The following is a 113,574-nucleotide window of genomic DNA, read 5'->3' on the forward strand; positions in this document are numbered from 1 at the left end:
GCCGATGACGGCGATGTCGTAGATCTCGGAGATAGGGGGCGTACGCAAGGTAGATGTGGACATCGGCTGGCCTCGGGCTCTTTTGATTTTCTGTCTTGGAAATCGAACATGAATGTTCATTTGCGAAAATGGTAGCCCATAAAGACGCGCGCAGCCAGTCGACTTCGATTGAAAAAACTCATCGAAGGGCCGAAAAAGGAAAATATTCGAACATGAAATGCGCGTCAGGGCGCGGATCAGGGCGTGACTGATCGTTCCCACGCAGAGCGTGGGAACGAGAGTTCGCCGGGAGGGAGTTATGCGGGAGAGGGTTAAACGACTTCCAGACGAATCTTGTGCTGGCTCAGCAGTTGCGCCAGGGCCGGCACCGGTTGCTGATCGGTGACCAGGCAATCGATCAGGCTGATCGGGCCGAGGCGGATCATCGCGTTACGCCCGAACTTGCTGGAGTCCGCCGCTAGGATCACCTGCCGGGCATTGGCGATGATCGCCTGGGACACCCGCACTTCCTGGTAATCGAAGTCGAGCAGGCTGCCGTCTTCGTCGATACCGCTGATGCCCACCAGCGCAAAGTCGACCTTGAACTGGTTGATGAAGTCCACGCTCGCCTGACCCACCACGCCGCCGTCGCGACGCACGTTGCCGCCGGTCAGCAGCACATCGAAATCATCCTTGGCGCTGAGCATCGAAGCGACGTGCAGGTTGTTGGTGATGATCTTCAGGTGGCTGTGATTGAGCAGGGCGCGGGCAATCGATTCGGTCGTCGTGCCGATATTGATGAACAGCGAGGCGTGATCGGGAATCTGTGCGGCGATGGCTTCGCCGATGCGTTGCTTTTCATCGCGCATCTGATCGGCGCGCATCGCGTAGGCGGTATTTTCGACGCTGGAATCATAGGCGGCGCCGCCGTGGTAGCGACGCAGCAGATTGGCTTCCGCCAGTTGATTGATATCGCGGCGGATGGTTTGCGGGGTAACAACGAACAGCGTGGCCATTTCCTCGATGCTCACATAGCCGCGTTCGCGGACCAGCTCGAGGATTTGCTGCTGACGGGGAGGCAGATTCATGGGGCTTCCTTTGGGCTGCCGTGCAAAATTTGCCCATGATGCCGCAGGAATCCGCTCCCTACCAGTTACAACAGGTTACGAGTACTCAGCTTGGCTTATTCAGCGTCTTCACGCTCCCAGTCACGGGTCCGGCTGACGGCTTTTTTCCAGCCTTTATAGAGCTTCTCTTTGGCCGCTTCGTCCAGGCTCGGTTCGAACTCGCGCTCGATCACTGCCTTGCCGCGCAGTTCTTCCAGGCTGCCCCAGAAACCGCACGCCAGGCCAGCCAGATAAGCTGCGCCGAGCGCCGTGGTTTCGCGCATTTTCGGACGTTCGACCTGGGTGCCGAGGATGTCGGCCTGGAACTGCATGAGGAAGTTGTTCGCCACCGCACCGCCGTCCACGCGCAGGGCCTTCAGGCGTTCGCCGGAGTCCTGTTGCATGGCGTCAAGAACGTCGCGGGTCTGGTAAGCGATCGATTCCAGCGCAGCGCGGATGATGTGATCCACGCGCACGCCACGGGTCAGGCCGAACAGGGCGCCACGAGCATACGGGTCCCAGTAGGGAGCGCCGAGGCCGGTGAAGGCGGGCACCAGATAGACGCCGTTGCTGTCCTTCACCTTATTGGCGAAGTATTCGGTGTCGTGGGCATCGTTGACGATTTTCAGTTCATCGCGCAGCCACTGTACGGTCGAACCGCCGTTGAACACCGCGCCTTCCAGGGCGTAAGCGACTTCGCCGCGCGGGCCGCAAGCGATAGTGGTGAGCATGCCGTGTTGCGATTTCACCGCTTTGTCGCCGGTGTTCATCAGCAGGAAGCAACCGGTGCCGTAAGTGTTTTTCGCTTGGCCCGGCTCGACGCACATCTGGCCGAACAGCGCAGCCTGCTGGTCGCCGGCGATACCGCCGATGGCGATGCCGCTTTTGGTACGGCCGTAGATTTCCGAAGAGGCTTTGACTTCCGGCAGCATCTCGCGCGGGATGTCGAGGATCTCCAGCATCTTCGCGTCCCACTCCAGCGTGTGGATGTTGAAGAGCATGGTGCGCGAGGCGTTGGTGTAGTCGGTGACGTGGACCTTGCCGCCGGTGAATTTCCAGATCAGCCAGCTGTCGACGGTGCCGAACAGCAGTTCGCCGTTGCGCGCGCGCTCACGGCTGCCTTCGACGTTGTCGAGGATCCACTTCAGCTTGGTGCCGGAGAAGTACGGGTCGGTGACCAGGCCGGTGGTGTCGCGGATGTAGTCTTCATGACCGTCGCGCTTGAGCTGCTGGCAGATCTCGGTGCTGCGGCGGCATTGCCAGACGATCGCGTTGTACACCGGGCGGCCGGTGGTCTTGTCCCAGACCACGGTGGTTTCACGCTGGTTGGTGATGCCGATGGCGGCGACCTGGTCATGGTGCAGGCCGGCTTGGGCCAGGGCTTCGACCATCACTGCGCTCTGGGTGGCGAAGATTTCCATCGGATCGTGTTCGACCCAACCGGCTTGCGGGTAATGCTGGGCGAATTCGCGTTGTGCGGTGCAGACCACGTTCGCGTCACGGTCGAAAATGATCGCGCGGGAGCTGGTCGTACCCTGATCGAGGGCAATGATGTAGTTCTTGTTCTGAATGTCGGTCATGTCGATTGCCTTGGACGAAATAAGGGAGAGTGGGCCGTGGCGCGGGTTCTATAAGGGCAGGAGCTCGCGCCGACTGTTTCAAGAAGTTCTTGGTTTGCCGTCAATGGCCGGTTCTGCATCCTTTGTAGCAGGTGTGGCGCCGGTTAGGTGACGGGCAATCAGCCCGCGATACCCGGCAGCGCCGAGGCAGGCACCGACAATCGGTGCAAAAATCGGAATCAGGAAGTACGGGATTTCACGTGCGCCAGTGAAGGAAATTTCACCCCAGCCGGCGAAGAAAGTCATCAGTTTCGGGCCGAAGTCCCGGGCCGGGTTCATCGCGAAACCGGTCAGCGGGCCCATCGAACTGCCGATCACGGCAATCAGCAGACCGATCAGCAGCGGCGCCAGCGGGCCTTTCGGCAGGCCGTTGTTGTCGTCGGTCAGGGACATGATCACGCCCATCAGAATCGCGGTGATGATCACCTCGACCAGGAACGCTTGGGCAGTTGACAGCGCAGGGTTCGGGAAAGTGGAGAACACCGACGCCAGTTCCAGGCTGGCTTCAGTGCCACGAACCATATGGTGAGTTTGTTCGAAATCGAAGAACAGGTTGCTGTACAGCGTATAGACCAACAGCGCGCCGCAAAAGGCGCCGGCGACCTGGGCCAGAATGTAGAACGGCAGTTTGCGCTTTTCGAAGTCGGCAAAAATGCTCAGGGCGATACTGACTGCAGGGTTCAGGTGCGCACCGGAAACGCCGGCGGTGAGGTAGATCGCCATGCTGACGCCAACGCCCCAGATGATGCTTATTTCCCAAAGACCGAAGCTGGCGCCCGCGACCTTGAGCGCGGCGACGCAACCCGTACCGAAAAAGATCAGGAGTGCAGTACCCAGAAACTCGGCCAGGCACTGGCTCGAAAGCGAAGGTTGCTGTAACGCAGTTGTCATTGAAAACCTCGGTTTTTGTTGTTGTCTGGCGCGTTGCCGACAGGGCAACGCGCGATTTTCGCCGAGGCAGGATCCCCATCCTGTTCCCGGTTTACTGCTGGGTGCTGCGATGACGATAATTCTTACATTATTCAGATTCGAAAAAATATAGACAAGAAACAAACCTGTCAAAGGTCGAAAGTGAACCGTCAGTCACAAATAAACTATCAGTCATGTGAATGATCCTGCGGGTCACCCGGCCTGCGCGGTTGTTACTGGCCTGCAAACCCCGGGAAACGTGGCGCGTGGTAGAGCCTTTTGCCCAGCGATGGCCTAAAATCCGCCGCAGGATTTTTCGCCACTGCCGAGCCCGGAGCTGCCATGACCCCTGCGTTGGACTTGTTGAAAAAAGTTCGTGCCGAACATCGCGTGCACAGTTACGAACATGACCCGAAGGCCGCGTCGTATGGCCTGGAGGCCGCGGAAAAACTGGGGCTCGATCCGGCGCAGGTGTTCAAAACGCTGCTGGCAGCCAGTGAGAAGGGTGAGTTGCTGGTGGCGGTGGTGCCGGTCGTCGGAAGTCTTGACCTCAAGGGGCTTGCCCACGCCGCCGGCGTGAAAAAAGTCGAGATGGCCGACCCGGCCGCTGCGCAACGTTCCACCGGTTACCTGCTGGGCGGCATCAGTCCGCTGGGGCAGAAAAAACGCCTGCGTACCTTCATCGATAATTCGGCCCAGCCTTTTGCGACCATATATGTCAGCGCCGGTCGGCGCGGGCTGGAAGTGGAACTGGCGCCGGCGGTATTGGCGGAACACACCCAGGCGAAATTTGCCGACATCGGTCGCCCTTGACGTCTGTATGAAGAAAATTGGCCGGCACTGTCACTGGCGCTGATCCGGCCGGCGCTGCATGCTCGTTCGACTGACACAGGGAGAAGGTTATGCAGCTCGAGTTTCATCAGGTCGACGCGTTCAGTGATCGGCCGTTCAGTGGCAATCCGGCAATGGTCTATCGGCTCGACGCGTGGCTTGCGGATGAGCTGATGCAAAAGATCGCCGCCGAGCACAATCTGGCGGAAACCGCGTTTCTGGTGCGCGAAGGTCAGGCGTGGCACATCCGTTGGTTCACGCCGACCACCGAGGTGCCGCTGTGTGGTCATGCGACCCTGGCCAGCGCCTATGTGCTGTTCGAGATCTATAAGGAGAGCGCCGAGCGTCTGGACTTCACTTGCAAGTCCGGGCCGTTGAGCGTCAGCCGCGAAGGTGGCCGGTTGTGGCTGGATTTTCCGGCCATCGAAGCGGTTGAGAAAGGCGTCACCCTGGAGATCGAGCGGGCGCTGAATGTCCAGGCAGTCGATGTTCTGAGTTCCAACGAGCTGTTTGTGGTGCTGGAGTCGGAGCAGGCGGTGCTCGATTGCCAGCCGGACATGGTCGCCCTCGCCAAGCTGCCGTGGTTGGGCGCTATCGTCACGGCCCGGGGCAATCAGCATGATTTTGTCTCGCGCTATTTCGCTCCGGCCATCGGCATCAATGAGGACCCGGTGACCGGTTCGACCCACTGCAGCCTGATTCCGTACTGGTCGAAACGTCTGGGCAAATCCAGTCTGACTGCATGCCAGCGCTCGGCGCGGGGCGGCGAGCTGTTCTGTCGGCTGGAAGGCGAGCGGGTGAAGATCGGCGGCAATGCGACGCTGGTGGCCAGCGGCACATTGATGCTGGGCTGAGAGCAAAAAATAAGGGAGCCATCAGGCTCCCTCGTTGTTTGTGTGCAGATCAGTGCGCGGTGCTGTAACGGCGAACGCCGTTTTCCACCGCCGGAATCTGCGCGGCGGTGCTGCCGGAGGCCTGGAACAGCACCAGATGTTCCGCCGCCACCCGAATCCCGACATCCGCACCCACCTGATGGTCGGCGTGGCTCGGGAAGATCGATTCCAGCTGTGCGCCGGTCGGCAGTTGCAGGCGATACAGGGTCGAAGCGCCGAGGAAGGTCTTGCCGACGATCCGCGCTTTCAGCGCACTGTCCGGCGCGTAAACGATGTCGTCCGGACGCAGCAGCACATCCACCGCGCCACCGATCGGCCAGGTGTAGGCGCGATTGCCGCGCAGTTCACCGAGTTCGGTCTGCACCGATTCCGGGCTGCCCAATTGGCCGCGAATGAAGTAACCCTGACCGATAAAACTGGCCACGTACGGTGTCGCCGGCTCGTGATAGAGGTTGTAGGGCGTGTCCCACTGCTCCAGCCGGCCTTCCTTGAACACACCGACGTGATCGCTGACGGCGAAGGCTTCTTCCTGATCGTGAGTCACCAGAATTGCACTGGTGCCACGGGCTTTGAGGATGTCGCGCACTTCATGGCTGAGCTTGCGGCGCAATTCGCCATCGAGGTTGGAGAACGGCTCGTCGAGCAACAACAGTTGCGGCTCCGGCGCCAGGGCGCGGGCGAGGGCGACACGTTGTTGCTGGCCGCCGGACAGCTCATGGGGGAAGCGTTTGCCGAGGTTCTTCAGGTTGACCAGTTCCAGCAGCTCCTCGGTCACGCGCTCCTTGTTCGGGTGCTTGCGGATGCCGAAGGCGATGTTGTCCGCGACACTCAGGTGCGGGAACAGCGCGTAGTCCTGGAACACCATGCCGATCCGGCGTTTTTCCGGGGCGAGGGTGAAGCCGGCGCTGGAGATCACTTCACCGCCGAGAGAGATTTCTCCTTCGTGCACCGGTTCGAAACCGGCAATCGCACGCAGGGTGGTGGTCTTGCCGCAGCCGGAGGAGCCAAGCAGGCAGCCGATGTCACCGGCGTTGAGGTGCAGATTGAGGTTCTGCACCACACGTTGATCTTGATAGCCGCAAGCGAGGTTGCGCAGGTTCAGCAGTAATTCATGACTCATGCGTGGTGATATGCCGGTTCGACAAGGAACTCGAGCAGGGCCTTCTGTGCGTGGAGACGGTTTTCTGCCTGATCCCAGGCGACGGAGCGCGGGTCATCGAGCAGGTCGAGGCTGATTTCCTCACCGCGGTGAGCGGGCAGGCAGTGCATGAATAGCACGTCATCGGCTGCCAGGTCGAGCAGGGCACGGTTGACCTGAAACGGCGCAAACAGCTTCAGGCGCTTGGCGGTCTCCTCTTCCTGGCCCATGGAGGTCCAGACATCGGTGCTCACCAGATGCGCGCCGCGCACGGCGTCTTGTGGGTCGCGGACGATGGTCACGCGGTCACCGGCCTTGGCCACGAACTCAGGGTTTGGTTCGTAGCCTTCGGGGCAGGCCACGCGCAACTGGAAGTCGAACTGGATCGCCGCTTCTATATAGCTGTTGCACATGTTGTTGCCGTCGCCGATCCAGGCCACGGTCTTGCCCTGGATCGAGCCGCGGTGTTCGAGGAAGGTCTGCATGTCGGCCAGCAACTGGCACGGGTGCAGGTCGTCGGACAGACCGTTGATCACCGGCACGCGGGAGTTGGCGGCGAATTCGGTCAGGGTGCTGTGGGCAAAGGTACGGATCATCACCGCATCGAGCATGCTCGACATGACGATGGCGCAGTCGCCGATCGGCTCGCCACGGCCCAGCTGGGTGTCGCGCGGCGACAGGAAAATCGCCTGGCCGCCGAGCTGGATCATGCCGGCCTCGAAGGAGATGCGGGTACGGGTCGAGGATTTCTCGAAGATCATCCCCAGGACGCGGTTTTTCAGAGGCTCGAACAGTACGCCGCGGTTACGCAGGTCCTTGAGCTCAACGCCTCGACGGATCACGCTGACCAGCTCTTCGGGCGTGCAATCCATCAGGGAGAGAAAGTGCCTTGCGCTCATCATTGACTACCTTTTTGCTACAAACCGCAGATGCTCAAAGCCTTGTTTATCGGAACAACGGGCGAGACCTGCGGCGTAAGCCGCACGGGGGCGACGAAATAGGGGAAGGCGCGATATTGACACTAAATGTCGCGTTTTTCCAATAGGCTACGGTTTTTGCAGAAATGTGCCGGGGTGATAACAGTGCGAACACTGTGATTTCCGGTCAGTTTTCGAGAGGGCAGCGAGGTCTTTGTACACTGGCCCCACCGGGCTTGGCAATCCGCCGCGGCGGGGATGGCACCGCTCTGGTCGGTTTGCGACCGATGAGCCACCGGTTCGCTTGGTCGGATGCGCAGGTTGAAACATTTGCTAAAGCAAAGTGCTGGGTTATAAATAAATCACGAGCGACGCAGGAAGCCTCCGCATGGAATCGAAAGAAAAACTGTTAATGGAACTGCTGGGCCACACGGCACGCTCATTGACCCACCTCACCGCCTCGATGACCTCGATGTCCTTCGAACTGATGCGCAGCGAAGACGACGTGGTCAAGGCCGCCAGTCGACAGATGATCGACCGTATGGCGACCATCAGCGCCGGGCTCGACGAGCATTGGCGACTGATCGGCGAACTCACCGGCGTCCACGTCGCCCACGAGCAGATCGAGACCATCCAGGAAATCCAGCTGGCCGCGCCGCCACAGCTTCCGGCGAACTGACGCGTCTATCGGCGGGCCTGATGGCCGCCGATTCACAAGACGAACGTCGCTGGCGCTGCATCGGGCTGCGGGCCATAGTTTTGTTCCCGCAGGCGTGATTGCCTGCCCAGAACAAGACAGAGACTGGCCATGACCAAGACTCTCCATCACCGTGCCTGCCACCTGTGTGAAGCCATCTGCGGCTTGACCATCGAAACCACCGAAACCGACGGTCAGGTGCAAATCACCTCGATCAAGGGCGATGCTCAGGACACGTTCAGTCGTGGGCACATCTGCCCCAAGGCTGTGGCGCTGCAAGACATCCAGAACGATCCGGATCGCCTGCGCCAGCCGATGCGCCGGGTCGGCAACGAATGGCTGCCCATCGAGTGGGACGAAGCGTTCGAGCTGGTCGCCGAAAAACTCTCGGCGATTCAGGAGCGTCATGGGCAGAACGCGGTCGCCGTGTATCAGGGCAATCCCAGCGTGCATAACTATGGGCTGATGACCCACAGCAATTACTTCCTCGGCCTGTTGAAAACCCGCAACCGCTATTCGGCGACGTCGGTCGATCAACTGCCCCATCACCTGACCAGCTACTTGATGTACGGCCACGGCTTGCTGCTGCCGATCCCGGATATCGATCACACCGATTTCATGCTGATTCTGGGCGGCAATCCGCTGGCGTCCAATGGCAGCATCATGACCGTGCCGGATGTGGAGAAGCGTCTGAAGGCGATCCAGGCCCGGGGCGGCAAAGTGGTGGTGGTCGATCCGCGGCGCAGCGAGACGGCGGCGATGGCCGATCAGCATCTGTTCGTGCGTCCGGGTGGCGATGCGGCGTTGCTGTTTGGTGTGCTCAATACTCTTTTCGCCGAGGGCCTGACTTCGGACAGTCTTCTGCCGGTGGATGGTCTGGATGAGGTTCGCGCGGCGGTAGCGGGTTTCACCGCCGAAGCCATGAGCCCGTTGTGCGCCGTTCCCGCCGAACAGATCCGCCAACTGGCCCGGGACTTCGCCGCCGCGCCAAGCGCTGTTTGTTATGGCCGGATGGGGGTTTCCACTCAGGCCTTCGGCACGCTGTGCCATTGGGTTGTGCAGTTGATCAATCTGGTCACCGGCAACCTGGACCGCGTCGGCGGTGCCTTGTGCACCGAGCCTGCGGTGGATCTGGTGGCGTCGACTTCGGGCGGGCATTTCAACAAATGGCAGAGCCGCGTATCCGGGCGTCCTGAATACGGCGGCGAGTTGCCGGTCTCGGCGCTGGCCGAAGAGATGCTCACCGAAGGCGAGGGGCAGATTCGCGCGCTGATTACCGTCGCTGGCAATCCGGTGTTGTCCACGCCCAACGGCCGGCAACTGGAGCAGGCGCTGGACGGGCTGGAGTTCATGGTCAGCGTCGACCTGTATATCAACGAAACCACCCGTTACGCCGACCTGATCCTGCCGTCGACTTCGGCGCTGGAGAACGATCACTACGACACCACCTTCAACCTGTTCGCCGTGCGCAACGTCAGCCGTTTCAATCGGGCGATCCTCGCTAAACCGGAGGGGGCACTGCACGACTGGGAGATCTTCGTCGGCCTGGCCAAGGCCTTTGCCGCGAAGACCGGCAAGGAGCTGAAACCGACGATGCCGCCGGCGAAGATGATCGATATGGGGTTGCGCATGGGCGCCTATGGCGATGCGTCCGAACACAAATTGTCGCTGGCGACGCTGTTCGATCATCCACATGGCGTTGATCTGGGAGCACTGAAGCCCAACCTGACACCGCGATTGAAGACCGCCAATCAACGAGTTCAGGCGGCGCCGCCGGAAATCCTCGCCGACCTGGCGCGCTTCGCCGCGTTGCAGGCGCCGGCCGCCGATGAGCTGCTGATGATCGGCCGCCGTCATGTGCGCAGCAACAATTCGTGGATGCACAATTACCATCGACTGGTGAAGGGCAAACCGCGTCATCAGCTGCTGATGAACCCGGACGATCTCGCCAGTCGCGGGCTCAGTGATGGTCAGCTTGTGCGGGTCAGTTCGCGGGTCGGGCAGATCGAGGTCGAGGTGCTGGGCAGCGCGGACATGATGAAGGGCGTGGTCAGTCTGCCGCACGGATGGGGCCATGCCCGGCCGGGTGTGCAGATGTCGATCGCCAGCGGTCAGCCGGGCTCTAGCGCCAATGACCTGACCGATGAATGCCAGCTCGACGAGCTGTCAGGCAATGCGGCGCTCAATGGCGTGCCGGTGACGGTGGCGGCGGCTTGAGCATGTCTGTCGGGGAGACCGAGCAGGGCGCTCGGGATTCCGTTACAATGCGCCACCGTGCCGACCCATGAGTCGGAAAGTTCAGCCGAGGTGCTCCATGGATATCATCGAAACGATTAAAGAGCAGATTGCCAACAACACCATTCTGCTTTACATGAAAGGCTCGCCGAATGCCCCGCAGTGTGGCTTCTCCGCGAAAGCTGCGCAGGCTGTGATGGGCTGTGGCGAGAAGTTCGCCTACGTCGACATCCTGCAGAACCCGGAAATCCGTGCCAACCTGCCGAAGTACGCCAACTGGCCGACTTTCCCGCAGCTGTGGGTAGCCGGTGAGCTGGTCGGCGGCAGCGACATCATGGCTGAAATGTTCGCCAACGGTGAGCTGCAGACTCTGGTCAAGGAAGCATCCGCCAAGGCTGCTGCGGCCAAGTCCGAAGCCTGATTGGTTTCTGTCCGGACTTCGGCAACCCTGAAGTCCAGGCAATAAAAAGCCCCGCCTCTCGAAAGAGGGCGGGGCTTTTTAGTGTCTCGAGTTTAGCGCTGGCTGATTACTCGTCTTCGCCCATCTGCGATTGCAGATAGTTCTCAAGACCGACTTTATCGATCAGGCCCAGTTGGGTTTCCAGCCAGTCGATGTGTTCTTCTTCAGATTCCAGGATGTCTTCGAGCAATTCACGGCTGCCGAAGTCACCGACGGATTCGCAGTGGGCGATGGCGGCCTTCAGATCGGCGTGACCGGTCTTCTCGATACGCAGGTCGCACTCCAGCATTTCCTGGGTGTGCTCGCCGATGTGCAGCTTGCCCAGGTCCTGCACGTTCGGCAGGCCTTCGAGGAACAGGATGCGCTTGATCAGCTTGTCCGCGTGCTTCATCTCGTCGATGGATTCGTGGTACTCGTGCTTGCCGAGCTTGTTCAGGCCCCAATCTTCATACATGCGCGCATGCAGGAAGTACTGATTGATCGCGACCAGCTCATTGGCAAGGATCTTGTTGAGATGCTGGATGACTGTTACGTCGCCTTTCATGATGGGAGTCCTGCCCTAAGTAGCGGTATATAAGGCAGAGTTTGAGCTTGGTATTTATAAGTGTCAAACCTAAGTTATTGAATAATAAATGAAAATTAATCGGAATAAGAATGTTTGTGTTCCGCGTCTAGACGCTAAGCAGTTGATTTTCAGGCATAAAAAAACCGGACTTAAGTCCGGTTCTTCGAAATCGGGATAATTACGCGGCTGTAAATTCTGCCGGGTAGGGGATCGCGGCCTGGGCGGTTTGCAGCTTGGTCAGGGTTTCGCGAACCACTTCCTTCGCCAGGCACGCGCATTTGCCGCATTGGCTGGCGACGCCGGTGGCCTGACGGACTTCTTTATAGCTGCAGCAACCTTCATAGATCGCTTCGCGAATTTGTCCGTCGGTGACGCCAGTGCAGAGGCAAACATACATAAGTGAGAACCGTCGCTGGTTGTGACTCAATTGCGATGGATCTTAATGTTAACGAGAATGATTGTCAAAGTGCTTTCCGAAGGGTTTTCATCGCCAATGGCTGTGACTGACGAACGGTGGTGCATGGCTGAATGCCAGCCGGGATTTCGCGAAAAACCGTTAAGGCCAGTCCAAAAACGCAGTGTATGATGGTCGGCCCTTGCGAAGGGGGTTCGTGTCACAGGGCTGTCGCCTGAGGGTGGCAGGCTGGCCCGGACCCTGAACTTCAAGTTTCTACACCAGGAGATATCAATGAGCGTACTCGTAGGCAAACAAGCCCCAGACTTCACCGTCCCGGCCGTACTCGGCAATGGCGAGATCGTTGACAGCTTCACCCTGTCCTCGGCCATCAAAGGCAAATACGGCCTGGTGTTCTTCTACCCGCTGGACTTCACCTTCGTCTGCCCGTCCGAGCTGATCGCCCTGGACAACCGCATGGCCGACTTCAAGGCTCGCAACGTTGAAGTGATCGCCGTATCGATCGACTCGCACTTCACCCACAACGCCTGGCGCAACACCCCGGTCAACAATGGCGGCATCGGCCAGGTGAAATACACCATGGCTGCCGACATGAAGCACGACATCGCCAAGGCCTACGACGTTGAGTCCGAAGGCGGCGTGGCTTTCCGTGGCGCGTTCCTGATCGACGACAAAGGCGTTGTCCGCTCGCAAATCATCAACGACCTGCCGCTGGGCCGTAACATGGAAGAGCTGATCCGTCTGGTCGACGCGCTGCAATTCCACGAAGAGCACGGCGAAGTCTGCCCTGCCAACTGGAAAAAAGGCGACAAAGGCATGAACGCTTCGCCAGAAGGCGTTGCGGCTTACCTGACCGAGAACGCTGCTGCCCTGTAAGGCGCATCGTCGAGGTACAAAAAAACCGGCTCTTGAGCCGGTTTTTTCATGCGCGGGATTTAACCCGGCGACCCTCAGTCGTCGAAGTCTTCCCAGCCGCCCATCTGTTTCCAGCGGTTGACGATGCCGCAGAACAGCTCGGCCGTCTTCTCGGTGTCGTAACGCGCCGAATGCGCTTCACGGCCATCGAAGTCGATGTCGGCTGCCTGACAGGCCTTGGCCAATACGGTTTGACCGTAAGCCAGACCGGCGAGGGTCGCGGTGTCGAAGCTGGAGAATGGGTGGAACGGATTGCGCTTCATGTCCAGTCGCGCGACGGCGGCGTTGAGGAAACCGAGGTCGAAGCTGCTGTTGTGGCCGACCAGGATCGCCCGCTTGCAGCCGTTGGCCTTCAAGGCCTTGCGCACGCCACGGAAGATGTCGGTCAGCGCCGTTTCTTCGCTGACGGCCATGCGCAACGGGTGATCGAGCTTGATCCCGGTGAACTCCAGTGCCGCCGCCTCAACGTTGGCACCTTCGAACGGCTCGACGCGGAAGAAGTAGGTGTGATCCGGGTAGACGAAACCCTTTTCATCCATGGCGATGGTGGTCGCGGCAATCTCCAGCAGAGCGTCGGTGGCCGAGTTGAAGCCACCGGTTTCTACGTCGACGACAACCGGCAGGTAGCCGCGAAAGCGTGCTGCCATTGGATGGCGCGAACCGCCGCCACCTTGACCGTCCAGTTCGTCGTCGAAATGGTCTTCACTCACGCGTGTTCCTCCAGCAGGCGCCAGCGCAGTTTTTCACCGGCGCGCAGCGGGATAACGGTCAGCTCGCCGAAAGGCAGGCTGGTCGGGGCGGTCCATTCGTCACGAACCAGGGTGATGCGATCGGTGTTTGCCGGCAGGCCGTAGAAACGTGGGCCGTTGAGGCTGGCGAATGCTTCGAGCTTGTCCAGCGCATTGCGCTGTTCGAAGGCTTCTGCATACAGCTCGATGGCGGCGTACGCGGTGTAGCAGCCGGCGCAGCCGCAGGCGGCTTCCTTGGCGTGCTGGGCGTGCGGCGCCGAGTCGGTGCCGAGGAAGAACTTCGCGCTGCCGCTGGTGGCGGCGTCAAGCAGGGCTTCCTGGTGCGTGTTGCGCTTGAGGATCGGCAGGCAATAGAAGTGCGGCCGGATCCCGCCCACCAGCATGTGGTTGCGGTTGTAGAGCAGGTGATGCGCGGTGATCGTTGCGCCGACGTTGGCGGACGCCTCGTTGACGAACTGCACGGCATCGCCGGTGGTGATGTGTTCGAACACCACTTTCAGTGTCGGGAAACGCTCGACCACGCGGCGCATGTGCTCGTCGATGAAGATTTTTTCGCGGTCGAACACGTCGACGTCGCCACGGGTGACTTCACCGTGGATCAACAGCGGCATGCCGACTTCGGCCATGGCTTCCAGCGCCGGGAAAATCTTGTCGATGCTGGTGACCCCGGAATCGGAGTTGGTGGTGGCGCCGGCCGGGTACAGCTTGGCGGCGTGCACGAAACCGCTGGCCTTGGCCTCACGGATTTCTTCGGGCTGGGTGCGGTCGGTGAGGTACAGCACCATCAGCGGCTCGAAACGACTGCCGGCCGGGCGGGCAGCGAGAATCCGCTGGCGATAGCCGTCGGCTTCAGCGGCGTTGCGCACCGGAGGTACCAGGTTGGGCATGATGATGGCGCGACCAAAGGTGCGCGCGACATCCGCAACGGTGTTGGTCAACACGGCACCATCGCGAAGATGAATGTGCCAGTCGTCGGGACGCAGCAGGGTCAGGCGGTCGGACATGAGGGGATTCCAGGCGGGTCAAACTGAGGCGAATGCTACCGGAAAAGACTCTTGCAGGCACTCGCTATCAAGTTTTGCGACGAGCGTCCGATATCCCGTAGGTATGCCGTAAAGATGTATGTCTCGGTCTTTTTTGTTGTAGAAGCCAATGGAGCCTCCCGTGCGCCAGCGATATTTAGCCTTGCTCAGTGTGTTTGCCAGCCTTCCCGCGATGGCACTGACCTACCAGACTCGTCTGGAGAACATTGAGTGGACGGTCGAGGGCGACAAGTTCGAGTGCCGTCTGACGCAGCCGATCACCGACTTCGGCTCGGGGCAATTCGTGCGCAAGGCCGGCGAGCAGGCGACCTTTCGCCTGAACGCCTACAACGCCATGCTTGGCGGCGGTTCGGCGACTTTGCTGGCGGCGGCTGCGCCGTGGCAGCCGGGGCGTGGCGACATCAATCTGGGCACGGTTCGACTGGGCAGCGGCAACGTGCTGTTCAACAGTTCGCAGTCCCAGGCCGGGCAACTGATCAGCGGGCTGATGGACGGTCGCAGCCCGGTGGTACGTCGGGCATCAGGCGATGGTCGGGTGTCGGAAGTGCGCCTGCTGCCGGTCAAGTTCAGCAAGGCGTTCAATGACTATCAGACCTGCGTGGCGAAACTGCTCCCGCAGAATTTCGATCAGGTCAAACAATCGCAGATCGGCTTCCCCGGCGAAGGCATCGAGCTGGATGCCGCCGCCAAGGCCAAGTTGCAGGTGATGCTCGAATACATGAAGGCCGATCCGACGGTCAATCACATCGAGCTCGACGGCCATTCCGACAACAGCGGCAATCGCCTGACCAATCGCGAGCTGTCGCGCCGTCGTGCGCTGGCCGTGGTTGATTTCTTCAAGGCCAACGGCATTCAGGAATCGCAGATCACCGTGCGTTTCCATGGTGAGCGCTACCCGTTGGTCCCGAACACCAATGCCGCCAACCGGGCCAAGAACCGCCGGGTCAACGTGCACCTTGCGCGAGTGGCACCGACTACCGCGCCGGCGCCTCAGGCCAGCACGCCGGCCAACACGGCGGCGACTTCCTGACCTGCCGGTCATCGTCGCCCTCTCGACAGATTCTGTCGCTTTGTCGTCTTAAGCTGTCGCGCCTCTGTAAATTATCGCGTTTGGGCGGTAGACTCCTCGGCTTTCCGTAGAACCCCGTGGAGTGATGGCATGGCGGACGTAAACAAGGTCGTTCTGGCGTATTCCGGCGGCCTGGACACTTCGGTGATCCTCAAGTGGCTGCAGGATACTTATAACTGTGAAGTCGTGACCTTCACCGCTGACCTGGGTCAGGGCGAAGAAGTCGAGCCGGCTCGCGCCAAGGCGCAGGCCATGGGCGTCAAAGAAATCTACATCGACGACCTGCGCGAAGAATTCGTGCGTGACTTCGTGTTCCCGATGTTCCGCGCCAACACCGTTTACGAAGGCGAGTACCTGCTGGGTACTTCCATCGCGCGTCCGCTGATCGCCAAGCGTCTGATCGAAATCGCCAACGAAACCGGCGCCGACGCCATTTCCCACGGCGCCACCGGCAAAGGCAACGACCAGGTGCGTTTCGAACTGGGTGCCTACGCGCTCAAGCCAGGCGTGAAAGTGATTGCTCCATGGCGCGAGTGGGACCTGCTGTCCCGCGAGAAGCTGATGGATTACGCCGAGAAGCACGCGATCCCGATCGAGCGTCACGGCAAGAAGAAATCCCCGTACTCGATGGACGCCAACCTGCTTCACATCTCCTATGAAGGCGGCGTGCTGGAAGACACCTGGACCGAGCACGAAGAAGACATGTGGCGCTGGACCGTCTCCCCGGAGAAGGCTCCCGACACCCCGCAATACCTGGAACTGACCTACCGCAACGGCGACATCGTCGCGCTGGACGGCGTCGAAATGACCCCGGCCACCGTACTGGCGACTCTGAACAAGATCGGTGGCGAGCACGGCATCGGCCGTCTCGACATCGTCGAGAACCGTTACGTTGGCATGAAGTCCCGTGGCTGCTACGAAACTCCGGGCGGCACCATCATGCTGCGCGCTCACCGCGCCATCGAATCGATCACTCTGGACCGCGAAGTCGCTCACCTCAAAGACGAGCTGATGCCGAAGTACGCCAGCCTGATCTACACCGGTTACTGGTGGAGCCCTGAGCGTCTGATGCTGCAACAAATGATCGACGCTTCGCAGGTCAACGTGAACGGCGTTGTGCGTCTGAAGCTGTACAAGGGCAACGTCATCGTAACCGGCCGCAAGTCCGACGATTCGCTGTTCGACGCCAACATCGCGACCTTCGAAGAAGACGGCGGCGCCTACAACCAGGCCGATGCGGCGGGCTTCATCAAGCTCAACGCACTGCGCATGCGCATTGCTGCCAACAAGGGCCGCAAGCTATTCTGAGTCGTTGGTTCGGATGTGAAACAAAGGCCTTGTCGTAAGACAAGGCCTTTGTGTTTCCGGGCGCGCGGTACTTCAAACTGATCCGGATCCGTATTGGCGCTGATCTTGCTGCTCCCGCTTTCTGCGGGGCGTTCAAACCTTTTCCACCTGGATCATGCTCATTGAATCCACGTCGTAAGCAATGCAGTAGGCCGTTCCGGCAGCCTTCTTTGCCTGTTTAAACGATTTGAAGATGTTTTCTGTTAATGAAGCGTCCGATGTCGAGCGGGTCAGGAACAGGAATATTCTGAGTGAGTGCTTGGAAGAGTGTGGGATTTTTTTCAATAGCGCATCTGTGTCAAATTCGGCAGTCCGTCCCCTGATATCAACGATATATAGCGTAGTTAAAAACTTTTGCAGTTTTACTGTGTGTAATTCTATATCGGTCTGTGTCGCTGTTTCATGCATGTGGGATCCAGTTTCCTCAAATGCCTTTAAAAAACTACTGTCGTTTTCAAAGTCTGAAGGTGCATAAAGGGAGCGATAGTTGAAATTAAGAGTTATGAAGAACAGGAACGACAGGAAAAAAGGAAAGCTGATTAAAAGCCAAATGTAGATCTTCCGTTCTTCGTTATCCAGAAAGGGCAGGGAAACCGCTGCCGAGGTCTCCGTTATCAATGCAAATACGGCGATAATGCTGATGGGGTTGGTGATCTTTCTGTTGGGTTTTAACATGTGCTCTGCTCATGAAATTGCTGATCTCGTCATGGGGTTCTAGTGATTTGTATAGCTGGGTGTCGGGTTGGTGCTCCGACGCTAGTTAGCTGGTGTTTATCGGAAATACCGTTGAATTAATATAAGTATGTTGTTTCAGCTTTTTATTTCTTTCGGTGGGTTTGTTTTTTGTTGGATAGTTTTCGAGTGGCGATCGGCAGGGTGGCGGGCTTTATGTTCTTTTCAGGCTGGTATTTTTCTGGTGGTCCTTTTCTGTAGGAATAATCTTTATTGGCTGTAGGAGTTGTCTCTTGATGCCGGTGTGAATGAACTTCTCCATGCCATGAGTGAAATGACTGCGTTATTGTGCCGGTTCTAAAAATTCGAACAGCGAAACTGGACTTGCCCATGAATAAAGTGCTGATCGTGGATGATCACCCCGTCATTCGTCTTGCGGTGCGTATGCTGATGGAACGTCATGGCTACGAAGTCATTGCAGAAACCGACAATGGAGTGGATGCATTACAACTTGCCCGTGATCAGATGCCGGATATCGTAATACTGGATATCGGCATACCGAAACTGGATGGACTGGAAGTCATTGCGCGTCTTACGACAAGTGCGATGCCGTTGAAGGTGCTCGTGCTGACGTCCCAGTCACCGGGACACTTTTCCATGCGTTGCATGCAATCGGGGGCGGCGGGTTATGTTTGCAAGCAACAGGATCTGACGGAGTTGCTGAGTGCAATCAAGGCGGTACTGTCCGGATACAGCTATTTTCCGAATCAGGCGTTGCATACGGTGAGGACCAGCCTGGGAAATGCCAGCGAGGCCGATATGGTGGATCGCCTGTCCGGGCGTGAAATGATGGTGTTGCAGCAACTGGCGCGCGGCAAGACCAACAAGGAAATCGCCGACGGGATGTTCCTCAGTAACAAGACCGTGAGTACCTACAAGACCCGATTGCTTTTAAAGCTCAATGCGCGGTCGCTGGTGGATCTGATTGAGTTGGCGCAGCGGAACGGCCTGGTCTGAGAGTTTCTGTGGCTGACGGATCATGGGCGGATCGGAATCAGCGAGTAGCAAAAAAGAGAAAAGCCTCCGTTTCGGGAGGCTTTCAAATATCAGAGATCAAAGTCGTAATCGGCCAACTGCTTCTGCAGTCGGCGCTCCTCAAGCAGGTTGTCGATGGTTCGGCGCTTGCTGAGATTGGTCTTGGCAACTTCAACCACCGGTTCGGCGTCTTCGGCTTCGGCAGCGATGAAATCGTCGTCTACATCCAGTTGTTCTTTGCTGTCAGTCATAAGGTCAACTCCAGGCTAAGACTGCCTTTGGCGCCCCTTATATCGATATTCCAGCGGATGGTAAAAAAGATTTTTTCAATCGATAAATCAATAACTCCAATAGCCGCTCAATCGTCGGAAGTCTTGTGCTTGTACTCGCACAAATCTTCGATCCGACAGCTGCCACAGCGGGGCTTGCGTGCCAGACACACATAGCGTCCGTGAAGAATGAGCCAGTGGTGCGAGTCGAGCAGGTATTCCTTTGGCACGAACTTCATCAGCTTCTTTTCCACCTCGACCACATTTTTTCCCGGTGCAATGCCGGTGCGGTTGCTGACCCGGAAAATGTGGGTGTCAACGGCCATGGTCAACTGTCGGAACGCAGTGTTGAGCACGACATTGGCAGTTTTGCGGCCAACGCCCGGCAAGGCCTCCAGTTCTTCGCGAGTCTGCGGGACTTCGCCATTGTGCAGCTCGACCAGGAGACGACAGGTCTCGATCACGTTTTTGGCCTTGCTGTTATAGAGGCCGATGGTCTTGATGTATTCGGACAGACCTTCAACGCCTAGCGCGTGAATGGCCGCCGGCGTGTTCGCCACCGGGAACAGCTTGGCCGTTGCCTTGTTCACCCCGACATCCGTCGATTGTGCAGACAGAATCACTGCGATCAACAGTTCGAAAGGCGAAGAATAGGCCAGTTCAGTCTTGGGTTCGGGATTGTCCTCGTGCAACCGGCGGAAGATCTCCAGACGTTTTGCGGCATTCATGGGTGATGCGTTTCCTCGGGTAGGTCGGCAGGCCGAATCCAGGCCTGACGGGCGGCCAGTAACAGCCCAAGCAATAGGAAGGCGCCGGGAGCCAGCGTCGCGAAATGAAGACCGTCGCCGAACAGAATCAAACCTTGCCAGTGATCCGACAGGTGATGGCCGATGCTGCCCTGACCGATCAGCTCACGCAACATCGCAAGCGCAATCATCAGCGCGACAAACAGCCCGCACTGTTTCAGACGTTCACGTACAGGCTGGCGAAAAAATCCATCGTGCTCCAGCACGACGCACTGCAAGCCAATCAACCCGGCATAAAGACTGATCAGTTGATGCCACTGCAGCGCACCGCGTTGCAGAACAATATCGGCGCAGCCCGCCAGGGTTGCGGCCAGCACCAGGCTGACCGGCAACAGGCTCTCGCTGCTCAGGCGCGAGCGCAGCGGTGCCATGCACAAACCGTAAACGCCCACGACAACCGTAAACATCAACAACGTCGCCAGCGCACCCGCCACGGAGTCGGTGGCACCGATCAATAGCACCAGCATCATTGAATTCGACAGTGTCGCTGACGTGTTCATGGCGCGCTCCCGAGCAGGGTCGTCCGGTGTTCATCGAAGTAACGCAGGGCATCGTGGATGGTATTGATCGCCGCACGAGACGTAATGGTGGCGCCCGCGATCTGGTCGAACTGTCCCTGATCCTTTTTCAGAGCCCATCCGCTGTCCGTCGGCTGGCTGCTCGATTTTCCGCTAAAGGTCTGAAGCCAGCTATTTGGCCAGTCGCCGATATGTCCACCCAGCGAAGGCGTTTCGTTTTGCTCGAGGGTTTTGACACCGAGCAATCGACCGTTGGCGTCGATGGCAATCAGCAACTCGATATTGCCGGCATAACCTTGGGCCTGGCTGCGCAGCAGCACCGCCACGGGTTGGCCGCTTTTGCTCGCCCGATAAGTGCCCAGCAACTGACTGTGGCTCAGGTGGATGTCGGTCAGCGCCAGAGGTTGTTCAAGCGGCTGATTGTCGTAACTGTCGGCCGGCAGCACGTCCAGCAGCTTGCGACTTTCAAGCAGACGCTGTTCGGCGGCGATCTGCGGCGCATTGCTGCGTTGCACCAACCATGTCACGCCGATGCCCAGCGCGCTGATCAACACCAGTGTGATCAGGCTGCTCGTGCGGTTCATGGTGCCACCTGCGCCTGACGGGCCATGGCGAAACGCTCAAGCGCCGGCACGCACAGGTTCATCAGCAGCACTGCAAACGCCACGCCGTCGGGGTAACCACCCCAGGTGCGAATCACATAAGTCAGCAACCCCACGCCCGCGCCGAACAACAGACGGGCGAGCGGGCTTTTTGCCCCCGACACCGGTTCAGTGACGATGAAAAACGCCCCGAGCATGGTCGCGCCGCTCAGCAGGTGAAACAGCGGCGAGCCGTGGGAGTCGGATCCCGAGCCGTTCCAGCACAACAGGCTGGTCACGAACAGGCTGGCGAGCATGCCGACCGGCGCGTGCCAGCCAAACACTCGACGCTGCAACAGCAACAACCCACCGCCGAGGAACGCCAGGTTCACCCATTCGACGCCGTGCCCGCCAACGCGACCGAACGCCGGATCGCCGGCAAACAGTTCATCCATGGTCAGGCTTTTATTGATGCGCAGACTGTCCAGCGCGGTGGCCTGAACCCAGGCGTCCGGTTGCGCGCCCAGATTGAACACCTGGCCAAAAGCCGCCGTCAGCTCCATGCCGTGGGCCGGCCAGTGGGTCATCGGTTGAGGGAACATCACCATGGCCAAGGCGAAGCCGAGCATGGCCGGGTTGAAAGGGTTTCGGCCCACGCCACCGTACAGATGTTTGCCCAGCAGCAGGCCCGAGGCGATCGCAGTGACCGTCAGCCACCACGGGCAATAGGGCGGCAGCGCGATCGCCAGAAGCGTGGCGCTGACCACCGCGCTGCCATCGCTCAAGGTGGACTGCAGCGGTTGCCGGCGCAGATAAGTCACGGCAGCTTCAACCCCCAAGGCCGTGACGACGGACAGGATCAGGTTGATCAGCACGCCCCATCCGTAAAACCAGAACAACGCCAGTAATCCCGGCAATGTCGCCAGCAAAACCAGCTTCATTGCCTGTTGCAGGTGCTCGTCTCTGGTTTCAATGGATGACATGGGCTTGTACCTGCCGCTCTGCTTCTTGCAGGCGGGCGCGGGCCTTTTCGAGGATGTCGGCGGGCGTGCCGTCGCGCCGTTGCAGTTTGTTCAGATCGGCGCGAGCGTAGGCCAGTTCGGTTTTCAGCTGACGCAGCTGATCGTCGATCGGGCGTTTCTCGACACGCACAAGCTCCGGCGCCGGTTGATCGCTGGCGGCTTCGGCGTTGTGCAGCGCCTGTTCGGCGTCACGCAGCGCTTGCTCCAGCGCGGCGATCTCGGCTGGCGGGGCCTCTGCGGTTTGCGCTTTTTTCAGTTCGGCACGGCGCATCGCCAACTGGATTTTCGCCCGTTTCAGATCGGCGTCCTTTGCCGGGGCGGCCACGACCGGCGCAGGTGCCGCGCTGCTTTCCAGCTTCGCAAGTGCCTGTTCGGCCGCTTCGAACTGTTGTTGCAGGACGATCAGTTGCGATTGCTGATCGAAGGTCGGCGGATGACCGAAGGCCTTGAGCGACTTGTTCAATTGCGCCCGGCTCATGGCCACATCGATCTTGGCTTTTTTCAGCGCAGCATCGGCGGTCGCGGCTTTTTGCGCACGCACCCGTTCCAGCGCCGCCTGCACCGGATCGAGCGTAGTGGCGGCGACTTCGACCTGAACCGCGCGCTGCGCGCGGGCTTCGCGTTCGGCCTGCTTCTGCTGTTCTTCGCGTTGCAGACGAGCGTTGCGCCGTTCGAAGCGCTGGCGGGCGTGATCGCGTTTGGCCGTGCGGGCCTGCTGTTCTGCAAGGCTGGCGGCCAGGCCGCCGACCACCGGCAGCGTGCCCGGCGGCAACGGGTGCATTTCGATGCAGTCGACCGGGCAGGGCGCCACGCACAGATCGCAACCGGTGCATTCGTCGATGATGACGGTGTGCATCAGCTTCGCTGCGCCGACGATGGCGTCGATCGGGCAGGCCTGGATGCATTTGGTGCAGCCGATGCATTCGGCCTCGCGGATGTAGGCCACTTGCGGCGGCGCCGAACCGCGACTGGTGTCCAGCTCCAGCACCGGGATTTTCAATAGTTCGGCCAGCGCCGCGATGGTTTCGTCGCCACCCGGCGGGCACTTGTTGATCGGCTCGCCGTCGGCAATGCCTTCAGCGTAGGGTTTGCATCCGGGATGGCCGCACTTGCCGCATTGGGTCTGCGGCAGCAGGGCATCGATGCGTTGAATCAGACTCATGTTTTGATCAGTCCACTGAATCCGAGAAAAGCCACGGCCATCAGTCCGGCGCCGATCAACAGGATCGGCAGGCCACGAAAGGGCAGGGGAATATCGTTGTCGGCTGTGCGTTCGCGCAAATCGTTGAACAGGCTCAATACCAGCCAGAAACCCAGACCGGCGCCAAGGCTCAGCGCAATCGCATGAAACAGGCCTTTGTCCGCTTGCGCGTTGATCAGCGTCAGTCCCAGCACACCGGCATTGCCCAGCAACAGCGGCCACAAACCATCGAATGGCAGAGCGGGGAGCCAATACGCCAACAGCTTCAGCAACGGCGTGATCAGCAAGATGCTCAACGGCATAAACACAAACAGGCGCAGGAATTCCAGTTGCAACGGCACCAGTAGCCAATGCCAGAGCACGTAACCCGCCACACCGACAAGCAGCATCAGACACAACGTTGCCAGCCCCAGCGCATGCACCTGATGGCGTTCGCCCGCCATCAGCGGATCGACGCCCAGCGGCCAGTGCAACACGAAGTTGTTGATCAGCGCAGCACTGAAGAGCGTAAGCACGAGTTCGGTCATGGTTCTGCCGGCAGGAACGGGCCTGTGTCACTTAAGGTTAGGCATTATCCGGCAGCCGTGGAGGGCGGGCCAGATATGAAAAATCCCACAGGCGCACGGAGCACGCCTGTGGGATCTGTCAGGGCAGAATCTTACTTGATGCGCTGACCCGGCTTGGCGCCGCTGTCCGGGCTCAGCAGGTAGATTTCTTCACCACCAGGGCCGGCTGCCATCACCATGCCTTCGGAGATGCCGAACTTCATTTTCCGTGGCTTGAGGTTGGCGATCATCATGGTCAGGCGGCCGTCGAGCTTCGACGGATCCGGGTAAGCGCTCTTGATCCCGGAGAACACGTTGCGTTGCTCGTCACCGATGTCGAGGGTCAGACGCAGCAGCTTGTCCGCACCTTCAACGTGTTCAGCCTTGACGATCAGCGCCACGCGCAGGTCGACGGCGGCGAAGGTGTCGAAGTCGATTTCCGGCGACAGCGGATCCTTGGCCAGTTCGCCATTGCCGGCAGGCGCGGCGGCACCGGTGTCGGTCTGGCTGGCGGTCAGGTCTTCTTTCGAGGCGTCGGTCATGGCTTGCACTTTTACCGGGTCGATGCGGGTCATCAACGGTTTGAATTCGTTCAACTGGTGGTTGGCCAGCAGGGTGGTGTGGTCGTTCCAGGTCAGCGGGGCGACGTTGAGGAACGCCTCGGCATCGGCGGCCAGCACTGGCAGCACCGGTTTGAGGAAGATCACCAGCTGGCGGAACAGGTTGATCGCCGTGGCACAGACCGCCTGGACTTCATCCTGCTTGCCTTCCTGCTTGTTCAGCGACCATGGCGCCTTGTCGGCGATCCAGGCGTTGGCGCGGTCGGCCAACGCCATGGTTTCGCGCATGGCACGGGCGAAGTCGCGGGCCTCATAGGCGTCGGCGATGCTCGGCGCGGCAGCCAGGAAGGCTTCGGTCAGTTCCGGTGCGGCGTTGGTGTCCACCAGCAGACCGGCGTTGCCCTTCTGGATGAAACCGGCGCAACGGCTGGCGATGTTGACGACTTTGCCGACCAGATCGGAGTTGACCTTCTGCACGAAGTCTTCGAGGTTCAGGTCGAGGTCGTCCACGCCACGGCCGAGTTTGGCCGCGTAGTAGTAGCGCAGGTATTCCGGCGACAGGTGATCCAGGTAGGTACGGGCCTTGATGAAGGTGCCGCGGGACTTGGACATCTTCTGACCGTTGACGGTCAGGTAGCCGTGCACGTTGATCCCGGTTGGCTTGCGCAAACCCGCGCCTTCGAGCATCGCCGGCCAGAACAGGGCGTGGAAGTTGACGATGTCCTTGCCGATGAAGTGGTACAGCTCGGCGGTGGAGTCCTTGCCCCAGAACGCGTCGAAGTCCAGCTCCGGCGTGCGGTTGCAGAGGTTCTTGAAGCTGGCCATGTAGCCGATCGGCGCGTCCAGCCACACGTAGAAGTACTTGCCCGGCTCGCCCGGGATCTCGAAACCGAAGTACGGCGCATCGCGGGAGATGTCCCACTGTTGCAGGCCGGCGTCCAGCCATTCGGCGATCTTGTTGGCCACGGCGTCCTGCAGGGTGCCGCTGCGGGTCCAGGCCTGGAGCATTTCCTGGAAATCCGGCAGTTTGAAGAAGAAGTGCTGGGAATCCTTGAGCACCGGAGTGGCGCCGGAGATGGCCGACTTCGGATCCTTCAGATCGGTCGGCGCGTAGGTCGCGCCGCACTTTTCGCAGTTGTCGCCGTACTGGTCTTCGGTGCCGCATTTCGGGCAGGTGCCCTTGATGAAGCGGTCGGCCAGGAACATTTTCTTTTCCGGGTCGAAATACTGGGTGATCGAACGTTGGGCGATGTGCCCGGCGTCACGCAGCTTCAGGTAGATCTGGCTCGACAGCTCACGGTTTTCTTCGGCATGAGTGGAGTGGAAGTTGTCGAAGTCCACCAGGAACTCGGCAAAGTCGGCGCTGTGTTCGGCCTGGACATTGGCGATCAGTTGTTCCGGGGTGATGCCTTCCTTTTCCGCGCGCAGCATGATCGCCGAACCGTGGGCGTCGTCGGCGCAGACATAAATGCACTGATTGCCGCGATGCTTCTGGAAGCGCACCCACATATCGGTCTGGATGTATTCCAGCATATGGCCAAGGTGGATCGAACCGTTGGCGTAGGGCAGGGCGCTGGTGACGAGAATCTTGCGTGGTTCGGACATGTGGGGCTTCGCTACTTGATGAAACGGAGGTCGGCCACTATAAAGCGCCGGGAAAGATATTTCACCTCTGCAAATCGTTGCCGGGCATGCCGTCCGGAGGACAGAAGGGGTAGGATACCCGCCATCTTTTCCCAGTCTTGTTATCGGAGTTGCCCATGAGTGCCGTCACTCGCGCAGCGGTGGAAGCCGTCCTCAGCCAATACACCGACCCTTACCTGAACCAGGATCCGGTCAGCGCCGGTTGCGTGCGCAACATCGAAATCACCGGCGATCGCGTCAGCGTGCAGCTGGAAATCGGCTATGCCGCCGGTCTGTTCAAGAGCGGCTGGGCGCAATTGCTGCAACTGGCCATCGAAAACCTCGACGGCGTGGTGACTGCGAAGGTCGAGGTCAACAGCGTGATCGCCGCGCACAAGGCCCAGGCGCAGATTCCCGGGCTGGCCAATGTCAAGAACGTGGTCGCCGTTGCGTCGGGCAAGGGCGGGGTGGGCAAATCCACCACCGCCGCCAACCTGGCACTGGCGCTGGCCCGTGAGGGCGCGAAGGTCGGGATTCTCGACGCCGATATCTACGGCCCGAGCCAGGGCATCATGTTCGGCATTCCCGAGGGCACCCGCCCGCAGGTCAAGGATCAGAAATGGTTCGTGCCGCTGCAGGCCCATGGCGTGGAAGTGATGTCGATGGCGTTTCTGACCGACGACAACACGCCCATGGTCTGGCGCGGGCCGATGGTCTCCGGCGCGCTGCTGCAACTGGTGACGCAAACCGCCTGGGGCGACCTGGATTATCTGGTGATCGACATGCCGCCAGGCACCGGCGACATTCAGCTGACCCTGGCGCAGAAAGTCCCGGTGGCCGGCGCCGTGATCGTCACCACACCGCAGGATCTGGCGCTGCTCGATGCGCGTAAAGGCGTGGAAATGTTCCGCAAGGTCAACATTCCGGTGCTGGGCGTGGTGGAAAACATGGCCGTGCACATCTGCTCGAACTGCGGACACGCCGAGCATCTGTTCGGTGAGGGCGGTGGCGAGAAGCTGGCGACCCAGTTCGGCGTCGAGCTGCTGGCCTCGTTGCCGCTGTCGATGCTGATCCGCGAGCAGGCCGACGGCGGCAAGCCGACGGTGATCTCCGAGCCGGACAGCCAGATCGCCATGGTCTATCAGGAACTGGCCCGCCACGTCGGCGCGCGGATCGTGCTGCAGGAAGCGGCGTCGCCGGCAATGCCGAACATCACCATCAGCGACGATTGATGGCTGTGGTTTAAACAAAAACGCCCCGGTGCCTGTGCACCGGGGCGTTTTTCATTGCGCGACAGAGGTCAGATGCGCAGCCCGCCGTCCATCTCCAGAATCCGGCCGGTGTAGTAGTCGTTCTCGAAGATGTACGCCGCCGAATGGGCGATCTCTTCCGGCTTGCCCATGCGCTTGAGCGGAATGCCCGATGTCATTTTCTCCAGCGCTTCCGGCTTCATGCCCAGGGTCATCTCGGTTTCGATGAAGCCCGGCGCGATACCGGCCACGCGAATGCCATAGCGCGCCAGTTCCTTGGCCCAGGTCACGGTCGCTGCAGCGACGCCGGCCTTGGCGGCGGAGTAGTTGGTCTGGCCGACGTTGCCCGCGCGGGAGATCGACGAGATGTTGATGATCGCGCCGCTGTTCTTCAGCTCGACCATTTTCGCCGCCACTTCACGGGTGCAGAGGAACACGCCGGTCAGGTTGACGTCGATCACCGCCTGCCATTGGGCCAGGCTCATCTTGGTCATCTCGCCGTCCTTGACCTTGAGCAGCAGGCCGTCGCGCAGGATCCCGGCGTTGTTGATCAGGCCGTGGATCGCGCCGAAGTCTTCGGCGACCTGGGCAACCATGTGCGTCACCTGCTCTTCGTTGGCGACGTTGCACAGATAGCTGCGCGCCTCGACACCCTTGGCCTTGCAGGCCGCGACCGCGTCGTCGAGTTTTTCCTGGTTCAGGTCGACCAGCGCCAGCTTCGCGCCCTTGCCCGCGAAATACTCGGCCATCGAGCGGCCCAAGCCTTGGCAACCGCCAGTGATAATGATTACTTTGTCGTTGAGTTGCATTCGCATGCCCCCGAGAGCAGGTCAGAGTGGTCCTTACAGGTAGCCTCTCGATCTGCACCGGCCAGCAGCCTGTTGCACATGAGAACTGCCCGATGGCGAGTGGGACAAATCCCATGCGCCTGTCCGTTTTTTCGACGGATTCTATTTAAGGAGTCATAAATTGAGCGTTGAAGTGGCCAAGAATGCCCGAGAATTGCTTCTCAAGGAATACCGTGGCGTGCTGTCGACCCACTCCAGATCGATGCCCGGTTTTCCGTTCGGCTCCGTGGTTCCCTACTGCCTGGACGACCAGGGCCGGCCGCTGATCCTGATCAGCCGCATCGCCCAGCACACTCACAATCTGCAGAAAGATCCGAAATGTTCGCTGCTGGTGGGCGAGCGCGAGGCTGACGATGTGCAAGCCGTTGGTCGCCTGACCTATCTGGCCGAGGCGGAAAAACTCGAAGACGCTGCCGCCATCGAAGCCGCCGCCGAGCGTTACTACCGCTACTTTCCCGATTCGCAGAATTACCACAAGGCCCACGACTTCGATTTCTGGGTGCTCAAGCCGGTACGCCACCGCTATATAGGCGGCTTTGGTGCGATCCATTGGGTCGACCAACTGACACTGGCCAACCCGTTCGCCGGCAAGGCCGAAATCAGCATGGTCGAGCACATGAACAGCGACCACGCCAAGGCCATCGCCCATTACGTGGACCTCGCCGGGCTGCCGAAAACCGTTCCCGCACAAATGGCCGGGATCGACTCCGAAGGCATGCACCTGCGCATCGGTCAGGCGCTGTACTGGCTGCCGTTTCAAGCGCCCTGTCATACGCCGATACAAGTGCGCGAGGCCTTGGTTTCTCTGGCTCACGCCGAGGTCTGGCCAAAAAATGCGCTGGCCGACGCTTGAATTCACGAAAGGGCGACGTCATCTAAGGCTTACTGCAAGGCATTTCTTGCGTTGAGGAAACTTTGATGCGCCCTTTTTTGTTGCTCTTTCTGCTGTTCCCGGTGTTGGAGCTGTTCGTATTCGTCAAAGTGGCAGGGGCCATCGGGTTTTTCCCGGCCCTGCTGCTGATCATTCTCGGCTCGATGTTCGGCGTGTTCGTGCTGCGCGTCGCCGGGCTGGCTACTGCACTGCGTGCCCGTGAAAGCCTGAACCGCGGCGAACTGCCTGCGCAAACCATGCTCGAAGGCCTGATGCTGGCCCTGGCCGGTGGCCTGTTGATCCTGCCAGGCTTCATCAGCGACGTGGTCGGTCTGGTGCTGCTGTTGCCGTTCAGTCGTCGGCTGGTCGCTAACAAAATGCGCCAGCGCGCTGAAGAGCAGGCCATGCGCCAGCGAGCGTTCGCCGATGACCTGCAACCTCGCGGCGGTCCTGCACCACGCCAGCCTCTTGGCCGCGAAGGCGATGTGATCGAAGGCGAGTTCGAACACCGCGACAGCAAGTAAATTCTGCATCGACACGGCACCTTCGGGTGCCGTGTTCGTTTATGGCACGAATTCATGCAGCCGCATGAAAATTTTTTGTCTCCAGCCCTTGTAATAAGCTTATGCGCCCTTATGTATCGGTCACCGCAAGGTTCCGGCGTATGAGTCGGACAGACTTCCGCGGTTCGCTCGACGAGCCGCAACCGGCGCAGGCCGGATTCGTTAAACCCGCCGGGACTACACCGGCCGATGAAAACCACAATTAGGAGAGATCGACAATGAAGCTTCGTCCTCTGCATGACCGCGTCGTCATCCGTCGCAGCGAAGAAGAAAAGAAAACCGCTGGCGGTATCGTCCTGCCAGGTTCGGCTGCTGAAAAAGCCAACCACGGTGTGATTCTCGCTGTAGGCTCGGGCAAAGTTCTGGAAAACGGCGAAGTGCGCGCACTGTCCGTGAAGGAAGGCGACAAGGTTGTGTTCGGTCCTTACTCCGGCAGCAACACTGTGAAAGTCGACGGCGAAGACCTGCTGGTAATGAGCGAGAACGAAATCCTCGCTGTTATCGAAGGCTGATTCCCCGCTCATTTTCCCGCTACTACAAAGTATTTAAGGAATATCGATCATGGCTGCTAAAGAAGTTAAGTTCGGCGATGCCGCTCGCTCCAAGATGCTCAAAGGCGTTAACGTTCTGGCTGACGCGGTAAAAGCGACCCTGGGCCCGAAAGGCCGTAACGTGATCCTCGAGAAGAGCTTCGGCGCTCCGACCATCACCAAGGACGGCGTTTCCGTCGCCAAGGAAATCGAACTCGAAGATCGCTTCGAAAACATGGGCGCGCAGCTGGTCAAAGACGTTGCCTCCCGTGCCAACGATGACGCCGGTGACGGTACTACTACCGCTACCGTTCTGGCTCAGTCGATCGTCAACGAAGGCCTGAAAGCCGTCGCTGCCGGCATGAACCCGATGGACCTGAAGCGCGGTATCGACAAAGCGACCATCGCGATCGTCAAAGAACTGAAAGCCCTGTCCAAGCCATGCGCTGACACCAAGGCCATCGCTCAGGTCGGCACCATCTCCGCCAACTCCGACAACTCCATCGGCGACATCATTGCCGAAGCCATGGAAAAAGTCGGTAAAGAAGGCGTGATCACCGTTGAGGAAGGCTCGGGCCTGGAAAACGAACTGTCGGTTGTAGAAGGCATGCAGTTCGACCGTGGCTACCTGTCCCCGTACTTCGTCAACAAGCCGGACACCATGGTCGCCGAGCTCGACGGCCCGCTGATCCTGCTGGTCGACAAGAAGATCTCGAACATCCGCGAAATGCTGCCAGTACTGGAAGCCGTAGCCAAAGCCGGCCGTCCACTGCTGATCGTGGCCGAAGACGTTGAAGGCGAAGCCCTGGCGACTCTGGTTGTGAACAACATGCGTGGCATCGTTAAAGTCGCAGCCGTCAAGGCTCCAGGCTTCGGCGACCGTCGCAAGGCCATGCTGCAGGACATCGCCGTTCTGACCGGCGGTACCGTGATCTCCGAAGAGATCGGCCTGAGCCTGGAAAGCACCACCCTGGAACACCTGGGCAACGCCAAGCGCGTCACCCTGTCCAAGGAAAACACCATCATCGTCGACGGTGCTGGCGTTCAAGGCGACATCGAAGCCCGCATCGCTCAGATCCGTGCCCAGGTTGCCGAGACTTCCTCGGACTACGACCGTGAAAAACTGCAAGAGCGTCTGGCCAAGCTGTCCGGCGGCGTTGCAGTGATCAAGGTTGGCGCTGGTTCCGAAGTTGAAATGAAAGAGAAGAAAGCCCGCGTTGAAGACGCCCTGCACGCAACCCGCGCAGCCGTTGAAGAAGGCGTGGTACCTGGCGGTGGCGTTGCGCTGATCCGTGCTCTGGAAGCCCTGACCGAACTGACCGGCGACAACGCTGACCAGAACGTCGGTATCGCTGTGCTGCGTCGCGCTGTCGAAGCGCCGCTGCGTCAGATCGCTGCCAACTCCGGTGACGAGCCAAGCGTAGTCGTCAACGAAGTGAAGAACGGCAAAGGTAACTTCGGTTACAACGCTGCTTCCGGCGAATACGGCGACATGATCGAAATGGGCATCCTGGACCCAACCAAGGTGACCCGTTCGGCTCTGCAAGCTGCAGCCTCCATCGGCGGTCTGATCCTGACCACCGAAGCTGCCGTTGCTGACGCACCGAAGAAAGAAGGTGCAGCTGGCGGCGGTATGCCAGACATGGGCGGCATGGGTGGCATGGGCGGCATGATGTAAGCCAGCCTTACCCAGTAACGAAAAACCCCGTCTGCGTGAGCAGACGGGGTTTTTTATTGCCCACGTTTCAGAGTTTCATGCGTTGACCGGACGGGCCTGTGTCGCTGTTTCACCCTTTACTGCCGGACGATACAGAATCCAGTAATACGACCCCAGACAGATCAGCCAGCAGAAGATCGCCGTCCACACGTTGTGGGAAAAGAAGTGTGCGCCCTGCATCATCCGGCTGATCGAAAACACCGACCCCAGTGCAAAGGCAAAGATGAACGCCTGACGGGCCAGCCGCGGGCGACGGTCACGCAGCACGAAGAACAGCGCAAACAAGGTAAAACCTGTAGCCGCATGACCACCCGGCCAGCAACGACCGGGCTTGTCGGTAGGCGGGCGATGCTCCAGCAGTTTGCTGTAGGTTTCGTGGCCGCCGAATTGTTCAAGACTCCAGGGGCATTGCACCGCTGTCACCGCTTTCACCGGCGTGACGAAAGAGGTGGCCAGACCCAGCGACAACACCAGGCAGCCCAGCTCACGCTTGAACGGTTTGAGCCGCTCGATAAAAAACGCGCCGATGAACCCGAGGATGGCAAACACCGAAAAGGCGATCACCACTTGTTTGGCGCGGTCGTGGAGGATGTCTTCGAGAAAATAACTGTGCCGGCCGATGAAGTCGCCCGCGACCGGATCGTAAAACAGCCGGGCCAGATCCATGTCCAGATCGGTCAGCTCCAGCAACACCAGAATGACCGCCGCAACGGCGGGAATACCCAGGCAAAGCCATACATTCAAAGGCCTTGAGGCAGGGCGGGCAGAGATCGAAACCATGGCAATTCCTTCATCGGTAAGGTCTTCAAAGAAGCACAACCGCGTGAGTCTGCGCCCGGTTCTGTCGGCGATTTGTCGACCGCTCGTGAAAAACTCGTCAAGTCCGGCGATCCGTGCAATTAAGTCAAATCAACCTGCCCAGCGCCTAGCCGTGAGCCACACTTGGCCGTAAGCTGCGCGGGCCAAGACGGCCGCTACCGTGTACGGAGGAGGTGCCCATGCGAATTCTATTGGTCGAAGACAACCGCGATATCCTGGCCAATCTGGCCGATTACCTGGGGCTCAAAGGCTATACCGTCGATTGTGCCCAGGACGGTCTGTCGGGCCTGCATCTGGCCGCCACCGAGCATTACGACCTGATCGTGCTCGACATCATGCTGCCGGGCATCGACGGCTACACCCTGTGCAAGCGCCTGCGCGAAGACGCCCGTCGTGATACGCCGGTGATCATGCTCACCGCCCGCGATCAGCTCGATGACCGCTTGCAGGGCTTCAAGTCCGGTGCCGACGATTATCTGGTCAAGCCGTTCGCGCTGTCGGAACTGGCGGCCCGGGTCGAAGCCGTGATGCGCCGCACCCAGGGCGGCGGCCGTCGTGCCCTGCAGGTCGGCGATCTGAGCTACGACCTCGATACCCTCGAAGTGACCCGCGAAGGCAAATTGCTCAAGCTCAACCCGGTCGGCCTGAAACTGCTGGCGGTGCTGATGCAAAAGAGCCCGCATGTCCTGCGTCGGGAAATTCTCGAAGAAGCGCTGTGGGGCGATGACTGCCCGGACAGCGACAGCCTGCGCAGCCATGTCCACCAATTGCGTCAGGTGATCGACAAACCGTTCGCCAAACCGTTGCTGCACACCGTGCATGGCGTGGGCTATCGCTTGGCCGAGGGCCGCGATGGAGTTTAAGCAAAGCCTTGCCCAGCGGATCATCATCGCCTTTGCGCTGATGAGCGCGCTGGTAGCCGGGGCGTTTGCCATGGGCATCGTCGCGACCGTGCACCTGGTCGAGGAAAAACTGATTTCCGCCGGGCTGGGCGGCGACCTGCAACGCCTGCTGTTGATGGACAACGTCTCGGACTGGAGCCATCGACCAGAACCGGATCAGTTGTTTTATTTCAGTGGCGGGCCGGGGGATTTCGAGCTGCCCAAGGACCTGCGACACCTGGATTCAGGTTTCCATGAAGTCTTTCGCGAGCAGCTGTCGTATCACGCAATGGTCGAGATCGTTGATGGTCGGCGTTATGTGCTGCTGCAGGATCAAAGCGATTTCGAAGAGCGCGAGCGCGTATTGTTCGCCGTGGTGCTGGTGGGCTTCGTGCTCAGTCTGGCACTGGCGGTGTTCCTCGGCTGGGTGCTGGCCCGCAAGGTGATGGCCCCGGTGGTGCGGCTGGCGCGTCAGGTGCGCCATCGCGATCAGTTGCTCGGACTGGCGCCTCCGCTGGCGCCCGACTACGCGGCGGACGAGGTGGGCGAGCTTGCGGTGGCGTTCGACGCGACACTTGGGCGATTGCGTCAGGCACTGACGCGGGAGCGCTTGTTTACCAGCGACGTCAGTCACGAATTGCGTACGCCGTTGATGGTGCTGGCCAGCTCTTGTGAGCTGCTGCTGGAAAATCCGGGCATCGATCAGCGCGGCAAGGCTCAGGTTCAGCGCATTGCGCGGGCCAGTGAAGAGATGCGTGAGCTGGTACAGACCTTCCTGATGCTCGCTCGCGCCCAACGTGAAGACGCCGGCGCGGCGCCCCAGCAAAGCCTCTCGCAAGTGGCTGACAGTTTGCTGTGCCTCTGGCGAGAGCCCATCGAATCCAAGGGCTTGCAGCTGATTTTCGAACCGGGCAATCCGCCCGACACCCGTTACAACGCAACGCTGCTCAATGCCGTGATGGGCAACTTGTTGCGTAACGCCTTGCACTACACCGAACAGGGATTCATTCGCTTGACCCTCAATGCCAACGGATTCGTGGTCGAGGATTCGGGCGTCGGCATTCCCGAGGAAAAGCGCGAGGCGATGTTCCAGCCTTTTGTGCGCGGCAACGAAAAACGCGGAGAAGGGCTGGGATTGGGTCTGTCACTGGTTCAACGCATCTGCGAGAACCAGGGCTGGAGTGTCACTTTGAGCACGATGGAGCCTAATGGCTGCCGTTTCGAGGTGGATCTGGGCAAGCGCTGAAAGCGGTGCATCTGACACGAGAGTGCCTCCAACCTGTCTAAATCCTGTATAACCTTGAAATAGTTTGCCGGTTTACATGACGTTTTTTTCACAAAGGGATGACCTGACGCTGACACGCCGCTGCTTAAGGTGACGTCATCAGTAATTTCAGGAGTCCTGGTGATGGCCGGCCCGATCAAGCTCGATTTTTCCGAAAAATACGACGACAACCATGCGCAGAAGTACCTGCGTAAACATCAGGACGGTCTGGGGCGTCGTTTGTCCAATTGGCGAGATCAGCAGTTGGCCCGCAAGGCGTTGACCCTTGTTGGCGAGCCGGGCCTGGTGCTGGACCTGCCATGCGGTGCTGGACGTTTCTGGCCACTGCTGGCGGAAAAACCCAATCGGGTGATCATCGGGGCGGACAACTCCGAGTCGATGATCAAGACCGCCATGCAGGCACAACCGGCGGATGTGGTGAAACGGGTACAACCCTTGCACACATCTGCGTTCGACATTGCCTTGCCTGATAACGCCGTCGACAGCATTTTTTGCATGCGACTGCTGCATCACATCGGCGAAGCCGAGCACCGCCGGGCGATTCTGCGCGAGTTCGAGCGTGTCACCCGGGACAGCGTAATCATTTCGCTGTGGGTGGACGGCAATTTCAAGGCCTGGAAACGCAAGCGCGCCGAGCGCAAGCGTGGGCAGGAAGGTTACCAGAATCGATTTGTGTTACCGGCCGCAACGGTTGAAAAGGAATTCGAAGAAGCAGGATTCCGGATCCAGGAACAACTGGACTTTATTCCGCTCTATGCCATGTGGCGAGTCTACGTATTACGCAAGAGGTAAGAGGATGGCAGTGCAATTTGCAGCAGAAGCGGAAGTCGCTCCCGAGGATCGCTTCGACTACTACTGGAACCAGCGCGGTGAGTGGGTGGAAGAACCCAATGTGCGTCGTGGTGGCGAAAGTGGTGTGCAGCGGGTGGTGGGGCGCGATGGTCAACTGCTGTATGCCAAGCGCCAGACCGGACATATCTATCGCAGCTGGCGGCACCCGTTCGGGCGGCCTACCGTGTTGCGTGAACTGGATGCGCTGACCGGGGTTTCCCGTCTCGGGGTTCGTGTTCCTGAAATCGTGTTCTGTGGTGCGCAGCCCGATCCGAAATTCAATTGGCGCGCGCTGTTGGTGACCAAATCCCTCGACGGTTTTCAGGAGTTTGAGCAATGGAAGGCCGCCGGCGGTCGTGAGCAATATGGCGAAGCCGTCTATGAACGCGTGCTCAAGGACCTCGCCGAAAACCTGGCGCGCATGCACAAGGGCCGTTGGCAGCACAGCTGCATCTACATCAAGCACGTGTTCGTGCGGGTGACGGGCGCAGGTGAATCGGCCAAGGTCGAAGTCGCTCTGATCGATCTGGAAAAATGCCGTCAGCGTCTGACCGCTCATCGCGCGGCCGCCCATGACATGAAGCAACTGCGCCGCCACTCGTCGTTCAGCGCTACGGACTGGAAAAAACTCGTCTACTTTTATGAGACGGCGTTTGGCAGCGCTATCAAAGGTTTATAGCGATGAAACTAGAAATTGCACGAGGTTTGTTTCTGGTAGGAGCCTTGGCAGTTGCATCATTGGCGGTGGCGGCCTGGGAACAGCCACGCATGCAGGTCATTGGCGCATCGGCCAGTGATCCGCATTGCCCGATGCCACGGGTGGCGAAAGCCGCCGTGACCACACAACCCGATCATGATCTATTGCTGTTCATGTTCGGACTTTCTCAAGGGATGAGGCCGCAGAGTTGAATCGATTGAAATCTCTTTCTACAAGAGCCAAAGGCCTCGCTGATGCGAGGCCTTTTTTATTGCGTCATGGTTTGGGATCGGGTTTCGCCAGCACGGTGTAAACGCACGGCAGGACAAACAGCGTAAACAGCGTCCCGATCGACATCCCTGTGGCAATCACCGTCCCGATGTCGAAGCGGCTGACCGCACCGGCGCCGGTGGCCACGATCAGCGGCACCATGCCGAACACCATCGCCGCCGTGGTCATCAGCACCGGGCGCAGACGAATAGCCGCTGCTTCCTCCACCGCCTCGCGGGGTGTCAGGCCCTTCTCCTTGCGTAACTGGTTGGCGAACTCGACGATCAGGATCCCGTGCTTGCTGATCAGCCCGATCAGCGTCACCAGCCCGACCTGGGTGTAGATGTTCATGCTCGACCAGCCGAGGAACAGCGGAATCAGCGCCCCGCAGATCGACAGCGGCACGGTCACCAGAATCACCAATGGATCGCGGAAGCTTTCGAACTGCGCCGCCAGCACCAGGAAAATGATCGCCAGCGCCAGGGCGAACGTCACCCACAGCGCGCTGCCTTCCTGGACGAACTGCCGGGAGGCGCCGCCGTAATCGAAGGCAAAACCGGCCGGGGCTTCTTCCCGGGCGATCTGCAACACGCTGTCGATGGCTTCGCCCATGCTCACCAGCGGGAACCCGGACAGCTTGGCCGCGTTGAGTTGCTGGAACTGGTTGAGCTGTCGCGGTCGCGCGCGGTCAGTGACGGTGATCAGGGTCGACAGCGGCAGCAGTTCGCCCTGGGTGTTTTTCACGTAGTAATTGTTCAGCCAGTCCGGGTTATCGCGGTAGGCCCGTTCGACCTGGGCGATGACCTTGTAGCTGCGGCCTTCGATGGTGAACCGGTTGATTTCCGCCTCGCCCAGCAAGGTCGCGAGGGTGCCGCCCAGATCCTGCATCGACACGCCCATCTGCGCAGCCTTCGCGCGATCGATGTCGACCACCACTTCGGGTTTGTCGAAGGCGAGGTCAAGGTCGACGAAGGCGAACTTGCCAGACTCCGTGGCGCGCTTCTTGATCCGGTCGGCCACTTGCAGCAACAGCTCGTAGTCGTTGGCGGTGTTGATCACGAATTCGAACGGCAGACCTTCACCGGTACCGGGGAGGGACGGCAGGTTGAAACCGAAGATCTGCAGGCCCGGAATGCCCTCGAGTCTGCCCTGCACCTCGGGGAGGATTTCCATTTGCGTGCGGCTGCGCTCGTTCCAGGGCTTGAGCAGGAAGCCGCCGATGCCGCTCTGCACGCCGTTATAGCCGTTGATCTGGAACGATGAGTAGTACTCCGGGAACTCCTTGAAGATCTTGATGAACTCGTCGGTGTAGGTGTTCAGGTAATCGAGGTTGGTCGGCTGCGGGGCGTTGGCCATCATGAAAATGATGCCCTGGTCCTCGTCCGGCGCCAGTTCCGACTTGGTGAACTTGAGCAGCACCGGAATCAGGCACAGCACGATCACCGCAAACACCAGTACCACCGGCCGGGTATTGAGCGTGCCGTGCAGCATGCTCTGATAGCGCCGCTTGAGGCTGTCGAAAATCCGGTCCAGTCGATGAGCCAGGCCCGTGGGGTTTTCATCGTGGCGCAGCAGCATGGCGCACATCATCGGTGACAGGGTCAGCGCGACGACGCCGGAGATCACCACCGCCCCGGCCAGGGTCAACGCAAACTCCTTGAACAGCGCCCCGGTCAGCCCGGTCAGGAAGCCGATTGGTGCGTACACCGCCGCGAGGGTGATGGTCATCGACACCACCGGCATGGCGATTTCCCGGGCGCCTTCAAGCGCGGCGTCCAGCGGTGTCTTGCCTTCCTCGATGTGCCGGTGGATGTTTTCCACCACCACAATCGCGTCGTCCACCACCAGCCCGATGGCCAGCACCATTGCCAGCAGGGTCAGCAGGTTGATCGAGTAGCCCATCATCTGCATGAAGAACATCACGCCGATCATCGATAGCGGAATGGTCACCACCGGAATCACTACCGAACGCAGGGCACCGAGGAACAGGAACACCACCACGATCACGATCAGCACCGCCTCGAACAGGGTTTTCACCACTTCGTCGATGGACGCCTGGATGAACAGCGTGGCGTCGTAGGCGATTTCGCTCTTGAGATTGGGCGGCAGCTGGGCTTCCAGCTCCGGCATGATCTTGCGTACTTCCTTGATCACTTCCAGCGGGTTGGCCCCGGGCGTGGCCTTGATCCCGATGTATACCGAGGGCGTACCGCCGAATGAACTGATCGAGTTGTAGTTCTCCGCGCCCATCTCGACCCGCGCCACATCGCTGAGCAGCACCCGGCTGTCGCCGCTGACCTTGAGCGGAATCTTGCCGAAGGCTTCGGCGGACTTCAGTTCGGTGTTGGCGTTGATGCTGGTGACCACGTACTCGCCTTTCACTTCGCCGGCGGCGGAGAGGAAGTTGTACTGGCGCACCGCATTGGTCACGTCGCTGGCACTGAGGCCGAAGCCGGCGAGTTTCACCGGGTCAATCCACAGGCGCATGGCGAACACCTGGTTGCCGAGAATCTCCGCTTCGGCCATGCCCGGCAGGGTCGCCAGTTTCGGCTGGATCACCCGCGACAGGTAGTCGGTGATCTGCGGGTTGTTCAGCTCCTTGCTGAAGAAGCTGATGTACATCAGTGCCGAGGCGTCGGCGGCTTCCTTGCTCAGCACCGGATCTTCGGCGTCCTGGGGCAGTTTGTTCTTCACCTCGTTGGCCTTGGCCAGCAATTCGGTGAACAAACGGTCGCTGTTGGAGCCGATGCGTGCGTAGATCGAAATCACCGAGAAGTTCTGGCGACTGACCGAGGTCATGTAGTCGATGCCTTCGGCGCTGGCCAGGCTCTGTTGCATCGGCTGGGTGATGTAGCCTTGGATGGTTTCGGCGTTGGCTCCGGGGTACGCGGTGGTCACCGTGATCAGGGCGTTTTCCATTTGTGGGTACTGGCGCAGCGGCAGTTTGCTCCAGGCCTGGAAGCCCAGCAGCACAATCAGCAGGCTGACCACGGTGGCGAGCACCGGGCGGCGGATGAACGGATCAGTAAAAGCCATGGGGTTTCCTTGATCAGTCGGCGCGGGGCGGACTGTTCTGCTCGCCGAGGGTCTTGTCATCGCTGATGGCAATGTGGGCGCCGTTGTCCAGTTTGATCTGGCCGGCCGTCACCACCTGTTCGCCACTCTGCACGCCCTTGTTGATCATCACCTGGCCATCGCGGCGTTCGCCGGTCTCGACGAACCTGCGCTCGGCGATCAGCACGGGTTGGCCCTTGTCGTCTTTCTCGACGGTGCCGTCTTCGGCTTTCTTCTGGGTGACCACGTACGTCGAGTTGCCGTAGAGGGTGTAGGTAATCGCGCTTTCCGGGACCACGATGTGTTTCTGCGGATCCGGCAGCAGCACCTCGATGCTGGTGAACATGCCAGGTAGCAACTTGCCGTCGGGGTTGGCCAGGGTGGCGCGCACCAGAATGTTACGGGTGGTGCTTTCGACGATCGGGTTGATGGCGCTGATGGCGCCGGTGAAGTGCTGGCCGGGATACGCCGCGACCGTAATCTGCACCGGCTGACCGAGGGCCAGTTTCGGCACCGACTGTTCGGGCACGTAGAAGTCGGCGTAGAGGCTGCTCAGATCCTGCAGGGTGGCGATCTTGGTGCCGCTGGCGAGGTAGTCGCCGATGTCGACGAGGCGGATGCCGATGGTGCCGCTGAAGGGCGCGACGATGCGTTTTTTCGCCAGTGCCGCATTGAGCTGATTGACCGTGGCCTTGTTCTTTTGCAACTGCGCCGAGAGCCGGTCGAATTCGCCTTTGGAGATGGCGCTGCTGCCGACGAGCTGGCTGCCGCGACCGTAATCCAGCTGCGCGAGGCCGAGGTCGGCCTTGGCGGTTTCGAGGAAGGCGGCTTCGACGGCGCTGTCCAGTTGCAGCAACGGCTGGCCGGCCTTGACCTTCTGCCCCGATTCGAACTTCAGCTCGGTGACGGTGCCGGCGTTCTCCAGACTCAGGTCGACGCCTTGCAAGGCCTTCAGCGTGCCGACAGTGGGCAGACGCATCTGCCACGGGCGCTCGACGGCCGTGGCCACGGCGACGCTGATCGGCGGCTTCGGTTTGGAAAAGCCCTGGATCATCGTATAGATCGAGAAGGCTTTGTAACCGGCGAGAAGCAGAACGATCAGCAGTACAACACCTAACATGATCAGCATGCGGCGACGCAGCATATTTCCAGTTCCTTGGAGAAAATCAGGCGAGACAGGCGGGCACATTACCCCGAGTCCGGCAGGGATTCCAACTGCCAGTTTTACCGGGTGTAAGGGAGGACGGTGGAGAAAAGCGGGGCCGCCGACCGAACGGTCGGCGGCGAATTTCAGGCCATCAGATGAAGATGGTTGTCCCAGAGCCCTGCGGGCAAATCCAGCGGTTTGGCCAGCAGATCGTCCTGACGGCAATCGTAGTAGCGGCAACGTCCCTGACCGGAGGTCACGACAAACCCGTCCTTCACCGCACCGACACCGGCGCAGTCGGGTAATGGCGCGTCGAGGCGCACTTCGCCGCTGTCCAGGTCCCAGATGAAGAAACGGTTGCCACGCGGTGCGGTCAGTGCCACCAGCCGCAGGTCGCTGTGCACGGCGACGCTGGCGGTGTAATGCCCCATCGACTGCAACTGATGCTCCGGCACCGGGAACGCCACGAATGGCTGGCCGGGACGTTTGATCGCCAGCAGCTCCGAACGCTCGTGGGAAGGCCCCATGAATTGCTGGCCGGCAACGATGGTGCCATCGCTGGCAATCCCCAGGTGGCGCACGCTGTTCATCTGCTGGGCGAGGGTTTCCTTGCTCAGCAGGGTGCCGTCCCGTTGCATCAGCACCAGGCTCGGCTCCATGGCGTCGAGGTTCATGTCGACCCGGCTTTCGGCCTCGGTGCGGATCCCGCCATTGGCCACCACCAGGGTTTCACCGTCGGGCATCCACGACACCTGATGCGGGCCGAGACCGTGGGTGGAAAGCTCGCCGCTGTGCACCAGCCGTTCGCCTTCGAATTTGTACACCCCGAGCAGGCCACGGCCCGGATCGGTGGTGTCGTTTTCGGTGGCGTACAGGTAGTCACCGCTGTGGTGGATCACCGCGTGGCCGTAGAAATGCCGGTTCGGCTGCGAGGTCACGGTTTGCAGCAATGCACCGTTGCGCAGGTCGATCAGGTAGCTCTCGGTGCCCGGCCGGCGGGCGACGAACAGCGCGATCGACAGCGTCGGGTGATTGATGATGTCGTGGCAACGCTGGCCGACTTCGGTGGCGAACACCTGGGTGCCGTCCAGTCGATAACCGACGGCGTAATGCTTGCCGTCGGTGTCGTCCCGCGCCGACAACAGCAGCGGGCTTTGGTCCTTGCGTTTGAACAGCGTCCAGCCGCCCAGTGTCACTGCTCCCAGCAGCAAACTACCTAAAGTCAGAGCCTGGCGTCGCAGCATGGCACGTGCCCTCATCAGTCACCGTCGTTGGCGTTGAAGCCCAGTTGGATGCCCAGCGCCTTGGCCAGCTCGCCTTCGTGCAGGCGGTGGACGACGTTGAGGCTGTCGTAGATATCGTTGAGCTGCTGGCGACCGGCGTCATCGTTGAGCATTTCGGTCAGCGAGCGCTGAGTGCTGCCGAACAGTTTGAGCGACGCCGCGTAGGCTGCATCGATCTTGTCCGCCAACGGTTTCTGCTCCGCCGGCAGCAGGCCGCGCAGGCCTTTGTTGTCGACGCCTTCCCAGACGGTTTTGGCCGCTGCGAGGCTGGCTTCCAGCGCCTCCATGGACGACTGGCTGCGCCATGCATCGGCCTGGAACGGCTGAGGCACGCCCTTGCTCTGGCGGCCCATCGGCGTGCCGAGTTTTTTCTTCAGGGTGTCGAGGGCGGTGACCTGAACCCGCAGCAGATCGGCGATCGCTTCGTGGGAGTCGGCGTAGCGCTGGTTCGGGAACTTGCTCATCTGCGCGAGCATGCCGTCGGTGTTGTTCCAGCTGCTGAGGATCTCTTCGGCCAGTTGTTTCTGACGCTCGCCGATGGCCACCAGCAGTGGGCAGTATTTGGCTTTCTGCGCGACGTTGGCGACGTCAGGCTTGGCGTCGAACAGGATGTACTCGTAAGCGGACAGGCCTTGCACCACAACGCTGGACTTGGCCAGTGCGGCGGCGTCGATCTGCGGCTGCGCGGTGACCAGTTGCTCGACCTGACGGCCGACCAGGTTTTTCTTGTCCGGCCAGAATTGCACCTGCCACGAGCGGTTGCCCTCGGCCAGCGGGCCGATCAGCAGCGGTTGCAACTCGGCCCAGGCTTTCTGCGCATGCAGGAAGTCGGCACGGGCGGTGTCCAGCGACTCTTTGCCCTGGCAGTAGGCGAGGGCGCTGACGGCCAGTTGCTTGTCGGCTTCGACCCAGCGGGTGTAGGTCGGCAGGATCACCGATTTGGCGATGGCCGCCGAGGTGACGGCTTGCGGATCCTGCGGCGAGCACGCGCCGAGGGCCAGTGCGGCAAGGCTGGTGAACAACAGCTTGGGACGGAACATGTCGGGCTCCCGATTCGTTCAAGTGTTTAAAGTGAGTTCAAGAACGCCAGCAGCGCGGCACGCTGCTCGGCGTTGAAAGACAAAACCTGTTGCTGCGCCGCTTTCGCTTCGCCGCCATGCCAGAGCACGGCTTCGAGCAGATTGCGGGCGCGGCCGTCATGCAGAAACTGGGTGTGGCCGCTGACCGTTTGCGTCAGGCCGATGCCCCACAGCGGCGGGGTGCGCCAGTCGCGGCCGGAGGCCTGGAATTCAGTACGGTTGTCCGCGAGGCCTTCGCCCATGTCGTGCAGCAGCAGATCGCTGTACGGGCGAATCACTTGATGGGCCAGTTCAGGTTCGGCGGCATTGGCGGCGGTGGTGTATTTCGGTGTGTGACAGGACTGGCAGCCTGCCTGGAAGAACAGGCTCTTGCCGGCCAGCACCTGCTCATCGTTGACGCCACGGCGGGCGGGAACGGCGAGGTTGCGGCTGTAGAACAGCACCAGACGCAGGATGTTGTCGCTGACTTCCGGTTCGCCGTCCGGGCCGTTGCCGTTCGGCGCCTGTTTGCAGGCGGTTTGCGCGTCGGTGCAGTCATCAAACGGTCTCAGGCTGGTGGTCAGGCCCATATCACCCGAAAACGCGTGAACATTTTGTTGATTGAGGTTTGGTTGGCCGGCTTTCCAGCCAAATCGCCCCATGACAGTCTTTTGCTGCGCGTCATCCCAGACCCGGTTTGGCCGGCCGCTGATACCGTTGTTTTCTTTGGCCTGCGCGGCGGCGTTGGCGAGGATCGCTTCTTCCGGGATCGCTTCGAGCAGGCCCAGGCCGATCATCGGCGGCGCGACACGGGCCGAGAAACGTGTGTCCGGGTGCATCGGGCCATAGCCGAGCTGGGTGATCTGCAGGACCGGTTTGCGCAACTCGACTTCGGTGCCGTCCTTGAGGCGTACCGGCACCGGCGTGTAATCGACCCGCACCTTGCCCTCCGGCGCGACGCCCGGCACGGCCATGTCCTGGAACTGGCCGCCGTAGACTGGCTCGGGCACCACTCCGACCTGCTCGATCAATTTGGCGTACTGCGGCGCATCGGGAATCGACAGGCGTACCAGCATCGACACCGCGTTGGCCGCATCCGGCGTCGGCGGATGGCCGCGGCCGTCCTTGATGTGGCAGTTCTGGCAGGCGTTGGTGTTGAACAGCGGGCCGAGGCCATCGCGGGCGGTGGTGGTCGACGGCGCGATCACCCACGGGCTGCGAAAGAAACTGTTGCCGACGCTGAAGTCCACCCGGCGCGACGGCGGCAGATTGGCCGACGGCAGGGAAAACGCGTTCTGATCGCTCTTGCGCACGGTCGCCGCGCCGCCGGAACGGGCTTCACCCGGCTCGGCCTTGGTGAAACGCGGGGCGTCATCGCAAGCACTCAGGCCCAGGGCCAGAAACAGTGCGGACAAGCGAAGAGGCAGCGAGGGCATCAGACTTCCTGCAAGAGGGGCGAATTTAAAGGCGCAAAGTCTAACAGGGCGAGTGGGTTTGAATAAGAGGAATTATCGTTTGCTTGATTTGCGGCAATTGTGAAGGATCGCTGAAACCCTTGTGGGAGCTAGCCTGCTAGCGATTGTGGCATTCGCCTTTCTGAAAGTGCTGAAGCAGAAAATGCTTTCGCGAGCAGGCTCGCTCCCACGGGTTTTGTGTATGGCAGGAATAAAAAAGGCGACCCGAAGGTCGCCTTTTTTAACGCGGACGCTGTGATCAGAACTCGTGATCGGCGTTGTCCGGGTTCAGGTCGCTGATGCCCAGTTTGCCGGCAGCGGCTTCGATCGAACCGGTCTGTTTGACCAGCGAAGCGATGGCGTCGCGCACGATCTGGTTGCCGGCGGTGTTGCCGGCCGCGATCAACTGATCGTAGTGCTCACCCTTGTTGGCGTGATCGACCATGACCTGAATCTTGGCTTCGGTGGCAGCCAGATCGGCTTTCAGCGCGGTGTCGGCAGCCGGGTCGACCTTGGCCACCAGCGACGACAGGCTGGCGCCGGTCATTTTGGTGCCATCGACGCGGGTGTACTCGCCCAGATACACGTTACGAATGCCCTTGGCATCATAGAAGTGCGAGTTGTGGGTGTTGTCGCTGAAGCAATCCTGCTCGTCTTCCGGGGAGTTTGCTTCCAGGGACACCTTCATGCGCTCGCCGGCCAACTCGCCCAGGGACAGGCTGCCCATGCCGAACAGCATTTTGCGCAGGCCGCTTTCAGCCGGTTCGGCTTCCAGGGTGGCGCGGTAGTTGTCGGCCACGTTCGGCTTCCAGTTGCCGACCATTTCTTCCAGGTCGCTGACCAGCAGTTGGGTCACGGCTTTCAGATAGGCACGACGACGGTCGTTGTGACCGCCGGTGGCGCCTTTGCCTTCCAGGTAGTCCGACGGTGGACGGTTGCCGGCGCCAGGGCCGGTGCCGTTCAGGTCCTGGCCCCAGAGCAGGAATTCGATGGCGTGGTAGCCGGTGGCAACGTTGGCTTCGGAACCGCCCAGCTCGTTCAGGCTGGCGAGTTTTTCCGGGGTGATGTCCTTGACGTCGACCTTGTCTTCGCCGACCTGTACTTCGGTGTTGGCGATGATGTTGGCGGTGGCGCCCGGGTTGCCCAGTGCGTGTTCGTAGGATTTGTCGACGTAGTCGATCAGGCCTTCGTCCAGAGGCCAGGCGTTCACCTGACCTTCCCAGTCGTCGATGATGGTGTTGCCGAAGCGGAACACTTCGCTCTGCAGGTAAGGAACGCGGGCGGCGACCCAGGCAGCCTTGGCGGCTTTCAGGGTGTCGGCGTTCGGCTTGGCGAGGAACGCGTCGATGGCGGTTTGCAGGGTTTTCGCGGTGGATTCGGCATCGCTGTAAACGGCGAAGACCATGTCGGCATAGTGCGAGACAACGGCTTTGCCGGCGGCCTCGTCGACTTTACCGGCAGCAGCAGGCGCAGCCGGTGCAGCGGTGCTCGCAGCCGGAGTCGGCGCAGGAGCGGCGGCCTTTTCTTTGTCTTTACCTTCGCCGCAACCGGCGAGGGAAATAGCGATGGCCAGCAGACTGGCGGTAGCCAGAGGCATACGAATCATGGCGAACATCCTGCTTCGGTGATTGAGTGGACAGGCGCGGGGGTGCGCAAAACTGCGACATAATGCAAATCTTTCGCATTATGTGTAAAGGGTTGTAGCTGGAAATATTTCTTATTTGCGCGGGGTCTGCGCTGGATCAACAGCGAGGTTGATGCCCGGCAGAACCCGGGTTGCGTCGGGCCTGGCAGGCACGTTTCAGAGGATGGCCGCGTTGCTGCGCTGGGCCTGCTTGAGATAAATGCCCAACTCGCGCGCCGGCAGCGGTTTGCTGTAGTGGTAGCCCTGACCTTCGTGGCAGCCTTCGGAAATGATGTAGGTTTCCTGTTCGGCGGTTTCCACGCCCTCGGCGATCACCTGCATGCCCAGGCTCTTGCCCAGTTGGATGATGGCGCGAACGATGGTCGCATCATCGTCGTCATCCAGCAGGTCCTGGACGAAACTCTTGTCAATCTTGATCTTGTCCAGCGGCAGACTCTTGAGATAACTCAGCGAGGAATAGCCGGTGCCGAAGTCGTCGATAGCGATCAGTGCGCCGGAGCGGCGCAGGCTCAGCAAATGCTGGGCGGCGGTGCTGATGTCTTCCATCAGGCCGGTTTCGGTGACCTCCAGCTCCAGGCTGCGTGGCGGCAGGCGGTACATCTGCAACAGGTTGTTGACCACCCGTGGCAGCTCGGCGTGGTGCAGTTGCACGGTGGACAGGTTGACTGCCATGCGCAGGTCGACGAAGCCCTGATCGTGCCAGTCGCGCAGTTGCTTGCAGGCCTGATCCAGCACCCATTCGCCGATGGCGATGATGGTGCCGTTCTGTTCCGCCAGCGGGATGAACAGGTCCGGCGGCACCAGGCCGTGTTCCGGATGCTGCCAGCGGATCAATGCCTCGACCCCGACTACGCGATGATCGCGGTAGCTGATCTGCGGCTGATAGACGAGGTAGAACTGATCGCGCAGCAAGGCGTCGCGCAGGTCTTTTTCCAGTTCGCGGCGGCGGCGCATCTCGCTGTCGACGCTCGCGATGTAGAACTGATAGCGATTGCGCGAGCGGGTCTTGGCCAGGGTCATGGTCTGCTCGGCTTTCTGCAGCAGCTTCTCGGTGCTGTCGCCGTCTTCCGGGAACAAGGTGATGCCGATGGTCGCGCGCAGGCGGATTTCCTGATGATCAAGGGCGAACGGGGCTTCCAGGTCATCGAGGATGCTTTGCGCCAGCTCCGCCGCTTCGTAAGGCTGTTCGATATCGGCCTGCACCAGCGCGAACTGGTCGCCACCGAGACGGGCGAGGGCGCCGAGGCGACCGCTGTGGGCACGAAGCCGGTCAGCCAGGGCCAGCAGCAACTGGTCACCGGTCTGGTAGCTGAATTGTTCGTTGATACCTTTGAAATCGTCCAGACCTACGCAAAGGACGGCGACCCGCCGTTGCAGCTTGCCGGCATCCACCAGAATCTTGTCCAGCTGCTGCTGCAATTGCTGGCGATTCGGCAGGCCGGTGAGGAAATCGTATTGGGCCATGCGCAGCAGGCTGTTTTCCGCTTCGTGGCGCAGGTGGGTATTGCGTTCGATGGATTCGAGTAGCTGGTTGGCGGTATTGATCCAGATCCCCAGTTCGTTTTTTTCGTGACCCTTGAGCTGCGGGATCTTGTGTTCGCTGGGGCGGTCCGGGTTGATCTCGGTGAGGTGCTCGATGATCCGCGACAGCGGTTTGGTCAGCAGCCAGTGATAGACCAGATACAGCACCAGGCCCATGGCCAGGGCGCGCAACACGCCGGAAATGAAGATGATCACCGAACTGACAATGAAACCCTGACCGTAGGTGGCCGTGTCGAGGGTGATACTGAGGTCGCCGTAATATTCGCTGTAAGGCCCGCGCCCCACCAGTTGGGTGGTGAACGTGCGTTCCTGGCCGAGGATCAGGTCGGTCAGCCAGCGGCTGTTGGATTGCTGCAGCTCACGCGACTTTTGCGCGAGCATCGCTTCATTGGGATGGCCGATGGACGCCTGACGCACGGCGTCGTCCTGGAACAGGCCTTCGATCACCTGCATGCCCATCTCCCGGTCCAGGCTGTAGACCGCCTGGGTGGAGGGGTCGCGGAACATGTCGAGGATGCGTTCGGCATCGCCGGCGACGGCCTGGCGTGTTTTATAGGCATCGAACACGATCTGCGCGCAGCTCAAGACCACGCCGACGATCAATGCCGACAGGAGCACGACCCGGAGCAACTTCACCGACAAGCTGTTCTTGAGTTCCAGCTTCAAAGGGTTATTCCTTGTTCCGTGCGGGTAGCGTCAAGTTGCCATGAGTATTGGCAATCCCGTGTTGGCAGTCAAAGGGACAATCGAGCCGCGGAAAATTTGTCCGTGGCCTTGGCCGATATGCTGCTGTCTGGAGTATTTGCCCTGGTTGTACTGTGTCGGTAGTTTCGGTCTCCAACTTGAGGGACGTCGGACAATTTTTCCTCTTTTGATGTTAGTTCGCCGTGGCTTGGGAGCAAGGCGAGAAGGGCTGCTTCAGGTGTGGGAAAAAGCCTTGTTTGTGATGCAACGCACTCACGATTATTTCCGCAGGTATAAAAAAACCCGGCAAAGCCGGGTTTTTGTCTGGCGTGCAGCTTAAGCGGTGAAGGTCTTGCCTTCGAACTGCTCGGCCACGAACTTCCAGTTGACCAGGTTCCAGAACGCCTCGACGTACTTAGGACGCAGGTTACGGTAGTCGATGTAGTAAGCGTGTTCCCAGACGTCGCAGGTCAGCAGCGGGGTGTCGCCGCTGGTCAGCGGGTTGCCGGCGCCGATGGTGCTGGCCAGGGCCAGGGAACCGTCAGCCTTTTTCACCAGCCAGCCCCAGCCGGAACCGAAGGTGCCGATCGAGGTTTTGCTGAACTCTTCCTTGAACTTGTCGAACGAACCGAAAGCCGCGTTGATGGCTTCAGCCAGTGCGCCGGTTGGTTGACCGCCGGCGTTTGGCGCCAGGCAGTTCCAGTAGAAGGTGTGGTTCCAGACCTGAGCGGCGTTGTTGAAGATGCCGCCCGAGGAAGTCTTGACGATCTCTTCCAGGGTCTTGCCTTCGAACTCGGTGCCTGGCACCAGGTTGTTCAGGTTCACGACGTAGGTGTTGTGGTGCTTGTCGTGGTGGAATTCCAGGGTTTCCTTGGAAATGTGCGGCTGCAGGGCATCGTGTGCGTAAGGCAGCGGCGGCAATTCGAAAGCCATGATGATTCTCCTAATCAGGTCTGTTGCGGTGAGCGCAAGGCCGATCACGGGCGGCCAGAAATGCACCGGCGAGTTTTTACTCTTTGCGGCGCAGGGTTCGGATCATAGCACCGGGGGTGCGGCTTAACCACGCAACAACTGTGTGGGATAGAGGTTCAAGGGGATGCCCTCGTTAAATGACGGATCGCGTTGGAACTGTGATCGTGCCAAGCAAGGCGCGGGACGAAGAGGATGCTTTTTGCCTCTTCGAGTCCCGCAACGCCGCTTGGCACGATCACAGCTCCAACCCGAAGGGCCGGCCCCCCGTAAAGCGCAATCCGTCGTTGTTCGTCGCTCATTTGGACCACCAAACCGCGCTCCTCACGCCTAGTCTTGCGCTTTACGGGGGGCGGCGCGACCGTCATTTAGCGAGGGCATCCCCTTAGCCTTTTGGAATAATTCAGGAAGCCAATATCAATTGCCCTGCCACGGTGAACATCATCACCGCCACCAGCAGATCGAGAATCCGCCACGTACTCGGCCGTGCCAGCCACGGGGCGAGCCATGCCGCGCCGAACGCCAGGGTGAAGAACCACAGCAGCGAAGCGCTCGCCGCGCCCACGACATAGGCGCCGGGCACCGACTGTTGTGCGCCGAGAGAACCGATCAGCAAGACGGTGTCGAGATAGACGTGCGGGTTGAGCAGCGTCACCGCCAGTGCACTGAGCATCACCGCCCGCAGTGAGCGTACGGTCTGGTTTTCACCCTGTTGCAGGCTCTGTTTCGAAAATGCCCTGCGCAACGCCTGGCTGCCGTACCAGATCAGGAACACCGCGCCGCCCCAGCGGGCGACCGCCAGCAATGTCGGGTTCTGCGCCAGCACCGTGGCCAGGCCGAACACACCCGCCGCCACCAGCAACGCATCGCAGGCGACGCACAATGCAGCGACCGGCAGGTGATGTTCACGCCGCAGGCTCTGGGCCAGGACAAAGGCATTTTGCGTGCCGATCGCCATGATCAGCCCGAACGCCACCAGCAAACCGTTGGTATAGCTTTGCCACATGACGGTTACTCCGCGTTGGCTGCGAGATCGCGCAACACTTGCATGGCGCGTTCGGCGTCGGCCTGACCGACGAACAAATGGTCGTGGTAGTAGCCGGCAATCACGTTGCAGCTGATCCCGGCCTTGCCCAATGCGGTGGCGAACGCGGCGGTCAGGCCGACGGCTTCCAGCGCCGAATGCACGTTCAGCGTGATCCACGCCGCGACATAGTCGAAGCTGAACCCGGCGCGCTCGGCGTGGGAGCGTTCGAGAATCACCGTCAGGCCTTCCTGTTCACGGAAACTGCCTACGACTTCCAGGCCGCTCGGCAACTCGCCGTCGGACAAGGTGCAGAACACGAATTCGCCGGCATTGAGCTGCGGGCTCATGCTGCGCAGCAGGGTGGTCAACGAGGTTTCGCCAGCCATGGGGGTGATCCTTGATAAAGAGTGCTTGCTGGCTATTCTCCCGGTTGACGTTGTATAAGAAAAACCAATAGTGCTGATCGCTCATTAGGAAAACTGATGTTCGACTACAAATTACTTTCTGCTTTGGCCGCCGTGGTCGAGCAGGCCGGATTCGAACGGGCGGCGCAGGTGCTTGGCCTGTCGCAATCGGCGATTTCCCAACGGATCAAACTGCTGGAGGCGCGGGTCGGCCAGCCGGTTCTGGTGCGTGGCACGCCGCCGTCGCCTACCGAAATTGGCCGGCGCCTGCTCAACCATGTGCAGCAGGTGCGCCTGCTCGAACGGGATTTGCAGACGCTGGTGCCTGCGCTGGACGAAGAGGGCCTGCCGGAGCGCCTGCGTATCGCCCTGAATGCCGACAGTCTCGCCACCTGGTGGGCCGAGGCGGTGGGCGACTTCTGCGCCGAACAACATCTATTGCTGGATCTGATCGTCGAAGACCAGACCGTCGGCCTCAAACGCATGCGCGCCGGTGAAGTGGCCGGTTGCCTGTGCGCCAGCGAGCGGCCGGTGGCGGGGGCACGCAGCGTGTTGCTCGGGGCGATGCGCTATCGAGCGCTGGCCAGCCCCGCATTCATCGAGCGGCATTTTCCCGACGGCGTGCGGGCCGAACAATTACCGCGCACCCCGGCGCTGGTGTTCGGCCCTGACGATTTTCTCCAGCATCGATACCTCGCGTCCCTCGGCGTCGATGGCGGTTTCGAACATCACCTGTGCCCGTCGTCCGAAGGTTTCCTCCGCCTGACCGAAGCCGGGCTCGGCTGGGGCCTGGTGCCGGAATTACAGGTCCGCGAGCAGTTGGAGCGCGGCGTGCTGCGCGAACTGTTGCCAGATAAACCGATCGACGTGCCCCTGTACTGGCATCATTGGCGCAATGGCGGTCAGTTGCTCGGGCTGTTGACCGAGCAATTGGTGCGCTCGTCGGCGCAATGGCTGGTGCCGTTGGACTGACGGCCAGCGTCAAGACTCACGAATCAGGCAAAACGAAAGACAGCGGAGCTCTACATGAAAATTCTGGTCACCGGCGCAAGCGGCTTCATTGGCGGACGCTTTGCGCGTTTCGCCCTGGAGCAGGGCCTGGACGTGCGGGTCAACGGTCGCCGGGCCGAGGGTGTCGAGCATCTGGTGCGTCGCGGTGCCGAGTTCGTTCAAGGCGATTTGAGTGATCCGGATCTGGTGCGTGAACTGTGCAATGACGTCGAAGCCGTGGTGCATTGCGCCGGCGCGGTTGGCCTTTGGGGCCGCTATCAGGACTTTCATCAGGGCAACGTGCAGGTCACCGAAAACGTGGTCGAGGCCTGCCTGAAGCAACGGGTTCGGCGGCTGGTGCATCTGTCGTCGCCCTCGATCTACTTTGACGGTCGCGATCATCTCGGCCTGACCGAAGAGCAAGTGCCCACGCGCTTCAAGCATCACTATGCGGCGACCAAATACCTGGCCGAGCAAAAGGTCTTCGGCGCCCAGGAATTCGGCCTCGAAACCCTCGCCCTGCGCCCGCGTTTCGTCACCGGCGCCGGCGACATGAGCATCTTCCCGCGCTTGCTGAACATGCAGCGCAAGGGGCGTCTGGCAATCATCGGCAACGGTCTGAACAAGGTCGATTTCACCAGCGTGCACAACCTCAACGAGGCGTTGCTCAGCAGTCTGCTGGCCGACGCTTCCGCGCTGGGCAAGGCCTACAACATCAGCAACGGCGCCCCGGTGCCGCTGTGGGATGTGGTCAATTACGTGATGCGCAAGATGGAAGTCCCCCAGGTCACCAAGTACCGTTCCTACGGTCTGGCCTACAGCGTGGCGGCGCTCAACGAAGGTGTGTGCAAGCTCTGGCCCGGGCGTCCCGAGCCGACCCTGTCGCGCCTGGGCATGCAGGTGATGAACAAAAATTTCACCCTCGACATCAGTCGCGCCCGGCATTATCTGGACTACGATCCGAAAGTCAGTCTGTGGACGGCCCTCGATGAGTTCTGTGGCTGGTGGAAGGCTCAGGACATTCGTTGATACGAATCTGCCGGCCGGCACTGAACCGCGTCACGGCTTGAGGGTCAACCCCAGCGGCCGCGGGGTTTATACTTCGCGCCAATCTGTCATCACCGCGTTTCACAAAGGTTGCCTCAATGTCCATGCGTAACGATGCCCACGACGATTTCGACGATGTACCGAGCCTGCGCGCCGATACCCTCGATGACGACGATTTTCCGGTCACCGCCCGCACCACCGTGCATTCGCGCACGCCACCCGTGGTCAAGGTCAAGACTGCCAGCACCGGGCCCTTATGGGCACTGGTTGGCGCGCTGTTCTTCGCATTCATTGGTCTGGCCTGGTGGAGCTTCCAGCAGATTTCGCTGATGGAGCAGCAACTGGTGGCGACCCAGGAAAGTTTCGCGCGCATCAGTGAGGAAGCGGCGGGGCGCCTGCAGGACATTTCCGGCAAGGTCGTGGCCAGCCAGACCAACGTCACCACCGACAGCGAAGCCCTTAAGCTGCAGATCAAACAGCTGCAAAGTGCGCTTCAGGATCAGAGCAAACAGCAACAAGGCGTGGCCGGGCAGGCGACGGATCTGGACAAGCGCCTGGCGCAGATGACCGCCCAGACCACTGAACAGCAGAACGCCAACACTCAGTTGCAGGCTCAGGTCAAAGCCCTGAGCGCTGAGCTGGCAACGCTGAAAAGCACCCCGGCCGACACCAGCAAGCTCGATGCCCAGCTCAAGAGCTTCGATGCACAGGTGAAGGGCTTCGATGCGCAGTTCAAAAGTCTCGGTGCCGACATCACGGCCCTGAAAAAACAAGCTGGGTCGAACCCTGCTATCGATCGTCTGGAGCAGGAAATCGTCATCCTCAAGAGCGAGCAGGACAACCGTCCGGCTGCTGCGCAGGGTGGCACCAACACTGCCGAGTTCGACGCGTTCCGCGCGCAGATGACCCGCAACATCAACACCCTGCAGGCGCAGATCCAGAACCTGCAACAGCAACTCAACGCGCGTCCGTAAGCCCCTTGTGTGGCGAGGGTGCGCGCCCTCGCCACAGCAACATTCAGAAGCGTTCTGAATATCCATACATGCCTTCAGGCCGTCTACGCTCTTGAAACACCAACAAGAACGGGGGATGCGTCATGGGGTTTGTGCAAAAACTGGCCTGGCTCGGCGCGGTACTGCTGTTGAGTTTCGGTCAGGCCAACGCGGCCACCACTGAAAAAGACGACAGCAAGGCTGCCATCGCCTTGCTGGAAAAGGCTCTGGCCTATTACCACGACAACGGCGACAAGGCGTTTGCGGCGTTCAGCCGTCAGGGCGAATTCGTCGACAAGGATCGCTATGTGTTCGTGGTCGATACCAAGGGCGTGATGCTCGCCAGCGGTGGGCCGTCATCGGCGTTGATCGGGCGCGACGTCAGCGAAGTCCTCGGGCCGGACTTGCAGAAGTCCTTCAAGGACGCCTTGAAAGTGCCGGAAGGCAACGGCATCCAGCAGGCCGAATACCGCTGGCAGAACTGGTCCGACGGCAAGGTCGAGCGCAAGCACGTTTACTATCAACGCATCGGTCAGCGGATTCTGGCGGTGGGTTATTACCTGCCGCGCGCGTCGGCGGAGCAGGCGAAAGCGTTGCTCGACAAGGCCGCCACTGACCTGACTAAAGACGAGAAGGGCACGCTGTCCGCGATCAACTCACTCAGGGGCGGTTACCTGCAGGACGACCTGTATGTGTTCGTGGTCAATCTCGACAACCACCGCTACGTCGCCCATGGCACCAACCTGCGGCTGATCAACACCGACTTCGCCAAGGTCGACGACCCGGAGGGCAAACCGGTGGGCGAACCGATTCTGGCGCTGATCGGCAAGCAGGATGAGGGCGAGTACGAGTACCGCTGGAAAAATCCGGTGACCGGCAAGGTCGAGAACAAGCATGCCTACCTGAGGAAGGTCGGGAACATGCTGGTGGCGGTCGGTTATTACAGTGCTTGATTGCTGAAAGCTCCCACGCGGCGCGTGGGAGCGATCGGCATCAATCAGCGGGCGCCGTGCTCACGGCCCCGCAGCAACCGGTTCGGCATCGCAATCGCCGCCGCCAGCCCGAGCAGCGACACCGCCGCGCTGACCATCAGCAAATGCCGGAACGTCACCAGCAGTTCGGCACGCAAGGCGTTCTGCGCATCGCCGGGCGCCGCGTTCAGGCCGTCGAGCAGCACGTTGCCGGAATGCCCTTCGCTCATCAGCGAGCTGCCGGCCAGGTGGGCGAAACTGGAGTCCTGCAACAACGCCAGCAACAGCGCCGACATCAACGCCACGCCCACCGCGCCGCCCAGAGAGCGGAACAGGTTGGTGGTACTGGTGGCGACGCCAATGTCCTTTTGCTCGACCGAGTTCTGCGTACCGACCAGCGAAGTCGGGAACTGCATGCCGCCGGCGATCCCGCTGAGCAGCATGAACAGGCTGCTGAGCAGCGTGGCATCGGGCGGGCTGAAGGCCATGCCAAGGATCGAGATCGGCATCAGCAGCGCGCCGCTCAGAATCTGCGGTTTGTAGCGTCCGGTGATCGAAGTGCGGCGTCCGGCGAAATACGCGCCGATCGGTAATCCCATCGCCAGCGGCAGCAAGTGCAATGCAGCGCTGTCCGCCCCAGCACCGGTCACGCTCTGGAAGCGCAGCGGCATCAGCACGATCAGGGAAATCGCCTGGAAGCTGCAAAAGAAAATCGTGCACCAGCACAGCAGGGCGCTGCGGTTGGTGAACAGGTGCATCGGCAACAACGGCTCCCGGGCGCGCCGCTCGTGCCAGACGAACACCGCCAGCACCGCCACCGCGCAAGCGAAGAGACCGAGCACTTCGCTGCTGCGCCACGCATGGCCCTGGCCGACCTGAGTGATCGCCAGCAACAGAGCGGTGAGGCCGATGATCATCAACAGTGTGCCGAGATAATCGATGACCGGTTTGCGCTGCGGAATCGGCAAACCGATCAGGTTGCGGCGGGCCACCCAGTAAGCGCCAAGGCCCAGCGGCAGGTTGATCAGGAACACCCAGCGCCACGACAGGTACTCGGTCATGTAGCCGCCGAGCACCGGGCCGGCAACGCTGGCCACCGCATACATGCTGGAGAAATAGCCCTGATAACGCCCGCGTTCGCGAGGCGGCACGATGTCGCCGATGATCGCCTGACTTACCGAAATCATCCCGCCAGCGCCGATGCCCTGGAAAATCCGCGCCAGCACCAGTTGCTCCATGCTCTGGGCCATGCCGCAGAACAGCGAGGCGAGGGTAAACAGGCCCATGCCGAACAGCATCAGTTTGCGCCGCCCGTACAGATCACCGAGCTTGCCGTAGATCGGCACCGCCACGGTCATCGCCACCATGTAGCCGGAAATCACCCAGGCCAGCAGGCTGACGTCCTTGAATTGGGAGGAGATGGCCGGCATGGAAACGGCGACGATGGTCTGGTCGAGCGCGCCGAGGAAGATCGCCATCATCAGCGCGACCAGTACGCTGCGAATGGCCGGTTTGGGCGTTTCGGGATGGTTGAGATTGGTCACGGGTGAACCTGCGGGCAGTGATTGACCCGCAGTGCCAGGGCGAGCGGGTGAGTGCTCGCCAGTGTAAGTCGGTAGCAGGCTATTCGATAGCCTCATAAGGAAGCCCGACGTAATTTTCTGCAATGGTTTTTTGACCGGCCTCCGAGCTGACAAAGTAGTCCAGTTCCGAAGCACAGATCCGCTGGCTGAAATCATCGTGCTCGTCGAAGCGGTGCAGCATCGAAGTCATCCACCAGGAAAACCGCTCGGCTTTCCACACCCGGCGCAGGCAGATCTCCGAGTATTTCTCCAGCAAGTCAGTGCGACCTTCGCGGTAAACCTTCAGCAAAATCCTGAACAGCGTGCTGACATCGCTGGCCGCCAGATTCAGCCCCTTGGCGCCGGTCGGCGGAACGATGTGCGCCGCGTCCCCGACCAGAAACATCCGCCCGTATTGCATCGGCTCGACCACAAAGCTGCGCAGCGGCGCGATGCTCTTTTCAATCGATGGACCGGTCACCAGTTTCTGCGCCAGATCCTCCGGCAGACGCTTGCGCAGTTCATCCCAGAAACGCTGATCCGACCAGTCGTCGACGTTTTCCTCGGCCGGCACTTGCAGGTAATAACGGGTGCGTGTCGCCGAGCGCATGCTGCACAGGGCGAAGCCGCGCTCGTGGCGGGCGTAGACCAGTTCCTCGTGAATCGGTGGCGTGTCGGCGAGAATCCCCAGCCAGCCAAACGGGTAAACCCGTTCGAAGACTTTCAGGCAATCCTCGGGAATCGACTGCCGGGCCACGCCGTGGAAACCGTCGCAACCGGCGATGTAGTCACAATCGACGCGCCAGGTTTCGCCGTCCTTTTCGAAGGTGACATAAGCTTCGTCGCTTTTCATGTCACAGGGAACGACATGGCTGGCTTCGTAAATTGTCTGCCCACCGGTCTCCCGACGAGCGGCCATCAGGTCGCGAGTGACCTCGGTCTGGCCATAGACCATCACGGTTTTTCCACCGGTCAGGGCTTGCAGGTCGATGTGGATCCGGCGCCCGTCGAGGGCCAGTTCGAAACCACCGTGCACCAGCCCTTCGGCGTCCATCCGCTGACCCACGCCAGCCTCGCGCAACAGCTCTACCATGCCTTGTTCAAGCACGCCGGCGCGGATTCGGCCGAGCACGTAGTCAGGTGTCTGGCGCTCCAGAATCAGGGTGTCGATGCCGGCGTTGTGCAGCAGTTGGCCGAGCAGTAATCCGGACGGACCGGCGCCGATAATGGCGACTTGGGTTTTCAGCGTTTTCATTGTTTTTATGACTCGCAAGCTTCACGCGACAACGGCCGGTGAATGAGTTTGAGGATTCGAGTGCTTGCATTTTTCCCTTGCGGGTCTGTCAATTGAAGGTGAAAACTGAGCCGATACCTGTACATTCTGCCAATCGGTGCGATTATCGCCCGCAAACCTCGAGGCCTGGATTGAAGTGATGAACAAGCCTGACCTGCCTTCGATTCCGGTGTTCAAGCTCTACGGTGAAAGCCTGGACTGGCCGACCCCTGACTTGCTGCACTGTGAAACCATTTCCAAACGCAGCCGCGAACACCAATGGGAAATCAAACCCCACCGCCACGCCGATTTGTGCCAGTTGCTCTTCGTATTCAAAGGTCAGGCAGAGCTTGAAATCGAAGGCCAACGCACGCAACTGAACGAAACCGCGATCCAGATCCTGCCGCCGTTATCGGTGCATGGATTCCGTTTTTCCGAGGACGTCGAAGGGTTTGTCGTCACCCTCGCCACTCCGTTGATCAACCATTTGCAGGCGCAACTGGGCAGCGCGGTGCAGGCCCTGGCCCAGGCCGAAAGCTATCCGGCGGGCAAGGACGCGGATTACCTCAACAGTCTGTTTGCCGCGTTGCAGGCCGAGTACAACGGCCATCAACCGGCACGTGAAATGCTCATGCATTCGCTGGTCAGTGTGATCATGGTCTGGGTCAGCCGTCAGGCGATCCGCCGTCACAACGCCACGCAACGCCCGCAGCGTCAGCGCGAATACCTCAACGGGTTCATTCAGCTGGTGGAAGAAACCTACCGCCAGCACGTCAAGGTCGAAGACTTGGCCCATCGGCTGGGGATTTCCGTCTCGCACCTCAACGGCACCTGCCGTGAACTGGCGGGGCAGCCGGCGTTGCAGATCATGCACGAGCGTCAGTTGCTGGAAGCCAAGCGTCTGCTGACGTACACCAGCATGACGATTTACGAGATGTCCGAGGTGTTGGGGTTTTCCGATCCGACCAACTTCACGCGCCTGTTCCGGCGTCGGGTGGGGATCTCGCCAAAAGCGTTCCGCGACCGCTTGAAGGCCGAGCAGAACGACGACGCCTGACGTCCTGTGTTACCGCAGGGCGTTGAGGGTGGCGTTGTGAGGGATGCAGCGCTCGAAGTTGCAGCTCGCGTACTCACGGGGCAGTTGCCGCAACTGCTCCACGCGCCACGCCGCGGTGCCGTACAGCGCCAGCGTGGCCGCGCAGGTAATGAAAATCGCGAGGTATCTTCTTGTTCTGGTGTTCATGGCGTTGACCTCTGAACGAATACCCTTGGGTACTACTTTCAGCATAGGTCAGCGCCGTGGAGTTGCCAGCGGCTCTGTGAACGGCTTTACAGTCCGATATCCCACTGCGGGTTTTCGGGAAAACGCTGCACCAGAAAGTCCAGCATGCAGCGCAACGCTGCCGGCATGTGCTTGCGTGAGGCATAGACGGCGTAGATGTTCATCTGCCGGGGCTCGGCGTGGGGCAGCAGGCGCACCAGTTCGCCGCTGTGCACATGCACCCCGGCCTGATAGGTCGGCAGCATCGCCACGCCAGCGCCGGCCAGGGTCGCGCGCAGCAGGGTGCTGGCCTCGTTGGCGCTGATGTTGCCCTGCACCGGCACCGAGACCGGTTCGCCATCCTCCTCGAAATGCCACAGGCTCTTGCCGAAATAGGAATGGGTCAGGCAGTTGTGCCGGCTCAGATCTTCAACCCGCTGCGGCTGCGGATGTTCCCGCAGATAGGCGGGTGCGGCGCAGACCACCGAACGGCAGACCGTCAGGCGCCGGGCGATCAGGTTGGGGTCGAGGTCATTGCTGGTGCGGATCGCCAGGTCGATGCGTTCGTCCACCAGGTTCACGGTGCGATCGAGCATTTGCAGGTCGATGCTCACCCCCGGATACGCTTTGACGAACGCCGCCATGGCATCGGCCAGTTGCGCCTGACCGAACGAGGTGCTGACGCTGATCCGCAGCAAACCCCGTGGCGCATCGGCGGGTTCGCTGACGGCGGCCTGCATGTCACCGGACAGCTCCAGCATCTGCCGGCAGCGCGGCAGGATTTCGTTGCCGGCGGCGGTCAGGCTCAACTTGCGGGTGGTGCGGTGCATCAGACGCGCCCCGACCCAGTCTTCCAGTTCCGCCAGATACCGCGACACCACCGGCCGCGACAGGTCCAGGTGATCGGCCGCCGCCGACTGGCTGCCCAGATCCACCACCGTGACAAACACCCGCATTGCTTGGAGACGATCCATGATTTGCCCGCTTTCAGAAACAAACTATGTTCAAGCATCGCATTTTTTGTAACGAGTCTGGCAACTAAGCTCTGTCCCCATAGCCAAGCACGGCATTCGAACAGCGGAGCAACCCATGATCGGCTTCACCACCCTCAAGCGCGTTTTACTGGCCACCGCCACCCTCGGCTTTGCTGCCCACGCAGCGGCCGCGAATCTGACCCTCGATGTCTACAACCCGGGCACCCACGCGATCTTCCCGGTGACTTCGGTACTGGTCAGCGGCGAGAAGGACGCGATTCTGGTGGACGCGCAGTTCGGCAAATCCCAGGCCGAGCAAGTGGTGGAAAAGATCCGCGCCAGCGGCAAGCAATTGACCACCATCTACATCAGCCACGGTGACCCGGATTACTACTTCGGTCTCGACACCCTGACCAAAGCCTTTCCGGATGCCAAGGTGCTGGCCTCGCAACCGACCGTTGATCACATCAAAAAAACCGTCGACGGCAAACTCGCCTTCTGGGGCCCGAAAATGGGCGCCGACGTGCCGGCCAAAACCATCGTACCGGGCGTGCTCAAAGGCGACAGCCTGATGCTCGAAGGGCAGAAACTGCAGGTGATCGGCCTGGACGGCAAACAGCCGGATCGCAGCTTCGTGTGGATTCCTTCGTTGAAAGCGGTGGTCGGCGGTGTGGTCGTCGCCGAGAACATCCACGTGTGGATGGCCGACACCCAGACCGCGCAATCCCATGCCGACTGGCTGCAAACCCTGCACTCGATCGAAACCCTGAAACCGAAAACCGTGGTGCCGGGTCACTACCTGGGTGACAGCACCCGTTCGCTGGCGGCCGTGAAATTCACCGCTGACTACATCAAGGCGTTCGATGCCGAAACCGCCAAGGCCAAGGACTCTGCCGCGCTGATCGCCGCGATGAAAAAACGCTACCCGACACTGGGTGAGGAAAGCTCGCTGGAGCTGAGCGCCAAAGTCGCCAAGGGCGAGATGAAGTGGTAACCCGATTCTGAAAAACGCAGCACTCTCAAGCCAACTGGAGAATGTCATGAGCAAGATCGCAATCATTGGTGCCACCGGCCGTGCCGGCAGCCAATTGCTGGAAGAAGCCCTGCGCCGCGGCCACAGCGTCACCGCCATCGCTCGGGATACCTCGAAGATCGGCGCTCGTGCCGGTGTGGTCAGCAAGAATGTCGACGTGCTGGACGCCGCGGCGTTGCAGGACGCCGTCGCCGGTCACGATGTGGTGATCAGCGCCGCGCATTTCGCCACGGTGCCGGCCAACGCGCTGATCGGTCCGGTGAAACAGGCTGGGGTGAAACGTCTGCTGGTGGTCGGCGGTGCCGGCTCGCTGTTGCTGCCGGACGGCACCCGCGTGATCGACAGCGCCGGTTTCCCGGCCGAGTACAAGGCTGAGGCCAGCGCCGGTGCGGCGTTCCTTGATGCACTGCGTCAGGAGAAGGAACTGGACTGGACATTCCTGTCGCCGTCGGCGCTGTTTGTCGAAGGCGAGCGCACCGGTAAGTTCCGGGTCGGCAAGGATGACTTGCTGGTGAGTGATGACGGTCAGAGTTCGATCACCTTTGCCGACTACGCGATTGCGCTGATCGACGAAGTGGAAACGCCTAAGCATTCGCGGCAGCGGTTTACTGTCGGTTATTAAGTACTGAAAAGCCCCTCACCCCAGCCCTCTCCCGGGGGGAGAGGGAGCCGATCGTGGGATGCTTGAAAATTACGCCGACTTGAACGGGATGTATTGAATCCATAATCGCCCAGATTTTTCAGGTCGATGTATTACGTAAGACACTTCGGTCAGTTCCCTCTCCCCCTGGGAGAGGGTTAGGGTGAGGGCATGGCCTCACCGCGTATGAGCCTGCTCCACCAACCACCCCATCAACTCCTGCAATTTCGCCGACGGCTCCGACGCCGGCGCGACGATGTAATAGCCCAATCCCGTCTTCACCTTCAGATCGAACGGCATCACCAGTCGCCCGGCGTTCAAGTCGTCGCCGATCAGTGACCAGTCGCCGATCGCCACCCCCGTCCCATGGGACGCCATCGACATCGCCTGATCCAGCGTCTCGAAATGCTGACCGCTGGCGATATTGCTCAGGTGCAGTTCGGCGGCGTTGAGCCAGAGTGTCCAGTCGTCATCGGTGTGAGTCGGGTGCAGCAGCAGATGCTGTTGCAGATCTGCCGGTGTGTGCAGGGCCGGTCCGCCGTTGAGCAGCGTCGGTGAGCAGACTGGCGTCAGTTGTTCATCGAACAGATGCAGGGTCGCAGGAGAGTCGTGTGGCGCGGTGCCGTAGATCACCGCCGCGTCGAACTGCTCGCGATGAAAGTCCACCCCGTGTTGCAGCGATGCCGTGAGTTTCACCGGCACGTCCGGGCGCTCGCGCTGCCATTGCAGCAGACGCGGCAACAGCCAGCGCATCACGCAGCTCGGCGCCTTGAGTTGCAGGGTTTCGCGTTTGGCGCCGATCTGCTCCACCGAATCGCCGATCAGGCTGAACACCTGCTGCACCCGTGGCAGCCATTCGCGACCTTCGGCCGTCAGCTCCAGGCCCCGGGCCAGGCGAATGAACAGCTCATAACCCAGATGTTCCTCCAGCCCGGCGATCTGCCGGCTCACCGCACCCTGGGTGATGTGCAACTGCTCGGCGGCCCGGGTGAAGTTGCAGCACTGCGCGGTGATCAGAAACGTGTGCAGGGCGGGCAGGGGAGGCAGTCGTTTCATGTGGATCCAAGGTATGACGTGAGGACATGGCTAGTATGAGCTTTTATCGATTGTTGCGGCTACGGGTCGCCCGTTTCAATGAGGCCAATCACCGGTTCCTTTAAAGCCCGGTGCCTCAACGAACAAGAAGGGCAAAGACATGGCGACGTGTGGCGAAGTACTGGTCAAGTTACTCGAAGATTATGGGGTCGAGCAGGTGTTCGGCATTCCCGGTGTGCATACCGTGGAGCTGTATCGCGGGCTGGCCCGTTCGAGCATCAACCACGTCACCCCGCGCCACGAGCAGGGCGCCGGCTTCATGGCCGACGGCTACGCCCGCACCAGCGGCAAACCGGGTGTGTGCTTCATCATCACAGGTCCAGGCATGACCAACATCACCACCGCCATGGGCCAGGCTTACGCCGATTCGATCCCGATGCTGGTGATCTCCAGCGTGCAGTCGCGCAGTCAACTGGGCGGCGGACGCGGCAAGCTGCATGAACTGCCGAACCAGAGCGCACTGGTCGGCGGCGTGGCGGCGTTCTCCCACACCCTGATGTCGGCGTCCGAATTGCCGGGCGTGCTGGCCCGTGCTTTCGCGCTGTTCCAGGCCGGGCGTCCGCGTCCGGTGCACATTGAGATTCCACTGGACGTGCTGGTCGAAGAAGCCGACGAACTGCTGACCAGCGTGCCGGTCAACATCGACCGCGCCGGTGCTGCGCCGGCCGCCGTGAGCCGCATGACTGAACTGCTGGCCGGCGCCCAGCGTCCGCTGATCCTCGCCGGTGGCGGCGCCATCGATGCCGCTGCCGAGCTCACCGAACTGGCCGAACTGCTCGATGCACCGGTGGCCCTGACCATCAACGCCAAAGGCATGCTGCCGTCCAGCCATCCGCTGCTGATCGGTTCGACCCAGAGCCTGGTCGCGACCCGTGCTTTGGTGGCCGATGCCGACGTGGTCCTGGCGATTGGCACCGAACTGGCGGAAACCGACTACGACGTGACCTTCGCCGGCGGTTTCGAAATCCCCGGCAAGTTGCTGCGCGTCGATATCGATCCGGACCAGACCGTGCGCAATTACCCGCCGCACGTGGCGCTGGTGGCCGACTCGCGCAACGCTGCACAAGCGCTGCTCAGTGCGCTGTCGCACAAACCGCTGGCCGAGCGCCGCAACGATTGGGGCCAGGTACGCGCCGCCCGTCTGCGTGAAGACCTGGCCGCAACCTGGGATGCCCCGATGCTGGCCCAGACCCGTTTCCTCGAAACCGTGCTGCACGAATTGCCGAACGCGGTGTTCGTCGGCGACTCCACGCAACCGGTGTACACCGGCAACCTCACCTTCAACCCGGAGCGCCCGCGCCGCTGGTTCAACTCGTCCACCGGTTACGGCACTCTCGGTTACGCCTTGCCGGCGGCGATTGGCGCATGGCTCGGCGGTAACCTCGAACACGGCGCGCGTCCGCCGGTGGTGTGCCTGATCGGCGATGGCGGTCTGCAATTCACCCTGCCGGAACTGGCCAGCGCCGTGGAAGCGCGCACTCCGGTGATCATCCTGCTGTGGAATAACCAGGGGTACGAAGAGATCAAGAAATACATGGTCAACCGTGCCATCGAGCCGGTGGGCGTGGACATCTACACCCCGGACTTCATCGGTGTGGCCAAGGCCCTGGGTTGCGCGGCCGAGGCGATCAGCTCCGCCGAACACCTGCGCAGTGCATTGCGCGCCGCCACCGATCGTCAGGGCCCGACCCTGATCGAAATCGACCAGACCCAATGGATGAAGGCGGTGGCCCAATGATGAATTTCCCGACCACACTCGACGGCCTGTACATCAACGGCCAATGGTCCGCCGGGCGCGAACACCTGCGCGTGATCAACCCGGCCACCGAAGCACTGCTGACCACGGTCAACGGCGGTGACGAACGCGCCGTCAATCAAGCGGTAACGGCGGCGACCGAAGCCTTCAAGGGCTGGTCGAAAACCACCGGTGCCGAGCGCGGCGCGATCCTGCGCAACATCGCCAATGGCGTGCGCAACGGCCGCGAACATCTGATGAAGTTGCAGTCGAGCAACAACGGCAAACCGCAGTTCGAAGCGGGCATCGATGTCGATGACGTGATCGCCACCTTCGAGTACTACGCCGAACTCGCCGAAGGCCTCGATGCGAAACAGGACAGCAACGTGCCGCTGCCCAGCGACGACTTCAGCGCACGTCTGCGCCGCGAGCCGTGCGGTGTCGTCGGGCTGATCGTGCCGTGGAATTTCCCGATGGTCACCACCGCGTGGAAACTCGCCCCGGCCCTGGCCGCCGGTTGCTGCGTGGTGCTCAAACCGTCTGAAGTCACACCGCTGCCGGAGTTGGAACTGGCTACCATCATCGCCGAATCCGGTTTGCCAAAAGGCGTGTTCAACCTGGTGTGCGGCACCGGTCTGGCAGTCGGCGCGCCGCTGTCGGCGGACCCGCGCATCGCCAAGATTTCCTTCACCGGCAGCAACGCCGTCGGTGTGCAGGTGATGCAGCGCGCCGCTGAAACCGTGAAGGGCGTGAGCCTGGAACTGGGCGGCAAGTCCTCGCTGCTGATTCTGGAAGATGCCGACCTGGATCTGGCGGTGGAGCTTGCCTGCGGTGGCGGCTTCTTCAATGCCGGGCAGATGTGCTCGGCCACCAGCCGGGTGCTGGTCGCCGATGAACTGGCCGACGAATTCCTGATTCGTCTGAAGGCCCGCGCGGAAAAAATCCGTGTCGCCGATCCGTTCGATCCTGACGTCGAGATGGGCGCACTGGTCAATCAGGCGCAATACCAGCGAGTGCTCGGTCATATTGACCGTGGCCTCAGCGCCGGGGCCAAGCTGATCTGTGGCGGCAATCGTCCCGCCGATCTGCCGCGCGGCTATTTCTTGCAGCCGACAATCTTCACCGAAGTGCCCCTCGACAGTGCGCTGTGGTGTGAAGAGATTTTCGGCCCGGTGATCTGCGTGCGCAGTTTCGCTACGGAAGCCGAGGCGATTGCCCTGGCCAACGACAGTCAGTTCGGGCTGGTCGCCAGTGTCGTCACGCGCAATGCCGAGACCGCGGATCGGGTCGCCAATGCCTTGCAGGCGGGGCTGGTGTGGCTCAACGCGCCGCAGGTGATCTTCCCGCAGACGGCGTGGGGTGGCTACAAACAGAGCAGCATCGGCCGCGAGTTGGGGCCGTGGGGCCTGGCGGCATTTCAGGAAATCAAGCACGTGATCCGCGCGTTCTGAATGCCCGAAAAAGGTCAGCGCATGCCTCGCAACGAGGCATGCGCCGGCGTCATGGCTCCAATGAGTTTTTATCGATAGTCAGGTGTTTTGCACGACCTCAGGATGAACCCGCAGACCACGCTCAAGCCCTTTGAAACCGGGCGCTTGAGCAATATCGGTCAAGCAGATGCAAGGGTTGCGATCAATCTCATACTTACAAGAATAATGGGAGTCCCAAAAAATGGGCGAGCACGATCTGAACAGGCGTCAATTCATCAAAACCGTCGGCGTGGCTTCGGTGGCTGCGGCGGCCATGAGCATGCCCTTCATCCGGGCCAGTGCCAGCGACACCCGCTTCGCCGGCAAGACCCTGCGGCTGCTGACCTGGTCCGATGACACGGGCCTCGCCGCGCTGCGCAACATCGCTGCAACGTTCGAAGCCAAGACCGGCGCCAAAGTGATTGCCGACCGCACCGGCAGCACCTCGGAAATGGTCGCCAAACTCAAGGCCGGCGGTGACCGTCCGCAGTACGACATCATCACTCTGGCTGGCGTTGGCGCCGAAGGTCTGGCCGCTGCCGGGCTGCTGGAAAAACCCGATCTCAACCGCATTCCCAACCTGGTCGACGTCCCGGAAAAATACCGCACCGGCGCCAACGGTCACGGCATCGGTTACCTGCTGTGGTGTAACAGTCTGGTCTACAGCACTCGCACCCAGACCACCGCGCCGGACAGCTACGCGGCACTGTGGGACGCCGATCTGGCACCGAACATTTTCCTGCCGCCGCCGAACTGGACCGAAGCGATGGACCTGATCATCATCGCCGCGAAACTGGCCGGTGGCGACGAACACAACATCGAACCGGGCTTCAAGAAACTCGCCGAGCTGAAAGACCGCGTGGTGACCCTTGGCGAAAACCCCAACCAGATTGCCGAGCTGTTCCGCACCGGTTCCCTGGATATGGGCGGCCTCTACGCCCCGGCGTTTTTCCCCAAGCAGATCCGTGATCCGAACTATGGCCTCGGTGCCACGTTCGGCATGAAGGAAGGTTTCTACACCGACCTGATGCTTTCGGTAATGCCGAAGAACCGTCCGGGCGACACCGACCTGGCCTACGCCTTCATCGACCACTCCCTCGACCCGCTGGTGCAGGGCAAGATGGCCGAAGACATCTTCAACGGCCCGGTCAACGCCAAGGCGATCATCTCCGCCGAAGCGCGCAAGAGCCCCTTCATCCTCACGCCGGAGCAGATCGCGGAGAAGGCGATCATGCACGACAACGCCTTCCTGGCGACCGTGCATGACCAGTGGATTCGTCGCTACACGGAAATCTTTTCTTCCTGATCGAGTGACGTACACAGGCTCTCAAGCACTGAAAGTTCTTGTGGGAGCGAGCCTGCTCGCGATAGCAATCTGTCAGCCGACGTTGTTGGTGAATGTCAGTCCGCATCGCGAGCAGGCTCGCTCCCACAGAGGGCCAGGTGAGCTTGAAGCCGTTGTTTTTCCATTGACGAGATCATTGCTATGGAACATCAATCCCTGACCCAACCGGTCGGCACGGGTGACGTGCGCCCGGCGTGCGGTGTTTCGCCGACGGCGCGGGCGTGGTTTTTCCTCACGCCGTCGATGCTGTTTCTCGGCGTGCTGATTGCCGCCAGCCTGCTGGTGCTGCGCATGAGCGTCGGCACCAAGGGCGCGGAGTGGTCGGGCTTCAGCCTGGCCAGTTACGCGCAGTTGCTCGAACCCTACTACCTCAAATCGTTGCTGCTGACCTTGCGTCTGGCGCTGATCAGCGCGGTGATCGCGGTGGTGCTGGCGATCCCGGTGGCGTACACCATGTCGCGTCTGACCTCGCCGTTCGTGCGGCGGATCTTTCTGGCGGCGGTGCTGTTGCCGCTGCTGGTCAACCTGCTGCTGCAAAGCTATGGCTGGCTAGTGATCCTCGGTCCCGGCGGCATGCTCAACCAGACCCTGATGGGCCTGGGTCTGATCAAGCGCCCGATCATGTTGCTGTACAACCAGAACGGCGTGTTGATGGGCCTGGTGCAGACCGCGTTTCCGCTGGCCGTGCTGCCGATTGCCAGCGCCATGCGCGGCGTCGCCCGCAGCTACGAAGAGGCTGCCGCGACGCTGGGCGCCAGTCGTTTTCAGGTATTTCGTCAGGTGGTGCTGCCGATGAGTCTGCCGGGGATCATCACCGGCGCGACCCTGGTGTTCGCCTACAACGCCAGCAGCTTTGTGGTGCCGCTGTTGCTCGGCGGTCGGCGCGTGCCAATGCTCGCGGTGATGGTGCATGACCAGATCGCCCCGCTGATGAACTGGCCCGCCGCGTCCGCCGCCGGGGTGGTGCTGATCGTCACCACGCTCGCCATCATGACCTTGTCCGAATACATCACCGGCCGCCGTCGCCGTCTGCTGGAGGCTTCGCAATGAGTGCCCTGATCAAGAAGCGTCAGTCGCTGTTGCCGGGCGATACCGGCAAGTTCGCCGGCATCCTCTCCGGGATCATTCTGCTGCTGGCCGTGTTGCCGATCCTGACCATGATCGTGATGTCGTTCAGCGGTGCGTCGAACCTCGACTTCCCGCCGAGCAGCTACAGCCTGCAGTGGTACAAGGCGGCGTGGCACACCTTCGTCTCGCCCGATGCCAGCGATGTGTTGAGTCTCGGCCAGGCCATGGGCACCAGTTTGCTGGTGGCGTGCCTGACGATGATTTTCGCCACGCTGATCGCGGTGCCGGCGGCCTACGCGCTGACCCGTTGCGAGTTCCGTGGCAAGGGTGTGGCGCTGCAATTGATGTCGCTGCCGCTGGTGTTCCCGATGGTGGTGCTGGGGTTGGCCTTGCTGCTGGTATTCGACAGCCTGCCGTTCCACATGACCACCTCGCGGCTGGTGATTGCCCACGTGATTCTGGCGCTGCCGTTCGTGGTGAAGAACTGCACGGCGGCCATGCTCTCCATCGGCAGCGAAGTCGAAGAAGCCGCGCAGATGCTTGGCGCCTCACCACTGCGCGCCATCGTCGATGTGGTGGTGCCGTTGATGAAGTCGGGGATTCTGGCGGGGATGCTGCTGGCGTTCATCGTCTCGTTCAACGAATTCACCGTGACCTATTTCCTCTACACCATCGACGTCATGACCGTGCCGATCTGGATGTACAGCCGCACCGTGTCATCGCTCGACCCTACCGTGTTCTCGTTTGCCGTGCTGATCGTGCTGATCGACTTCGTCCTGATCTGGGCGCTGGAGAAGCTGGTCGGTGAGGGCGGCGTTTCCTTTTGATTTCTTGAGGTGATTTTATGTCTGGTCTGATTCTGGAAAACGTCGAGAAACACTACGGCTCAGCCTGCGCGGTAAAAGACGTCAACCTGCATTTGCCCGAGGGCAAACTGGTGTGCTTCCTCGGTCCGTCGGGTTGCGGCAAGACCACGTTGCTGCGAATGATCGCCGGGCTGGAAACCCTCACCGGCGGCGAGATCCGCCTGGACGGCGAGGACATCGGCCACACCCCGGCGCACCTGCGCAACTTCGGCATGGTGTTTCAGTCGCTGGCGCTGTTCCCGCACATGACCGTGGGCGAAAACATCGCCTATCCGCTGAAACTGCGCGGCGTCAGCAAGGCCGATCAACAGGCGCGAGTGGTGGAGTTGCTGGAGTTGATCCAGCTGCAACCGATGATCGATCGCCCGGTGGCCAAGCTCTCCGGTGGCCAGCGTCAGCGGGTGGCGATTGCCCGGGCGATTGCCTCGCACCCGAAAATCCTGTTGCTCGACGAACCGCTGTCGGCGTTGGATGCCAAGTTGCGCGAGTCGATGCAGGTGGAAATCCGTCAGCTGCAACAACGCCTGAACATCACCACGATCATGGTCACTCACGATCAGCGCGAGGCCATGACCATGGCCGATATCGTGGTGGTGCTGGGTGAGCATCGGGTGCAGCAGGTGGGTACGCCGATTGAAATCTATCGGCACCCGGCCAACGAATTCGTCGCGGACTTTATCGGCTCCGGCAATATCTTCCCGGCTACCGCACTGGGCGATGGCAAGGTCGTGCTGCCGGGTGGCGATGCCCTGCAAGTGCCAATCTGCAGCAGCATCGTGGTCGGGCAGAAAGTGAAAATGCTGATCCGCCCCGAAGACCTGCAACTGTCGGCGCCGCAGGCCACGGCGGGCAATCGCCTGCTGGGCAAGGTGACGTTCGTGCGGGATATCGGTGCGACCATCGAGACTACGGTGGAATGTTCCGGGGTGACCTTCACGGCGCTGAGTACGCCGTGTCAGGGCTTTGGATTGGGGATCGGGCATCCGGTGTCGGTGACGTTGCCGAGTGAGGCGTGTCGGGTGCTCGGCGCTTAATTATGCTTCTGCTCAAAATTGCTCCCTCACCCCAGCCCTCTCCCGGAGGGAGAGGGGGCCGACCGAGGTGTCTGGCGTTATCCGTCGACCTGAGCGACCGTGTCGACTATGGATTCAAACCAGTCGATTCACTTGATTTTGGATTCAAAGCCGATCGTTCAATTCGGTGAACCCCGTCAATATCCCCCAATCGGTTCCCTCTCCCCCCGGGAGAGGGCTAGGGTGAGGGGGGCTTTTGAATTCACACCGAAAGCCGCAACCGCGCCAGATCCCTCAACGGCGGCGCCCCAAACAGCCGGCTGTACTCGCGACTGAACTGCGAAGGGCTTTCATACCCCACCCGATACCCCGCCGCCGACGCTTCCAGCCCTTCAGCCAACATCAAACGCCGCGCCTCTTGCAGGCGCAGTTGCTTCTGATACTGCAATGGACTCATCGCCGTCATCGCCTTGAAGCGGTGATGCAGGGTCGAGACGCTGAGGTTCACTTCCTTCGCCAGGTCATCAATGCGCAGCGGCTGTTCGAAGTTGCCGTTGAGCCATTTGATCGCCTGGCTGATGCGGTGGCTCTGGCTGTTGGCGATAGCGATTTCGTACAGCCGATGCCCCTGCGGGCTGCGCAGCAGGCGATAGAGAATTTCCCGGCGGATCAGCGGCGCGAGCATGGCGATGTCTTTAGGTGCGTCGAGCAGGCGGGCCAGACGCAGCACCGCATCGAGCATGGCGCTGTCGATTTTCTCCACATACAGACCACGCCCGGTCGGCCGGGTCGGTACGCCCATCGGACCGGCGTCGGCGATCAGCGCGGTGATTTCCGCAGGATCAATGTCCAGGCGCACGGCGAGGATCGGCTCCTCCGGCGAGACATTCACCACCCGTCCACTCAACGGCATCGAGACCGACACCACCAGATAATTGAGCGGGTCGTAATTGAAGAACTCATCCGCCAGCCGTACCTCTTTGCGCCCCTGGGCCATGATGCACAGCGCCGGTTGCGCAAGCACCGGGGCGAAGTCATGGGACTGGGTGTGGCGCGACATGAACAGCGAACCGACGGCAGTGGCATAACTGCCATCTTCGGACGTGTTGCGGCGGATGATCGCCGCCAGTTCCGCGCGCTGCTTTTCCATGTCGGCATCGGGTGGCGCTTGAAAACGATCGAATGACGTCACGTGCGGCATCCTCGGCAAAGTCGGTGGAGTGGAGCAGAGCATAAGTTTGTGCAAGCCAGGGCGGTAGACACATCCTGCGAAATGCTTGCCTGATCCTGCATTGGGTTGTTGGCCCGTCCAGCCATAGCAGGACGCAGGTGGTCAGAGTTGCCCGAAACCGGTGTGACAGGACGGTGACAGGAATTTACGACTTGTTACAGGTCTGCAAGACAGTCTCGCAGGATTGTGCAACGCGACGGCAGGAATCGACTAACGGCGAACGGGGAGCGGCCCTTAACCTTGAATCCTGTCGCAGCCCGTCCCCGGCTGCCACGCGACTCCCTGGGAGGGTTGAACATGTCCAAGCAGATTCCCGTCAGTCATATGGCCTTCGTTCGAGCGCGTGCCGGACGTTCGGCGGAACTCGGCATGCGCCTGAGCGCCCTGATCGAACCGTCCCGCGCCGCCCCCGGCTGCCTGAGCTTTGCCTTGCAGCATTCGCAGTGTGATCCCGAGTTGTGGCTGGTCTCCGGTTTCTGGAGCAACCAGCAGTCGATGACCGCGTACTTCAGCAGCCCGTCGATGGAAGTCTTTGCCGAGCTGGTGCAGGACCTGGTGGTCAACAGCCTGGATTTCCACACGTTCAAGGAAGTCTCGGCCGCACAGGCCGTAGGGCAATGCACTGCGCCGGTACACAAACTTGCCGGTTGAATGTTTAATGTCCGGCTTATCCGACTGAGCCAGGACCTGCGATATGGCACGTAAAGAGTTCGAACACTTCGAAGCGGTTTCCGCTGTAGTCCCCGTCGAGTTGGGCGGCAACAAGGGTTATCACGCGGCGATCGCCGTCAAGGCCCTGGTCGACGGCGGCGCGCCGCGCTTTCACAAATTGCTGAACGATCAGGTTTTCCCCGGCGCCATCGCGGCCGATGAAGCCGCGATCAATGAGCTGGACAAGCTCAAGGGCGTTAACGACGACGCCGAGCTGATCTGGTAAACGCTTACTTCGTCGCCCCCGGGCGCCACATCTTGAACAACGCCTCCGGCCCCAGCTGGAAGTAGTCCGCCGGCCCGCCGCCCCGCAGAATCGGTTCGGCGGCGGCGGTGTCGTAGATCCCGTCCTTCAACAGCCACTTGGCAATGTGCACGGCGACCACTTCGCCGAGCACCAGCCAGCTCGGCACGGTCTCGCCGTCGGCGCGCTGCAACTGAATGATCTGGGTGACCTTGCACTCGAAGGACACCGGGCTTTCGGCCACGCGCGGCACGGCAATCACCTTCGACGCCACCGGTGTCAGCCCCGCCAGTTCGAATTCGTTGACCTCGGGCCCGACCATCGCGCAGCTCTGGTTCATTTGCTCGGCCAGCGGGCGGGTGGCGAGGTTCCAGACGAATTCGCCGGTCTGCTCGATGTTGTTCAGGCTGTCTTTGCGCCCGACGCTGGAGAACCCGATGATCGGCGGAATGTAGTTGAACGCGTTGAAAAAGCTGTAGGGCGCCAGGTTCAGCCGACCCTCGGCATCCTGCGAAGAAATCCAGCCGATGGGACGCGGGCCGACGATGGCGTTGAACGGGTCGTGGGGCAGGCCGTGGCCGTTGGCCGGTTCGTAGAAATGGATGTCATCGGGCATGGCGGGTGGTCCTGAAGAGGGCGGGATCAAGTGGCCAATAGTGCAAGCACACGACGCATATTTCCAGCCAGACACCGATATTCCACCCAGTGAGAACCTTGTGGGAGCTCAAGTAATTGTCATCCCCCAGAAATGACTAAGCCCGGCCGAGGCCGGGCTGTGAAGGCGGTGCGGATATTCAGCTGATGGCTGCGGCAGTGCCGGTTTTTTCGAAACCGTCGGCAGCGATGGCGTTGGCAGTACCGGTTTTATCGAAACCGTCTGCGGCGATAGCGTTGGCAGTGCCGGTCTTGTCGAAACCATCCGCAGCAACGGCTTTGCCGACGTTGGTCTTGTCGAAGCCGTCAGCAGCGTAGGTGCCGGTGTGGCTGGTTTCGATGGCGGCGCTGGCGCCGGAAATGAAGTCGGCGGATTTGGTTTTGTCCGAGCCATCGGCGGCGAAGGTGTTGGCGGCCAGTACGGACAGGGTCAGGGCGAGGATCAGTTTGGTTTTCATGGTCGTTGTCTCCGGGTTCGTTGGCGATGTGTTTCGCATGGGGTTCATGCTACGCCAACTAAATTGATTAAAAAGCGCAAAATAATGCTAAAAATAATCGATTAAATTGATATTAAGGGCGACGCATTCAATTCGCTTTCGTCGTCGCAGCGAGCGTCGCGCAGTTAATCGATCAGGTAGGTGCAGGATGCGGCGGGGGCATTAACCGGTGATTAATCGCCGCTTTTCGTTTGTGTGACAGATTTTTCATGGATTCCCGACCGGTTTTTCACCCGCGCAACGCCAGTCTGCCCACGGCCATAAAGCCAAAAACCGGCCGTCACCCACTGGAGCGTTGCCTGCGATGAACAAACTGCCTCAAATCACCCTGGCCTTCTGGGTCATGAAAATCTGCGCGACGACCCTGGGGGAAACCGCGGGGGATTTGCTGTCGATGACCCTCAATGTCGGTTACGCCATCAGCTCGCTGATCCTGATCAGCGTGTTTGTCCTGACGCTGATCGCGCAACTGATGTCCAAGACCTACAAACCGCTGCTGTACTGGATCGTGATCCTGTCGACCAGCACCGCCGGCACCACCATGTCGGACTTCATGGACCGTACGCTGGAACTGGGTTACGCCACGGGTTCTATGATCCTGATCGCGATCCTGCTGGCGATTTTCGCGGCGTGGCGCCTGAGTGGCGACTCGCTCAACGTCACCAAGGTGCAGAGCTTTCGCGGCGAGATGTTCTACTGGATGGCGATTCTGTTCTCCAACACCCTGGGCACCGCGCTCGGCGATTACCTGGCGGACGACTCGGGTCTGGGCTTTGCCGGTGGCGCGCTGTTGATCGGCTCGGCGATTGGCGTGGTCGTGCTGCTCAAGTACTTCACGAAGATTTCGTCGGTGGCGCTGTTCTGGGTGGCGTTCGTGCTGACCCGGCCGTTCGGCGCAACCTTGGGCGACTTGATGACCAAGTCCCATGAGAAGGGTGGGCTGGACTTTGGCACCATCGGTTCGTCGGCGGTGCTGGCGGGGATACTGCTGGTGATGATTGTCGGCGCGTCTTTTGCGCAGAAACGTTATGGAAAACCGGCGATTGCCGAGTCAGCATGAGACCGAGGTGACTCCAATCGCGAGCAGGCTCGCTCCCACATTGGATCTGTTGGAGCGAGCTTGCTCGCGATGAGGCCAGAACAGCCACCATTGCGGTGGCTGCAGAAACCCGATCAGTCAGTGACGATGCGCGAGTGTTTCTGGGTGTCTTTCATGGTGATGTACACCAGCAGGGACACCGCGATGCACGCAGTCACGTACCAGTAGTAACCGGTTTCCATGCCGATGCTCTTGAACCACAGCGCGATGTATTCGGCTGTGCCGCCGAAGATCGACACGGTGAGTGCGTACGGCAGGCCGACGCCCAGGGCGCGGATTTCGGTCGGGAACAGCTCGGCTTTCACCACGGCGTTGATCGAGGTGTAGCCGCTGACGATGATCAGCGCCGCCATGATCAGGAAGAACGCGCCCCACCAGGTCTGGATGGTGTGCAGGGTCATCAGGATCGGCACGGTGAAGATCGTCCCGAGCACGCCGAAGGCGATCAGGATCGGGCGACGACCGATTTTATCGGACAGGCCGCCGATGATCGGTTGCAGGCACATGAACAGGAACAGCGTGGCCGCCGAAATGGTGGTGGAGTCGGAGATGCTCATGCCGACGGTATTCACCAGGTATTTCTGCATGTAGGTGGTGTAGGTGTAGAACGCCAGCGTACCGCCCATGGTCAGGCCGACCACGGTGAGCAGTTCCTTCGGATGACGCAGCAAGGTGCGCATGGCGCTTTCCTTGGACTTTTCCTTCTTGGTGAACGACTCGGTTTCTTCCATGCCACGACGCAGGTACAGCGCGACGATTGCACACAGCGCGCCGATGGCGAACGGAATACGCCAGCCCCACGCGTACAGCTCTTCGGTGGTCAGGAACTGTTGCAGCACGATCAGCACGCCCAGCGCGATGAGCTGGCCGGAAATCAAAGTCACGTACTGGAAGCTGGAGAAGAAGCCGCGACGATCCCTGGTCGCCATCTCCGACAGGTAGGTCGCCGAGGTGCCGTATTCGCCACCGACCGACAGGCCTTGCAGCAGACGGGCGAACACCAGCAGGATCGGCGCGCCGACACCGATGGTTTCATAACCCGGGCTCAGGGCGATGATCAGCGAGCCGAAGCACATCAGGTAAACCGAGGCCATCAGGGCTTTTTTGCGTCCGACCTTGTCGGCGTACAGGCCCATCAGCCAACCACCGATCGGGCGCATCAGGAAGCCCACGGCGAAGATCGCGGCGGTGTTGAGCAGTTGGGCGGTGGTGTCGCCTTTGGGGAAGAAGGCTTTGGCGAAGTACAGCGAGAAGGCGGCATAGACGTACCAGTCGTACCACTCGACCATGTTGCCGACGGAACCGCTGAAGATCGACTTGATGCGACTGGCGGTGGTTCGTTCTTTGGCCGGCACGGCAGCCGACCCAAGGGGCAGGGTGTTGGAGTTATCCATTGAAGGATCCTTCATTTAATTGTTGTTGTGGAGCGCGTTGAAACGCAGCCTGCGAGGGCTATAGCAGGAGCTGTGCCAACGGGGAGAGGGCCGGTTTAGAGGGGGGAGGTGGATTTTTTGAGCGGAAATCCGCTCATTGTCGGTGGCGATTGAGCAGAAAGTTGCCGAGATTGCTTGCTTCGGCAACTCCTCGCATGATGAACATGGCTCAGTTGAAACCGCGTTGAGTCCGGGCGTGAAGATTCCTCAAGTTTGAAATGGTTGCGTTTGTCGCATCCGCCACGCTTTGGTAAGTATCCCCCGGTGCGTTCCCGAAGAATTTGCTGAGCATTCGATAGGTATGAATCGAGTCGCGGTTGGCGGTATCGAACGCCGTGTTCACTTCAGCCAATCCTCTTTCCAATACATCAATCAAAGCGGGTATGTACTGATTAAGCAGTTCGATTTTCTCTTGCAGCGCAGGAGTCATTCCGTCCTTGGCTCTTTCGATCTCGTACATGATTTCGACGGCGCCGACCAGGGTGCTCATAACGGCACCGATCTCCCCGGATAGCGGAGACTCATGGGCCTTCATTGCAATGGATATGAGCGGAGACGAGACTTCCTTGGTTGCCTTGAGCACGTTGAGTTCGGTGGGAGCCATGACGCCCTCAAACGTTTTCTTGTATTTCATGTGAGCGAAGCCTGACAGCGAGACGGTTTTGTATTCGCCTTTGCGCACAATGCTTTCCGGATTCAGTTTTCTGGATTTGAGTATGACTGACGTCGATAGGCCCTGCTGTTCCGCAACATAGTCGAATGCCAGACCGGTCGTCGTCTTGGCTAACATCCCAAGAACGATGGCGAACGCGGTACCGACGGGGCCCGCGACCGCGCCCAATGCACCTGCCACTGCGCCTACGCCGATCCCGACCACGTAACTGGTCACTTGTTTTACGACGAAGGTGCCGGTGCGCTTGACGGCGTTACCGGTCAGCGCATTTTGCGACTGGAGATTGTCGAGTTGTGATTCAACGGCGCGGATCCGCAGGTCGGTGACCTCGAGAATTTTCATATGCCGGACAACCGCGTGTGAAAGCGCCTTGTTGGCTGAGAGGGCCTGTTGAGCCGCAGCGCTTTGCGCTTTCCTTGCATCGCGTTCTTGCGGCGTTTCGTGGAACAGGGAACGTCCCTGTCCATCGTTATCGATAAAACGGATGGGATTGTTGCCTGTGAATCCGTAAAGATTCGGCCCGTCGACCACCCCCGCCGGATCGCTGCTTATCCAGCGTTGCAGCCAAGGCGCGTAGTACCGCGCGCCATAGTAATACAGGCCGCTTTCATCCATTTCCTTGCCTGAATAGCGAACGAACTTGTAGGCCAGTTCGATTACCGAGCGCGTGGCCATCCATGCCGTTTCGCCAAACGAGTAAAAGCCTTCGTTGCTGATCAATTGCGCCAGGTGATCGAGCTCCATCAGGCACGAACCCAGGTGATCATCCAGCGTGAAGCGCAATTGATCCGGATCGACACCGGCGGGTGCACGCGCGACCCAGTGCAGGCACCGTACAGTGCCGACACCGATGTTCAGGGTGATGACATTGAGTTCTTCGCCATTGTCTTTGCACCGGACTTCCAGCCCCGGCAGGTAGTAGACATCGTGGTAGTGGCTGTTCGAGGCCGAGTAGGTCGCGTGGCGTTTGTAAACTCGCGAACCCTGACTGTAGCGATAGAACTCAGTGTCGTCGGGAGCCGAATCGCGATGTACCAGAGTGACGCACTCCAGTTGGTCGAAGGAATCCCATTGAAGGGGATTACCAGGTTGCAGGGCCAAGAGATTGCCATGACGGTCGAAGAGAGTGCCGAAATCGGGGGCAGGGTCGCCGCAGGCCCGGCGTACTCCCCGGTTGCTGCCGGGATCGATGGACATTTCGCGGGTATGGTTGTGGCCATCACGCACATGCCGGATCCGGTACAGATTGTCACCGGAGTCATAGGAATAGGTTTGAATGTAGTTACGCCGGTCTTTGGGATCGGTGGGGTGCGGTCGCCCCGGGTTGTCTTGAGGCGCCGCGTCATCGTAACCGCTGGCGCTGCGCAGTCTGTTCAGAGAGTCGTACTTGAATTCGCGCTGACCATCGACTCGTTGATTGGCGAAGTAATGTGGCGTGAACACATGATCGAGAATCCGGGTGATGTTACCCACCCGGTCATATTCATATCCGAAATCCTGCAGTGGCGGCAGCGCATTCACCCGAGCCGATTGACGCAGCAGACGCAGGCTGGCCGGATCATAAAACCAGCGTCGAGTCACGCCGTTGCCCGCCAATTGTTCAATGATGTGCCCGGCCGCGTCATATTTCGCATCCTGCAGGACTGCCTGCCAGCGAGTCTGTCCTTTGATCTGCAGCTGTACGTGATTGATCTGTCCAGCGATGTCGTAATTGAACAGTTGGCAGTGTCCGCCGCCGTCGGTCTGCTCCAGCACGCTGCCGTCTGGACTGTGGAGACGGCTGCTGGTGAACACCTTGCCATCAAAGTAAGTGCGGGTTTCGCGCAGTGATGTACCCAGCGTCGAGTAACTGTCGAAAATCAAATGCCCTGACGAATCCTTCCGTTGGATCAACTGGCCACGCAGGTTGAAACCTGTGTCGGCCGATGCATCTGCGTAGACGCAGGTCTCAACATCGGGTTGGGTGTTATGCGCCACGGCCACCAGGCGAAGTTGATCGTCATAGGTACTTTGCCAGTGACTGCCGCGCTCGTCCCACTGCTGCAAGGGTTCACCCCCCGGACCTGGCAGACTCAGTCGCCAACCGGCGTCCACACTGTCGACTTTCAACGGCTCTGCGGCCAGATTGAGAGCACTTGAGATATTGGCAAGGGCAAGACGCGGGTCACGCTGCTGCACCCTCTGGCCGGCCGCGTTATGTTGCTGTCGCGTGATCAGGGGCGTTACAGATTCATCGGCAACCGTACGCAGGTACGCGACCTGACGAATCACAAGGCCACGGCTGTCATGGACAGACAGCGAGGGTGTGCACTAATGGGGGGAAGTATTCATGCCCTTGTGCCTCTCCCGCACGGCAGGACGTAGAGGCCTCAGTTTAGGCGTTACGCAGTACCGCGTAACCTGACAGATCTGACAGTGGAGTGCCCTTTAGACTTTGTGTTTCATTACGGCACAAACATCTCGCGGGTCAGCCCATGGCGCTGCATCTTTTCATTGAAGGTGCGACGCGGCAGTTGCAGTTCTTCCAGTACGGCTTTCACATCCCCCTTGTGCCGGGTCATTGCAGCCCGCAGGCACTGCGCTTCAAATGCCTCTTGCTGCGCCGCCAGCGATTGGCCGGGATCTATGCCCTGCACCGGTTCATCCAGCCCCAACACCTGCCGTTCGGCCACGTTCGCCAACTCGCGAACATTACCCGGCCAGTCATGGCTGAGCAGGTGGCTCAACTGCGCACCACTGAGCGGCGGGAACGTCCGGCCCAAACGCTGGGCGGCGCTCTGGGCGAAGGATTCGAACAACAGCGGGATGTCTTCACGACGATCACGCAATGGCGGCAGGCGCAATTCGGCGACGTTCAGGCGATACGCCAGATCCTCGCGAAAACGCCCGGCCCGCGCTTCATCCAGCAAATCGGGTTTGGTCGCCGCGACGATCCGCAAGTCCACGCGAATGCTCTGGTTTGACCCCAGCCGTTCCAGTTTCTGTTCCTGCAACACCCGCAGCAGTTTCACCTGCTGGGCCAGCGGCATGCTTTCGATTTCATCAAGAAACAGCGTGCCGCCATCGGCGTATTCCAGCTTGCCGATGCGCTTGCCGGACGCCCCGGTGAACGCGCCGCTCTCGTGCCCGAACAACTCGGCTTCGAACAGTTGCTCGGGGATCGCCGCGCAGTTCAGGGCCACAAACGGCTTGTCGGCACGCGGGCCGAAGTCGTGCAGGCAGCGGGCAACCAGTTCCTTGCCGCTGCCGGTTTCGCCACGGATCAGCACATTGACCGGCAGCGTCGCCAGATCGAGTACCTGTCGGCGCAAGGTCTGCAAACCACGGGACACGCCGAGCAGCGTCGCGTCGAGTTTGGCGCGGTTGTCGGCCTGCTCGTGCAGTGCGCGGTTTTCCAGCACCAGCCGGCGCTTGTCCAGCGCCCGGCGCAGGCTGCCGAGCAGGGTCTCGGGGCTGAAGGGTTTTTCCAGAAAATCGTAAGCGCCGTCGCGCATGGCTTCGACCGCCATCGGCACATCGCCGTGGCCAGTCAGCAGAATCACCGGCAAATCGGGATCCCGGCGCTGCACTTCGGCCAGCAGTTCAAGACCGCTGAGGCCCGGCATGCGCACATCGCTGAGGATCACCCCGGCAAAGTGCCTGGGCAGCGCCGCCAGGCATTCCTCGGCACGGCTGAACAGCTGCACCTCGAACCCGGACAGGCTCAACCATTGTTCGACGGCATTGCGAATGCTGCTTTCGTCATCGACCACCATCACCGCGTTGAGCATCAGATGTGCGCCTCCAGATCGATCGGCAAGGTCAGGCTGAACACCGCGCCGTTGTCGCCATTCTCGGCGCACAGGCGCCCGCCGGATTCATGGACGATGGCGAACGATACTGCCAGCCCCAGACCCAGCCCGTCACCCACAGGTTTAGTGGTGAAGAACGGATCGAACACCTGACCCAGATGTTCTTCGGCGATGCCGCCGCCATTGTCGATAACGCTAAGGCGCCACAGTTGCTCGTCGGTTTCCAGGCGGATTTCCAGACGCTTGCAGGGCTTGCCCTGCATGGCATCGAGGGCATTGCGCAACAGGTTGATCAGCACCTGCTCCAGACGGATCGCATCGCCGCGCACCCAGGCCGGGCGCGTCAGGTGCAGCACCAGACTGACCTGTTCATCGCGCAGACGCGCATCGAGCAATTGCAGGGCCTGATCGACCACCGTCGCCAGATCCAGCCGCTCGCGCAAGCCGCTGGGGCTCTTGCGGGCGAAGGTTTTCAGGTGGCCGGTGAGGGCGGCCATGCGCGTGAGCATTTCATCCACCGGTTTGAGCGCCTTGTAGGCGTCATCGACCCGACCGTGATCGAGCAGCAGTCTCAGCGTTGCAAGCTGCATGCGCTGGGCGGTCAGCGGCTGATTGATTTCGTGGGCCAGCGCGGCGGACATCTGTCCCAGTGCCGCGAGTTTGGCCGACTGCACCAGACCGTCCTGCGCCGTGCGCAAATCCCGGGTGCGTTCCTCGACCAGTTGCTCAAGCTCTTCGCGGCTACGCTGGCGCATCTTCGCCAGACGCCAGCGCTGATTGAGAAACAGCAACAGGAACACCAGCGCCAGCCACACTCCGGCAGCGGCGAGCCCGGCATTGCGCTGGTCTTCAAAGGACAATTGCGGGCGGCGCAGCAGATGCAGGGTCCAGCCTTCGGCGGTCAGCGGCAGCGATTCCCACAGGTAATCCGCCGTGCCTTGCGGGCCTTCGACGCGGCGCAGATCACTGTTGTCATCGAAGCTGCGCAGCGCCAGATGCGTCAGTGGCACCAGCGACTGTTTGTCGTATTGGCGGGTGGCCTTGATCTCGCGGTAATCGGCCGGGCTCAGCGGGTGCAGCAGGCGATAGCGCCAGCCGGGCTGGTTGGCGATGAAGATGATCCCGCGCGCATCGCTGACCAGCAGGGTGTCACTGCCCTGGCTCCATTCGCGTTCGAGTTCGGGGAATTCGAGCTTGACCACCATCGCCCCGAGGAACTCGTCGTTATCGCCGAGCACCGCGCTGGACAGGAAGTAACCGGGAATCCCGCTGGTCACACCGACCGCGTAGAAACGCCCGGTGCCCTGGGTGCGGGTCTGGCTGAAATAGGGGCGAAAGCCATAGTTGTGACCGACGTAACTGCTGGGCAGGCGCCAGTTGCTGGCGGCCACCGCGAGGCCGGTGCGGTCGAGCAGTTCAAGGGTCGAGGACTGTGCGGCGCCGTTGATCTTTTCCAGCTTCAGATTGAGCGCCGTTTGCTGTTCGGCGCTCACGGGACCGGCCAGCGCCGCACGCAGCTGCGGGTCCAGCGCCAGCACGGCGGGCAGGGCGCGGTAGCGGTCGATCAGGGTGTGCAGCGAGTTGGCGTACAGCGCCAGCTGTTGATTGGCCCGCGCGGCGTCTTCTTCCAGCGCCTGGCGCTCGGCGTGGCGGATCGCAAGCGTTGCAGCAAGGGCGGCACCGGCGATGATCAGCAGGGTATACAACGACAGGCGCAGGGTACGGGAAGTCGGCAGCATGCTGTGGCAAACGGATGGCAGGACGGGCGGGCACGATACCATGCAGATGTGTAGGCGGGGCTCCCGTTCATAGGCGCTATGAGCATGCGGTACTTTTTACCGATACCGATCACTGAAGGCATCGACAATTGCGCACGAAAAAAACCGCTCTGCATATAGTTGTTTGGATGTACGGATTTTATACACTCAAAAAAAACGACCGGCTCATCCATTTGGATGAGCCGGCCGTTTTTATATGGCAAATAGCTTACTGCACTTCTACCGCCAGGCTTTCGCTGATCTTCTGTTGCCAGATCGCAGGACCGGTGATGTGTACCGATTCACCTTTGCTGTCCACCGCAACGGTGACCGGCATGTCCTTGACCTCAAACTCGTAGATCGCTTCCATGCCCAGTTCGGCAAACGCCAGAACCTTGGACTTCTTGATCGCTTGCGCCACCAGGTAAGCGGCGCCGCCGACGGCCATCAGGTACACAGCCTTGTTGTCCTTGATCGCGTCGATCGCGGTAGGGCCGCGCTCGGACTTGCCGATCATGCCCAACAGGCCGGTCTGCTCGAGGATCTGACGGGTGAACTTGTCCATCCGCGTGGCGGTGGTCGGGCCAGCCGGGCCAACCACTTCGTCACCGACCGGATCAACCGGGCCGACGTAGTAGATGAAGCGACCTTTCAGATCAACCGGCAGGGTTTCGCCCTTGTTCAGCATCTCGACCATGCGCTTGTGCGCGGCGTCGCGACCGGTGAGCATCTTGCCGTTGAGCAGGACGGTTTCGCCCGGCTTCCAGCTCTGCACGTCTTCCGGGGTCAGAGTGTCGAGGTTGACGCGACGGGCCGAAGGGCCGGCTTCCCAGACGATTTCCGGGTAGGCGTCCAGCGGTGGCGCCTCCAGCGAAGCAGGGCCGGAACCGTCGAGCACGAAGTGCGCGTGACGGGTGGCGGCGCAGTTCGGGATCATGCACACCGGCAAGGAAGCGGCGTGAGTCGGGTAGTCCATGATCTTCACGTCGAGCACGGTGGTCAGGCCACCGAGGCCCTGGGCGCCGATGCCCAGCTGGTTGACCTTCTCGAACAGCTCCAGACGCATTTCTTCGATGCGGTTCTGTGGGCCACGGGCCTTGAGCTCGTGAATGTCGATGGATTCCATCAACACTTCTTTTGCCATGACAGCGGCTTTCTCGGCGGTGCCGCCGATGCCGATACCCAGCATGCCCGGCGGGCACCAGCCGGCGCCCATGGTCGGAACGGTCTTGAGCACCCAGTCGACGATCGAGTCGGACGGGTTGAGCATGGCCATTTTCGACTTGTTCTCGGAACCGCCACCCTTGGCCGCCACGTCCACTTCCACGGTGTTACCCGGAACGATGGAGTAGTGGATGACTGCCGGGGTGTTGTCCTTGGTGTTTTTACGCGCACCGGCCGGGTCGGCCAGGATCGAGGCACGCAGGACGTTTTCCGGCAGGTTGTAGGCGCGGCGCACGCCTTCGTTGATCATGTCGTCCAGGCTCATGGTCGCGCCATCCCAACGCACGTCCATGCCCACCCGCACGAACACGGTCACGATGCCGGTGTCCTGGCAGATCGGCCGGTGGCCGGTGGCGCACATGCGCGAGTTGATCAGGATCTGCGCCATCGAGTCACGGGCCGCTGGCGATTCTTCGCGCAGGTAGGCTTCGTGCATCGCCTGGATGAAGTCCACGGGGTGGTAATAGGAAATGAACTGCAGGGCGTCGGCAACGCTCTGAATCAGGTCGTCTTGCTTGATCACGGTCATGAGTCGCGCTCCTCTAAAAGACGGGAACATTCAATAAGGTGCCTGCGGCTTGGGTGCATCGGTCGGTCGCAGACACCTTTCAAGGCACGCCGGGGCTGCTGGCGCGACGCTAAAAAGGCGCGGCAGTATACCGCGCCTCGGTGGCGGGCACATCTGCCGGGAGTCATTCGTTGGTCGCATGGCTGCAGGTTTTTGACGCCAAATACCCGGCCCGAAAATCAATGGTCATTTATCGCCTGCGCCACTAAAGTGGCAGCCGGTCTGTAGGGTAGGACACTCGGTCAGCCTCTTATCGCACGGTGAGTCAACGATTGACCCATAACGCCATTCAACGTCTTTTGCTCAAACGCTTCGCCCTCGCTGCAGCCACCTACGGATTGGCTTTGCTGCTGCTGTGGCTGGCGTATTTCACCGGTCACTACAACGATTCACTGGCCGGCGTCGCCGTCGGCAGTGCCCTGGTGGTGATCAGTCAGGCGGTCCTGTTCGCCCTGTTCTTTTCCGGCTGCAACCTGCGCTTTTCCGACCCTAGCCTGACCGAAGCCCAAGTGCTGCTGGGCCTTGGCTGGCAGACGTGGCTGATTGCTCATCTGGAGGAGGCCCGGGGCGAGTTTCTCGTTTTCTATGTGCTGGTCCTGCTGTTCGGCCTGTTCCATCTGTCACAGCGGGCGTTCGTACGCTGCGCGATGCTGGTGTTCTTCAGCTTCTGCGCCATCACGCTGTGGGACGGTTACCACTTCCGTCTGCACGATCCGGCGCTTTCCGCGTTGCAGGCCTGCATCCTGCTGATCGTGCTGGCCTGGCTGGTGATCTATGCGCGTTTCGTCCAGACCTCGCGCCAACGCATGCGTCAGCGCCGGTTCGCCCTGCAGGCGCATCAGGACACCCTGCGCGGGATGATGCGCCAACTCGAAGACCTTGTTGCCACCGACGAGCTGACCGGGCTGTTCAACCGCCGGCATTTCCTGCGCCTGGCCACCCGCGAGTTGAATGCGATGGAGCCCGACGTGGTGCACGGTCTGGCGCTGATCGACCTCGACCACTTCAAGCGCATCAACGATATCCATGGCCACGCTGCCGGCGACCAGGTGTTGCAGGCGTTCGCCGGGGTAGCCGGGGCCTGCCTGCGCGACGGCGATGTGCTGGCGCGTTATGGTGGTGAAGAATTCGTGGTGCTGCTGCCCGATTGCAACGCTGAAAGCCTGACCGCCTGTTGCGAACGCCTGCGCATCGCCTTCACCGACGTTGAACTGGTGGGCCTGAATGTGAAAAACCTTAGCCTGTCCGCCGGCATGACCTTGCTGGAACTGGGCGACGATCTGGACGACGCCTTGCAGCGTGCCGATCAGGCGCTGTACCGGGCCAAGCGTGACGGGCGTAACCGTTGCGCGGCGGCATGGGAGAACGTCGATGCCTGAACTGCGAGTGGGTGAACGACAGTGGTCGGTGGCGGCGGGCAGCAACCTGCTCGATGCCCTCAATCAGAACGGTGTGGCGGTGCCTTATAGCTGCCGCGCCGGAAGTTGCCATGCATGTCTGGTGCAATGCATCCAGGGCTTGCCTGCCGACAGTCGCCCCGATGCCCTGAGCGCCGAACAGCGTGATCAGGGCTGGCGGCTGGCATGCCAGTGTCAGGTGATCGACGATTTGCAGGTGCACACCTTCGATCCCGTCACCGATGGTCGCCCGGCCACGGTCGAGGCGCTGGACTGGCTCGGCGACAGCGTGTTGCGTCTGCGCCTGACACCCCAGCGGCCGTTGCGCTACAGCGCCGGTCAGCATCTGGTGCTGTGGGCCGGCCACGTTGCGCGGCCGTATTCGCTGGCCAGCCTGCCGGAGGAAGACCGCTTTCTTGAATTCCACCTCGATTGCCGCCAGCCCGGCGAATTCAGCGATGCCGCGCGACGCTTGCAGATCGGCGACCCGATCCGCCTCGGCGAACTGCGCGGCGGCGCGCTGCATTACGACCCGGACTGGCACGACCGGCCGCTGTGGCTGCTCGCCGCCGGCACCGGGCTCGGCCCGTTGTTCGGCGTGTTGCGCGAAGCCTTGCGCCAGGATCATCGGGGCGCCATCCGCGTCATTCACCTGGCCCATGATGCCGACGGGCATTACCTGGCCAAACCCCTTGAAGCACTCGCTGCTCAGCGGGAAAACCTCAGCGTCGAACTGTGGACGGCGGCCGAGTTGCCGGGCGCTTTGGCGCAACTGCGCCTTGTTTCCCGGCAAACCCTGGCCTTAGTCTGCGGCTCGACGGCCAGCGTCGACGCGTTTGCCAAGCGTCTGTTCCTGGCCGGACTGCCGCGCAATCAACTGCTGGCCGATGTCTTCCTGAGCCGTGGTTGAGCGCTGATTCTTCAGACGCGAGACACACCATGACCGACGCCATCCTGCTGCACCGCGAACGCGGTTTGCTGACCCTGCGCCTCAACCGCCCGGACAAGAAAAACGCCCTGACCCGCGCCATGTACAGCCAATTGGCCGATGCGCTCAAGCAAGCCAATCACGATCCCGAAATCAACGCGGTGCTGATCACCGGCAGCGCCGAGTGCTTCACCGCCGGCAACGACATCGCCGACTTCATCCAGCAACCGCCGAGCGACCTCGACAGCCCGGTGTTTCACTTCATGCTCAACTTACTTGAATGCCGTAAACCGGTGATCGCCGCCGTGGCCGGGGCGGCGGTGGGGATCGGCACGACGCTGTTGCTGCATTGTGATCTGGTGTACGTGGCGCGGGATGCGCGGTTGCGTATGCCGTTCGTTAATCTCGGGTTGTGCCCGGAGTTCGGTTCCAGCCTGATCCTGCCGCGTTTGCTCGGGCAGGCCAAAGCGTCGGAGTTGCTGCTGCTCGGTGAGGGCTTTACCGGTGAGCAAGCGGCGCAATGGGGCATCGCAACCGAGGCGCTGGGCAGTGGCGAAGCCGCGTTGGCCAAGGCGCGGGAGATGGCGTTGCGGTTTGACGAGCTGCCGGCCGAGGCGGTGCGGATCAGCAAGCAATTGATGCGCGCGCCGGATCGCGAGTTGATTCGCAAGGTGATCGAGGAGGAGGGCGCACTGTTCACCCAGCGGCTGCGCTCGCCGGAGGCGCTGGCGGCGTTGACGGGGTTTATCAAACGGCATTGAGATATCCGCCGACCGCTCCGCGCATCGATCGCCCCCGCACTCCGCGCATCGACCGCGGCCACACTGCGCGCACGGACCGCCGCCGCACTCCGCGCACCGATCGTTCCCACGCTCCGCGTGGGAATGCAGCCCGGGACGCTCCGCGTCCCATGCCGAAGCGGACGCGGAGCGCCCATTGAGGCATTCCCACGCAGAGCGTGGGAACGATCAACGTAGTAACGATCAACACTCCTGAAATGAAAAAGCCCCGCCATTCAAATGGCGGGGCTTTTCGTTTTCAGCAGCCGGTCACTCAGACCTGCGGATCGCCCACGTGCAGGATCTTCATGCCGTTGGTGCCGCCGGTGGTGTGGTAGCTGTCGCCCTTGGTCAGGATGACCCAGTCGCCTTTCTCCACTACGCCGCGCTTGACCAGTTCGTCGATGGCTTTCTGGCTGACTTCGTTCGGTGCCAGCGAAGCCGGGTCGAACGGTACGGTGTACACGCCACGGAACATTGCCGCGCGAGCCTGGGCTTCTCGGTGCGGGGTGAAGCAGTAGATCGGCACCGAGGAGCGGATACGCGACATGATCAGCGGGGTGTAGCCGCTTTCGGTCAGTGCGATGATCGCCTTGACGCCCGGGAAGTGGTTGGCGGTGTACATGGTCGCCAGTGCGATGCTTTCGTCGCAGCGCTCGAATTCCTTGCCGATACGGTGGCTGGAGGTCTTGCTGGTCGGGTGCTTTTCAGCGCCGACACAGATGCGCGCCATCGCCTGCACGGCTTCCAGCGGATAAGCGCCGGCAGCGGACTCGGCAGACAGCATCACGGCGTCGGTGTAGTCGAGCACGGCGTTGGCCACGTCGGACACTTCGGCGCGGGTCGGCATCGGGTTCTGGATCATCGACTCCATCATCTGGGTCGCCACGATCACCGCCTTGTTGTGGCGGCGTGCGTGCAGAATGATTTTCTTCTGGATGCCCACCAGCTCGGCGTCGCCGATTTCCACACCGAGGTCACCACGGGCAACCATCACCGCGTCGGAAGCCTTGATCAGACCGTCGAGGGTTTCGTCGTCGGCCACGGCTTCGGCGCGTTCGATCTTCGCCACCAGCCAGGCGGTGCCGCCGGCTTCGTCGCGCAGTTGACGGGCGTAGTTCATGTCGGCGGCGTCACGCGGGAAGGACACGGCGAGGTAGTCGACTTCCATTTCAGCGGCGAGCTTGATGTCGGCCTTGTCTTTTTCAGTCAGGGCCGGCGCGGTCAGGCCGCCACCGCGACGGTTGATGCCTTTGTGGTCGGACAGCGGGCCGCCGATGGTCACGACGCAGTTAAGCTCGGTCGCGGTGGCGGTTTCAACGCGCATCACCACGCGGCCGTCGTCGAGCAGCAGCTCGTCGCCCACGCCGCAGTCCTTGACCAGGTCCGGGTAGTCGATGCCGACCACTTGCTGGTTGCCTTCGGTCAGCGGATGGCTGGTGGAGAAGGTGAACTGGTCACCGATCTTCAGCTCGATGCGCTTGTTGGCGAATTTGGCGATACGGATTTTCGGGCCTTGCAGGTCACCCAGCAGGGCGACGAAGCGACCGTGCTTGGCCGCGAGGTCACGCACCAGCTTCGCGCGAGCCTTGTGCTCGTCGGGGGTGCCGTGGGAGAAGTTCAGACGGGCGACGTCCAGGCCAGCCAGAATCAGCTGTTCGAGAACTTCCGGCGAGTTACTGGCCGGGCCAAGGGTAGCGACGATTTTGGTACGACGGACGGACATGCAAAGACTCCTCAGGTTCAAGCGCCAGCGAAGGCTACTATGCTCGAAGGGTGTAGTCATTGTTCGTTTGCACTACTTAATACTTTCTTTATTGAACACGGCAACTTTGGGACAAACGCGCCTGAAGATTTCCGACCAGGGGTCGATACAGAGCACAAGACAGGAGAACCCCCATGCGATTCGTGCCCATTGCCGCCCTTGCCCTCAGCGTCCTCGCCGCTTCGGGCTGCACCCGTTGGTCGATGAACCATCATTTGAACAACGCCTACAGCGCCTATGACCGGGGCAATTGCGAGCAGGTGATGCTTGAACTGTCCAAGGTCGAACGCGCCAGCCGCGCCCGCCCTTATGTGTGGCCGGAAGTGTCGATGATGCGCGGCCAGTGCCTCGAACGGCAGAAAATGTTCGTCGATGCGGCGCAGACCTATCAGTTCATCATCGCCTCGTACCCCAACAGCGAATACGCCTACCGCGCCCGCGCGCGTCTGGAAACCCTGCAGAGCTTGGGTCACTACCCGACGCGCAGCGCTGCCGCCGTGGTACGTCCAACCCGGTTCTGATGGCGGTTGCCATACAAAAGCTGGCTGCTTGTATAGGGTGAGCTATAGTCGAATGACACCGGTGCAGATCGATATCTGTACCGGCGCAACACCTGCGACTGGCATGAGATGCGCGTAGCGAGCGCCACACCGGGTGCGGGGAGAGCGAACCTGACGCACAGGTCCGTTCCGAAGCGAGAGTGCGGCTCTGTAATGGAGCCTTGCATGGCGAATTGCTTATGTTTACCGACCGTCGAATCGAACGGCATCAGCTGCCGTATTTTCTGCGAGTATTCAACAGCGTCACCGACAAACCCATCGGCTTTCTGGGCAACGTGTCCGAAGACGGTTTGATGCTCATCAGCCAGTTGCCGATGATGATCGGTGCCGAGTTCAACCTGCGCCTGAAAATTCCCTTGGGCGAGGGCTGTCAGCAGGTCATCGACCTCACCGCGTGCTGCCTGTGGTGCCACGAAGACGCGACCCCCCGACACTACGACGCCGGCTTCAGCCTGTACCGGACGCCGCCCGAGTATGGGCAACTGGTCGAGGCGTTGAAGCAGTACTTCAGCTTTCAGCCGTTGCCGGCCTCGGCTTGAAAACCAAAAGGGCCACAACCTGCCGAAGGTTGTGGCCCTTTTTCTTACTCGTTTATCGCAATCGCCCGTTCGTTATCCAGTGTCTTCTCCACCAGCAACAACCCCAATTCACTCAACTGATAGATCGCCATCGCCAGATGCCGCGGCTTGTCGTCCAGGCTGTCGGCCAGATCCAGCAACAGAATGCTGACCGAGGAAAAGGTTTCGTAGGTCTGGATGGCGATGGCTTCCGGGTTGATGTCCGGATCGACTTTGAACATCTGCATGCCACGATCCACGGAGTTGCGTGATTTTTCAGCTTTGGGGTTGAGGTAAAAGTCGAGGGCCCGATGGGCCGCGTCGTGGAGTTTTTTTGAATCGACGGAGGCGTAGGGGGAGACCGGATCGGTTTGATCAGTCTTGTCAGTTAAATCGATATCCGAAGGCGGATTTGGTGTAGCTTTGAACATACCTAACTTCCTAATAAGTTGGGCTGTTACCGCTTCGCGACTAAACGAGGGGGTGGCAGCTGTAAGCAGGTTAGTCGACCGGGGAAGTAGGCTTTTCCGGCGTGCCCGGGGGCACCCTGCTCACAGCCACCATCGAGTGCAGGGATAGGGAATACCCGACTGGACGATGCGTTTGCAAACCTATCTTACCTCGGGCGACTAAACCCGGCCGCTGATTGGCAGCGACGGGGATCAAGTTACGGGGCAACGCCAAGGTGCACAAGCCGGCGGATTCGCGCTTACATGTAGGCAAAAGCGTCACGTGTTGTAGCCTCAATTCCACCGTTTTTTTTGTTGTCCACAAAAAGTGAGAGAACAACAGTTTTGCATCTCTTTTGAAGGTTTTTACACGTGGGGCAGAGCTAGTGTAGTCGTAGGCAAAGGGAGTTTTCTTGAGAACCGAGCTGTAAGAAAACCCCCCAGTTAATTATTGGTTCTAGAGGACACGAACCGTAGAAGAAATACATCGAAAGATCTTGGAGACATAGGCGAAAGTCCGAAAGCTTTAGCTGGGACGTTTTCCTTTCAGCTTGGCCAAACCTTGATTGATGAAGCCAGCGTTTTCTCCGATTGTAAAAAGTGCTTCTCGGACGTTGTTTCCGGTATCCACCATTCCCTGTGCTTCGACCAGGAGTACTAATTCCATTAGAGCGGCTTCCAAGCCGAGTTGATTCTGATACATCCTTTCCAACACGTCTGATAGAGAGTATTGAACGGCCATTCTTAGGCTCCTTTTTGCAAAAAAACAAGCATAGCAGTGGCATCTGCGAGTGTTAGTTGGCTAGCGATTTCTACTCGACTGGTGAGATGCATCAGCTTGTGATGCTCCTCGGGTGAACTGAGCCAGCTTATTGTTTAGAGCTTTTGATTTTTCGTAGTTTTAATCTGGCCTTCCCGTGTGAATTTCACAATGTGTTAGCAGAGTGCTCCAGATTTTTTCCAGCTCAGATACCGCGAAATTACGTCTGTACTCAATTCACTTGGGGGGGCATCTATCACTTGCACTCCTTGGGCACTCAATTTTTCATGGAGCACCGATCGGGCGTTCAGGTAATCCACTGTTGCGCAGTATTCAAGCGCTTGCTCAATCGTTTGCACCTGCGAATGCCGTCTATCTTCAAGCGTGCTTTCACGCAGGCTGGCCACGAGTACTTGATGCTGTTGGCTTAATTGTCTGACGGCGTTCAGCAATTCCTCATCATCCTTATCCCGCACATTCGTCACCAACACCACCAGCGCCCGACGCTTCTGCCTCGCCAGCAACTGATTTACCGCCGCCGGATAATCCGCCGAACGCCGCGTGCTATCCAGGTCATAAACACCGTTGAGCAACACCTTGAGCTGCCCCGCACCTTTGACCGGTGCAATGAACCGCGGCTGATCGCTGGCGAAGGTGGACAAGCCCACCGCATCCCCCTGTCGCAAGGCCACATAACTCAACAGCAGACACGCATTCAGTGCATGGTCGAAGTGCGACAGCTCCCCATCCTGACTGCGCATCTGTCGCCCGCAATCGAGCATGAAAATGATCTGTTGATCGCGCTCGTCTTCGTACTCCCGGGCAATCGGTGTGCGGTGGCGGGCGGTGGCTTTCCAGTCGATCTGACGCAGGCTGTCGCCTTCGCGAAATTCCCTGAGCTGATGGAATTCCATTCCCAGGCCACGACGCTGGCGCTGACGCACGCCGAGCTGGCTGAGCCAGTTGTCGACCGCCAGCAACTGGCCGCCGTAGAGGCGGGCGAAGTCGGGGTAGACGCGGGTGTGGTCGGTGATGGTCAGCAGGCGTTTGCCGGACCACAGGCCGAAGGGGCTCGGCAGGTTGAGTTCGCAGGTTTCGAAGGTGTAGTGGCCGCGTTTGAGCGGGCGCAGGCGATAGCCGATCAGGCTGCGCTGGCCGGGTTGCAGCTCGGTGGAGAGCGGCAGGTTTTCGTAGCCGAGGCTGTCGGGTACGTGGTCGAAGATTTGAATGGCCAGTGGCTGGTCGAGCTCGTGTTCGACTTCCAGCCGGATATCGCTCCAGCGACCGAGGGCCAGGCTACCGGGCACCTGTCGTTGCACGCGGGGCGAGGGCAGACGCTTGAGACGCAGCGCGTCCAGCAGGCTCAGCGCAAACAGCGCCAGCAACAAACCCCAGTTGATCGACAACAGGCTCGATGGCACTTCCACATCCAGCGCCTGCAACGCGCCCAGCACAATGCCGATGGCCAGCAGGATCGTCAGCCAGATCAACAGCAGGCGCGAGGGTTTCACAGGCGCGGCGCCGGGATCTGGTCAAGCAGTTGCTGAAGGACTTGATCGACTTGCAGGCCTTCGATGTCCAGCTCTGGCACGAGGCGTACCCGGTGACGCAACACCGCCAGTGCGCAACCCTTGATGTCGTCGGGAATCACGAATTCACCACCGCGCAGCAAGGCCCGGGCGCGGGCGCAACGGACCAGTGCAATGGAGGCGCGTGGCCCGGCGCCTAGGCTCAGCCCCGGCCAGGTGCGGGTGCTGCGCGCCAGACGCACGGCGTAATCGAGCACCTGATCGTCCAGCGGCAAATCGCTGGCGATGCGTTGCAGGGCTTGCACGTCCTTGGCCTGCAACACCGTGCGCAGCGGTTGCACGTCGAGCATGTCGGCACGGGTCGAGCGGCTGACCTGCCGCACCATGTCCAGCTCCTGATCGGCGTCGGGGTAATCCATGCGCACCTTGAGCATGAAGCGATCGAGCTCGGCTTCGGGCAGCGGATAGGTGCCTTCCTGTTCGATCGGGTTCTGCGTGGCGAGCACCATGAATGGCTGGGCAATCGGCAGGGCCCGGCCTTCGAGGGTCACCTGACGTTCCTGCATCGCTTCGAGCAGGGCGGCTTGGGTCTTGGCCGGGGCGCGGTTGATCTCGTCGGCCAGCAGCAGGTTGGTGAACAGCGGGCCCTTGCGCAGTTTGAACTGCTCGGTTTGCAGGTCGTAGACCGCGTGGCCGGTGACGTCGCTGGGCATCAGGTCCGGGGTGAACTGAATGCGCGCGAACTCGCCGCCGAAGCATTTTGCCAGGGCGCGTACCAACAGGGTCTTGCCGAGGCCGGGAACGCCTTCGAGCAGCACGTGGCCGCCGGCGATCAGCGCGGTCAGCACATCGTCGATCACCGGGTTCTGGCCGATCAGCGCTTTCTGCAATTCGCCGCGCACGGCCTGGGCCAACTGGCTGGCGCGTTGGCGTTGCTGGGCCACATGGCTGGGCGAGCCGGGTTCGATGTGTTCGGTCATAGCGTGTTCCTCAAGGCTTGCAGGTGGGCGACCTGACGGCAGAATTCGGCGCTGGACAGGCGCCGCTTCGGTGCCGGGCTCAGGGCCTGGCTGATGGCACGGGTCGGTTGGCGGGTCAGGCGCGACAGCACCAGCCATTGTTCGGCGACATTCAGTTGGTCGAAACCGGGATGTCGATGACGGGCGCGGCGCAGAACGTCCTGCTGCAACGCTTGCAGCAAGGTCTGCTGGCCGTTGTGACGCAGGATGAAATCGGCACTGGCGCGCAGGTGTTCCATTAACTGTCGACGACCACTCGGAGACGGCGCCTGCACCGGGCCGTGACGCACGCCGACATGCCACAGCCACAGACCGATCAAGGCAATCAGGGCCACGATGGCTTGCGGAAAATACCGCCAGAGCAGGGCCGGCAGACTGTCGTGCTCGGTGTTGAACAGCAGGGTCACAGCGGTATCGGCGCTCAAATACCAGAGCAGCCAGGCATTGTCGTGTTGCGCAATGGCCGGGGTTTTCCACAGATCGGCATCGGTGACCACGGTGATCGTGCCGAGGCCGAAAGCCAGTTGCATCATATGCGTGGCTTTCGCGCTGTTGGCCCAGGCCTGGGCGAGGTTTTTTGGGTCCTCGAGATGGAAGGCGGTGTCGAATCCGGCGTAGGCGGGTGCGTCCTCGTCTTCCAGATAGAGTTTGGTCAGATTCGGGAAGGCGTCTTCGGCGTTATCCGGCGGCGGATCCTTGAGATCCTTGCTGAAGAGTTGATGCAGTTGCACGCGGTCGAGCAGCAGGTCGTTGCTCTGGCCGGTCTTTTCATCCCAGATCGACTCGGCGACGAACACCAGCCTTCCGCCGGCCCGGGCCCAGTTCAGAACCTGATCGACCTGGCGTGGAGTCATTTTCGAGCGGTCGTTGAACATCAGCAGTGTGTGTTGGCGCGGATCGATGTCAGGCAACACGGCGAGGCTTTCGGCATGACTGACGTCTATCCCGCGTTCGCGCAGAAACATCTCCGCTGCCAGATAAGGATTGGCTTGCGCAGCGGGGGACGGGCCGTGATCGACCTCGGCCTGGTACGGCGTGGCCTTGAGGTACAGATAAATGCCCAGCGCACCGAGCAGGGCGACGATCAACGCGCCGCCCAAAAGCCAGAGTGCGCGCCGGTTCAACGGGCAACTCCGTGGCCGAACAGGGACCGCCAGCCATCACACAATTCCTGTTGCAGATGCGCCGCCGGCACGCGGTGCCCGTAGGCCATGTTCTGCCAGTGACCGGTGAGGTGACGGCTATAAGTGAGCAGATCCGGGCGCTGCAACTGTTCGATCCGGGCCAGCACTTCGTTTTCGGTGTCGGCGGGTTTCAAGGTCAGGTTGAAGTCGTGCAATAGATGACTGAGCAATGCCCGGTACAGCAGACCCAGTGCCGCGCGCGGCTCGGTTTGCCAGAGCTGTTCCGCGTGGCTGGCGATGTCATCTGGCAGGCTTTCCTTTTGCAGGTCCAGACCGAAGGCCTGTTGCGGCAAGGGTCTTTTGTTCGGTTCGAGTAAGCGCGGACGATGGCCGACGAACGTTTGCAGAAGATCTCGATAACGCCAGAGCAGCCAACCGAGTCCGGCGATCACCGCGCCCCACAGCACGACTTCGATCGCCTTGGCCAGGCCGTCGAGGTGTCGGCCGTCCAGCCAGCCAAGCAGGGTTTTCAACCATTGCGGTGCCTCGCCTTCCCTGGTTTTTTCGGCAGCAGCGGGATCTTCGCCGAAGCGATAACGGGTGACGGTTTCCTTGTTCTTGAACGGCGGTTGTTCGAGCAAAGCCTTGATGCTGTCGCGTGATGCCTCGCTGGTCAGTGGCTGGTTCAACAGACGCGGTGCATCCGGAGCTGTGGCAGGCTCGGCAGCCCAGGCTGAGGGCAACCCCGGCAACAGCAGACACACCGCCAGCAGCAAGCCGATTGCGCTGCTGTTCAAACGCTGGCGCAAGCGGCGGAACACCAGTTCGATGTCCCAGGCTTCGAGGACGGTGCGGCGGTTCAGATACAGGCTGAACCCGCAGGCGACATACACCGGTCCCCAGATCACCAGGATCAGCGCATAGAACGCATTGGTCAGATGCTCCAGCCAGCGCCATTCGTAGTCGGCGGCGAAGATCAGGCTTTGCCAGTCCCAATCGGTTTCGACCTGTTGCGGCAGCAGCAGGTAGAACAACACCATCAGGCCGATCCACAGCGCCGTTTCCAGATGCACGCCGATGATCGTCAGCCATTGCGCGGCGCCGGCATTGCGTTGCAGCAGCACCTGTAAACGCTGCTGCCGAGCGGTGCCGTCGAGGCCTTCGAGTTGCAGCACGGGCAGCAGGAAGCTGCGGCTCAGGCTGAAGCGACGCCAGGTCAGGCTGGCGAGCAGTTGCGGCTTGAGCAGGCGAGGCCATTGGCGCAAGGCCTGTTTCAAGGTGGGTGTTTCGCCGAACAGTGCCTTGGACAGGATGTACAGCGGCAAACGCTCGTACGCCGGTTTCAGCCACCAGAAGATGAACACGGCGAGTGACGGTGAATCCCACAACAACAGGCTGAGTATTGCGAACAGCGGCAGGGTGACGATCGCCCAACTGGTCATCAGCAGGCGCCGATGTTGCTGGCTCATGAGCACGCCCAGGTCCATGGCTTCCCAGGTGGTGCGCGGACGGATAGCCACGGTTGCGTCACTCAGGCGCATGGCGGGTCCTTCCGGCGAACAGCAGATAGATCGCCACGCCGAGCCAGAGCCCGGTGCCGACCAGGTATTTGGTCTGCGGCGAAACCCCGGTGCGCGACGACCAGTAGGCTTCGATAAACGCCGCGATCAACAGAAACAGCATCACGCCGCAGATCAGCCGGATGCTCTGGCGCGCCGCAATCTGCAGGGCTTCGATTCGTGTCAGGCGTCCCGGCGCGATCAACGCCCAACCCAGTTTCAGTCCTGCCGCACCGGCCAAGGCGATGGCGCTGAGTTCGAACGCACCGTGTCCGATCACGAACGACCAGAAGGTCTGGCCGAAGCCAATCTCGCTCAAGTGTCCGGCCACCGCGCCGATGATCAACCCGTTGTAGAACAGGAAAAACGCACTGCCCACTCCCAGCAGCAAACCGCTGGCGAAGGTCTGAAAGGCGATGCCGATGTTGTGCATGATGTAGTAGCCGAACATCACCCAGTCTTCGCTCGCCGCGCGTTCGGCCGAACGCCCGAGATGGCCGGCGGCGGGGTCGTACATGCTCTGCATCTCGCGCACCTGATCGGCGGGGATCAGGTTGTAGACCAGCTCCGGAAACAGGAACACCAGCAAACCGAAACCGGCCAGGCTGCCGAAGAACAGCACGGCGGCGGCGAGTACGAAGCGCCATTCGGCGCGCACCAATTGTGGAAAACCGGCCAGGATGAAACCCAGCACGTTAGCGCCGAGCTGGCTGCGATGACGGTAAAGTTGTTGATGACCGCGCAGCACCAACTGTTGCAAGGAGTCGACCAGAAAACTGCTGTAGCCACGGTCCTGCGCCAGGGCCAGATGCTGGCAGAGTCGCCGATAAGCCTTGGGAAATTCCGCCACCTGCGAAGTGTCCTTGCCCCGTTCCAGACGTTCGAGGGCGAGGCTGAAACGCTCCCATTCGGCCTTGTGGCGGGATTCGAAAAGGCTTTGCTTCATGTCGGACCCAACAGGCCGCGAGCAATGCCGTTGAGTTCGCCAACGGCTTTCGGCGCGCTGATGTGCAACGGCTGAGCGAGTAATGCAGCCAGTTCATTGACCCGCGCCGTCGACAGTTCACCCTGGCGTTCGGCGAAGGCGAGCAAGGCGCGTTGTTCAGTCAGGGTCAGCGGGATCGGCGAACGACGGGGTTCGGCATCGGGCAAGTGCGGACGCTTGAGAGGACGTTCGCTGTAGATCACCAGCGTGCCGGCCGCGATGTCGCCGAGGCGTTTGAAGGTCGGGTGTTGCAGGCAACTGATCGCACCGAGGAAATAGCCGAACGGCATCAGGTCGACAAAACGCAGCAGGTTGCGCAGCAGGGAAGCCGACCAGCCGACCGGCGTGCCATCGTCGTGCACCACTCGCAAGCCCATCCATTGCTTGCCCGGCGAACGGCCCTGACGCAGCACTTCGAACAGCACCATGTACCACCAGCTCACCACGAACAGCAGCAGTGAGCCCAGACCTATGCCGAGTTTGCCAAGCAGCGCCAGCACCATGAGCAGCAGGCCGAGGATCAGCCCGCGCAACCCCAGATCAATGGTAAACGCCACGGCACGCACCATCAGGCCGGCGGGGCGCAGCGGCAGGTCGATGCCTTCCGGCGTTTCGACCTGGTGCCGCGTGTCCAGTGGCGGGGCCAGCGGTGCTTTCCTTGGCGGTGCTGTGGTCTCGAGCATGGGCTACCTGATGTTGCCGGATCGGGATGCAAGTGCGTCCGATGCTAGCAGCCTCTCGGGGGGAAACGACATAACTATGTCATACACATCCTTCAACCAAAGGTGACTGAATGATGCGGTGCTGGCCGCGACGGCGGTCGAACGCCTAGACTTTGCCGATCTTCAGTTCAGGAACCGCCCGTGACTTCCATCTTCTGGTACGACTACGAAACCACCGGCATCAATCCCCGATGCGACCGCCCGTTGCAGGTGGCCGGGATCCGCACCGACCATGAACTCAACGAAATCGATGCGCCGGTCAATCTCTACTGCCAGCCCAGCGAAGACATCCTGCCGCACCCGGCGGCGTGCGCGATCACTGGCATCACCCCGAGTCGTCTCGCCGAGCAAGGCTTGAGCGAAGCCGACTTCATGACCCGGGTCCACGCCCAGCTCGCGGCTCCCGGCACTTGCGGCGCGGGGTACAACACCCTGCGCTTCGACGACGAAATGACCCGCTACAGCCTGTACCGCAACTTTTTCGATCCCTACGCCCGTGAATGGCAGGGCGGTAACAGTCGCTGGGACTTGATCGATGTGGTGCGCGCCGCCTACGCATTGCGCCCCGATGGCCTGGTCTGGCCGACCGATGATGAAGGTCGGGTGACGCTCAAGCTCGAACGCCTGACCGCCGCCAATGGCATCGATCACGGCAATGCTCACGAAGCCTTGTCGGATGTTCGCGCCACGATTGCCCTGGCCCGGTTGATCCGCGAGAAGCAGCCGAGGCTGTATGACTGGCTGTTCCAGTTGCGCAGCAAACAGAAGGTCATGGACCAGATTCGTCTGTTGCAGCCGATAGTGCACATTTCCGGCCGCTTCTCGGCCGCGCGCAGTTATATCGGCGTGGTGCTGCCGCTGGCCTGGCACCCACGCAACAAGAACGCGTTGATCGTTTGTGATCTGCACCTGGATCCGCAGGGGCTGCTCGACCTGGATGCCGAAACTTTGCGTCAGCGCCTGTATACCCGGCGTGACGACCTGGCCGAAGGCGAGTTGCCGGTGCCGCTCAAACTCATTCACATCAACAAGTGCCCGGTGGTGGCGCCGTTGGCGGTGCTGCGTGCTGAAGATCAACAGCGTCTGGGTCTGGACATGGCGTTGTATCAGGCACGTGCCTTGCGACTAAGTGACGCACAACAAGTTTGGAAAGATAAAGTCTCGGCGATTTATGCCAGCGAAGATTTCACCTCGAGTGAAGATCCCGAACAACAGTTGTACAACGGATTTATCGGTGATCGCGATCGTCGTTTATGTGAGCAAGTGAGGGCGACCGATCCTGCTCAATTGGCGCGAGAGCAATGGCCGTTCGATGACGAACGTTTGCCTGAATTGTTGTTTCGATATCGAGCACGTAACTTTCCCGATACGTTGAATTTCGAAGAGCAAGAGCGCTGGGAAATCTTTTGTCGGCAACGCCTGTCCGAGCCGGAGTGGGGGGCGCCTAATACCTTGCAATCTTTTGCCGAGGCCATGGAGCAATGGCGGGTTAGTGCTGCGCCGATGCAGGCCGAGGTGCTGGTTGAATGGCAGAACTATGTCCAGGCATTGCGCAAACGTTTGAATCTTTGAAATCGAACATGTCCGGCGCTTGAATGTCGGGCATAAAAAAACGCCAGCGTTCGCTGGCGTTTTTTGTATCACAGAAGCGCTCTGCGACAAGGGTTGCGGCTTAGCCCAGCAGGGTAGCCCAGCCTTCAACCACGTCACCGCCCCACTTGGCTTTCCACTCTTTCAGAGTTTTGTGGTTGCCACCTTTGGTTTCGATGACTTCGCCGTTGTGCGGGTTCTTGTATTGCTTAACTTTGCGAGCACGCTTGGTGCCGGTAGTTTTGGCTGCGCCGCCACGTGGAGCCTTGGTTTTGGACTCTGGATCCAGCAGCGCGATGATGTCGCGCAGGGATTTGGAATATTCGCCCATCAGTGTGCGCAGTTTGCCTTCGAATTCCAGCTCGGCTTGCAGTTTGTCGTCTTGCGACAGGTTCTTCAAACGGGCTTGCAGCTCTTTGATAGCTTCTTCGGTGGCACGATATTCGTTGATCAAGGACATGATTACTACCTTATGTGGGAGTGCGCGATGGCAGGGGACAGTGCGGCAATAATAGTCAGGCTGTTTCATCAAGTAAACATTTAACCGGGGTTTTTATTTGAATTAGTTACGTTGAAAAGCCCTGAATTGAATGTTCAGTTAAATATTGTGATGGAGTCTTCACAGATATTCACACAGCTCTGTTCAAGCATGGCTATTGCAACGCCATCATTCTGGCGTTTACGCGCGTCAAAAAAGCTGCGACGGGCTGCGGTGAGGCTCCTTGGGTCATCAATACTGCAGTTTTCCCGCGCAGTCGCTAGAATGGCGGCCTTTGCGAAGTTCTGGAGTTTCCCCCTCATGCGCACTTTTCGGTTGGTGATTTCTTGCCCGGACCGCGTTGGCATCGTTGCCAAAGTCAGTAACTTTCTGGCGGCCCACAATGGCTGGATCACTGAAGCGAGCCACCACTCGGATAACCAGGTCGGCTGGTTCTTCATGCGTCACGAAATCCGTGCCGATTCCCTGCCTTTCGGTATCGAGGTGTTGCGCGAGAAGTTTGCACCGATCGCCGAAGAGTTCTCGATGGATTGGCGCATCACCGACACCGAGCAGAAAAAACGCGTGGTGCTGATGGCCAGCCGCGAATCCCACTGCCTGGCTGATCTGCTGCACCGCTGGCACAGCGACGAGCTGGATTGCGAGATCTCCTGCGTGATTTCCAACCACGACGACCTGCGCAGCATGGTCGAGTGGCATGGCATTCCTTATTACCACGTGCCGGTCAATCCGCAGGACAAGCAACCGGCCTTCGATGAAGTGTCGCGTCTGGTCAAGCAGCACGACGCCGAAGTGGTGGTGCTGGCGCGCTACATGCAGATCCTGCCGCCGGACATGTGCCGCGAATACGCGCACAAGGTCATCAACATTCACCACAGCTTCCTGCCGTCGTTCGTCGGTGCCAAGCCGTACCATCAGGCTTCGATGCGCGGCGTGAAGCTGATCGGTGCGACCTGCCACTACGTGACCGAAGAGCTGGATGCCGGCCCGATCATCGAGCAGGACGTGGTGCGTGTCAGCCACAGCGACAGTATCGAAGACATGGTGCGTTTCGGCCGTGACGTCGAGAAGATGGTGCTGGCCCGTGGCCTGCGTTATCACCTGGAAGACCGCGTGCTGGTGCACGGCAACAAGACCGTGGTGTTCTGATTCAGGTTCGCTCCCACGCAGAGCGTGGGAGCGATCCATGGACCGTGAGGAATGACCGATGAGCGATCCACTGGACAAAGCCACTTCCAAGGCACCCGCCACCCTGGGCGAAGGCTGCCTGAGTCGTTATGACCCGGATGACCTGAGCCCGGAGGACGGCACGGAGTTTCCCGGTGCTGCCGAACTGTGGGAACAGCTCAAGGACGAAGAGGATGACCTCAAGAAGCCTGTCTGACGCTCAGCAGCTTTTTCAGCAACGGCCGGCCCAGCATCAATAGAAACACCGGGCCACCCACCAGCAGATAGAAGTAATACGTCACCACCCGCCAGATCAGGATCGCCGCCGCCGCGGTGGACTTGCCTACCATCGGCGCCAGCAGCGCCGCCGAGGTCAATTCCGCTGCACCGGCACCGCCCGGCAACAGGCTGAATTGCCCCGCTCCCAGCGAAAGCATCTGGATCAGAAAGGTCCAGGCCCACTGCACATCCGTCCCCAGCCCGCGCAACGCCAGATACAGCACGCTGTATCGCAGCGACCAATGCACGCAGGTCAGGACGAACACCTTGATCAATGTCGCCCAGGGCAACTTCAGCGCATCGGTGAAAGCTGCCAGAAAGTGCAGTAACTGCCGCGCCCAGCGCCGTCGAGTTCGCGGTTCGATGTTCATCCCGGCCAGCAGTCGTCCGCTCAGGCGGATCAAACGGCGGTGATAGCGCGCAACCAATATGCAGCTCAGCAAGCCCCCGGACAATGACACGGCGCTGACAATCAGCAGCCATTCCATACGATCACTCAGATGCTGGAACAGCGCGTAGATCAGAATTCCGCTCAGGGCGCAGAGAAAAAACAGCAGATCGCTCAACTGATCCATCGCAAACACGGCGCTGCCCCGGGCCGGACGCACGCCGCTGCGGGCCAGCAACGCCATGATCGTCAACGGCCCGCCGCTGCCGCCGGGCGTGGCGCACCAGGCAAATTCGGCGGCCATCACCACCCCGAGGCTTTTGATGGGTGTGACCCGGTCACGCTGATCGCCGAGCAGCAGCCGCAGGCGCAGGGTGTTGATGCCCCAGCACAGCAGCACCATGGCGAACATGATCAACAGCCAATTCAGCGGGAAAGCCTGCAGGCGCTCCCAGGTCTCGCCGCCGCCGAGCAGGACAGGAACCGCCACGGCCACCAGCAGGCCGATCAGCAGCAGAATGCCGCGACTCAAGCGGCACGCTCGGCTTGAGTGCGCTGGCGTGTCAGCCAGTCGATTTTGGTCATGGGTACGCGTCCGCCCGCCAGCAGTCGTTCAAGGGTGCGCCACCAGTAAGCCCGGGAAAAGCGGTGACGCATGTCCACCGGGTGCAATCCTAGACGAATCACCGGCGCCTGACGCCAGCGCTGCTCACGCTGTTCGCTGACGATCTTCGACACCCCGCGACGCCAGGCACTGCGCGCGCTCCACACCAGTCCGGGGGCCTCGACCGCCGCGAAATCCGGCAAGTGATAAAGATGCTGCGGATCGCTGGTGTAGCGCAGCGGCAATTCGCGCAGTGCTTCGCGCGTGCCGGCGCTCATCAACCAGGCCGGAGCCACGAAACCGTGGAGTGGCCAGCCGTGGCGTCGAAACAGATCGATGCCCGGGCGCAGGCGGGCGAGGGCGGCTTCACGGGACAACTGATAGAACTCGCCTTCATGGGTGTAGACCCGGCGCATGAACCAGTCGCGAGCAGTACGCGGGCCGGGCTCGGTGTCCTCATGAAAGTGGCCGTGCAGCGCCAGTTCATCGCCGCGGGCGACACGCTCGTCGAGCATGCGACAGAACTCCGGGTGGGCCTCAAGGGCATCGTGGCGATGGAAGTCCGGGACCACCAGCCACGTCATCGGGACGTTGTCCAACCGGTCAACGGCTTTGACGAACCCTCGATAATCGGCCCACGTGGAGGGTGCCACGTCATGCAGCACCAGCATTACCGCCGGGCGCTCGTGAGATTCAGCCATTGGCCACCCGAGGAACCGAATCGCCGAGAACCGCGTGGTAATGGCTCAGCAGGCTGTCGACCACCGTGTCCCAGGCGTAATGCCGTTCGACATGTTGGCGTGCCTGTCGACCGATTACGTCAGTCCCGCGACTGAACAGTTCGCGCACGGCATTGGCCATGGCTTGCGCATTGTTCGGCGCGCAGAGCAGGCCGCAGGATTCGCTGACGATTTCTTCGAACGCCCCGGCCGCCACCGCCACCACCGGAATGCCACAAGCCATGGCCTCCAGGATCACCAGGCCGAAGGTTTCCTGATCGCCGGCATGGATCAGCGCGTCGGCACTGGCCATCAACCGCGCGACCTGTACGGCAGGGCAGAACCGGTCGATCACGCTGACGTTGTCCGGGACGGACGCCGGCATCGACGAGCCGACCAGCAGCAGGTGATAACGCGGCCCCAGGCGTTTCATGCAATCGAGCAGCACCGGCAGGTTTTTCTCCTTGGAACCGCGACCGGCAAAGATCAGCAGGCGTGTGTCCTCGGCGATCCCCAGTTCGGCACGTAACCCGCCGTCGCGGGCATCCGGATGGAAGGTCTGAAGGTCAACGCCCAGTGGCTGCACATATACGTTGCGTACCCCAAGCCTGCTGAGCTTGTCGGCCATGACCTGGCTGGGTGCCAGCACCCGGTCGAAATTGCCGTACAACTTGCGCACATACGCATCGACATTTGGCGTGACCCAATGGCCCATGCGGTTGCCCACCAGCAGCGGCAGGTCCGAGTGGTAGAAACCGATCACCGGCACATCCAGTTGTCGCCGTGCATCGAGCGCGGCCCAGGCGGTGAGGTACGGGTCGCCGACTTCGATCAGATCGGGTTGCAGATCCTGCAGGACGTTTCGCCAAGGGGCCAGGCGCAGGGGAAAACGATAGCCCTTGCCGAAGGGCAGGGCAGGGGCGGGAACCGTATAAACGCCGTCAGACTCACCAAAATCCGCCCCGGGGATCAGCAGGCTGTGGCGGATGCCGGGCTTGCCCCCCAGCCGACGGTGCTTGGCATCCAGATAGGTGCGCACGCCGCCGCTGGCCGGGGCGTAGAACATGGTGATGTCAGCGATATGCACGGTGAACGTCCCTCCGCAGTGATCTCCCTTGGTTGACCTTTATCAAGAATAGATGTTCGGTCGGGGTTTCGCGGTGGGGGGCGGCAGGGGGATTTGTGCTGGGGTTGAGGGCGTCAGGCCCTCACCCTAACCCTCTCCCAGGGGGAGAGGGGACTGACCGAGGTGTTTGGTCGTGATACATCGACCTGAAAGTTTCGCGCCGAGCTCAGGACCTGAAAACCCTGAAGATCTGCTCCCTTTCCCCCTCGCCCCCTTGGGGGAGAGGGTTGGGGGTGAGGGGGTAGGCTTTTGATCTTGATCTTAGATCCGGAAACTACCCACCAACTGCTTCAGTCTCGAAGCCTGCTGCTCCAGATCCGAGCAGGCACGCAACGTCGCCTGCAAGTTCTCGACACCTTCCTGGTTCAGCGTATTGATCTCGGTAATATCCACGTTGATCGACTCGACCACGGCAGTCTGTTCCTCGGTCGCGGTCGCCACCGACTGGTTCATCCCGTCGATTTCACCAATGCGCTGGGTCACGCTGTTCAGGCGCTCGCCGGCGAGGTTGGCGATGTCCACGCTGTCCTGGCTGTGTCGCTGGCTGTCGCTCATGGTGCTGACGGATTCGCGGGCGCCGACTTGCAGCTCCTCGATCATGGTCTGTACCTGTTGCGCCGATTCCTGGGTGCGGTGGGCGAGGTTGCGCACCTCGTCCGCCACCACCGCAAATCCGCGACCGGCTTCCCCGGCACGCGCTGCTTCAATGGCCGCGTTGAGCGCCAGCAGGTTGGTCTGCTGGGAAATGCTGGTGATCACTTCCAGGATCTGGCCGATGTTCACGGTCTTGCTGTTCAGCGATTCGATATTGCTGCTGGATGCGCTGAGCATGCTCGACAGTTGGTTCATTGCCTTGATGCTGCGCTCCACCACTTGCTGGCCGTCTTCAGCCAGGCCACGGGCGTCGCTGGCCTGGGTCGAGGCTTGTGCGGCGTTGCGGGCGATTTCCTGGGCGGCGGCGCCGAGCTGGTTGATCGCCGCCGCTACGCTGTTGGTGCGCGAGGCTTGCTGGTCGGAGTTGTACATCGAAGAGTTCGAGGCCGCGACTACCCGCAGGGCGACTTCGTTGACCTGGCCGGTGGCCGACGACACTTCGCGGATCGAACCGTGGATACGCTCGACGAAACGGTTGAACGCGGTACCGAGCACGCCGAATTCGTCCTGGTTCTGGATGGTCAGGCGCTTGGTCAGGTCGCCTTCGCCGTCGGCGATGTCTTCCATGGCGCGGGTCATCACGTGCAGCGGCTGGATCAGAATGCGGATCAGCATGCCGAGCAGGGCGATGATGATCGCCACCGCAATCACGGTGGCGATCACCGCCGAGGTGCGGAATTCGCTGAGCATCGAGAAGGCTTTGTCTTTGTCCACCGACAGGCCGATGTACCAGTTCACCGTCGGCAGGCCTTTGATCGGGGTGAAGTTGACGATGCGGGTCTTGCCGTCGACGGTGACTTCAGTGAAGTCGCTGGTGATGCGCGGCGTGTCCTGCGGATAGGCATCCTTCAGTGATTTCATCACCAGGGCCTTGTCCGGGTGCACCAGGATCTTGCCGTCGGCGCTGACCAGGAACGCGTAGCCCATGCCGGAGAAGTCCCGGGCGCTGAGGGTGTTGATCAGGGTTTGCAGGCTCAGATCGCCGCCCACCACGCCCACGCTCTGGCCCGCCTTTTTCGCGGCGGTGGCGATGGAAATAATGGTCTGGCCGGTGGCGGCGTCGATGTACGGTTCGGTCAGGGTCGAGGTGCTGCTGCTTTCCGCACCTTTATACCAAGGGCGAACGCGCGGATCGAAACCGTCCGGCATCTTCGCATCCGGGCGGATGGTGAAGTGCCCGGTGGCATCGCCCAGGTAGGACGCCATGAAAGTCGAAGTCAGGGCTTTCTGTTCCAGCAGGCTGGCGACGGCAGCAGGCTCGGGATTGATGGCGATGTTCTGTGCCGCGTTCTCGATCAGGAGGATGCGCCCGCTGAGCCAGGTCTGAATGTTGTCGGCTGTGACCTCGCCCATCTCGTTGAGGTAATTGTCCAGGTCCTCGCGGATCGCATTGCGTTGCAACCAGTCGTTGTACAGCGTGAACGAGGCGAAGGCGGCAATGACGATGAGGGCGGCGGCAAGCAAAATTTTATGGCTGAAACGCAGATTTTTGTTCATGGCTTGGGGTTCCGCTAAGGTCTTATTATTCAGGGCGTGCTTCTATAGATGCTCGCTAGGTGGGCTTGATGAGTACAAGCAGGTATTTCCGCTTCTCCTTAGGGAAATCTCCGATGCGGATGTCAGTCGCATCTGTCACCTTTAGCTATCGGCCATGCTCGACAAAGATTAACCATTGGGTGACCAAATGCCTGACTCCTTGCAACTCGTAATCGGCGCCGACCTCGCCGGGCAACCGATCGCCCAGGCCATGCGCCTGGCCAATCGTCACGGACTGGTAGCCGGCGCAACCGGTACCGGCAAGACCGTCACTTTGCAGCGTCTGGCCGAGGCGTTCAGCGACGCCGGCGTCGCGGTGTTCGCCGCCGACGTCAAGGGCGACCTGTGCGGCCTCGGTGCTGCCGGCAATCCCCAGGGCAAGATTGCCGAGCGCATCGCCGGCATGCCGTGGCTCAATCACAAGCCTCAGGCGTATCCCGTGACCTTGTGGGACATTCACGGTCAGTCCGGTCATCCGTTGCGCACCACGCTGAGCGAAATGGGCCCGCTGCTGATCGGCGCCCTGCTGGAGCTGACCGACAGCCAGCAGTCGGCACTGTATGCAGCGTTCAAGGTGGCGGATCGCGAAGGCCTGTTGCTGCTGGATCTCAAAGACCTGAAAGCGCTGCTCAATCACCTCAAGGACAATCCGCAGCTGCTGGGCGAAGACGCGGCGCTGTTCACCACCGGTTCCAGCCAGGCGCTGTTGCGGCGTCTGGCCACGCTGGAGCAGCAGGGCGCCGAGGCGTTGTTCGGCGAGCCGGCGCTGCAACTGGAGGACATTCTGCAGCCGACCGCTGACGGTCGCGGGCGCATCCATTTGCTCGACGCCAGTCGTCTGGTGCATGAAGCGCCGAAGGTCTACGCGACCTTCCTGCTGTGGCTGCTGGCCGAGCTGTTCGAGCAATTACCGGAACGCGGCGATGCCGATAAACCGTTGCTGGCGCTGTTCTTCGATGAGGCGCATTTGTTGTTTGGCGATACGCCGAAGGCGTTGCAGGAGCGGCTGGAGCAAGTGGTGCGGCTGATCCGTTCCAAAGGTGTGGGCGTGTATTTCGTCACCCAGTCGCCGGGCGATCTGCCGGACGATGTGCTGGCGCAACTGGGGCTGCGGATCCAGCATGGCCTGCGCGCGTTCACCGCCAAGGAACAGAAATCCCTGCGGGCGGTAGCGGATGGCTTCCGGCCGAATCCGGCGTTCGACACGTTGTCGGTGCTCACCGAGCTCGGGATTGGCGAGGCTTTGGTCGGCACGCTGCAAGAGAAGGGCACGCCGGAAATGGTGCAGCGGGTGCTGGTGGCACCGCCGCAATCGCGGATCGGGCCGTTGACCGAGACCGAACGCACGATGCTGATCGCCGGTTCGCCGTTCAAGGGGCGTTATGACAAGCCGATCGATCGCGAGTCGGCCTATGAAATTCTGATGGGCCGCAAGGGGCTGGGACCGGAGGCGGAAGCGGCGCCGGGCAAACCGGCGATTGAGGAGCCGAGCCTGGCGGACAAGGCTGGGGAGTTCCTTGGTACGGCCGCGGGGCAGGCGCTCAAGTCTGCGATGCGCCAGGCAGCGAATTCGCTGGGTAAACAGTTGGTGCGCGGTCTGATGGGGTCATTGCTCGGGGGCAGCAAACGCCGCTGATCAACCAAGGCTCAGGGTTTAGGTTTGGCGTGGGCGGCCAGTCGTTCCAGTGCCGCTCGCAGATTCGGATCGCTGATCCCGTCGGCGGTGGCCTGGATGGTCGCCGCCGCATCCGTTGACAGGTCGATCGTCGGCCCGCTCGCTTCGCGTTGGATGGTCGGTGGCCGCACGGCGAATTTTATCCGTGTCAGATTGGCGAACTCGTCGAACATCTGCAGTTGCCGTTGCAGGCGCTTCTGTTGATAGCGCAGGCGCGTGGCCCAATGGCCGTCGGTGACGATCAGCAACAGTTCGCCTTCGCGCCACTTGGCTACGTGGCAGTGTTCACGGGCGGCAGGTTGCAGCTGGCTTTCGAGCAGACGTTGCAGATGGGCCAGGCGCTGGGCATGACCGAGGATGGCTTTCAGCGGTCTGGCTTCGCGTAGCAGAACGGCGGGCGCTCTGGCTGTGAGAGGGCGAAATGCCATGATCTAGGACCTGAAGTGACAGAGGCGCCATGGTAGCAGATGGCACCCATTTCACTCGCCCATTGCTTTTGTCCCTGCTTTGCCCATTAAATCAACGACTAACTTCTTCGCTGTACGGCTTGAAGTTGAGCAAAACGCCCCTATTTTAAGTGAGCCCCGTCAAAGCGCAGTGCCAGCATCGTGGAATATCCCCACTTTCCTCACCACCGTTTCCGGGTAGAATGCTCGTTCGCATGCGGCCATGAGGGCTGCACGGGCGACTCACGGGGCCGCCCTCCATCCCTTTAGTGTGGAAGATCCTGCCGATATGTTTGCGCCTTTGTTAAAGAAACTTTTTGGAAGCAAGAACGAGCGTGAAATCAAACGCATGCTCAAGACGGTGCAGCTCGTCAATGCCTTCGAAGAGAAGATGGTCGCCCTCTCGGACGATCAACTGCGCGCCAAGACCGCAGAGTTCAAGGACCGCATTGCCAAGGGGGAGACCCTCGACAAGCTGTTGCCCGAAGCCTTCGCGGTCGCCCGTGAAGCCGGCAAGCGTGTCATGGGCATGCGCCACTTTGACGTCCAGCTGATCGGTGGCATGACCCTGCACGAAGGCAAGATCGCCGAAATGCGCACCGGTGAGGGCAAGACGCTGGTGGGTACTCTGGGTGTTTACCTCAACGCGCTGTCCGGCAAGGGCGTGCACGTTGTGACCGTGAACGATTACCTGGCCCGCCGCGACGCCAACTGGATGCGTCCGCTGTATGAATTCCTCGGTCTGAGCGTCGGCATCGTGACGCCGTTCCAGCCGCCGGAAGAGAAGCGCGCCGCCTATGCCGCCGACATCACCTACGGCACCAACAACGAATTCGGGTTCGACTACCTGCGCGACAACATGGCGTTCAGCATGGAAGAGAAATTCCAGCGCGAACTCAACTTTGCCGTGATCGACGAAGTCGACTCCATCCTCATTGACGAAGCGCGTACCCCGCTGATCATTTCCGGTCAGGCCGAGGACAGCTCCAAGCTGTACATCGAGATCAACAAGCTGATCCCGAAACTCAAGCTGCACGTCGAAGAAGTCGAAGGCGAAGTCACCCAGGAAGGCCATTTCACCGTCGACGAGAAGACCCGTCAGGTCGAACTCAACGAAGCCGGTCACCAGTTCATCGAAGAGCAACTCGCCAGTGTTGGCCTGCTGGCTGAAGGCGAGAGCCTGTACTCGGCGCATAATCTGGGTCTGCTGACTCACGTTTACGCCGGCCTGCGTGCGCACAAGCTGTTCAACCGCAATGTCGAATACATCGTGCAAGACGGCCAGGTCGTGCTGGTTGACGAGCACACCGGTCGCACCATGCCGGGTCGTCGTCTGTCCGAAGGCTTGCACCAGGCCATCGAGGCCAAGGAAAACCTGAATATCCAGGCCGAAAGCCAGACTTTGGCATCGACCACGTTCCAGAACTACTTCCGTCTATACACCAAGCTGTCCGGCATGACCGGTACCGCTGATACCGAAGCATTCGAATTCCACCAGATCTATGGTCTGGACGTTATGGTCATTCCGCCGAACAAACCGTTGGCCCGTAAGGACTACAACGACCTGGTGTTCCTGACCGCCGAAGAGAAATATGCGGCGATCGTCAACGACATCAAGGAAAGCATGGCTGCCGGTCGTCCGGTGCTGGTGGGTACTGCGACCATCGAAACCTCCGAGCACATGTCCGCATTGCTCGTGAAGGAAGGCATCGAACACAAGGTTCTGAACGCCAAGTTCCACGAAAAAGAAGCTGAAATCATCGCGCAGGCCGGTCGTCCGGGCGCACTGACCATCGCTACCAACATGGCCGGTCGTGGTACCGACATCCTGTTGGGCGGCAACTGGGAAGTTGAAGTCGCGTCGCTGGAAAACCCGACCCCTGAGCAGATTGCCCAGATCAAGGCCGACTGGCAGAAGCGTCACCAGCAAGTGCTGGAGTCCGGCGGTCTGCAGGTGATCGCGTCCGAGCGTCACGAATCCCGTCGTATCGACAACCAGCTGCGTGGCCGTGCCGGCCGTCAGGGTGACGCCGGTTCCAGCCGCTTCTACCTGTCGCTGGAAGACAGCCTGATGCGTATCTTCGCCTCCGACCGGGTGAAGAACTTCATGAAAGCCCTGGGCATGCAGCCTGGCGAAGCGATCGAACACCGCATGGTGACCAACGCCATCGAGAAGGCACAGCGCAAGGTTGAAGGCCGCAACTTCGACATTCGCAAGCAACTGCTCGAGTTCGACGACGTCAACAACGAACAGCGTAAAGTGATCTATCACATGCGTAACACGTTGCTGGCTGCGGACAACATCGGCGAAACCATCGCTGACTTCCGCCAGGACGTGCTGAACGCCACCGTCAGCGCGCACATTCCGCCGCAATCGCTGCCAGAGCAGTGGGACGTGGCCGGTCTGGAAGCGTCGATCGCCAGCGACTTCGGCGTGAAGCTGCCGATCCAGCAATGGCTCGACGAAGACGATCACCTGTACGAAGAAACCCTGCGCGAAAAGCTGATGAACGAGCTGATCGCCGCGTACAACGAAAAAGAAGACCAGGCTGGCGCCGAAGCCCTGCGCTCGTTCGAGAAGCAGATCGTGCTGCGCGTTCTGGACGACCTGTGGAAAGACCACCTGTCGACCATGGATCACCTGCGTCACGGTATCCACCTGCGTGGTTATGCGCAGAAAAACCCGAAACAGGAATACAAGCGCGAGTCCTTCACGCTGTTCTCCGAGCTGCTGGATTCGATCAAGCGCGACTCGATCCGTGTGTTGTCGCACGTTCAGGTTCGCCGCGAAGATCCGGCCGAGGAAGAGCAACGCCTGCGTCAGGAAGCCGAAGCACTGGCCGCCCGCATGCAGTTCGAACACGCTGAAGCGCCAGGTCTGGATCAACCGGAAGCACTGGTCGGTGAAGAGGTCGATGTGGCCCTCGCCACCGCCCCGGTGCGCAACGAGCAGAAGCTGGGCCGCAACGAACTGTGCTACTGCGGTTCGGGCAAGAAATTCAAGCATTGCCACGGGCAGATCCAGTAAAACCCGTTTCAATCGCTGAAATACCCGCGCCGCGACCGGCACCAGCCGTCGCGGCGTTTTGCCATTTACACCACCGTCACTACGCTTGGCGGTGCTGACATCATTGAGTAAGGAGCGCATTCATGGCTGTTGGTCTTGGTCCTTTGCCAACGTTGCACCCGGTTGCCGGTTTTGAACTCGGTATCGCTTCGGCCGGCATCAAGCGCCCGGGGCGCAAGGATGTCGTCGTGATGCGTTGCGCCGAAGGTTCCACCGTGGCGGGCGTGTTTACGTTGAACGCTTTCTGTGCAGCGCCGGTGATCCTGGCCAAGAAACGCGTGCAGAACGCTGTGCGCTACCTGTTGACCAACACCGGCAATGCCAACGCCGGCACCGGCGAACCGGGCCTGGCTGCTGCCGAGCGCACCACCGCCAAACTGGCTGAACTGACCGGCGTGGATGCCAGCCAGATCCTGCCGTATTCCACTGGCGTGATCGGCGAGCCGCTGCCGGTCGAGAAGATCGAAGGCGCCCTGCAGGCCGCGCTGGACGACCTGTCGGAAAACAACTGGGAAGCCGCCGCCACCGGCATCATGACCACCGACACGCTGCCAAAAGGCGCCAGCCGCCAGTTCCAGCATGACGGCGTGACCATCACCGTCACCGGCATCAGCAAGGGCGCGGGCATGATCCGTCCGAACATGGCGACCATGCTCGGTTACATCGCCACCGACGCCAAAGTCTCCCGCGACGTGCTGCACAACCTGATCCTGGACGGCGCCAACAAGTCGTTCAACCGCATCACCATCGACGGCGACACCTCGACCAACGACTGCTGCATGCTGATCGCCACCGGCAAGGCTGCGCTGCCGGAAATCACCCGTGCCGAAGGCGAGCTGTTCACCAAGCTGAAACAAGCCGTGTTCGAGGTGTGCATGGACGTGGCCCAGGCCATCGTGCGTGACGGCGAAGGCGCGACCAAGTTCGTGACCGTTGAAGTCAACGGCGGCGGCAATCACCAGGAATGCCTGGACGTCGGCTACACCGTCGCCCACTCGCCGCTGATCAAGACGGCACTGTTTGCGTCCGACCCGAACTGGGGCCGGATCCTCGCCGCCGTTGGCCGTGCCGGTGTGCCGGACCTGGACGTGAGCAAGATCGACGTATTCCTTGGCGAGGTGTGCATCGCCAGCCGTGGCGCCCGCGCCGCGACCTACACCGAAGCCCAGGGCTCGGCGGTGATGCAACAGGAAGAAATCACCATCCGTATCGAACTGGGTCGCGGCGATTGCAGCGAAACCATCTGGACCACCGACCTGTCCCACGAGTACGTGAAGATCAACGCCGAATACCGCACCTGATCCCTGCCGAAGAAGGAGGTCTGCGGACCTCCTTTTCTTCTGTCCCATGAAAGGACCCGAACATGAGCCTTCACCTGATCATCGGCGACAAACTGCTTTCCTCCTGGTCCCTGCGCGCGGCACTGGCGCTTGAACTGACCGGCGCGCCCTACACCGAAGAACTGGTCAAACTCGGCAAGCCCGACACCCGCGAGCGGTTGCTTAACCATTCGCCGACCGCCAAGGTGCCGCTGCTGAAAACCGCCCGCGGCACCGTCGCCGACTCTCTGGCGATTGCCGAATACCTGGCCGAACAGTTTCCTTCCGAGCAACTCTGGCCGACCGATATCTTCGCCCGAGCCCAGGCGCGATCCGCCTGCGCGCAGATGCACAGCGGCTTTTTCGCCATGCGCAACCACATGCCGTTCAACCTGAGCCACGACGCACCGCTCAATCCGGTGCCGCCGGAAGTGAAGGTCGATGTCGAGCGCATGCTCGCGCTGTGGGCCGAATGCCGTGCTGTCGCGACCGAACCGGGGCCTTACCTGTTTGGTCGGGTGTCGCTGGCCGATGCGTTCTTCGCCCCGATTGCCGTGCGTCTGCGCACCTATCAGGTCAAGCTGCCGGCCGACGATCAAGCCTATGTT

The 113,574-nt window shown here is 60.8% G+C and carries 106 protein-coding genes and 1 pseudogene (2 of these 107 running past the window's edge); 47 read left to right on the plus strand and 60 right to left on the minus strand.

Annotated features, from left to right (window positions below; translation table 11 throughout):
• The 4 genes from glpD to CAF76_RS10965 form a co-directional block, all read right to left on the minus strand.
• A protein-coding gene (gene glpD, locus CAF76_RS10950; protein ID WP_064599158.1) for a glycerol-3-phosphate dehydrogenase crosses the window boundary here: on the minus strand, positions 1-63 show its start. It extends 1,476 nt beyond the left edge of the window; the window shows 63 of its 1,539 coding nt (coding positions 1-63); it begins with the start codon at positions 61-63; the stop codon falls past the left edge of the window.
• A 248-nt stretch (positions 64-311) separates the two neighbouring features.
• Entirely contained in the window at positions 312-1,067 is a 756-nt protein-coding gene (locus tag CAF76_RS10955) for a DeoR/GlpR family transcriptional regulator (RefSeq protein ID WP_007953179.1), read from the minus strand.
• 95 nt (positions 1,068-1,162) lie between these two features.
• Positions 1,163-2,665: a glycerol kinase GlpK gene (glpK, locus tag CAF76_RS10960; protein WP_039765827.1), complete on the minus strand. Its 1,503-nt coding sequence runs from the start codon at positions 2,663-2,665 to the stop codon at positions 1,163-1,165.
• Positions 2,666-2,743: 78 nt separating this feature from the next.
• The gene (locus CAF76_RS10965; RefSeq protein WP_007953183.1) at positions 2,744-3,595 is read right to left on the minus strand and encodes an MIP/aquaporin family protein; all 852 of its coding nucleotides are present in this window, start codon (positions 3,593-3,595) and stop codon (positions 2,744-2,746) included.
• A gap of 360 nt (positions 3,596-3,955) precedes the next feature.
• Between CAF76_RS10965 and ybaK the strand changes: the two genes are divergently transcribed.
• Both ybaK and CAF76_RS10975 read left to right on the plus strand, forming a co-directional pair.
• Positions 3,956-4,426 (plus strand): Cys-tRNA(Pro) deacylase, encoded by a 471-nt coding sequence (ybaK, locus tag CAF76_RS10970; RefSeq protein WP_007953184.1) that lies wholly within the window; start codon positions 3,956-3,958, stop codon positions 4,424-4,426.
• Positions 4,427-4,515: 89 nt separating this feature from the next.
• On the plus strand, positions 4,516-5,298 hold the full coding sequence (locus CAF76_RS10975; RefSeq protein WP_085610877.1) for a PhzF family phenazine biosynthesis protein: 783 nt from the start codon (positions 4,516-4,518) through the stop codon (positions 5,296-5,298).
• A gap of 49 nt (positions 5,299-5,347) precedes the next feature.
• Here the strand turns inward: CAF76_RS10975 and CAF76_RS10980 are convergent, their stop codons facing one another.
• Both CAF76_RS10980 and argF read right to left on the minus strand, forming a co-directional pair.
• Positions 5,348-6,457, minus strand: a complete 1,110-nt coding sequence (locus CAF76_RS10980) for an ABC transporter ATP-binding protein (protein ID WP_085647248.1) — start codon at positions 6,455-6,457, stop codon at positions 5,348-5,350.
• Positions 6,454-7,374: an ornithine carbamoyltransferase gene (gene argF, locus CAF76_RS10985; protein WP_064599150.1), complete on the minus strand. Its 921-nt coding sequence runs from the start codon at positions 7,372-7,374 to the stop codon at positions 6,454-6,456. The genes CAF76_RS10980 and argF overlap by 4 nt, the downstream gene beginning before the upstream one ends.
• A gap of 406 nt (positions 7,375-7,780) precedes the next feature.
• Between argF and CAF76_RS10990 the strand changes: the two genes are divergently transcribed.
• The 3 genes from CAF76_RS10990 to grxD all read left to right on the plus strand — a co-directional run bounded on the left by CAF76_RS10990 (position 7,781) and on the right by grxD (position 10,745).
• Positions 7,781-8,071, plus strand: coding sequence for a hypothetical protein (locus tag CAF76_RS10990; protein WP_085610874.1), 291 nt, complete (start codon positions 7,781-7,783; stop codon positions 8,069-8,071).
• Positions 8,072-8,200: 129 nt separating this feature from the next.
• Complete coding sequence (locus tag CAF76_RS10995) at positions 8,201-10,306, plus strand: molybdopterin oxidoreductase family protein (protein WP_085647249.1); 2,106 nt, start codon at positions 8,201-8,203, stop codon at positions 10,304-10,306.
• 97 nt (positions 10,307-10,403) lie between these two features.
• Positions 10,404-10,745 carry a Grx4 family monothiol glutaredoxin gene (gene grxD / locus CAF76_RS11000; protein WP_039765841.1) on the plus strand — a complete coding sequence of 114 codons (342 nt, stop codon included), beginning with the start codon at positions 10,404-10,406 and terminating at the stop codon, positions 10,743-10,745.
• A gap of 106 nt (positions 10,746-10,851) precedes the next feature.
• On the opposite strand, the gene bfr is transcribed toward grxD, so the two are convergent.
• Both bfr and CAF76_RS11010 read right to left on the minus strand, forming a co-directional pair.
• Positions 10,852-11,328 carry a bacterioferritin gene (gene bfr / locus CAF76_RS11005; protein WP_064599145.1) on the minus strand — a complete coding sequence of 159 codons (477 nt, stop codon included), beginning with the start codon at positions 11,326-11,328 and terminating at the stop codon, positions 10,852-10,854.
• 199 nt (positions 11,329-11,527) lie between these two features.
• Positions 11,528-11,746: a bacterioferritin-associated ferredoxin gene (locus CAF76_RS11010; RefSeq protein WP_007953193.1), complete on the minus strand. Its 219-nt coding sequence runs from the start codon at positions 11,744-11,746 to the stop codon at positions 11,528-11,530.
• 291 nt (positions 11,747-12,037) lie between these two features.
• Between CAF76_RS11010 and CAF76_RS11015 the strand changes: the two genes are divergently transcribed.
• A complete protein-coding gene (locus CAF76_RS11015; RefSeq protein ID WP_003227723.1) occupies positions 12,038-12,640 on the plus strand; it encodes a peroxiredoxin in 603 nt (200 codons plus the stop codon).
• A gap of 74 nt (positions 12,641-12,714) precedes the next feature.
• On the opposite strand, the gene rnt is transcribed toward CAF76_RS11015, so the two are convergent.
• Together rnt and pyrC are read right to left on the minus strand one after the other, a co-directional pair.
• Positions 12,715-13,389, minus strand: coding sequence for a ribonuclease T (gene rnt, locus CAF76_RS11020; RefSeq protein WP_007953196.1), 675 nt, complete (start codon positions 13,387-13,389; stop codon positions 12,715-12,717).
• Positions 13,386-14,432, minus strand: coding sequence for a dihydroorotase (gene pyrC, locus CAF76_RS11025; protein WP_039765844.1), 1,047 nt, complete (start codon positions 14,430-14,432; stop codon positions 13,386-13,388). Before pyrC ends, rnt begins: the two co-directional genes overlap by 4 nt.
• 160 nt (positions 14,433-14,592) lie before the next feature.
• On the opposite strand from pyrC, the gene CAF76_RS11030 reads away from it, so the two are divergent.
• Both CAF76_RS11030 and CAF76_RS11035 read left to right on the plus strand, forming a co-directional pair.
• Positions 14,593-15,501: an OmpA family protein gene (locus CAF76_RS11030; RefSeq protein ID WP_007953200.1), complete on the plus strand. Its 909-nt coding sequence runs from the start codon at positions 14,593-14,595 to the stop codon at positions 15,499-15,501.
• Positions 15,502-15,630: 129 nt separating this feature from the next.
• Complete coding sequence (locus tag CAF76_RS11035) at positions 15,631-16,848, plus strand: argininosuccinate synthase (RefSeq protein WP_007953201.1); 1,218 nt, start codon at positions 15,631-15,633, stop codon at positions 16,846-16,848.
• Between the two features lie 132 nt (positions 16,849-16,980).
• On the opposite strand, the gene CAF76_RS11040 is transcribed toward CAF76_RS11035, so the two are convergent.
• Positions 16,981-17,562 carry a hypothetical protein gene (locus tag CAF76_RS11040; RefSeq protein ID WP_085647250.1) on the minus strand — a complete coding sequence of 194 codons (582 nt, stop codon included), beginning with the start codon at positions 17,560-17,562 and terminating at the stop codon, positions 16,981-16,983.
• Positions 17,563-17,949: 387 nt separating this feature from the next.
• Between CAF76_RS11040 and CAF76_RS11045 the strand changes: the two genes are divergently transcribed.
• Positions 17,950-18,576, plus strand: a complete 627-nt coding sequence (locus CAF76_RS11045) for a response regulator transcription factor (protein ID WP_007953203.1) — start codon at positions 17,950-17,952, stop codon at positions 18,574-18,576.
• An 89-nt stretch (positions 18,577-18,665) separates the two neighbouring features.
• Here the strand turns inward: CAF76_RS11045 and CAF76_RS11050 are convergent, their stop codons facing one another.
• The 8 genes from CAF76_RS11050 to metG all read right to left on the minus strand — a co-directional run bounded on the left by CAF76_RS11050 (position 18,666) and on the right by metG (position 25,701).
• Positions 18,666-18,845, minus strand: coding sequence for a PA3496 family putative envelope integrity protein (locus CAF76_RS11050; RefSeq protein WP_039765850.1), 180 nt, complete (start codon positions 18,843-18,845; stop codon positions 18,666-18,668).
• 107 nt (positions 18,846-18,952) lie between these two features.
• The gene (nth, locus tag CAF76_RS11055; RefSeq protein ID WP_085647251.1) at positions 18,953-19,591 is read right to left on the minus strand and encodes an endonuclease III; all 639 of its coding nucleotides are present in this window, start codon (positions 19,589-19,591) and stop codon (positions 18,953-18,955) included.
• On the minus strand, positions 19,588-20,169 hold the full coding sequence (locus tag CAF76_RS11060; RefSeq protein WP_085647252.1) for an Rnf-Nqr domain containing protein: 582 nt from the start codon (positions 20,167-20,169) through the stop codon (positions 19,588-19,590). Before CAF76_RS11060 ends, nth begins: the two co-directional genes overlap by 4 nt.
• On the minus strand, positions 20,166-20,771 hold the full coding sequence (locus CAF76_RS11065; RefSeq protein WP_085647253.1) for an RnfABCDGE type electron transport complex subunit G: 606 nt from the start codon (positions 20,769-20,771) through the stop codon (positions 20,166-20,168). The genes CAF76_RS11060 and CAF76_RS11065 overlap by 4 nt, the downstream gene beginning before the upstream one ends.
• The gene (locus CAF76_RS11070) at positions 20,768-21,751 is read right to left on the minus strand and encodes an RnfABCDGE type electron transport complex subunit D (RefSeq protein ID WP_085647254.1); all 984 of its coding nucleotides are present in this window, start codon (positions 21,749-21,751) and stop codon (positions 20,768-20,770) included. The genes CAF76_RS11065 and CAF76_RS11070 overlap by 4 nt, the downstream gene beginning before the upstream one ends.
• Complete coding sequence (gene rsxB, locus CAF76_RS11075) at positions 21,738-22,952, minus strand: electron transport complex subunit RsxB (protein WP_085647255.1); 1,215 nt, start codon at positions 22,950-22,952, stop codon at positions 21,738-21,740. Before rsxB ends, CAF76_RS11070 begins: the two co-directional genes overlap by 14 nt.
• On the minus strand, positions 22,949-23,518 hold the full coding sequence (locus tag CAF76_RS11080; protein ID WP_085647256.1) for an electron transport complex protein RnfA: 570 nt from the start codon (positions 23,516-23,518) through the stop codon (positions 22,949-22,951). The genes rsxB and CAF76_RS11080 overlap by 4 nt, the downstream gene beginning before the upstream one ends.
• 131 nt (positions 23,519-23,649) lie before the next feature.
• Positions 23,650-25,701, minus strand: coding sequence for a methionine--tRNA ligase (gene metG, locus CAF76_RS11085; protein WP_039765864.1), 2,052 nt, complete (start codon positions 25,699-25,701; stop codon positions 23,650-23,652).
• A gap of 155 nt (positions 25,702-25,856) precedes the next feature.
• On the opposite strand from metG, the gene apbC reads away from it, so the two are divergent.
• Entirely contained in the window at positions 25,857-26,951 is a 1,095-nt protein-coding gene (gene apbC / locus CAF76_RS11090) for an iron-sulfur cluster carrier protein ApbC (protein WP_064383825.1), read from the plus strand.
• Positions 26,952-27,019: 68 nt separating this feature from the next.
• Here the strand turns inward: apbC and CAF76_RS11095 are convergent, their stop codons facing one another.
• Positions 27,020-27,778 carry an SDR family oxidoreductase gene (locus CAF76_RS11095; RefSeq protein WP_011335726.1) on the minus strand — a complete coding sequence of 253 codons (759 nt, stop codon included), beginning with the start codon at positions 27,776-27,778 and terminating at the stop codon, positions 27,020-27,022.
• A gap of 160 nt (positions 27,779-27,938) precedes the next feature.
• Here CAF76_RS11095 and CAF76_RS11100 point away from each other — a divergent pair, with 160 nt between their 5' ends.
• The 4 genes from CAF76_RS11100 (at position 27,939) to groL (ending at position 31,459) form a co-directional block, all read left to right on the plus strand.
• Positions 27,939-28,670, plus strand: coding sequence for a HugZ family protein (locus tag CAF76_RS11100; RefSeq protein WP_085647257.1), 732 nt, complete (start codon positions 27,939-27,941; stop codon positions 28,668-28,670).
• Positions 28,671-28,735: 65 nt separating this feature from the next.
• Positions 28,736-29,212, plus strand: coding sequence for an FxsA family protein (locus CAF76_RS11105; protein ID WP_064599125.1), 477 nt, complete (start codon positions 28,736-28,738; stop codon positions 29,210-29,212).
• Positions 29,213-29,469: 257 nt separating this feature from the next.
• Positions 29,470-29,763: a co-chaperone GroES gene (locus CAF76_RS11110; RefSeq protein WP_085647258.1), complete on the plus strand. Its 294-nt coding sequence runs from the start codon at positions 29,470-29,472 to the stop codon at positions 29,761-29,763.
• 49 nt (positions 29,764-29,812) lie between these two features.
• Positions 29,813-31,459 (plus strand): chaperonin GroEL, encoded by a 1,647-nt coding sequence (gene groL / locus CAF76_RS11115; protein WP_039765873.1) that lies wholly within the window; start codon positions 29,813-29,815, stop codon positions 31,457-31,459.
• A gap of 75 nt (positions 31,460-31,534) precedes the next feature.
• Here groL and CAF76_RS11120 read toward each other — a convergent pair whose 3' ends face one another.
• Entirely contained in the window at positions 31,535-32,278 is a 744-nt protein-coding gene (locus CAF76_RS11120; protein WP_085647259.1) for a phosphatase PAP2 family protein, read from the minus strand.
• Positions 32,279-32,496: 218 nt separating this feature from the next.
• Between CAF76_RS11120 and colR the strand changes: the two genes are divergently transcribed.
• The 5 genes from colR (at position 32,497) to CAF76_RS11145 (ending at position 36,223) form a co-directional block, all read left to right on the plus strand.
• Complete coding sequence (gene colR, locus CAF76_RS11125; protein WP_007953224.1) at positions 32,497-33,180, plus strand: two-component system response regulator ColR; 684 nt, start codon at positions 32,497-32,499, stop codon at positions 33,178-33,180.
• Positions 33,170-34,444 (plus strand): HAMP domain-containing sensor histidine kinase, encoded by a 1,275-nt coding sequence (locus CAF76_RS11130; RefSeq protein WP_064599121.1) that lies wholly within the window; start codon positions 33,170-33,172, stop codon positions 34,442-34,444. Before colR ends, CAF76_RS11130 begins: the two co-directional genes overlap by 11 nt.
• Before the next feature lie 162 nt (positions 34,445-34,606).
• Positions 34,607-35,275, plus strand: a complete 669-nt coding sequence (locus tag CAF76_RS11135) for a class I SAM-dependent methyltransferase (protein WP_011335719.1) — start codon at positions 34,607-34,609, stop codon at positions 35,273-35,275.
• A gap of 4 nt (positions 35,276-35,279) precedes the next feature.
• Positions 35,280-35,993, plus strand: coding sequence for a lipopolysaccharide kinase InaA family protein (locus CAF76_RS11140; protein ID WP_064599119.1), 714 nt, complete (start codon positions 35,280-35,282; stop codon positions 35,991-35,993).
• A 2-nt stretch (positions 35,994-35,995) separates the two neighbouring features.
• The gene (locus CAF76_RS11145; RefSeq protein ID WP_085647260.1) at positions 35,996-36,223 is read left to right on the plus strand and encodes a hypothetical protein; all 228 of its coding nucleotides are present in this window, start codon (positions 35,996-35,998) and stop codon (positions 36,221-36,223) included.
• A 64-nt stretch (positions 36,224-36,287) separates the two neighbouring features.
• On the opposite strand, the gene CAF76_RS11150 is transcribed toward CAF76_RS11145, so the two are convergent.
• The 10 genes from CAF76_RS11150 to CAF76_RS11195 form a co-directional block, all read right to left on the minus strand.
• Complete coding sequence (locus CAF76_RS11150; protein WP_085647261.1) at positions 36,288-39,317, minus strand: multidrug efflux RND transporter permease subunit; 3,030 nt, start codon at positions 39,315-39,317, stop codon at positions 36,288-36,290.
• A gap of 13 nt (positions 39,318-39,330) precedes the next feature.
• Positions 39,331-40,479: an efflux RND transporter periplasmic adaptor subunit gene (locus CAF76_RS11155; RefSeq protein WP_085647262.1), complete on the minus strand. Its 1,149-nt coding sequence runs from the start codon at positions 40,477-40,479 to the stop codon at positions 39,331-39,333.
• A 146-nt stretch (positions 40,480-40,625) separates the two neighbouring features.
• Entirely contained in the window at positions 40,626-41,726 is a 1,101-nt protein-coding gene (locus tag CAF76_RS11160; RefSeq protein ID WP_085647263.1) for a DUF1513 domain-containing protein, read from the minus strand.
• Positions 41,727-41,740: 14 nt separating this feature from the next.
• Positions 41,741-42,805 carry an imelysin family protein gene (locus CAF76_RS11165; RefSeq protein WP_085647264.1) on the minus strand — a complete coding sequence of 355 codons (1,065 nt, stop codon included), beginning with the start codon at positions 42,803-42,805 and terminating at the stop codon, positions 41,741-41,743.
• 26 nt (positions 42,806-42,831) lie between these two features.
• The gene (locus CAF76_RS11170; RefSeq protein ID WP_085647265.1) at positions 42,832-44,259 is read right to left on the minus strand and encodes a di-heme oxidoredictase family protein; all 1,428 of its coding nucleotides are present in this window, start codon (positions 44,257-44,259) and stop codon (positions 42,832-42,834) included.
• A gap of 277 nt (positions 44,260-44,536) precedes the next feature.
• On the minus strand, positions 44,537-45,883 hold the full coding sequence (locus CAF76_RS11175; RefSeq protein WP_039765888.1) for an imelysin family protein: 1,347 nt from the start codon (positions 45,881-45,883) through the stop codon (positions 44,537-44,539).
• 195 nt (positions 45,884-46,078) lie between these two features.
• Positions 46,079-48,130 (minus strand): bifunctional diguanylate cyclase/phosphodiesterase, encoded by a 2,052-nt coding sequence (locus tag CAF76_RS11180; protein ID WP_039765890.1) that lies wholly within the window; start codon positions 48,128-48,130, stop codon positions 46,079-46,081.
• 354 nt (positions 48,131-48,484) lie between these two features.
• On the minus strand, positions 48,485-49,081 hold the full coding sequence (locus CAF76_RS11185) for a superoxide dismutase (RefSeq protein ID WP_003227660.1): 597 nt from the start codon (positions 49,079-49,081) through the stop codon (positions 48,485-48,487).
• Between the two features lie 439 nt (positions 49,082-49,520).
• Positions 49,521-50,123, minus strand: coding sequence for a LysE/ArgO family amino acid transporter (locus tag CAF76_RS11190; RefSeq protein ID WP_007953256.1), 603 nt, complete (start codon positions 50,121-50,123; stop codon positions 49,521-49,523).
• Between the two features lie 5 nt (positions 50,124-50,128).
• The gene (locus CAF76_RS11195) at positions 50,129-50,530 is read right to left on the minus strand and encodes an ACT domain-containing protein (RefSeq protein ID WP_085610849.1); all 402 of its coding nucleotides are present in this window, start codon (positions 50,528-50,530) and stop codon (positions 50,129-50,131) included.
• A gap of 96 nt (positions 50,531-50,626) precedes the next feature.
• Between CAF76_RS11195 and CAF76_RS11200 the strand changes: the two genes are divergently transcribed.
• The 4 genes from CAF76_RS11200 (at position 50,627) to CAF76_RS11215 (ending at position 54,530) form a co-directional block, all read left to right on the plus strand.
• Positions 50,627-51,520, plus strand: coding sequence for a LysR family transcriptional regulator ArgP (locus CAF76_RS11200; RefSeq protein WP_085647266.1), 894 nt, complete (start codon positions 50,627-50,629; stop codon positions 51,518-51,520).
• A 54-nt stretch (positions 51,521-51,574) separates the two neighbouring features.
• Positions 51,575-52,567 carry an NAD(P)-dependent oxidoreductase gene (locus CAF76_RS11205; protein WP_085647267.1) on the plus strand — a complete coding sequence of 331 codons (993 nt, stop codon included), beginning with the start codon at positions 51,575-51,577 and terminating at the stop codon, positions 52,565-52,567.
• Between the two features lie 116 nt (positions 52,568-52,683).
• Positions 52,684-53,559, plus strand: coding sequence for an ATPase (locus CAF76_RS11210; protein WP_085647268.1), 876 nt, complete (start codon positions 52,684-52,686; stop codon positions 53,557-53,559).
• A 122-nt stretch (positions 53,560-53,681) separates the two neighbouring features.
• Positions 53,682-54,530, plus strand: coding sequence for a cache domain-containing protein (locus tag CAF76_RS11215; RefSeq protein WP_085647269.1), 849 nt, complete (start codon positions 53,682-53,684; stop codon positions 54,528-54,530).
• A 44-nt stretch (positions 54,531-54,574) separates the two neighbouring features.
• Here CAF76_RS11215 and CAF76_RS11220 read toward each other — a convergent pair whose 3' ends face one another.
• Together CAF76_RS11220 and pobA are read right to left on the minus strand one after the other, a co-directional pair.
• A complete protein-coding gene (locus CAF76_RS11220; RefSeq protein WP_085647270.1) occupies positions 54,575-56,092 on the minus strand; it encodes an MDR family MFS transporter in 1,518 nt (505 codons plus the stop codon).
• A gap of 79 nt (positions 56,093-56,171) precedes the next feature.
• Complete coding sequence (pobA, locus tag CAF76_RS11225) at positions 56,172-57,356, minus strand: 4-hydroxybenzoate 3-monooxygenase (RefSeq protein WP_371857926.1); 1,185 nt, start codon at positions 57,354-57,356, stop codon at positions 56,172-56,174.
• A 187-nt stretch (positions 57,357-57,543) separates the two neighbouring features.
• On the opposite strand from pobA, the gene CAF76_RS11230 reads away from it, so the two are divergent.
• On the plus strand, positions 57,544-58,440 hold the full coding sequence (locus tag CAF76_RS11230; protein ID WP_085610843.1) for a helix-turn-helix domain-containing protein: 897 nt from the start codon (positions 57,544-57,546) through the stop codon (positions 58,438-58,440).
• Between the two features lie 9 nt (positions 58,441-58,449).
• Here the strand turns inward: CAF76_RS11230 and CAF76_RS28730 are convergent, their stop codons facing one another.
• Positions 58,450-58,626: a hypothetical protein gene (locus tag CAF76_RS28730; protein ID WP_007953274.1), complete on the minus strand. Its 177-nt coding sequence runs from the start codon at positions 58,624-58,626 to the stop codon at positions 58,450-58,452.
• A gap of 86 nt (positions 58,627-58,712) precedes the next feature.
• Entirely contained in the window at positions 58,713-59,618 is a 906-nt protein-coding gene (locus CAF76_RS11240) for a LysR family transcriptional regulator (RefSeq protein ID WP_218188768.1), read from the minus strand.
• A 115-nt stretch (positions 59,619-59,733) separates the two neighbouring features.
• On the opposite strand from CAF76_RS11240, the gene CAF76_RS11245 reads away from it, so the two are divergent.
• Together CAF76_RS11245 and CAF76_RS11250 are read left to right on the plus strand one after the other, a co-directional pair.
• Entirely contained in the window at positions 59,734-60,612 is an 879-nt protein-coding gene (locus tag CAF76_RS11245) for an MBL fold metallo-hydrolase (protein ID WP_085647271.1), read from the plus strand.
• A 46-nt stretch (positions 60,613-60,658) separates the two neighbouring features.
• Positions 60,659-61,273 carry an NAD(P)-dependent oxidoreductase gene (locus CAF76_RS11250; protein ID WP_085647272.1) on the plus strand — a complete coding sequence of 205 codons (615 nt, stop codon included), beginning with the start codon at positions 60,659-60,661 and terminating at the stop codon, positions 61,271-61,273.
• 195 nt (positions 61,274-61,468) lie between these two features.
• Here the strand turns inward: CAF76_RS11250 and CAF76_RS11255 are convergent, their stop codons facing one another.
• Complete coding sequence (locus tag CAF76_RS11255) at positions 61,469-62,347, minus strand: LysR substrate-binding domain-containing protein (protein ID WP_064599082.1); 879 nt, start codon at positions 62,345-62,347, stop codon at positions 61,469-61,471.
• 139 nt (positions 62,348-62,486) lie between these two features.
• Between CAF76_RS11255 and CAF76_RS11260 the strand changes: the two genes are divergently transcribed.
• From CAF76_RS11260 to CAF76_RS11285, 6 genes are all read left to right on the plus strand, one after another.
• The gene (locus tag CAF76_RS11260; protein WP_085647273.1) at positions 62,487-64,124 is read left to right on the plus strand and encodes a 5-guanidino-2-oxopentanoate decarboxylase; all 1,638 of its coding nucleotides are present in this window, start codon (positions 62,487-62,489) and stop codon (positions 64,122-64,124) included.
• Complete coding sequence (locus CAF76_RS11265; RefSeq protein WP_178076172.1) at positions 64,124-65,572, plus strand: aldehyde dehydrogenase family protein; 1,449 nt, start codon at positions 64,124-64,126, stop codon at positions 65,570-65,572. The genes CAF76_RS11260 and CAF76_RS11265 overlap by 1 nt, the downstream gene beginning before the upstream one ends.
• Before the next feature lie 220 nt (positions 65,573-65,792).
• Positions 65,793-66,896 (plus strand): extracellular solute-binding protein, encoded by a 1,104-nt coding sequence (locus CAF76_RS11270; RefSeq protein ID WP_064599076.1) that lies wholly within the window; start codon positions 65,793-65,795, stop codon positions 66,894-66,896.
• A gap of 180 nt (positions 66,897-67,076) precedes the next feature.
• Positions 67,077-67,985 (plus strand): ABC transporter permease, encoded by a 909-nt coding sequence (locus CAF76_RS11275; protein WP_085647275.1) that lies wholly within the window; start codon positions 67,077-67,079, stop codon positions 67,983-67,985.
• A complete protein-coding gene (locus tag CAF76_RS11280; RefSeq protein ID WP_085647276.1) occupies positions 67,982-68,830 on the plus strand; it encodes an ABC transporter permease in 849 nt (282 codons plus the stop codon). Before CAF76_RS11275 ends, CAF76_RS11280 begins: the two co-directional genes overlap by 4 nt.
• A gap of 17 nt (positions 68,831-68,847) precedes the next feature.
• Complete coding sequence (locus CAF76_RS11285; RefSeq protein WP_007960168.1) at positions 68,848-69,903, plus strand: ABC transporter ATP-binding protein; 1,056 nt, start codon at positions 68,848-68,850, stop codon at positions 69,901-69,903.
• A gap of 241 nt (positions 69,904-70,144) precedes the next feature.
• Here the strand turns inward: CAF76_RS11285 and CAF76_RS11290 are convergent, their stop codons facing one another.
• Positions 70,145-71,074: an AraC family transcriptional regulator gene (locus tag CAF76_RS11290; protein ID WP_039765922.1), complete on the minus strand. Its 930-nt coding sequence runs from the start codon at positions 71,072-71,074 to the stop codon at positions 70,145-70,147.
• A 336-nt stretch (positions 71,075-71,410) separates the two neighbouring features.
• Between CAF76_RS11290 and CAF76_RS11295 the strand changes: the two genes are divergently transcribed.
• Positions 71,411-71,764, plus strand: a complete 354-nt coding sequence (locus CAF76_RS11295) for a putative quinol monooxygenase (RefSeq protein WP_064599069.1) — start codon at positions 71,411-71,413, stop codon at positions 71,762-71,764.
• 43 nt (positions 71,765-71,807) lie between these two features.
• Positions 71,808-72,050, plus strand: coding sequence for a hypothetical protein (locus CAF76_RS11300; RefSeq protein WP_085647277.1), 243 nt, complete (start codon positions 71,808-71,810; stop codon positions 72,048-72,050).
• Positions 72,051-72,054: 4 nt separating this feature from the next.
• Here CAF76_RS11300 and CAF76_RS11305 read toward each other — a convergent pair whose 3' ends face one another.
• Both CAF76_RS11305 and CAF76_RS11310 read right to left on the minus strand, forming a co-directional pair.
• The gene (locus CAF76_RS11305) at positions 72,055-72,684 is read right to left on the minus strand and encodes a flavin reductase family protein (protein ID WP_011335689.1); all 630 of its coding nucleotides are present in this window, start codon (positions 72,682-72,684) and stop codon (positions 72,055-72,057) included.
• Positions 72,685-72,862: 178 nt separating this feature from the next.
• Positions 72,863-73,180: a hypothetical protein gene (locus CAF76_RS11310; RefSeq protein WP_085647278.1), complete on the minus strand. Its 318-nt coding sequence runs from the start codon at positions 73,178-73,180 to the stop codon at positions 72,863-72,865.
• 343 nt (positions 73,181-73,523) lie between these two features.
• Here CAF76_RS11310 and CAF76_RS11315 point away from each other — a divergent pair, with 343 nt between their 5' ends.
• Positions 73,524-74,279 carry a hypothetical protein gene (locus CAF76_RS11315; protein WP_085647279.1) on the plus strand — a complete coding sequence of 252 codons (756 nt, stop codon included), beginning with the start codon at positions 73,524-73,526 and terminating at the stop codon, positions 74,277-74,279.
• 113 nt (positions 74,280-74,392) lie between these two features.
• Here the strand turns inward: CAF76_RS11315 and CAF76_RS11320 are convergent, their stop codons facing one another.
• From CAF76_RS11320 to CAF76_RS11340, 5 genes are all read right to left on the minus strand, one after another.
• Positions 74,393-75,712, minus strand: coding sequence for an MFS transporter (locus CAF76_RS11320; RefSeq protein WP_064599063.1), 1,320 nt, complete (start codon positions 75,710-75,712; stop codon positions 74,393-74,395).
• A 208-nt stretch (positions 75,713-75,920) separates the two neighbouring features.
• The gene (locus CAF76_RS11325) at positions 75,921-78,695 is read right to left on the minus strand and encodes an RHS repeat-associated core domain-containing protein (protein ID WP_143491849.1); all 2,775 of its coding nucleotides are present in this window, start codon (positions 78,693-78,695) and stop codon (positions 75,921-75,923) included.
• A gap of 173 nt (positions 78,696-78,868) precedes the next feature.
• Positions 78,869-80,194 (minus strand): sigma-54 dependent transcriptional regulator, encoded by a 1,326-nt coding sequence (locus tag CAF76_RS11330; RefSeq protein WP_085647280.1) that lies wholly within the window; start codon positions 80,192-80,194, stop codon positions 78,869-78,871.
• Positions 80,194-81,954: an ATP-binding protein gene (locus tag CAF76_RS11335; protein WP_085647281.1), complete on the minus strand. Its 1,761-nt coding sequence runs from the start codon at positions 81,952-81,954 to the stop codon at positions 80,194-80,196. Before CAF76_RS11335 ends, CAF76_RS11330 begins: the two co-directional genes overlap by 1 nt.
• A 247-nt stretch (positions 81,955-82,201) precedes the next feature.
• On the minus strand, positions 82,202-83,725 hold the full coding sequence (locus CAF76_RS11340; RefSeq protein WP_007960181.1) for a fumarate hydratase: 1,524 nt from the start codon (positions 83,723-83,725) through the stop codon (positions 82,202-82,204).
• A gap of 311 nt (positions 83,726-84,036) precedes the next feature.
• Here CAF76_RS11340 and CAF76_RS11345 point away from each other — a divergent pair, with 311 nt between their 5' ends.
• From CAF76_RS11345 to CAF76_RS11355, 3 genes are read left to right on the plus strand one after another with little or no spacing between them, the layout of a single operon-like run.
• A complete protein-coding gene (locus tag CAF76_RS11345) occupies positions 84,037-85,143 on the plus strand; it encodes a diguanylate cyclase (RefSeq protein WP_064599046.1) in 1,107 nt (368 codons plus the stop codon).
• The gene (locus tag CAF76_RS11350; protein ID WP_085647282.1) at positions 85,136-86,071 is read left to right on the plus strand and encodes an iron-sulfur-binding ferredoxin reductase; all 936 of its coding nucleotides are present in this window, start codon (positions 85,136-85,138) and stop codon (positions 86,069-86,071) included. The genes CAF76_RS11345 and CAF76_RS11350 overlap by 8 nt, the downstream gene beginning before the upstream one ends.
• 29 nt (positions 86,072-86,100) lie before the next feature.
• Positions 86,101-86,850 (plus strand): enoyl-CoA hydratase-related protein, encoded by a 750-nt coding sequence (locus CAF76_RS11355; RefSeq protein WP_085647283.1) that lies wholly within the window; start codon positions 86,101-86,103, stop codon positions 86,848-86,850.
• A gap of 292 nt (positions 86,851-87,142) precedes the next feature.
• Here CAF76_RS11355 and pyk read toward each other — a convergent pair whose 3' ends face one another.
• Positions 87,143-88,594: a pyruvate kinase gene (gene pyk / locus CAF76_RS11360; RefSeq protein WP_007951250.1), complete on the minus strand. Its 1,452-nt coding sequence runs from the start codon at positions 88,592-88,594 to the stop codon at positions 87,143-87,145.
• 173 nt (positions 88,595-88,767) lie between these two features.
• On the opposite strand from pyk, the gene CAF76_RS11365 reads away from it, so the two are divergent.
• Both CAF76_RS11365 and CAF76_RS11370 read left to right on the plus strand, forming a co-directional pair.
• The gene (locus CAF76_RS11365) at positions 88,768-89,154 is read left to right on the plus strand and encodes a tol-pal system YbgF family protein (protein WP_011335675.1); all 387 of its coding nucleotides are present in this window, start codon (positions 88,768-88,770) and stop codon (positions 89,152-89,154) included.
• A gap of 218 nt (positions 89,155-89,372) precedes the next feature.
• On the plus strand, positions 89,373-89,732 hold the full coding sequence (locus CAF76_RS11370) for a PilZ domain-containing protein (protein WP_007951248.1): 360 nt from the start codon (positions 89,373-89,375) through the stop codon (positions 89,730-89,732).
• A gap of 44 nt (positions 89,733-89,776) precedes the next feature.
• On the opposite strand, the gene CAF76_RS11375 is transcribed toward CAF76_RS11370, so the two are convergent.
• The 8 genes from CAF76_RS11375 to CAF76_RS11410 all read right to left on the minus strand — a co-directional run bounded on the left by CAF76_RS11375 (position 89,777) and on the right by CAF76_RS11410 (position 97,858).
• The gene (locus CAF76_RS11375; RefSeq protein WP_085647284.1) at positions 89,777-90,181 is read right to left on the minus strand and encodes a DUF6124 family protein; all 405 of its coding nucleotides are present in this window, start codon (positions 90,179-90,181) and stop codon (positions 89,777-89,779) included.
• Between the two features lie 544 nt (positions 90,182-90,725).
• Positions 90,726-90,941 carry a hypothetical protein gene (locus CAF76_RS11380; RefSeq protein WP_041475416.1) on the minus strand — a complete coding sequence of 72 codons (216 nt, stop codon included), beginning with the start codon at positions 90,939-90,941 and terminating at the stop codon, positions 90,726-90,728.
• Positions 90,942-91,135: 194 nt separating this feature from the next.
• On the minus strand, positions 91,136-92,470 hold the full coding sequence (locus CAF76_RS11385; RefSeq protein ID WP_085647285.1) for a DUF58 domain-containing protein: 1,335 nt from the start codon (positions 92,468-92,470) through the stop codon (positions 91,136-91,138).
• Positions 92,467-93,468 (minus strand): MoxR family ATPase, encoded by a 1,002-nt coding sequence (locus CAF76_RS11390; RefSeq protein ID WP_085647286.1) that lies wholly within the window; start codon positions 93,466-93,468, stop codon positions 92,467-92,469. Before CAF76_RS11390 ends, CAF76_RS11385 begins: the two co-directional genes overlap by 4 nt.
• A complete protein-coding gene (locus CAF76_RS11395) occupies positions 93,465-94,631 on the minus strand; it encodes a DUF4350 domain-containing protein (RefSeq protein WP_085647287.1) in 1,167 nt (388 codons plus the stop codon). Before CAF76_RS11395 ends, CAF76_RS11390 begins: the two co-directional genes overlap by 4 nt.
• Complete coding sequence (locus CAF76_RS11400) at positions 94,628-96,172, minus strand: DUF4129 domain-containing protein (protein WP_085647288.1); 1,545 nt, start codon at positions 96,170-96,172, stop codon at positions 94,628-94,630. Before CAF76_RS11400 ends, CAF76_RS11395 begins: the two co-directional genes overlap by 4 nt.
• Positions 96,159-97,136: a stage II sporulation protein M gene (locus tag CAF76_RS11405; RefSeq protein WP_085647289.1), complete on the minus strand. Its 978-nt coding sequence runs from the start codon at positions 97,134-97,136 to the stop codon at positions 96,159-96,161. Before CAF76_RS11405 ends, CAF76_RS11400 begins: the two co-directional genes overlap by 14 nt.
• Complete coding sequence (locus tag CAF76_RS11410) at positions 97,133-97,858, minus strand: RDD family protein (RefSeq protein ID WP_085647290.1); 726 nt, start codon at positions 97,856-97,858, stop codon at positions 97,133-97,135. The genes CAF76_RS11405 and CAF76_RS11410 overlap by 4 nt, the downstream gene beginning before the upstream one ends.
• Positions 97,859-98,038: 180 nt before the next feature.
• Here CAF76_RS11410 and sbcB point away from each other — a divergent pair, with 180 nt between their 5' ends.
• Positions 98,039-99,469 (plus strand): exodeoxyribonuclease I, encoded by a 1,431-nt coding sequence (sbcB, locus tag CAF76_RS11415; RefSeq protein ID WP_085647291.1) that lies wholly within the window; start codon positions 98,039-98,041, stop codon positions 99,467-99,469.
• A 100-nt stretch (positions 99,470-99,569) separates the two neighbouring features.
• Here the strand turns inward: sbcB and mvaT are convergent, their stop codons facing one another.
• Entirely contained in the window at positions 99,570-99,947 is a 378-nt protein-coding gene (gene mvaT / locus CAF76_RS11420; RefSeq protein WP_007951234.1) for a histone-like nucleoid-structuring protein MvaT, read from the minus strand.
• A gap of 339 nt (positions 99,948-100,286) precedes the next feature.
• Here mvaT and purU point away from each other — a divergent pair, with 339 nt between their 5' ends.
• Together purU and CAF76_RS28735 are read left to right on the plus strand one after the other, a co-directional pair.
• Positions 100,287-101,135 (plus strand): formyltetrahydrofolate deformylase, encoded by an 849-nt coding sequence (gene purU, locus CAF76_RS11430; RefSeq protein WP_011335666.1) that lies wholly within the window; start codon positions 100,287-100,289, stop codon positions 101,133-101,135.
• A 58-nt stretch (positions 101,136-101,193) separates the two neighbouring features.
• Positions 101,194-101,370 carry a hypothetical protein gene (locus CAF76_RS28735; protein WP_007951232.1) on the plus strand — a complete coding sequence of 59 codons (177 nt, stop codon included), beginning with the start codon at positions 101,194-101,196 and terminating at the stop codon, positions 101,368-101,370.
• Here CAF76_RS28735 and CAF76_RS11435 read toward each other — a convergent pair.
• The 5 genes and pseudogenes from CAF76_RS11435 to CAF76_RS29010 form a co-directional block, all read right to left on the minus strand.
• Positions 101,354-102,352: a lysylphosphatidylglycerol synthase transmembrane domain-containing protein gene (locus CAF76_RS11435; protein WP_085647292.1), complete on the minus strand. Its 999-nt coding sequence runs from the start codon at positions 102,350-102,352 to the stop codon at positions 101,354-101,356. The two genes, CAF76_RS28735 and CAF76_RS11435, sit on opposite strands and share 17 nt — an antisense overlap.
• The gene (locus CAF76_RS11440) at positions 102,349-103,125 is read right to left on the minus strand and encodes a DUF2334 domain-containing protein (protein ID WP_085647293.1); all 777 of its coding nucleotides are present in this window, start codon (positions 103,123-103,125) and stop codon (positions 102,349-102,351) included. Before CAF76_RS11440 ends, CAF76_RS11435 begins: the two co-directional genes overlap by 4 nt.
• Positions 103,118-104,230 carry a glycosyltransferase family 1 protein gene (locus CAF76_RS11445; RefSeq protein WP_085647294.1) on the minus strand — a complete coding sequence of 371 codons (1,113 nt, stop codon included), beginning with the start codon at positions 104,228-104,230 and terminating at the stop codon, positions 103,118-103,120. Before CAF76_RS11445 ends, CAF76_RS11440 begins: the two co-directional genes overlap by 8 nt.
• Positions 104,231-104,530: 300 nt before the next feature.
• Positions 104,531-105,295 (minus strand): methyl-accepting chemotaxis protein, encoded by a 765-nt coding sequence (locus tag CAF76_RS29005; protein WP_371855245.1) that lies wholly within the window; start codon positions 105,293-105,295, stop codon positions 104,531-104,533.
• 93 nt (positions 105,296-105,388) lie between these two features.
• Positions 105,389-106,420, minus strand: a pseudogene (locus CAF76_RS29010) (cache domain-containing protein); the annotation flags it as partial.
• 187 nt (positions 106,421-106,607) lie between these two features.
• Between CAF76_RS29010 and CAF76_RS11455 the strand changes: the two are divergent.
• Positions 106,608-108,095 (plus strand): helicase HerA-like domain-containing protein, encoded by a 1,488-nt coding sequence (locus tag CAF76_RS11455; RefSeq protein ID WP_085647613.1) that lies wholly within the window; start codon positions 106,608-106,610, stop codon positions 108,093-108,095.
• A gap of 11 nt (positions 108,096-108,106) precedes the next feature.
• Here the strand turns inward: CAF76_RS11455 and CAF76_RS11460 are convergent, their stop codons facing one another.
• Positions 108,107-108,562 (minus strand): DUF721 domain-containing protein, encoded by a 456-nt coding sequence (locus CAF76_RS11460; RefSeq protein WP_085647296.1) that lies wholly within the window; start codon positions 108,560-108,562, stop codon positions 108,107-108,109.
• Positions 108,563-108,869: 307 nt separating this feature from the next.
• Here CAF76_RS11460 and secA point away from each other — a divergent pair, with 307 nt between their 5' ends.
• The 3 genes from secA to CAF76_RS11475 all read left to right on the plus strand — a co-directional run.
• Positions 108,870-111,608 (plus strand): preprotein translocase subunit SecA, encoded by a 2,739-nt coding sequence (gene secA / locus CAF76_RS11465; protein WP_064599018.1) that lies wholly within the window; start codon positions 108,870-108,872, stop codon positions 111,606-111,608.
• 122 nt (positions 111,609-111,730) lie between these two features.
• Positions 111,731-112,948, plus strand: coding sequence for a bifunctional glutamate N-acetyltransferase/amino-acid acetyltransferase ArgJ (gene argJ, locus CAF76_RS11470; RefSeq protein WP_039765981.1), 1,218 nt, complete (start codon positions 111,731-111,733; stop codon positions 112,946-112,948).
• A gap of 62 nt (positions 112,949-113,010) precedes the next feature.
• Positions 113,011-113,574, plus strand: the 5' portion of a protein-coding gene (locus CAF76_RS11475; protein WP_085647297.1) for a glutathione S-transferase family protein. Its footprint extends 69 nt past the window's final position; the window shows 564 of its 633 coding nt (coding positions 1-564); its start codon is at positions 113,011-113,013; its stop codon lies beyond the right edge, outside the window.

It is taken from the genome of Pseudomonas sp. B40(2017) (assembly GCF_002112855.1).
GTDB lineage: Bacteria > Pseudomonadota > Gammaproteobacteria > Pseudomonadales > Pseudomonadaceae > Aquipseudomonas > Aquipseudomonas pharyngis.

Excerpts from the sequence above, each read along its gene's own strand:
- CAF76_RS11295 (WP_064599069.1), top strand. The coding sequence starts at position 71,411 with ATGTCCAAGCAGATTCCCGTCAGTCATATGGCCTTCGTTCGAGCGCGT.
- CAF76_RS11340 (WP_007960181.1), bottom strand. The coding sequence starts at position 83,725 with ATGACCGTGATCAAGCAAGACGACCTGATTCAGAGCGTTGCCGACGCC.
- CAF76_RS11120 (WP_085647259.1), bottom strand. The coding sequence starts at position 32,278 with ATGGTTTCGATCTCTGCCCGCCCTGCCTCAAGGCCTTTGAATGTATGG.
- CAF76_RS11350 (WP_085647282.1), top strand. The coding sequence starts at position 85,136 with ATGCCTGAACTGCGAGTGGGTGAACGACAGTGGTCGGTGGCGGCGGGC.
- CAF76_RS11165 (WP_085647264.1), bottom strand. The coding sequence starts at position 42,805 with ATGTTCCGTCCCAAGCTGTTGTTCACCAGCCTTGCCGCACTGGCCCTC.
- CAF76_RS11230 (WP_085610843.1), top strand. The coding sequence starts at position 57,544 with ATGAACAAGCCTGACCTGCCTTCGATTCCGGTGTTCAAGCTCTACGGT.
- CAF76_RS11375 (WP_085647284.1), bottom strand. The coding sequence starts at position 90,181 with ATGTTCAAAGCTACACCAAATCCGCCTTCGGATATCGATTTAACTGAC.
- CAF76_RS28730 (WP_007953274.1), bottom strand. The coding sequence starts at position 58,626 with ATGAACACCAGAACAAGAAGATACCTCGCGATTTTCATTACCTGCGCG.
- mvaT (WP_007951234.1), bottom strand. The coding sequence starts at position 99,947 with ATGTCCTTGATCAACGAATATCGTGCCACCGAAGAAGCTATCAAAGAG.
- CAF76_RS11160 (WP_085647263.1), bottom strand. The coding sequence starts at position 41,726 with ATGCTGCGACGCCAGGCTCTGACTTTAGGTAGTTTGCTGCTGGGAGCA.
- CAF76_RS11060 (WP_085647252.1), bottom strand. The coding sequence starts at position 20,169 with ATGAACACGTCAGCGACACTGTCGAATTCAATGATGCTGGTGCTATTG.
- CAF76_RS11200 (WP_085647266.1), top strand. The coding sequence starts at position 50,627 with ATGTTCGACTACAAATTACTTTCTGCTTTGGCCGCCGTGGTCGAGCAG.
- CAF76_RS10990 (WP_085610874.1), top strand. The coding sequence starts at position 7,781 with ATGGAATCGAAAGAAAAACTGTTAATGGAACTGCTGGGCCACACGGCA.
- CAF76_RS11365 (WP_011335675.1), top strand. The coding sequence starts at position 88,768 with ATGCGATTCGTGCCCATTGCCGCCCTTGCCCTCAGCGTCCTCGCCGCT.
- CAF76_RS11170 (WP_085647265.1), bottom strand. The coding sequence starts at position 44,259 with ATGCCCTCGCTGCCTCTTCGCTTGTCCGCACTGTTTCTGGCCCTGGGC.
- CAF76_RS11110 (WP_085647258.1), top strand. The coding sequence starts at position 29,470 with ATGAAGCTTCGTCCTCTGCATGACCGCGTCGTCATCCGTCGCAGCGAA.
- pyrC (WP_039765844.1), bottom strand. The coding sequence starts at position 14,432 with ATGTCCGACCGCCTGACCCTGCTGCGTCCCGACGACTGGCACATTCAT.
- CAF76_RS11305 (WP_011335689.1), bottom strand. The coding sequence starts at position 72,684 with ATGCCCGATGACATCCATTTCTACGAACCGGCCAACGGCCACGGCCTG.
- CAF76_RS11255 (WP_064599082.1), bottom strand. The coding sequence starts at position 62,347 with ATGAAACGACTGCCTCCCCTGCCCGCCCTGCACACGTTTCTGATCACC.
- CAF76_RS11210 (WP_085647268.1), top strand. The coding sequence starts at position 52,684 with ATGTCCATGCGTAACGATGCCCACGACGATTTCGACGATGTACCGAGC.
- CAF76_RS11105 (WP_064599125.1), top strand. The coding sequence starts at position 28,736 with ATGCGCCCTTTTTTGTTGCTCTTTCTGCTGTTCCCGGTGTTGGAGCTG.
- CAF76_RS11390 (WP_085647286.1), bottom strand. The coding sequence starts at position 93,468 with ATGACCGAACACATCGAACCCGGCTCGCCCAGCCATGTGGCCCAGCAA.
- CAF76_RS29005 (WP_371855245.1), bottom strand. The coding sequence starts at position 105,295 with ATGTACAACTCCGACCAGCAAGCCTCGCGCACCAACAGCGTAGCGGCG.
- grxD (WP_039765841.1), top strand. The coding sequence starts at position 10,404 with ATGGATATCATCGAAACGATTAAAGAGCAGATTGCCAACAACACCATT.
- CAF76_RS11050 (WP_039765850.1), bottom strand. The coding sequence starts at position 18,845 with ATGACTGACAGCAAAGAACAACTGGATGTAGACGACGATTTCATCGCT.
- nth (WP_085647251.1), bottom strand. The coding sequence starts at position 19,591 with ATGAATGCCGCAAAACGTCTGGAGATCTTCCGCCGGTTGCACGAGGAC.
- purU (WP_011335666.1), top strand. The coding sequence starts at position 100,287 with ATGCGCACTTTTCGGTTGGTGATTTCTTGCCCGGACCGCGTTGGCATC.
- bfr (WP_064599145.1), bottom strand. The coding sequence starts at position 11,328 with ATGAAAGGCGACGTAACAGTCATCCAGCATCTCAACAAGATCCTTGCC.
- CAF76_RS11260 (WP_085647273.1), top strand. The coding sequence starts at position 62,487 with ATGGCGACGTGTGGCGAAGTACTGGTCAAGTTACTCGAAGATTATGGG.
- CAF76_RS11315 (WP_085647279.1), top strand. The coding sequence starts at position 73,524 with ATGAACAAACTGCCTCAAATCACCCTGGCCTTCTGGGTCATGAAAATC.
- CAF76_RS11240 (WP_218188768.1), bottom strand. The coding sequence starts at position 59,618 with ATGGATCGTCTCCAAGCAATGCGGGTGTTTGTCACGGTGGTGGATCTG.
- CAF76_RS10995 (WP_085647249.1), top strand. The coding sequence starts at position 8,201 with ATGACCAAGACTCTCCATCACCGTGCCTGCCACCTGTGTGAAGCCATC.
- CAF76_RS11045 (WP_007953203.1), top strand. The coding sequence starts at position 17,950 with ATGAATAAAGTGCTGATCGTGGATGATCACCCCGTCATTCGTCTTGCG.
- apbC (WP_064383825.1), top strand. The coding sequence starts at position 25,857 with ATGAGTGCCGTCACTCGCGCAGCGGTGGAAGCCGTCCTCAGCCAATAC.
- CAF76_RS11410 (WP_085647290.1), bottom strand. The coding sequence starts at position 97,858 with ATGCTCGAGACCACAGCACCGCCAAGGAAAGCACCGCTGGCCCCGCCA.
- CAF76_RS11175 (WP_039765888.1), bottom strand. The coding sequence starts at position 45,883 with ATGATTCGTATGCCTCTGGCTACCGCCAGTCTGCTGGCCATCGCTATT.
- CAF76_RS11205 (WP_085647267.1), top strand. The coding sequence starts at position 51,575 with ATGAAAATTCTGGTCACCGGCGCAAGCGGCTTCATTGGCGGACGCTTT.
- CAF76_RS10955 (WP_007953179.1), bottom strand. The coding sequence starts at position 1,067 with ATGAATCTGCCTCCCCGTCAGCAGCAAATCCTCGAGCTGGTCCGCGAA.
- CAF76_RS11400 (WP_085647288.1), bottom strand. The coding sequence starts at position 96,172 with ATGCGCCTGAGTGACGCAACCGTGGCTATCCGTCCGCGCACCACCTGG.
- CAF76_RS28735 (WP_007951232.1), top strand. The coding sequence starts at position 101,194 with ATGAGCGATCCACTGGACAAAGCCACTTCCAAGGCACCCGCCACCCTG.
- CAF76_RS11015 (WP_003227723.1), top strand. The coding sequence starts at position 12,038 with ATGAGCGTACTCGTAGGCAAACAAGCCCCAGACTTCACCGTCCCGGCC.
- rsxB (WP_085647255.1), bottom strand. The coding sequence starts at position 22,952 with ATGAGTCTGATTCAACGCATCGATGCCCTGCTGCCGCAGACCCAATGC.
- CAF76_RS11185 (WP_003227660.1), bottom strand. The coding sequence starts at position 49,081 with ATGGCTTTCGAATTGCCGCCGCTGCCTTACGCACACGATGCCCTGCAG.
- CAF76_RS11330 (WP_085647280.1), bottom strand. The coding sequence starts at position 80,194 with ATGCTCAACGCGGTGATGGTGGTCGATGACGAAAGCAGCATTCGCAAT.
- CAF76_RS11455 (WP_085647613.1), top strand. The coding sequence starts at position 106,608 with ATGCCTGACTCCTTGCAACTCGTAATCGGCGCCGACCTCGCCGGGCAA.
- CAF76_RS10975 (WP_085610877.1), top strand. The coding sequence starts at position 4,516 with ATGCAGCTCGAGTTTCATCAGGTCGACGCGTTCAGTGATCGGCCGTTC.
- CAF76_RS10965 (WP_007953183.1), bottom strand. The coding sequence starts at position 3,595 with ATGACAACTGCGTTACAGCAACCTTCGCTTTCGAGCCAGTGCCTGGCC.
- CAF76_RS11155 (WP_085647262.1), bottom strand. The coding sequence starts at position 40,479 with ATGCTGCGTCGCCGCATGCTGATCATGTTAGGTGTTGTACTGCTGATC.
- pyk (WP_007951250.1), bottom strand. The coding sequence starts at position 88,594 with ATGTCCGTCCGTCGTACCAAAATCGTCGCTACCCTTGGCCCGGCCAGT.
- groL (WP_039765873.1), top strand. The coding sequence starts at position 29,813 with ATGGCTGCTAAAGAAGTTAAGTTCGGCGATGCCGCTCGCTCCAAGATG.
- CAF76_RS11320 (WP_064599063.1), bottom strand. The coding sequence starts at position 75,712 with ATGGATAACTCCAACACCCTGCCCCTTGGGTCGGCTGCCGTGCCGGCC.
- CAF76_RS11265 (WP_178076172.1), top strand. The coding sequence starts at position 64,124 with ATGAATTTCCCGACCACACTCGACGGCCTGTACATCAACGGCCAATGG.
- CAF76_RS11190 (WP_007953256.1), bottom strand. The coding sequence starts at position 50,123 with ATGTGGCAAAGCTATACCAACGGTTTGCTGGTGGCGTTCGGGCTGATC.
- CAF76_RS11300 (WP_085647277.1), top strand. The coding sequence starts at position 71,808 with ATGGCACGTAAAGAGTTCGAACACTTCGAAGCGGTTTCCGCTGTAGTC.
- CAF76_RS11135 (WP_011335719.1), top strand. The coding sequence starts at position 34,607 with ATGGCCGGCCCGATCAAGCTCGATTTTTCCGAAAAATACGACGACAAC.
- CAF76_RS11335 (WP_085647281.1), bottom strand. The coding sequence starts at position 81,954 with ATGCTGCCGACTTCCCGTACCCTGCGCCTGTCGTTGTATACCCTGCTG.
- metG (WP_039765864.1), bottom strand. The coding sequence starts at position 25,701 with ATGTCCGAACCACGCAAGATTCTCGTCACCAGCGCCCTGCCCTACGCC.
- CAF76_RS11150 (WP_085647261.1), bottom strand. The coding sequence starts at position 39,317 with ATGGCTTTTACTGATCCGTTCATCCGCCGCCCGGTGCTCGCCACCGTG.
- CAF76_RS11215 (WP_085647269.1), top strand. The coding sequence starts at position 53,682 with ATGGGGTTTGTGCAAAAACTGGCCTGGCTCGGCGCGGTACTGCTGTTG.
- colR (WP_007953224.1), top strand. The coding sequence starts at position 32,497 with ATGCGAATTCTATTGGTCGAAGACAACCGCGATATCCTGGCCAATCTG.
- CAF76_RS11010 (WP_007953193.1), bottom strand. The coding sequence starts at position 11,746 with ATGTATGTTTGCCTCTGCACTGGCGTCACCGACGGACAAATTCGCGAA.
- CAF76_RS11040 (WP_085647250.1), bottom strand. The coding sequence starts at position 17,562 with ATGTTAAAACCCAACAGAAAGATCACCAACCCCATCAGCATTATCGCC.
- argF (WP_064599150.1), bottom strand. The coding sequence starts at position 7,374 with ATGAGCGCAAGGCACTTTCTCTCCCTGATGGATTGCACGCCCGAAGAG.
- CAF76_RS11140 (WP_064599119.1), top strand. The coding sequence starts at position 35,280 with ATGGCAGTGCAATTTGCAGCAGAAGCGGAAGTCGCTCCCGAGGATCGC.
- secA (WP_064599018.1), top strand. The coding sequence starts at position 108,870 with ATGTTTGCGCCTTTGTTAAAGAAACTTTTTGGAAGCAAGAACGAGCGT.
- CAF76_RS11070 (WP_085647254.1), bottom strand. The coding sequence starts at position 21,751 with ATGTCATCCATTGAAACCAGAGACGAGCACCTGCAACAGGCAATGAAG.
- CAF76_RS11275 (WP_085647275.1), top strand. The coding sequence starts at position 67,077 with ATGGAACATCAATCCCTGACCCAACCGGTCGGCACGGGTGACGTGCGC.
- glpK (WP_039765827.1), bottom strand. The coding sequence starts at position 2,665 with ATGACCGACATTCAGAACAAGAACTACATCATTGCCCTCGATCAGGGT.
- CAF76_RS11095 (WP_011335726.1), bottom strand. The coding sequence starts at position 27,778 with ATGCAACTCAACGACAAAGTAATCATTATCACTGGCGGTTGCCAAGGC.
- CAF76_RS10980 (WP_085647248.1), bottom strand. The coding sequence starts at position 6,457 with ATGAGTCATGAATTACTGCTGAACCTGCGCAACCTCGCTTGCGGCTAT.
- CAF76_RS11440 (WP_085647293.1), bottom strand. The coding sequence starts at position 103,125 with ATGGCTGAATCTCACGAGCGCCCGGCGGTAATGCTGGTGCTGCATGAC.
- CAF76_RS11130 (WP_064599121.1), top strand. The coding sequence starts at position 33,170 with ATGGAGTTTAAGCAAAGCCTTGCCCAGCGGATCATCATCGCCTTTGCG.
- CAF76_RS11355 (WP_085647283.1), top strand. The coding sequence starts at position 86,101 with ATGACCGACGCCATCCTGCTGCACCGCGAACGCGGTTTGCTGACCCTG.
- CAF76_RS11035 (WP_007953201.1), top strand. The coding sequence starts at position 15,631 with ATGGCGGACGTAAACAAGGTCGTTCTGGCGTATTCCGGCGGCCTGGAC.
- CAF76_RS11270 (WP_064599076.1), top strand. The coding sequence starts at position 65,793 with ATGGGCGAGCACGATCTGAACAGGCGTCAATTCATCAAAACCGTCGGC.
- CAF76_RS11280 (WP_085647276.1), top strand. The coding sequence starts at position 67,982 with ATGAGTGCCCTGATCAAGAAGCGTCAGTCGCTGTTGCCGGGCGATACC.
- CAF76_RS11245 (WP_085647271.1), top strand. The coding sequence starts at position 59,734 with ATGATCGGCTTCACCACCCTCAAGCGCGTTTTACTGGCCACCGCCACC.
- CAF76_RS11405 (WP_085647289.1), bottom strand. The coding sequence starts at position 97,136 with ATGAAGCAAAGCCTTTTCGAATCCCGCCACAAGGCCGAATGGGAGCGT.
- CAF76_RS11080 (WP_085647256.1), bottom strand. The coding sequence starts at position 23,518 with ATGACCGAACTCGTGCTTACGCTCTTCAGTGCTGCGCTGATCAACAAC.
- CAF76_RS11065 (WP_085647253.1), bottom strand. The coding sequence starts at position 20,771 with ATGAACCGCACGAGCAGCCTGATCACACTGGTGTTGATCAGCGCGCTG.
- CAF76_RS11380 (WP_041475416.1), bottom strand. The coding sequence starts at position 90,941 with ATGGCCGTTCAATACTCTCTATCAGACGTGTTGGAAAGGATGTATCAG.
- ybaK (WP_007953184.1), top strand. The coding sequence starts at position 3,956 with ATGACCCCTGCGTTGGACTTGTTGAAAAAAGTTCGTGCCGAACATCGC.
- CAF76_RS11310 (WP_085647278.1), bottom strand. The coding sequence starts at position 73,180 with ATGAAAACCAAACTGATCCTCGCCCTGACCCTGTCCGTACTGGCCGCC.
- CAF76_RS11250 (WP_085647272.1), top strand. The coding sequence starts at position 60,659 with ATGAGCAAGATCGCAATCATTGGTGCCACCGGCCGTGCCGGCAGCCAA.
- CAF76_RS11145 (WP_085647260.1), top strand. The coding sequence starts at position 35,996 with ATGAAACTAGAAATTGCACGAGGTTTGTTTCTGGTAGGAGCCTTGGCA.
- argJ (WP_039765981.1), top strand. The coding sequence starts at position 111,731 with ATGGCTGTTGGTCTTGGTCCTTTGCCAACGTTGCACCCGGTTGCCGGT.
- CAF76_RS11460 (WP_085647296.1), bottom strand. The coding sequence starts at position 108,562 with ATGGCATTTCGCCCTCTCACAGCCAGAGCGCCCGCCGTTCTGCTACGC.
- CAF76_RS11285 (WP_007960168.1), top strand. The coding sequence starts at position 68,848 with ATGTCTGGTCTGATTCTGGAAAACGTCGAGAAACACTACGGCTCAGCC.
- CAF76_RS11370 (WP_007951248.1), top strand. The coding sequence starts at position 89,373 with ATGTTTACCGACCGTCGAATCGAACGGCATCAGCTGCCGTATTTTCTG.
- CAF76_RS11195 (WP_085610849.1), bottom strand. The coding sequence starts at position 50,530 with ATGGCTGGCGAAACCTCGTTGACCACCCTGCTGCGCAGCATGAGCCCG.